General features: G+C 67.3%; 99 protein-coding genes, 1 other RNA gene and 2 pseudogenes. 64 read left to right on the top strand and 38 right to left on the bottom strand.

Annotated elements, in window-relative coordinates; translation table 11 throughout:
• Window positions 1-17: 17 nt before the first annotated feature.
• Both EV216_RS18670 and EV216_RS11075 read right to left on the bottom strand, forming a co-directional pair.
• The gene (locus EV216_RS18670; RefSeq protein ID WP_243642050.1) at window positions 18-1,109 is read right to left on the bottom strand and encodes a DNA-binding domain-containing protein; all 1,092 of its coding nucleotides are present in this window, start codon (window positions 1,107-1,109) and stop codon (window positions 18-20) included.
• Window positions 1,110-1,246: 137 nt separating this feature from the next.
• Window positions 1,247-1,462, bottom strand: coding sequence for a hypothetical protein (locus EV216_RS11075; protein ID WP_132695444.1), 216 nt, complete (start codon window positions 1,460-1,462; stop codon window positions 1,247-1,249).
• A gap of 78 nt (window positions 1,463-1,540) precedes the next feature.
• Here EV216_RS11075 and EV216_RS11070 point away from each other — a divergent pair, with 78 nt between their 5' ends.
• From EV216_RS11070 to EV216_RS11060, 3 genes are all read left to right on the top strand, one after another.
• Complete coding sequence (locus EV216_RS11070; protein ID WP_132695442.1) at window positions 1,541-1,981, top strand: hypothetical protein; 441 nt, start codon at window positions 1,541-1,543, stop codon at window positions 1,979-1,981.
• A 403-nt stretch (window positions 1,982-2,384) separates the two neighbouring features.
• Window positions 2,385-3,056: an alpha/beta hydrolase gene (locus EV216_RS11065; RefSeq protein WP_132695440.1), complete on the top strand. Its 672-nt coding sequence runs from the start codon at window positions 2,385-2,387 to the stop codon at window positions 3,054-3,056.
• Window positions 3,057-3,138: 82 nt separating this feature from the next.
• Window positions 3,139-4,077 (top strand): cation diffusion facilitator family transporter, encoded by a 939-nt coding sequence (locus tag EV216_RS11060; protein ID WP_132695438.1) that lies wholly within the window; start codon window positions 3,139-3,141, stop codon window positions 4,075-4,077.
• A 6-nt stretch (window positions 4,078-4,083) separates the two neighbouring features.
• Here the strand turns inward: EV216_RS11060 and EV216_RS11055 are convergent, their stop codons facing one another.
• On the bottom strand, window positions 4,084-5,004 hold the full coding sequence (locus tag EV216_RS11055) for a response regulator transcription factor (RefSeq protein WP_132695436.1): 921 nt from the start codon (window positions 5,002-5,004) through the stop codon (window positions 4,084-4,086).
• On the bottom strand, window positions 4,994-8,368 hold the full coding sequence (locus tag EV216_RS11050) for a hybrid sensor histidine kinase/response regulator (protein ID WP_132695434.1): 3,375 nt from the start codon (window positions 8,366-8,368) through the stop codon (window positions 4,994-4,996). The genes EV216_RS11055 and EV216_RS11050 overlap by 11 nt, the downstream gene beginning before the upstream one ends.
• A 210-nt stretch (window positions 8,369-8,578) precedes the next feature.
• Here EV216_RS11050 and urtA point away from each other — a divergent pair, with 210 nt between their 5' ends.
• The 7 genes from urtA to EV216_RS11015 all read left to right on the top strand — a co-directional run bounded on the left by urtA (window position 8,579) and on the right by EV216_RS11015 (window position 15,155).
• The gene (urtA, locus tag EV216_RS11045; protein WP_132695432.1) at window positions 8,579-9,847 is read left to right on the top strand and encodes an urea ABC transporter substrate-binding protein; all 1,269 of its coding nucleotides are present in this window, start codon (window positions 8,579-8,581) and stop codon (window positions 9,845-9,847) included.
• Between the two features lie 79 nt (window positions 9,848-9,926).
• A complete protein-coding gene (urtB, locus tag EV216_RS11040; protein ID WP_132695430.1) occupies window positions 9,927-10,853 on the top strand; it encodes an urea ABC transporter permease subunit UrtB in 927 nt (308 codons plus the stop codon).
• Window positions 10,854-10,863: 10 nt separating this feature from the next.
• A complete protein-coding gene (gene urtC / locus EV216_RS11035; RefSeq protein WP_132695428.1) occupies window positions 10,864-12,045 on the top strand; it encodes an urea ABC transporter permease subunit UrtC in 1,182 nt (393 codons plus the stop codon).
• Window positions 12,046-12,054: 9 nt separating this feature from the next.
• Window positions 12,055-12,804 carry an urea ABC transporter ATP-binding protein UrtD gene (gene urtD, locus EV216_RS11030; RefSeq protein ID WP_132695426.1) on the top strand — a complete coding sequence of 250 codons (750 nt, stop codon included), beginning with the start codon at window positions 12,055-12,057 and terminating at the stop codon, window positions 12,802-12,804.
• Between the two features lie 12 nt (window positions 12,805-12,816).
• On the top strand, window positions 12,817-13,506 hold the full coding sequence (urtE, locus tag EV216_RS11025) for an urea ABC transporter ATP-binding subunit UrtE (protein WP_132695424.1): 690 nt from the start codon (window positions 12,817-12,819) through the stop codon (window positions 13,504-13,506).
• 34 nt (window positions 13,507-13,540) lie between these two features.
• Window positions 13,541-14,770 carry a formamidase gene (fmdA, locus tag EV216_RS11020; RefSeq protein WP_132695422.1) on the top strand — a complete coding sequence of 410 codons (1,230 nt, stop codon included), beginning with the start codon at window positions 13,541-13,543 and terminating at the stop codon, window positions 14,768-14,770.
• Between the two features lie 55 nt (window positions 14,771-14,825).
• Window positions 14,826-15,155, top strand: a complete 330-nt coding sequence (locus EV216_RS11015; RefSeq protein WP_132695420.1) for an FmdB family zinc ribbon protein — start codon at window positions 14,826-14,828, stop codon at window positions 15,153-15,155.
• A gap of 4 nt (window positions 15,156-15,159) precedes the next feature.
• On the opposite strand, the gene EV216_RS11010 is transcribed toward EV216_RS11015, so the two are convergent.
• From EV216_RS11010 to EV216_RS11000, 3 genes are read right to left on the bottom strand one after another with little or no spacing between them, the layout of a single operon-like run.
• The gene (locus EV216_RS11010) at window positions 15,160-16,029 is read right to left on the bottom strand and encodes an NAD-dependent epimerase/dehydratase family protein (protein WP_132695418.1); all 870 of its coding nucleotides are present in this window, start codon (window positions 16,027-16,029) and stop codon (window positions 15,160-15,162) included.
• Window positions 16,026-16,862, bottom strand: coding sequence for a glycosyltransferase (locus EV216_RS11005; RefSeq protein WP_132695417.1), 837 nt, complete (start codon window positions 16,860-16,862; stop codon window positions 16,026-16,028). Before EV216_RS11005 ends, EV216_RS11010 begins: the two co-directional genes overlap by 4 nt.
• Window positions 16,859-18,076 carry an NAD-dependent epimerase/dehydratase family protein gene (locus EV216_RS11000; protein WP_132695415.1) on the bottom strand — a complete coding sequence of 406 codons (1,218 nt, stop codon included), beginning with the start codon at window positions 18,074-18,076 and terminating at the stop codon, window positions 16,859-16,861. Before EV216_RS11000 ends, EV216_RS11005 begins: the two co-directional genes overlap by 4 nt.
• A gap of 278 nt (window positions 18,077-18,354) precedes the next feature.
• Between EV216_RS11000 and EV216_RS10995 the strand changes: the two genes are divergently transcribed.
• Together EV216_RS10995 and EV216_RS10990 are read left to right on the top strand one after the other, a co-directional pair.
• Window positions 18,355-19,995 carry a tetrathionate reductase family octaheme c-type cytochrome gene (locus EV216_RS10995; RefSeq protein ID WP_132695414.1) on the top strand — a complete coding sequence of 547 codons (1,641 nt, stop codon included), beginning with the start codon at window positions 18,355-18,357 and terminating at the stop codon, window positions 19,993-19,995.
• On the top strand, window positions 19,988-20,707 hold the full coding sequence (locus tag EV216_RS10990) for a cytochrome b/b6 domain-containing protein (RefSeq protein ID WP_132695413.1): 720 nt from the start codon (window positions 19,988-19,990) through the stop codon (window positions 20,705-20,707). Before EV216_RS10995 ends, EV216_RS10990 begins: the two co-directional genes overlap by 8 nt.
• A gap of 72 nt (window positions 20,708-20,779) precedes the next feature.
• On the opposite strand, the gene mepK is transcribed toward EV216_RS10990, so the two are convergent.
• Both mepK and EV216_RS18290 read right to left on the bottom strand, forming a co-directional pair.
• A complete protein-coding gene (gene mepK, locus EV216_RS10985; RefSeq protein WP_132695455.1) occupies window positions 20,780-21,340 on the bottom strand; it encodes a peptidoglycan L,D-endopeptidase MepK in 561 nt (186 codons plus the stop codon).
• A gap of 107 nt (window positions 21,341-21,447) precedes the next feature.
• Entirely contained in the window at window positions 21,448-21,759 is a 312-nt protein-coding gene (locus EV216_RS18290; RefSeq protein WP_165899223.1) for a hypothetical protein, read from the bottom strand.
• On the opposite strand from EV216_RS18290, the gene EV216_RS10980 reads away from it, so the two are divergent.
• From EV216_RS10980 to EV216_RS10965, 4 genes are read left to right on the top strand one after another with little or no spacing between them, the layout of a single operon-like run.
• A complete protein-coding gene (locus EV216_RS10980) occupies window positions 21,676-23,283 on the top strand; it encodes a L,D-transpeptidase family protein (RefSeq protein WP_207893997.1) in 1,608 nt (535 codons plus the stop codon). The two genes, EV216_RS18290 and EV216_RS10980, sit on opposite strands and share 84 nt — an antisense overlap.
• A 59-nt stretch (window positions 23,284-23,342) precedes the next feature.
• Window positions 23,343-24,434 carry a UDP-3-O-(3-hydroxymyristoyl)glucosamine N-acyltransferase gene (gene lpxD / locus EV216_RS10975; RefSeq protein WP_132695412.1) on the top strand — a complete coding sequence of 364 codons (1,092 nt, stop codon included), beginning with the start codon at window positions 23,343-23,345 and terminating at the stop codon, window positions 24,432-24,434.
• Window positions 24,435-24,470: 36 nt separating this feature from the next.
• Window positions 24,471-24,737 (top strand): acyl carrier protein, encoded by a 267-nt coding sequence (locus tag EV216_RS10970; protein WP_132695410.1) that lies wholly within the window; start codon window positions 24,471-24,473, stop codon window positions 24,735-24,737.
• A complete protein-coding gene (locus EV216_RS10965; protein ID WP_132695408.1) occupies window positions 24,734-25,942 on the top strand; it encodes a beta-ketoacyl-[acyl-carrier-protein] synthase family protein in 1,209 nt (402 codons plus the stop codon). Before EV216_RS10970 ends, EV216_RS10965 begins: the two co-directional genes overlap by 4 nt.
• Before the next feature lie 51 nt (window positions 25,943-25,993).
• Here the strand turns inward: EV216_RS10965 and EV216_RS10960 are convergent, their stop codons facing one another.
• Complete coding sequence (locus EV216_RS10960; RefSeq protein WP_165899228.1) at window positions 25,994-26,623, bottom strand: invasion associated locus B family protein; 630 nt, start codon at window positions 26,621-26,623, stop codon at window positions 25,994-25,996.
• A gap of 401 nt (window positions 26,624-27,024) precedes the next feature.
• On the opposite strand from EV216_RS10960, the gene EV216_RS10955 reads away from it, so the two are divergent.
• On the top strand, window positions 27,025-28,566 hold the full coding sequence (locus EV216_RS10955) for a helicase HerA-like domain-containing protein (protein WP_132695405.1): 1,542 nt from the start codon (window positions 27,025-27,027) through the stop codon (window positions 28,564-28,566).
• 150 nt (window positions 28,567-28,716) lie between these two features.
• On the opposite strand, the gene EV216_RS10950 is transcribed toward EV216_RS10955, so the two are convergent.
• The 4 genes from EV216_RS10950 to EV216_RS18780 form a co-directional block, all read right to left on the bottom strand.
• Window positions 28,717-30,024, bottom strand: a complete 1,308-nt coding sequence (locus EV216_RS10950) for an HlyC/CorC family transporter (RefSeq protein ID WP_132695404.1) — start codon at window positions 30,022-30,024, stop codon at window positions 28,717-28,719.
• A 67-nt stretch (window positions 30,025-30,091) separates the two neighbouring features.
• Window positions 30,092-31,027 carry a site-specific tyrosine recombinase XerD gene (locus EV216_RS10945; RefSeq protein ID WP_132695403.1) on the bottom strand — a complete coding sequence of 312 codons (936 nt, stop codon included), beginning with the start codon at window positions 31,025-31,027 and terminating at the stop codon, window positions 30,092-30,094.
• Complete coding sequence (locus tag EV216_RS10940; protein ID WP_132695401.1) at window positions 31,024-32,550, bottom strand: hypothetical protein; 1,527 nt, start codon at window positions 32,548-32,550, stop codon at window positions 31,024-31,026. The genes EV216_RS10945 and EV216_RS10940 overlap by 4 nt, the downstream gene beginning before the upstream one ends.
• A 4-nt stretch (window positions 32,551-32,554) precedes the next feature.
• Window positions 32,555-32,689: a hypothetical protein gene (locus tag EV216_RS18780; protein WP_279388208.1), complete on the bottom strand. Its 135-nt coding sequence runs from the start codon at window positions 32,687-32,689 to the stop codon at window positions 32,555-32,557.
• A gap of 122 nt (window positions 32,690-32,811) precedes the next feature.
• Here EV216_RS18780 and EV216_RS10935 point away from each other — a divergent pair, with 122 nt between their 5' ends.
• Both EV216_RS10935 and aroB read left to right on the top strand, forming a co-directional pair.
• Window positions 32,812-33,357: a shikimate kinase gene (locus tag EV216_RS10935; RefSeq protein ID WP_132695399.1), complete on the top strand. Its 546-nt coding sequence runs from the start codon at window positions 32,812-32,814 to the stop codon at window positions 33,355-33,357.
• The gene (gene aroB, locus EV216_RS10930) at window positions 33,354-34,481 is read left to right on the top strand and encodes a 3-dehydroquinate synthase (RefSeq protein WP_132695397.1); all 1,128 of its coding nucleotides are present in this window, start codon (window positions 33,354-33,356) and stop codon (window positions 34,479-34,481) included. The genes EV216_RS10935 and aroB overlap by 4 nt, the downstream gene beginning before the upstream one ends.
• Before the next feature lie 101 nt (window positions 34,482-34,582).
• Here aroB and EV216_RS10925 read toward each other — a convergent pair whose 3' ends face one another.
• Genes EV216_RS10925 through ccmI form a run of 3 tightly spaced genes read right to left on the bottom strand, consistent with a single transcriptional unit; the run spans window position 34,583 to window position 36,518 of the window.
• A complete protein-coding gene (locus EV216_RS10925) occupies window positions 34,583-34,810 on the bottom strand; it encodes a DUF1289 domain-containing protein (RefSeq protein ID WP_132695395.1) in 228 nt (75 codons plus the stop codon).
• Window positions 34,807-35,286, bottom strand: coding sequence for a Holliday junction resolvase RuvX (gene ruvX, locus EV216_RS10920; protein ID WP_132695393.1), 480 nt, complete (start codon window positions 35,284-35,286; stop codon window positions 34,807-34,809). Before ruvX ends, EV216_RS10925 begins: the two co-directional genes overlap by 4 nt.
• The gene (ccmI, locus tag EV216_RS10915; RefSeq protein ID WP_132695392.1) at window positions 35,283-36,518 is read right to left on the bottom strand and encodes a c-type cytochrome biogenesis protein CcmI; all 1,236 of its coding nucleotides are present in this window, start codon (window positions 36,516-36,518) and stop codon (window positions 35,283-35,285) included. The genes ruvX and ccmI overlap by 4 nt, the downstream gene beginning before the upstream one ends.
• Window positions 36,519-36,721: 203 nt before the next feature.
• On the opposite strand from ccmI, the gene EV216_RS10910 reads away from it, so the two are divergent.
• The 10 genes from EV216_RS10910 (at window position 36,722) to prfB (ending at window position 48,725) form a co-directional block, all read left to right on the top strand.
• Window positions 36,722-37,969: a sarcosine oxidase subunit beta family protein gene (locus EV216_RS10910; RefSeq protein WP_132695390.1), complete on the top strand. Its 1,248-nt coding sequence runs from the start codon at window positions 36,722-36,724 to the stop codon at window positions 37,967-37,969.
• Between the two features lie 44 nt (window positions 37,970-38,013).
• On the top strand, window positions 38,014-38,523 hold the full coding sequence (locus EV216_RS10905; RefSeq protein ID WP_132695389.1) for a hypothetical protein: 510 nt from the start codon (window positions 38,014-38,016) through the stop codon (window positions 38,521-38,523).
• Between the two features lie 181 nt (window positions 38,524-38,704).
• A complete protein-coding gene (locus EV216_RS18285) occupies window positions 38,705-38,872 on the top strand; it encodes a hypothetical protein (protein WP_165899227.1) in 168 nt (55 codons plus the stop codon).
• Window positions 38,873-38,929: 57 nt separating this feature from the next.
• Entirely contained in the window at window positions 38,930-39,259 is a 330-nt protein-coding gene (locus EV216_RS10900) for a sarcosine oxidase subunit delta (RefSeq protein WP_132695387.1), read from the top strand.
• Entirely contained in the window at window positions 39,256-42,267 is a 3,012-nt protein-coding gene (locus tag EV216_RS10895; protein WP_132695385.1) for a sarcosine oxidase subunit alpha family protein, read from the top strand. Before EV216_RS10900 ends, EV216_RS10895 begins: the two co-directional genes overlap by 4 nt.
• Window positions 42,260-42,835 (top strand): sarcosine oxidase subunit gamma, encoded by a 576-nt coding sequence (locus EV216_RS10890; protein WP_132695384.1) that lies wholly within the window; start codon window positions 42,260-42,262, stop codon window positions 42,833-42,835. Before EV216_RS10895 ends, EV216_RS10890 begins: the two co-directional genes overlap by 8 nt.
• A 63-nt stretch (window positions 42,836-42,898) precedes the next feature.
• Window positions 42,899-43,507, top strand: a complete 609-nt coding sequence (locus EV216_RS10885; protein ID WP_132695382.1) for a superoxide dismutase — start codon at window positions 42,899-42,901, stop codon at window positions 43,505-43,507.
• A 117-nt stretch (window positions 43,508-43,624) separates the two neighbouring features.
• On the top strand, window positions 43,625-44,851 hold the full coding sequence (locus tag EV216_RS10880; RefSeq protein WP_132695381.1) for an N-acetylmuramoyl-L-alanine amidase: 1,227 nt from the start codon (window positions 43,625-43,627) through the stop codon (window positions 44,849-44,851).
• Window positions 44,852-44,979: 128 nt separating this feature from the next.
• On the top strand, window positions 44,980-47,511 hold the full coding sequence (locus EV216_RS10875) for a penicillin-binding protein 1A (protein ID WP_132695379.1): 2,532 nt from the start codon (window positions 44,980-44,982) through the stop codon (window positions 47,509-47,511).
• Window positions 47,512-47,597: 86 nt separating this feature from the next.
• Entirely contained in the window at window positions 47,598-48,725 is a 1,128-nt protein-coding gene (gene prfB, locus EV216_RS10870; RefSeq protein ID WP_132695378.1) for a peptide chain release factor 2, read from the top strand.
• A 12-nt stretch (window positions 48,726-48,737) separates the two neighbouring features.
• Here the strand turns inward: prfB and EV216_RS10865 are convergent, their stop codons facing one another.
• From EV216_RS10865 to EV216_RS10850, 4 genes are all read right to left on the bottom strand, one after another.
• Window positions 48,738-49,370, bottom strand: a complete 633-nt coding sequence (locus tag EV216_RS10865; RefSeq protein WP_132695377.1) for a trimeric intracellular cation channel family protein — start codon at window positions 49,368-49,370, stop codon at window positions 48,738-48,740.
• A gap of 235 nt (window positions 49,371-49,605) precedes the next feature.
• Window positions 49,606-50,151 (bottom strand): bactofilin family protein, encoded by a 546-nt coding sequence (locus EV216_RS10860; RefSeq protein ID WP_132695375.1) that lies wholly within the window; start codon window positions 50,149-50,151, stop codon window positions 49,606-49,608.
• On the bottom strand, window positions 50,141-51,484 hold the full coding sequence (locus EV216_RS10855) for a DUF5930 domain-containing protein (RefSeq protein ID WP_279388207.1): 1,344 nt from the start codon (window positions 51,482-51,484) through the stop codon (window positions 50,141-50,143). The genes EV216_RS10860 and EV216_RS10855 overlap by 11 nt, the downstream gene beginning before the upstream one ends.
• Before the next feature lie 239 nt (window positions 51,485-51,723).
• Window positions 51,724-52,185, bottom strand: a complete 462-nt coding sequence (locus EV216_RS10850) for a peroxiredoxin (RefSeq protein ID WP_132695373.1) — start codon at window positions 52,183-52,185, stop codon at window positions 51,724-51,726.
• 152 nt (window positions 52,186-52,337) lie between these two features.
• Between EV216_RS10850 and EV216_RS10845 the strand changes: the two genes are divergently transcribed.
• The 5 genes from EV216_RS10845 to lpdA all read left to right on the top strand — a co-directional run bounded on the left by EV216_RS10845 (window position 52,338) and on the right by lpdA (window position 60,140).
• Window positions 52,338-55,631 (top strand): AsmA-like C-terminal region-containing protein, encoded by a 3,294-nt coding sequence (locus tag EV216_RS10845; RefSeq protein WP_132695371.1) that lies wholly within the window; start codon window positions 52,338-52,340, stop codon window positions 55,629-55,631.
• The gene (gene queA, locus EV216_RS10840; RefSeq protein WP_132695370.1) at window positions 55,628-56,716 is read left to right on the top strand and encodes a tRNA preQ1(34) S-adenosylmethionine ribosyltransferase-isomerase QueA; all 1,089 of its coding nucleotides are present in this window, start codon (window positions 55,628-55,630) and stop codon (window positions 56,714-56,716) included. The genes EV216_RS10845 and queA overlap by 4 nt, the downstream gene beginning before the upstream one ends.
• A gap of 52 nt (window positions 56,717-56,768) precedes the next feature.
• Window positions 56,769-58,049, top strand: coding sequence for an MFS transporter (locus tag EV216_RS10835; protein ID WP_132695369.1), 1,281 nt, complete (start codon window positions 56,769-56,771; stop codon window positions 58,047-58,049).
• Window positions 58,050-58,127: 78 nt separating this feature from the next.
• Window positions 58,128-58,706 carry a DUF924 family protein gene (locus EV216_RS10830; RefSeq protein WP_132695367.1) on the top strand — a complete coding sequence of 193 codons (579 nt, stop codon included), beginning with the start codon at window positions 58,128-58,130 and terminating at the stop codon, window positions 58,704-58,706.
• Between the two features lie 39 nt (window positions 58,707-58,745).
• A complete protein-coding gene (gene lpdA, locus EV216_RS10825; protein WP_132695366.1) occupies window positions 58,746-60,140 on the top strand; it encodes a dihydrolipoyl dehydrogenase in 1,395 nt (464 codons plus the stop codon).
• A gap of 206 nt (window positions 60,141-60,346) precedes the next feature.
• On the opposite strand, the gene EV216_RS10820 is transcribed toward lpdA, so the two are convergent.
• Both EV216_RS10820 and miaA read right to left on the bottom strand, forming a co-directional pair.
• A complete protein-coding gene (locus EV216_RS10820) occupies window positions 60,347-61,135 on the bottom strand; it encodes an AraC family transcriptional regulator (protein WP_132695364.1) in 789 nt (262 codons plus the stop codon).
• 143 nt (window positions 61,136-61,278) lie between these two features.
• Complete coding sequence (gene miaA, locus EV216_RS10815; protein ID WP_132695363.1) at window positions 61,279-62,151, bottom strand: tRNA (adenosine(37)-N6)-dimethylallyltransferase MiaA; 873 nt, start codon at window positions 62,149-62,151, stop codon at window positions 61,279-61,281.
• 88 nt (window positions 62,152-62,239) lie between these two features.
• On the opposite strand from miaA, the gene pyrH reads away from it, so the two are divergent.
• The 13 genes from pyrH to lpxB all read left to right on the top strand — a co-directional run bounded on the left by pyrH (window position 62,240) and on the right by lpxB (window position 74,378).
• Window positions 62,240-62,977, top strand: a complete 738-nt coding sequence (gene pyrH, locus EV216_RS10810; RefSeq protein WP_132695362.1) for a UMP kinase — start codon at window positions 62,240-62,242, stop codon at window positions 62,975-62,977.
• Window positions 62,978-63,031: 54 nt separating this feature from the next.
• The gene (frr, locus tag EV216_RS10805) at window positions 63,032-63,598 is read left to right on the top strand and encodes a ribosome recycling factor (RefSeq protein WP_132695360.1); all 567 of its coding nucleotides are present in this window, start codon (window positions 63,032-63,034) and stop codon (window positions 63,596-63,598) included.
• Between the two features lie 27 nt (window positions 63,599-63,625).
• Complete coding sequence (gene uppS / locus EV216_RS10800) at window positions 63,626-64,351, top strand: polyprenyl diphosphate synthase (protein ID WP_279388206.1); 726 nt, start codon at window positions 63,626-63,628, stop codon at window positions 64,349-64,351.
• Window positions 64,351-65,142, top strand: coding sequence for a phosphatidate cytidylyltransferase (locus EV216_RS10795; RefSeq protein ID WP_132695359.1), 792 nt, complete (start codon window positions 64,351-64,353; stop codon window positions 65,140-65,142). Before uppS ends, EV216_RS10795 begins: the two co-directional genes overlap by 1 nt.
• Window positions 65,143-65,149: 7 nt before the next feature.
• Window positions 65,150-66,331: a 1-deoxy-D-xylulose-5-phosphate reductoisomerase gene (dxr, locus tag EV216_RS10790; protein WP_132695358.1), complete on the top strand. Its 1,182-nt coding sequence runs from the start codon at window positions 65,150-65,152 to the stop codon at window positions 66,329-66,331.
• Between the two features lie 28 nt (window positions 66,332-66,359).
• Window positions 66,360-67,706, top strand: a complete 1,347-nt coding sequence (rseP, locus tag EV216_RS10785; protein WP_132695356.1) for an RIP metalloprotease RseP — start codon at window positions 66,360-66,362, stop codon at window positions 67,704-67,706.
• Between the two features lie 99 nt (window positions 67,707-67,805).
• Window positions 67,806-67,943, top strand: a complete 138-nt coding sequence (locus EV216_RS18280) for a hypothetical protein (RefSeq protein ID WP_165899222.1) — start codon at window positions 67,806-67,808, stop codon at window positions 67,941-67,943.
• A gap of 161 nt (window positions 67,944-68,104) precedes the next feature.
• Window positions 68,105-70,426, top strand: coding sequence for an outer membrane protein assembly factor BamA (gene bamA / locus EV216_RS10780; protein ID WP_132695355.1), 2,322 nt, complete (start codon window positions 68,105-68,107; stop codon window positions 70,424-70,426).
• A 4-nt stretch (window positions 70,427-70,430) separates the two neighbouring features.
• A complete protein-coding gene (locus tag EV216_RS10775) occupies window positions 70,431-71,021 on the top strand; it encodes an OmpH/Skp family outer membrane protein (RefSeq protein ID WP_132695353.1) in 591 nt (196 codons plus the stop codon).
• Between the two features lie 85 nt (window positions 71,022-71,106).
• Window positions 71,107-71,580: a 3-hydroxyacyl-ACP dehydratase FabZ gene (fabZ, locus tag EV216_RS10770; RefSeq protein WP_132695352.1), complete on the top strand. Its 474-nt coding sequence runs from the start codon at window positions 71,107-71,109 to the stop codon at window positions 71,578-71,580.
• 4 nt (window positions 71,581-71,584) lie between these two features.
• Window positions 71,585-72,382 (top strand): acyl-ACP--UDP-N-acetylglucosamine O-acyltransferase, encoded by a 798-nt coding sequence (gene lpxA / locus EV216_RS10765; RefSeq protein WP_132695350.1) that lies wholly within the window; start codon window positions 71,585-71,587, stop codon window positions 72,380-72,382.
• Complete coding sequence (locus tag EV216_RS10760; protein WP_132695349.1) at window positions 72,379-73,215, top strand: LpxI family protein; 837 nt, start codon at window positions 72,379-72,381, stop codon at window positions 73,213-73,215. The genes lpxA and EV216_RS10760 overlap by 4 nt, the downstream gene beginning before the upstream one ends.
• Window positions 73,212-74,378 carry a lipid-A-disaccharide synthase gene (lpxB, locus tag EV216_RS10755; RefSeq protein ID WP_132695347.1) on the top strand — a complete coding sequence of 389 codons (1,167 nt, stop codon included), beginning with the start codon at window positions 73,212-73,214 and terminating at the stop codon, window positions 74,376-74,378. The genes EV216_RS10760 and lpxB overlap by 4 nt, the downstream gene beginning before the upstream one ends.
• Window positions 74,379-74,452: 74 nt before the next feature.
• Here lpxB and mnmA read toward each other — a convergent pair whose 3' ends face one another.
• Entirely contained in the window at window positions 74,453-75,601 is a 1,149-nt protein-coding gene (mnmA, locus tag EV216_RS10750; protein ID WP_132695346.1) for a tRNA 2-thiouridine(34) synthase MnmA, read from the bottom strand.
• A 125-nt stretch (window positions 75,602-75,726) separates the two neighbouring features.
• Here mnmA and sciP point away from each other — a divergent pair, with 125 nt between their 5' ends.
• From sciP to EV216_RS18775, 5 genes are all read left to right on the top strand, one after another.
• Entirely contained in the window at window positions 75,727-76,005 is a 279-nt protein-coding gene (sciP, locus tag EV216_RS10745; protein WP_132695344.1) for a CtrA inhibitor SciP, read from the top strand.
• A 120-nt stretch (window positions 76,006-76,125) separates the two neighbouring features.
• Window positions 76,126-76,845 (top strand): response regulator transcription factor CtrA, encoded by a 720-nt coding sequence (gene ctrA / locus EV216_RS10740; protein WP_132695342.1) that lies wholly within the window; start codon window positions 76,126-76,128, stop codon window positions 76,843-76,845.
• Between the two features lie 80 nt (window positions 76,846-76,925).
• Entirely contained in the window at window positions 76,926-79,052 is a 2,127-nt protein-coding gene (gene ligA / locus EV216_RS10735; RefSeq protein ID WP_132695340.1) for an NAD-dependent DNA ligase LigA, read from the top strand.
• A complete protein-coding gene (gene recG, locus EV216_RS10730) occupies window positions 79,049-81,139 on the top strand; it encodes an ATP-dependent DNA helicase RecG (protein WP_132695339.1) in 2,091 nt (696 codons plus the stop codon). Before ligA ends, recG begins: the two co-directional genes overlap by 4 nt.
• A 108-nt stretch (window positions 81,140-81,247) precedes the next feature.
• Complete coding sequence (locus EV216_RS18775) at window positions 81,248-81,370, top strand: hypothetical protein (RefSeq protein WP_279388205.1); 123 nt, start codon at window positions 81,248-81,250, stop codon at window positions 81,368-81,370.
• A gap of 126 nt (window positions 81,371-81,496) precedes the next feature.
• Here EV216_RS18775 and EV216_RS10725 read toward each other — a convergent pair whose 3' ends face one another.
• On the bottom strand, window positions 81,497-81,949 hold the full coding sequence (locus EV216_RS10725) for an iron-sulfur cluster assembly scaffold protein (protein WP_132695337.1): 453 nt from the start codon (window positions 81,947-81,949) through the stop codon (window positions 81,497-81,499).
• A 67-nt stretch (window positions 81,950-82,016) separates the two neighbouring features.
• Between EV216_RS10725 and hisI the strand changes: the two genes are divergently transcribed.
• Window positions 82,017-82,376, top strand: a complete 360-nt coding sequence (hisI, locus tag EV216_RS10720) for a phosphoribosyl-AMP cyclohydrolase (protein ID WP_132695335.1) — start codon at window positions 82,017-82,019, stop codon at window positions 82,374-82,376.
• Window positions 82,377-82,417: 41 nt separating this feature from the next.
• Here the strand turns inward: hisI and gluQRS are convergent, their stop codons facing one another.
• From gluQRS to EV216_RS10705, 3 genes are read right to left on the bottom strand one after another with little or no spacing between them, the layout of a single operon-like run.
• Window positions 82,418-83,263 (bottom strand): tRNA glutamyl-Q(34) synthetase GluQRS, encoded by an 846-nt coding sequence (gene gluQRS / locus EV216_RS10715; protein ID WP_132695333.1) that lies wholly within the window; start codon window positions 83,261-83,263, stop codon window positions 82,418-82,420.
• A complete protein-coding gene (gene trmFO, locus EV216_RS10710; RefSeq protein WP_132695331.1) occupies window positions 83,256-84,596 on the bottom strand; it encodes a methylenetetrahydrofolate--tRNA-(uracil(54)-C(5))-methyltransferase (FADH(2)-oxidizing) TrmFO in 1,341 nt (446 codons plus the stop codon). Before trmFO ends, gluQRS begins: the two co-directional genes overlap by 8 nt.
• A 41-nt stretch (window positions 84,597-84,637) precedes the next feature.
• Window positions 84,638-85,165, bottom strand: a complete 528-nt coding sequence (locus tag EV216_RS10705; protein WP_481404351.1) for a DoxX family membrane protein — start codon at window positions 85,163-85,165, stop codon at window positions 84,638-84,640.
• A gap of 260 nt (window positions 85,166-85,425) precedes the next feature.
• On the opposite strand from EV216_RS10705, the pseudogene EV216_RS10700 reads away from it, so the two are divergent.
• Both EV216_RS10700 and EV216_RS10695 read left to right on the top strand, forming a co-directional pair.
• Window positions 85,426-85,623: pseudogene (locus tag EV216_RS10700) on the top strand (hypothetical protein); the annotation flags it as partial.
• 81 nt (window positions 85,624-85,704) lie between these two features.
• A pseudogene (locus EV216_RS10695) lies at window positions 85,705-86,764 on the top strand (IS110 family RNA-guided transposase).
• A 318-nt stretch (window positions 86,765-87,082) separates the two neighbouring features.
• On the opposite strand, the gene EV216_RS10690 reads toward EV216_RS10695, so the two are convergent.
• From EV216_RS10690 to EV216_RS10650, 10 genes are all read right to left on the bottom strand, one after another.
• The gene (locus EV216_RS10690) at window positions 87,083-87,298 is read right to left on the bottom strand and encodes a ribbon-helix-helix domain-containing protein (RefSeq protein WP_132695328.1); all 216 of its coding nucleotides are present in this window, start codon (window positions 87,296-87,298) and stop codon (window positions 87,083-87,085) included.
• A complete protein-coding gene (locus EV216_RS10685; RefSeq protein ID WP_132695326.1) occupies window positions 87,295-87,477 on the bottom strand; it encodes a DUF4169 family protein in 183 nt (60 codons plus the stop codon). The genes EV216_RS10690 and EV216_RS10685 overlap by 4 nt, the downstream gene beginning before the upstream one ends.
• Window positions 87,477-88,871 (bottom strand): class II fumarate hydratase, encoded by a 1,395-nt coding sequence (gene fumC, locus EV216_RS10680; protein ID WP_132695325.1) that lies wholly within the window; start codon window positions 88,869-88,871, stop codon window positions 87,477-87,479. Before fumC ends, EV216_RS10685 begins: the two co-directional genes overlap by 1 nt.
• A gap of 75 nt (window positions 88,872-88,946) precedes the next feature.
• Complete coding sequence (locus EV216_RS10675) at window positions 88,947-89,417, bottom strand: SspB family protein (RefSeq protein WP_132695323.1); 471 nt, start codon at window positions 89,415-89,417, stop codon at window positions 88,947-88,949.
• A 118-nt stretch (window positions 89,418-89,535) separates the two neighbouring features.
• Window positions 89,536-89,961, bottom strand: coding sequence for a nuclear transport factor 2 family protein (locus EV216_RS10670; protein WP_132695321.1), 426 nt, complete (start codon window positions 89,959-89,961; stop codon window positions 89,536-89,538).
• A gap of 94 nt (window positions 89,962-90,055) precedes the next feature.
• Window positions 90,056-90,406, bottom strand: a transfer-messenger RNA (tmRNA) gene (gene ssrA / locus EV216_RS10665).
• Window positions 90,407-90,409: 3 nt separating this feature from the next.
• Window positions 90,410-90,580: a hypothetical protein gene (locus tag EV216_RS18275; RefSeq protein ID WP_165899225.1), complete on the bottom strand. Its 171-nt coding sequence runs from the start codon at window positions 90,578-90,580 to the stop codon at window positions 90,410-90,412.
• A complete protein-coding gene (locus EV216_RS10660; protein WP_132695319.1) occupies window positions 90,577-91,701 on the bottom strand; it encodes a YeeE/YedE family protein in 1,125 nt (374 codons plus the stop codon). Before EV216_RS10660 ends, EV216_RS18275 begins: the two co-directional genes overlap by 4 nt.
• 7 nt (window positions 91,702-91,708) lie before the next feature.
• Window positions 91,709-92,668, bottom strand: coding sequence for a sulfurtransferase (locus EV216_RS10655; protein WP_132695318.1), 960 nt, complete (start codon window positions 92,666-92,668; stop codon window positions 91,709-91,711).
• 272 nt (window positions 92,669-92,940) lie between these two features.
• The gene (locus EV216_RS10650) at window positions 92,941-93,981 is read right to left on the bottom strand and encodes an extracellular solute-binding protein (protein WP_132695316.1); all 1,041 of its coding nucleotides are present in this window, start codon (window positions 93,979-93,981) and stop codon (window positions 92,941-92,943) included.
• A gap of 132 nt (window positions 93,982-94,113) precedes the next feature.
• Here EV216_RS10650 and EV216_RS10645 point away from each other — a divergent pair, with 132 nt between their 5' ends.
• The 9 genes from EV216_RS10645 (at window position 94,114) to EV216_RS10605 (ending at window position 104,837) form a co-directional block, all read left to right on the top strand.
• Window positions 94,114-94,635 carry a DinB family protein gene (locus EV216_RS10645; protein WP_243642048.1) on the top strand — a complete coding sequence of 174 codons (522 nt, stop codon included), beginning with the start codon at window positions 94,114-94,116 and terminating at the stop codon, window positions 94,633-94,635.
• An 18-nt stretch (window positions 94,636-94,653) separates the two neighbouring features.
• The gene (locus EV216_RS10640) at window positions 94,654-95,646 is read left to right on the top strand and encodes an MDR family oxidoreductase (RefSeq protein ID WP_132695315.1); all 993 of its coding nucleotides are present in this window, start codon (window positions 94,654-94,656) and stop codon (window positions 95,644-95,646) included.
• Between the two features lie 107 nt (window positions 95,647-95,753).
• Window positions 95,754-96,983: an aminotransferase class V-fold PLP-dependent enzyme gene (locus EV216_RS10635; RefSeq protein WP_132695448.1), complete on the top strand. Its 1,230-nt coding sequence runs from the start codon at window positions 95,754-95,756 to the stop codon at window positions 96,981-96,983.
• Window positions 96,984-96,996: 13 nt separating this feature from the next.
• Window positions 96,997-98,418 carry a cryptochrome/photolyase family protein gene (locus EV216_RS10630; protein ID WP_132695313.1) on the top strand — a complete coding sequence of 474 codons (1,422 nt, stop codon included), beginning with the start codon at window positions 96,997-96,999 and terminating at the stop codon, window positions 98,416-98,418.
• Window positions 98,419-98,483: 65 nt separating this feature from the next.
• Window positions 98,484-99,695 carry an SAM-dependent methyltransferase gene (locus EV216_RS10625; protein WP_132695312.1) on the top strand — a complete coding sequence of 404 codons (1,212 nt, stop codon included), beginning with the start codon at window positions 98,484-98,486 and terminating at the stop codon, window positions 99,693-99,695.
• 3 nt (window positions 99,696-99,698) lie between these two features.
• Window positions 99,699-100,142, top strand: coding sequence for a TrgA family protein (locus EV216_RS10620; RefSeq protein WP_132695310.1), 444 nt, complete (start codon window positions 99,699-99,701; stop codon window positions 100,140-100,142).
• On the top strand, window positions 100,108-101,280 hold the full coding sequence (locus tag EV216_RS10615; RefSeq protein WP_132695309.1) for an NUDIX domain-containing protein: 1,173 nt from the start codon (window positions 100,108-100,110) through the stop codon (window positions 101,278-101,280). The genes EV216_RS10620 and EV216_RS10615 overlap by 35 nt, the downstream gene beginning before the upstream one ends.
• Window positions 101,281-101,331: 51 nt before the next feature.
• On the top strand, window positions 101,332-102,363 hold the full coding sequence (locus EV216_RS10610) for a cysteine synthase A (RefSeq protein ID WP_132695307.1): 1,032 nt from the start codon (window positions 101,332-101,334) through the stop codon (window positions 102,361-102,363).
• Window positions 102,360-104,837: a DUF3772 domain-containing protein gene (locus EV216_RS10605; RefSeq protein ID WP_243642047.1), complete on the top strand. Its 2,478-nt coding sequence runs from the start codon at window positions 102,360-102,362 to the stop codon at window positions 104,835-104,837. Before EV216_RS10610 ends, EV216_RS10605 begins: the two co-directional genes overlap by 4 nt.
• The last annotated feature ends 349 nt before the right edge of the window (window positions 104,838-105,186 follow it).

Genomic DNA, 105,186 nt, shown 5'->3' with positions numbered 1-105,186 from the left:
CTGCGACAGGGCGCGGCTCATGCGTCCCCCCATCGGGCGGGCGAGGGCCGGTAGGGGGCGCGCTTCAGCCAGGAGCGCACGGCCGTGTCGCTGGCGTGCAGCGTGCGGGCAATGTCGGCGACCGGGCACCCCTCATGCGCGAGGCAGGCAGCCAGCCAGGGCTTGGCCAGCGGCACGCGGCGGGGAAGTTCGGCCGCGCCCAGCGCGCGGGCGAGGTCCACCCCGACGAGTTGCACCACGCGCGCGCGCTCGGTCGGGTGCGCGGCCATGTAGAGGTCGGCCCCGCCAAAGGTCAGCAGGAAGTGCACCGCCAGCGCCGAGCCGAGGATATCGACATAGGGGGCGATAAGGGCGGGCGCCCTTGGATAGGTCCAGCCGTTCTTCTGGACGCGGCCCCAGCGGTCCACCGCAACCGGGCTGTAGATCAGCCCGGACAGGTAGAGCTGTCGCGCCGTCGCCTTGCGCGTCACCCGCGCGGCCAGCCCGTCGCGGAACACCTGGTCATGGGAGCGGCCCTGCGCCGCCCCGGCTCGCGGTTGTGCCGCGCGATCTCGCGGCGGATTGCCGCCTCGGCATCCGCCACCGGCATCGGCACCACGGTCGGGGAAGGCGAGCTTCCCGGCGCGTGCCCGGCATATGCCCCCTTGAACTCGGGTCGGCCACGCCCAGCCCCTGCGCCGGGCAACGTCGCGTGTGTCTTTCCACGCCTGCCGGAGCGGCCGCTCGCCGTTGGCTTTCTTCGATGCGGTCGGGAAGAACCGCCACGCCTCGGCCGAGACCTCGGCCGAGGCCGCCTTGCCCTTGTAGCCCGGCACCAGCGCCGGGGCAGAGTTGATCGGGTCCACCCCTTTGACGGCCGTCAGACGCCGCTTCATCGGGGAACCGCTCGGACATGAGGCCCGCCGCCCTTTCGGGGCGATGCCATTCCGGATCAGCGAGACCAGGAGCCGCGCCATCGCCGCCTTCCGCTCGGCCCGCCCGCGCAGCGAGGGCGACGCCTCCATGAACGCCGCATGCGCCGCCTCGTCATAGGTGCCGGGCTCAAGGTGCAGATCGCCGCAGGTCTTGCGCAGCCGGGCCAGCCGCTCGGGCTCGGGGAGGTCGGACAACCGAACCGCGTGCGGCTTGCGCCCATCGCCTTCAACGACGTGAATGGCAATTCCCCGTTTCCGGAACCAACGGTCGGCCGGGATTCGATGCGCCGGAATGCGGCCAGGCCCAAGGGCGGCAGGCACCGGAATTGCGGTCATTCCCGCACTCCCGCCGCGGCAAGGACGCGCTCCACGACCTGTTTGGCTTTCGGGCCGGTCCACTGGCCCGGCAGGGCCTTGTCGACATTCTGCCGCGCCAATCCTTGGCTCGCACTCCATGCGGTCAGGCTGGACCCCTTGGCGATGAAGCCCGCCCTGATCCGCCCATGGCGCATCTTCAGGTGAGCGGGCATGCTCTTTACATCGGCCATGACAGGCGGCGCCTTTACTCTGCATGCAAAGAATGCACGCTGCATACAAGGAGGCCAGGAGGCTTCACGCAAAGCGCGGTGGATGCCACGATTGCGGGACTTCGCGCGGCGGCGAATGCGAAGAACGAAGCCGAGCTGGCCAGGATGCCCGGTATCGACCAGAGCACGATATCGTCGTGGCGCTCGCGTGGGCGGGTGCCGCAGTGCTTCGTCAAGATGCTTGAGGCGGGCGATAAGGGGCCGGGATCGGCAACGCCTCAAGTCTGGGGGGAGTTGCAGGACAGGGCCGCATCGGTCGCGCTCGTGCGCTTCACCCTTCTTCGGCAGGAGCTGGCCCGCAGCCACGATGTTGACCGCGCGCTCGCGGTGTTCCTCGATATGCGGCCGTTCCGGCCGGTCCTTCATCGAGCCGTCCACGAGCTTCGCTTGAAGATGGAGGCACTTCCTGTGGACCTGGCCGCCGCCCAGGCGCTGATCATGCAGGAGGACCTGCGCGCCCCCGACGCCACGGCGCGTTGAGGATCAGCTGGCCCAGGACTTCGCTGACAACCCGTGGCTTGGTGACTGGCAATAGATCGTGCGTCATGCGCGTTTTTGCGCATGATCCCTGCAAGACCCCATTGCTTTCATTGGGTTTTTCTACTGCAAGATTGCGCGTTTCGCCCCGTCCCCGGCCCCGATCCCGCCCAGCGGCATCAAACCTTGCGACCCAGCCCCATCACAACCCACTGAAAAGGCGTGCCATCTTTTCGCCCCGGCATCAAACCACCTGAACCGCGTCACGGGGGGCGGCCCCCCCTGCGCCGGGTCGCCTTGCGCAGCAAGGCGAAACCCGTCACCGCAAAGGTCCCGCGCGGCTCGGCCGTTGCGGCCGCGCCGCTTTGGGTCTAGACCCGGACCGCCAGACAGCGGAGGGTTTGACGTGACACGGGTACTCGAGGCGGGCCGCGCCGGCGCTGCGAAGGACGAGGCGGATCGGCTGGTGATCTTCCTGCATGGCTATGGCGCCAACGGGGCCGATCTTCTGGGCCTTGCCGAGCCGCTTGCGCCGCACATGCCGCGCACCGCCTTCCTCGCCCCCGATGCGCCGGAAAGCTGCGCGGGCGTGCCCTTCGGCCATCAATGGTTCCCGATCCCCTGGATCGACGGCTCGACCGAGGAACAGAGCCGCGAGGGCATGCTGCGCGCGGCGGACGACCTGAACGCCTGGCTCGATTCGGTAGCGCGGGACGAGGGGATCGGGCCGCGCCAGACGGTTCTGTTCGGCTTTTCGCAGGGCACGATGATGGCGCTGCATGTGGGCGCGCGCCGTGCGCCGCCCTGTGCCGGGATCGTGGGTTTCTCGGGTCGGCTGCTGGCGCCGGAATTGCTGGAGGACGAGATGGTGGCCCGCCCGCCGGTGCTGCTGGTGCATGGCGATGCCGATGACGTGGTCCCGATCGAGGCGCTTCCCGAGGCGGGCAATGCGCTGAGCGCGGCCGGGTTCGACGTATTTGCCCATGTGATGAAGGGCACCGGCCACGGCATCGCCCCCGACGGGCTGAGCGTGGCGCTGGCCTTCATGCGCGACCGGCTGATGATCGACCCGGGCTGAGCGCGGGCAGATCCGCCTTGAACCCGGTCGCGCTTTGGGCGGAAATCGCGGCTACGTTGCGTCGCGACCCGGAGCCTGACCGATGCCCCACGATCACCATGGACACGCTCATCTCGACCCGACCAGCGGCGACCGGCGGGTGGCGCTGGCGATCTGGGCGAACGGTCTTCTGACGCTGGCGCAGATCGTGGGCGGGATCGTCTCGGGCAGCCTCGCGCTGATCGCGGATGCGGTGCACAATTTCTCGGACATGGCGGCGCTGGTGATCGCCTTTGCCGCGCGCAAGCTCGCGCGACGTCCGGCCGATGCGGCGATGACCTTCGGCTATGGCCGGATCGAGATCGTCGCCGCGCTTATCAACTATACCACGCTGATCCTGGTGGGCCTGTTCCTGATCTACGAGGGCGTGATGCGCCTTTTCGACCCGCCCGAGATCGGCGGCTGGATCGTAGTGATCGTGGCCGGGGTGGCGCTGGCGGTCGATGCGCTGACCGCGGCGCTGACCTTCTCGATGCAGCGCCACAGCGTCAATATCCGCGCGCTCTTCCTGCACAACCTGACCGATGCGCTGGCCTCGATCGCGGTGATCCTGGGCGGTGTGCTGATCCTGCTTTACGACTGGCGCATCGTCGATCCGCTTGTGACCATCGGCATCGCGCTCTACATCCTGTGGCTGGCGCTGCGCGAGATCGGCGGGCCGATCCGCATGCTGATGCTGGGCAGCCCCGATCATATAGACAATGCCGAAGTGTTCGCCGCGATGCGCGGCATCGCGGGGGTGGCCGGGCTGCACCATGTCCATCTGTGGCAGATGCAGGAGCATGAGGTGGGGCTCGATTGCCATGTGGTGCTGACCGCATCGGGCTGGGCCGCGCAAGAGGAGGTCCGGGCCGAGATCAAGCGGCTGCTCGCGGCGCGGTTCGGGATCGGCCATTCCACGCTGGAATTCGAGCATGCGGACCGCGCCAATGGCGCCGCCGCCACCTATGGCTGCGCCGATTGCAGCGCAGGCGGGGGCTGAGCGCGCTCAGGCGTTCAGCAGCCGGTCGGCGATCACCGCGGCCGAGGTTCGGTTGTCCACGCCCATCTTGTGGAACACCTGTTCCAGGTGCTTGTTCACCGTGCGCGCGCTGAGATCCAGGATCTCGGCGATGTCGCGATTGGTCTTGCCGCGGGTCAGCCAGAACAGCACCTCGGCCTCTCGGTCGGTCAGGCCGAAGGCCTGCGCCAGTTGCGCCTCGTTCTCGCCCTCGCCATGGCGGCGGATGCGCACCATCACCTCGCCGGGATTCTGGCCCAGATAGCGCAGCGCGAGCCCCGCGCCCGCAAAGGGCGGCGCGCTGGAGATCGGCTGTTCGGCCAGCCCCGCCAGCCAGCGCGCCAGCGCGGGCAGGGCACGGCCCTCGGCCACCAGCGCGCGGCCCTCGGGGCTTTCCAGCAGCGCCAGCGCCCCGGGCGAGCCCCAGGCCAGCCGCCCGTCCGGCGCAAAGGCCAGCACGCTCTGGCCCGCCTGTTCCAGCGCGGATCGGGCCGAGGCGACGGCGCGGGCGTTCAGCACATGGGTGATGATCCGCGCGATCAGCTCGTCCACCACCACGGGCTTGGTGATGTAATCCACCCCGCCCGCGCGCAGCCCGTTCAGGATATGTTCGGACTCCGTCAGCCCGGTCATGAAGATCACCGGCGCAGGTTCGGGCCGCGGCCCGGATTTCAGGATGCGGCAGGTCTCGAACCCGTCCATGCCGGGCATCATCGCATCCATCAGGATCACGTCGGGCCGCACCCGGCGCGCCAGCTCGATCCCCTCGGGCCCCGAGCGCGCGACCAGCACCGTCATGCCGTTATCCTCCAGCGCCGCCGAGATCAGCCCCAGCGTCTCGGGCGCGTCGTCGATCACCAGCGCGATCGAGCGGGCGGGCAGGACCGGGGGATAGGTCTCAGGCAGCATCGCGGGTCATCTCCTTGAGCAGGCGCACGATCCCGGCCATGTCGAACTCGGCCAGCCGGTCGCGCAGCCGCGCCAGCGTCGCGGCATCGAGCAGGCCCGCCGCTTCCAGCGCGTCAAGCTCGCGGCGCACGCCCGCGGCATGGCCGATCCCGGCCAGCCCCTGCAACCGCGTCAGCGTCTCGGGCGCGATGTCGGGCAGCGCGGCGGCCTCGGGCGCGGTCTCGGCCGCGTGGCGGTCCTCGAAGACCAGGTCGATCTTCATCAGGTCCGCCAGCCGCACCAGCACGTCGCGCAGCGAATAGGGCTTGACCACGAAGGCATCGTAAAGCCCCTCGCGGTCGACCGGCATCCGCGCCTCCAGCGCGTGGCCGGTCACCATCACGATGGGCGTGGCGCGGTGGTCGGGCCGCGCGCGCAGGCGCTGCGCCAGTTGCCAGCCATCCATCCCCGGCATGTCGATGTCCAGCAGGAACAGGTCCGGCGCGCAATCGTCCAGGATGCCCAGCGCGGTTTCTGCATCGGGCACGGTCTGCACCAGGAACCCCATCGGCCGCAGCACGGTATCGAGTAGCCGCAGATGGTCCAGATCGTCATCGACCGCCATGATCGTCCGGCGCGGCCCCAGATAGCCGCGCGCCTTCAGTCGCTCGGGCGCGGGCGAGGCGGCGCGGGGCTGGTCGGCCTCGGGCAGGACCGAGGGCAGCATCAGCCGGACGCGAAAGGTCGTGCCCTCGCCCGGGGCGCTGTCCACGGTGATCTCGCCGCCCAGGATCTCGACCAGCAGCCGCGTGATCGTCAGCCCCAGCCCCGAGCCCGAGCTGCCGCCCTTGGGCGAGAGCCGCTCGAACGGCTTCCAGATCCGCTCGAACTGGTCGGGCGCGATGCCGATGCCGGTATCGCTGACCTCGATCACCGCAACCTCGTTGCGATAGCGCACGCTCAGTGCGACCGAGCCGCGCTCGGTATAGGCGATGGCGTTGGACAGCAGGTTGATCAGGATCTGGCGCAGCCGCTTCTCGTCGAAATCGACCCATTCGGGCAGGTTGTCGGCAGTGCGGATGCCGAAATCCAGCCCCTTCTCGCGGGCCGGCCCCTCGAAGATCGCCGCGATCTGGCGCAACAGCATCGGCAGGTTGATCCGGTCGCGATGAATCTCCAGCCGCCCGGCCTCGATCTTCGAGATGTCCAGCAGGTTCTCGATCAGCCCCGCCAGGTGCTCGGACCCGCGCCGGATCGTGCGCACCGCGTCGCGCCGTGCCGCGGGGATGTCGGCAGAGTTCTCCAGCACCTGGGCAAAGCCGTAGATCGCGTTCAGCGGCGTGCGCAATTCATGGCTGATCCCGGCCATGTAGCGCGTCTTGGCCAGGTTCGCGGCCTCGGCCTTGTCCTTTTCCTTCTGCAATTGCGCGTCCGTGCGCTCATGCGCGCGGATCTCGCGCAAAAGCCGCTGGGTCTGCAGGTCGGCCTCGTCGCGGGCCTTGTTCTGGCTTTCGATGGCCAGGATCAGCGTCCAGGCGATCACCCCGATCACCACAAGCGCGGTGCAGAAGATCACCGTCAGCACCGCGTCCAGGTCGGGGCTGCCCGCATGGGCCCGGACCAGAAGCAGAAGCCCCCCGATGATCGCCGCCGGAATCGCGGTGCCGATCACGAAGACCGACAGCCGCGACATCAGCGCCCGTGCCACCGGATCGGGCAGGGCGGCATGCAGCATCCGCACCACCATCGCGTCGAACCGGCCATGCGGCTTGCAGCCGTCCCGGCAGGAACTGTCCAGCGTGCAGCACAGCGAACAGATCGGCCCGGCATAGAACGGGCAATGGGTCATGTCCTCGGCATCGAAGCGGTATTCGCAGATCGAGCACGCACAGGTCGCCCCGGCCTCGTGCCGACGACCCGTCGTCTCGGGCAGGGGGCGGGCGATGTAGAACCGCCCCCCCGTGGCCCAGGCGATCACCGGCGCCATGGCAAAGGCGGTGAACAGCGCGATGAAGGCCGACAGCGCCTCGGCCGTCTCGCCCATCAGCCCGCCATGGGCGACAAAGGCGATCACCACCGCGCCGCCCATCGCCCCCATGCCGACCGGGTTGATGTCGTAAAGATGCGCGCGGCGGAACTCGATCCCCCGCGGGCTCAGGCCCAGCGGCTTGTTGACCACCAGATCCGCGGTCAGCGCCCCGATCCAGGCCAGCGCGACATGGGAATAGAGGCCAAGGATATGCTCCAGCGCCCCGAACACGCCCAGTTCCATCAGCATCAGCGCGATGGCGACGTTGAACACCAGCCAAACCACGCGGCCCGGATGGGAATGGGTCAGCCGCGAGAAGAAGTTCGACCAGGCGATCGACCCCGCATAGGCATTGGTCACGTTGATCTTGAGCTGGCTCAGGATCACGAAGGCCCCGGTCAGCGCCAGCGCCAGCGCGGGCGAGGCCAGCACCTGTTCGAAGGCGGTCAGATACATCCGCGTCGGATCGGTCGCGTCCTTCGCGGGCACGCCCGCGGCGACCACCAGCGTCACCAGGAACGAGCCCGCCAGCATCTTGGCCACCCCGAGGATCGACCAGCCCGGCCCCGCGGCCAGCAGCGCCGCCCACCATTTGCGCCGCTCGGCCCGGGTCTTCGGCTCGGGCAGGAAGCGCAGGAAATCCACCTGCTCGCCGATCTGCGCGATCAGCGACAGCGCCACGCCCGAGGCCGCGCCGATCATCAGGATGGTGGCGCCGTCCTTGCCATGGACGCCGTCGAACCCGGTCCAGACGCCCAGATCCGTCCCCGCCCAGGCCAGAAAGGCAAAGGGCATCAGGTGCAGAACGATCCAGAACGGCTGGGTCCAGGTCTGGAAGACCGAGATCTTGGAAAACCCGTTCACCACCAGCGGGATCACGATCAGCGCCGACAGGATGTAGCCGACCGAAACGGGTATCCCGAAACACAGATCCAGCGCCAGCGCCAGGATCGCGGCCTCGAGCGCGAAGAAGATGAAGGTGAAGCTGGCATAGATCAGCGAGGTCACCGTCGAGCCGATATAGCCGAACCCCGCGCCGCGGGTCAGCAGGTCGATATCGACCCCGTAGCGCGCGGCGTAATAGCTGATCGGCAGGCCGGTCAGGAACAGCACCGCGCCCACCAGCATGATCGCGATGATCGCCGCGTCAAAGCCGTAGGTCAGCGTGATCGCGCCGCCGATCGCCTCCAGCGCCAGGAACGAGATCGAGCCGAGCGCCGTGTTCGCGACGCGCGCGTGGCTCCAGCGCCGCGCGCGGCGCGCGGTGAAGCGCAGCGCGAAATCCTCCATCGTCTCGTTGGCGACCCAGCGGTTATAGCTGCGCCGCCCGCCGGTCGCGCTGAACGGAACCTGCATGTTCCCTGTCATTCCATCGTTCCCCGACCGCCCGGGCATCGCCCGGCGGCCACCCACCGCAAGGGATGATAGGTGGAAAAACGCGCAGTCCCATACGTCATTCGACGTATACTGCGCCGCGGCATTCTCTGCGAGCCTTCAGGTCACGGGCGGGGATCACACCCGCCGCTCTCCCACACACGGACCAGTCTGACCTGACAAGGAGGCGAGATGACCGATTTTTCCAAACCCAAGACGCCGGGCATGAGCCGGCGCGCCGTTCTGGCCGGCGGTGCCGCGCTGACCGCGTCGCTGTTCGCACCCAGGGGGCTGCGCGCCCAGGACTTCCCGACCGCGGCGGTCAACACCACCGGTCTGGCCGTCACCGACAGCACGGTGACCATCGGCATCCTGCATTCGGTGACCGGCACCATGGCGATCTCGGAAACCGGCTCGGTCCAGGCCGAGAAGCTGGCCATCGAGCAGATCAACGCGATGGGCGGCGTGCTCGGCCGCAAGATCCAGTTCATCCAGGAAGACGGCGCCTCGGACTGGCCGACCTTTGCCGAAAAGGCGCGCAAGCTTCTGGTCAACGACAAGGTGGCGTCCGTCATGGGCTGCTGGACCTCGGCCAGCCGCAAGGCGGTGCTGCCGGTCTTCGAGCAGCATAACGGCATGCTCTACTACCCGACCTTCTACGAGGGTCTCGAACAGTCGCCGAACGTGATCTACACGGGCCAGGAAGCGACGCAGCAGATCATCGCGGGGCTGGACTGGGTCAACCAGACCAAGGGCGCGAAAAGCTTCTACCTGCTGGGCTCGGACTATATCTGGCCGCGCACCTCGAACAAGATCGCCCGCAAGCATATCGAGAACTTCATGGAGGGCTGCGAGGTCGTGGGCGAGGAATACTACCCGCTCGGCCACACGCAGTTCAACTCGGTCATCAACAAGATCAAGCTGCGCAAGCCCGACGTGATCTATGCCATCGTCGTCGGCGGCTCGAACGTGGCCTTCTACAAGCAGCTCAAGGCCGCGGGCATCGACCCGACCAAGGAATCGCCCATCGTCCTGACGATTTCCGTCACCGAGGACGAGATCCGCGGCATCGGCGGCGAGAATGTCGAAGGCTCCTATGCCTGCATGAAATACTTCCAGTCGCTCGACAACCCCAACAACATCGAATTCGTCAAGGCGTTCAAGGATATGTGGGGCGCCGACATGGTGATCGGCGACGTGACGCAGGCGGCCTATCTGGGTCCGTGGCTGTGGAAGGCGGCGGTCGAGGCGGCGGGCAGCTTCGATATCGACAAGGTGCGCGAGGCCAGCCCCGGCATCGAGCTTCCGACCGCGCCCGAAGGCTATGTCAAGATCCACGAGAACCATCACCTGTGGTCCAAGACGCGCGTCGGGCGCGCCCGCATGGACGGCCAGTATGACGTGGTCTTCGAGACCGCCGACCTGGTCGAGCCCAACCCGTTCCCGGAAGGCTACCAGTAAGCGGCAGCCGCGCGGCCCGGCCAGGTTCCCTCCGGCCGGGCCGCGTTTCCCTTACCTTCCCCTGTCTGGAGGACTTCCGATGTTTGCCGGATATTCCGCGGGCGAGCTTACCGCGATCTTCGCGATGCAGGGCTTCGCCGGTCTGATACTCTTCTCGGTCTTCGTGCTGATGGCGCTGGGTCTGGCGATCATCTTCGGCCAGATGGGCGTGATCAACATGGCGCATGGGGAATTCATGATCCTCGGCGCCTATGTCACCTACCTGGTGTCGAACACCTTTGCCACGCATCTGCCCGATCTGTTCTCGATCTATTTCTTCGTCGCGATGGCGCTGGCCTTCCTCGCCTCGGGCGCGCTGGGGATGCTGGTGGAATGGGGGCTGATACGCCATCTCTACCGACGCCCGCTCGATACGCTGCTGGCGACCTGGGGGCTGAGCCTGATCCTTCAGCAGATATACCGCTCGGTCTTCGGCGCGCGCGAGGTGGGCGTCACGGTCCCGAACTGGATGATGGGCTCGCTGCCGCTGACCGACATGATCGAGGTGCCGATCAACGGGCTTTTCGTCATGGCGCTGGCGGTCGGGATCTCGGTGGCGATCTATGCGCTTATGTTCCGCTCGCGCTGGGGCCGGCAGGTGCGCGCGATCAACCAGAACCGGGTGATGGCGGGCGCGGTCGGCATCAACACCGAACGCACCGACCGGCTGACCTTCGGCATCGGCTGCGGCATCGCGGGCGTGGCGGGCTCGGCCTTCACGATGATCGGCTCGACCGGGCCGACCTCGGGACAGCTTTACATCGTCGATACCTTCCTCGTGGTCGTCTTCGGCGGCGCGGGCAGCATTCTGGGCACGATCGCCTCGGCCTTCACGATCAGCCAGGCGCAATCCGTCCTCGAATTCTTCCTCTCGGGCTCGATGGCCAAGGTCATCACGCTTCTGGTGGTCGTCGGCATCCTGATGCTGCGCCCGCAGGGCCTGTTCGCCCTGAAACTCCGCAAGTGAGGGAAGACCAATGCAAATCGACCGCAAGACCCGCTTCCTGACCCGCGAAGAGGCGATCTATTTCGGCCTCCTTGCCGCGGTGATCTTCCTCATCCTGCCGCTGGCGCTGGACAGCTTCCGGCTCAACCTCTTCGGCAAGTACCTGACATATGCCTTCGTCGCCATCGGCCTCGTCCTCTGCTGGGGGGCGGGGGGCATCCTCAGCCTCGGGCAGGGGGTGTTCTTCGGGCTGGGCGGCTATGCCATGGCGATGTTCCTGAAACTCGAGGCCTCGACCCCCGAGGCGACCGCGATCCAGTCCACGCCCGGCATCCCCGACTTCATGGACTGGAACCAGATCACCGCGCTGCCCTGGTGGTGGGAGCCGTTCAACTCGCTCGCCTTCAGCCTGATCGCGGTGGTGATCGTGCCGGTGGCCTTCGCCTTCATCATCGGGGTCGCGATGTTCCGCCGCCGGGTGGGGGGCGTCTATTTCGCGATCATCACCCAGGCCATCGCCGCGATCCTGACCATCCTCATCATCGGCCAGCAGGGCTTTACCGGCGGGGTCAACGGCATCACCGACCTGCGCACGCTCAAGGGCTGGGACATCCGCACCGACGAGGCCAAGGAAATCCTCTACTTCGTCAACGCGGTCCTGCTGTTCGCCTGCCTCTTTGCCGCGCAATATGTCCGCCGCTCGAAACTGGGCCGCCTCCTGATCGCCATGCGCGACCAGGAGGACCGGGTCCGCTTCTCGGGCTATGACGTGGCCAGCTTCAAGATCTTCGTCTTCTGCCTGGGCGCGGCCTTTGCCGGGATCGGCGGCGCGATGTTCACCCTTCAGGTCGGCTTCATGTCGCCCACGCTGGTCGGCATCGTGCCCTCGATCGAGATGGTGATCTTCGCCGCCGTGGGGGGGCGCCTGTCGATCCTGGGCGCGGTCTATGGTACGCTTCTGGTCAACTGGGCCAAGACCACGCTTTCGGAAAGTTTCCCCGAGCTCTGGCTCCTGGGTCTCGGCGCGCTGTTCATCGCGGTCGTGATGTTCTTTCCGAACGGCCTTGCCGGGCTCTGGTCCGAACAGGTCATGCCGCGCCTGCGCAAGCTGTTCGCCGGTCGCGGGGCAGGGGCCAGGCCCCCCGCCGCGCCCGTCCCCGCCAATTCCGCATCGGCCCCGGACAGCCCGGCGGCCAAGGCCGCAGCCGAGTGAGGTGATCCCATGTCAATTCATCAGACCAGTTTCGTCCTGTCGGTCGAGGATCTGACGGTCTCCTTCGACGGGTTCAAGGCGGTGGACGGGCTGACCTTCTATGTCGAACCAAATGAATGCCGGGTGATGATCGGGCCGAACGGTGCGGGCAAGACCACGGTTCTGGATCTGATCTGCGGCCGGACCAGGGCCACCGGCGGGTCGGTCAGGTTCAAGGACCAGGAACTTCTGACCATGCGCGAGGACCAGATCGTTCTGGCGGGCGTGGGCCGCAAGTTCCAGACGCCCTCGGTCTACGAGGATCTCAGCGTCTTCGAGAATCTGGAACTCAGCTTTCCGCGCGGGCATGGCGTCTTCGGCTCGCTGTTCTTTCGCCGCGATGCCGAGGTCAAGGACCGCATCCAGGAAATCGCCGAGACGATCTTCCTGGCCGACCTGCTGGACGAAAAGGCCGCCTTTCTGAGCCATGGCCAGAAGCAATGGCTGGAGATCGGGATGCTGCTGATCCAGGACCCCGAACTTCTGATGCTGGACGAACCTGTTGCCGGCATGTCGGTGGCCGAGCGCAAGAAGACCGCAGAGCTTCTGAACCGCATCATCGACCACCGCTCGGTCATCGTGATCGAGCATGACATGGGCTTTGTCGAGGACATCGCGACCCGCGTCACCGTCCTGCACCAGGGCAAGACCCTGTCCGAGGGCAAGATGGACAAGGTCAAGAACGATCCCAAGGTCATCGAAGTCTATCTGGGCCATTGAGGAGGGCGAAAGATGCTGAACGTCACCGACCTGCATGCCGCCTATGGCCAGTCGGAAATCCTGCACGGGCTGCACCTGAACGTCGCGCCGGGCGAGATCGTCGCGATCATGGGTCGCAACGGCATGGGCAAGACCACGCTGATGAAGACGCTGATGGGCATCGTGCCGGCCACCGGCGGCAGCGTGCGCGTGGGCGAGACCGAGGTCACGGGGCTGAAATCGCACCAGCGCGTGGCCAGCGGCATCGGCTATGTGCCGCAGGGGCGGATGATCTTTTCCGCCATGACGGTGCAGGAAAACGTCGAGACCGGCCTGACCGTCACCGGAAAGAAGGAGGTGCCGGGCGACATCTACGAGCTGTTTCCGGTGCTTCTGGAGATGAAGTCCCGCCGCGGCGGCAACCTGTCGGGCGGCCAGCAGCAGCAGCTTGCGATTGCCCGCGCGCTGGCCTCCGACCCCAAGGTGCTTCTGCTCGATGAGCCGACCGAGGGCATCCAGCCCAACATCATCCGCGACATGGCCCGCACCCTGCGCCGCATCCGCGACCAGCGCGGCCTGTCCATCGTCGTCTCGGAACAGGTGCTCAGCTTCGCCCTCGACGTGGCCGACCGCGTGATGGTGATCGAGAACGGCCGCTTCGTCCATGACAGCCCGCGCGACGGGATCGACGAGGCCAAGGTCTCGAAATTCCTGTCCGTCTGAACCTTCAACCCTGGCAGCAAGAGAGGACAACGCCATGGCAGACACCCTCATCTCGGTGAATCTCGGCGAAAGCCCGCACACGAACGAGTGCGTGCACAACCGCTGGCATCCCGACATCCCCATCGCCGTCTGGGTCGAACCCGGCGACGATTTCAAGATCGAAACCTATGACTGGACCGGCGGCCAGATCGCCAACAACGATGACGCGGCCGATGTGCGCGACGTGGAACTGGAACAGGTGCATTACCTGTCCGGCCCCATCGGCGTCAAAGGGGCCCAGCCCGGCGACCTGCTGGTGGTCGAGATCCTCGATATCGGCGCCAAGGACGAGATGCTCTGGGGCTTCAACGGCTTCTTCTCCAAGAAGAATGGCGGCGGCTTCCTGACCGAGCATTTCCCCGAGGCGCAGAAGTCGATCTGGGATTTCCACGGCATGTTCACCTCGTCGCGCCATGTGCCGGGGGTGAAATATGCAGGTCTCATCCATCCCGGCCTGATCGGCTGCCTGCCCGACCGCAAGATGCTGGACATGTGGAACGCCCGCGAAAAGGCGCTGGTCGATACCGACCCGGCCCGCGTGCCCCCCTTGGCCGCGCTGCCCAACACCCAGTCGGCCCATATGGGCAAGCTGAAGGGCGAGGCCCGCGACAAGGCCGCCGCCGAGGGCGCCCGCACCGTGCCGCCCCGCGAGCATGGCGGGAATTGCGACATCAAGGATCTCAGCCGCGGCTGCAAGATCTACTTCCCCGTCTATGTCGACGGCGCGGGCCTTTCGATGGGCGATTTGCATTTCAGCCAGGGCGATGGCGAGATCACCTTCTGCGGCGCCATCGAGATGGCGGGCTGGCTGCACCTGAAGGTCGATCTCATCAAGGACGGCGTGGCGAAATACGGGATCAGGAACCCGATCTTCAAACCTTCGCCCATCACGCCGAAATATGACGACTACCTGATCTTCGAGGGGATCTCGGTCGACGAACAGGGCAAGCAGCATTACCTGGACGTCCATATAGCCTATCGCCAGGCCTGCCTCAACGCCATCGAATACCTCAAGAAATTCGGCTATACCGGCGCGCAGGCCTACGCGATCCTCGGCACCGCGCCGGTGCAGGGGCATATCTCGGGCGTGGTGGACATTCCCAATGCCTGCGCGACCCTCTGGCTGCCGACCGACATCTTCGATTTCGACATCAAGCCGGGCAGCGCGGGGCCGACCAAGTTCCTCGACGGTTCGGTGGACGTGCCGCTGGCGCCCGATCTGTGACATGGCCCGGGGCCGCGGCGCGCGTCGCGGCCCCCGTTCCCCGCGGGAGAGAGAGATGCCCTATTACGATTACTGCTGCGCCGATTGCGGCCCCTTCACCGGCTTTGCCGCCATGGCCGATTACGACAAGCCCACCGCCTGTCCCGAATGCGGCGGGACCGCGGCGCGCGCGATCTTCACGCCGCCCAAGCTGGCCATCGTCGGCGCCGCCACCCGCAAGGCGCATGAGACCAACGAGCGCGCAAGGCACGAACCCAAACGTTCGGGCCACGGGCCGGGCTGCGGCTGCTGTTCGGGCGGGGCCAAGAAGAACAGCGGCACGCTGCACCGCCCGGACGGATCGAAAAGCTTCCCGGCCAAGCGGCCCTGGATGATCTCGCACTGAGCGTTTACTGCAAGGCGGGCAGCGTGGCGCGCAACTGCGCCATCCCCCCCGGCCGCCAGCCCAGCATCCGCGCCCGGTCCCAGCGTAGCACGGCAAGCTGCGCCTCGCTTTCCGGCGGCAGCGGATGGCCGATCCCCTCGGCCTCGGCCAGCAGCGCCAGCAGGTCGCGCCGATCCAGCAGGATGTCCGACAGGTTCACCGCCCGCCCCGCCACCATCGCCGCCGGGGCCGTCCGGATCAGCCGCGCCGCGGCGGCCAGATCCGCGCCGTGCAGTTCGGTGCCCCGGCGCGGCGCGATGGGGCGGCCCGCGCGGAAATCGTCGAACAGATCCGCCCATTTGTGCCGCTGCCCCGGCCCCGGCGGCCCATAGACCCCCGTCGCGCGCAGCGAAACCGGCACGAAGCCGGGACCGGCCATCGTGAACAGCGCGTCCTCGGCCCGCGCCTTGACCACGCCGTAAAGCGTGTCGGGCTTGGCGCCCAGATCGTCGGTCAGGTCCGCCCCCGCAGGCCAGCCGCCATGCACCGCCCGGCTCGACAGGAACAGCAGATGCCGCACGCCCGAGGCCCGCGCCGCCTCGAACAGCGCGACCGACCCCGCCAGATTGGCCGCGACGAACCCCTCGGGGTCGTCCCCCTCGCCGCCGCGATAGCGCCCCGGCACATGGGCAAAGGCGCAATGGATCACCGCCTCGATCCCCGCAAGATCGGGCCGGTCGCCCAGTTCATAGGCCAGATGCGCGACCGGGCCGGAAAAGAAGCCGGGCGCGGGCGGGCGGCGGGTCAGCACGGTGACCGCCTCGCCCGCCGCCAGCGCCTCTTCCACGAAGAAACGCCCGACCAACCCCGTCGCGCCGGTGACGGCCAGGCTCATGCGGCAGGGCCGGGCAGGGTGGCGGGATCGGGAATGTCCTCGCCCCGCTCATGGGCGCGCCACAGCTCGATCAGCGGGCGCAGGCGGTCGGCCTTGGCATGGTCCTGCCAAGGCTTTTCGTACTGGAAATGCAGCACCCTGATATCCGCCCAGGACCACAGGTCGGGCAGGTTGAACCAGACATATTGCAGCATGTTGTCGAAGACCGGCAGCCCGTGCCAGTCGGGAAAGAACTCCTGAAGAAAGCTCTGGTCCGTGCGCCGCCAGAACGCGCCGGGCGCATCCAGACGGGCCAGCATCCGGTAAAAGGTCTCGGGGTTCGGCCGCGCGGTGAAGACGCCCGAATTCATCCGGTGGAAATCGCCCAGGCTTTCATAGACATTCGGGGCCGCGCAGAACTCGGGGTAATGGAACAGCCGGTCGATATTGCGCAGCACCAGCGTGTCGGCATCCAGGAACACCACCCGTTCATAGTCAAGCTGCCAGAGCCGCAGCTTGCAGAAATTGTCCAGGGGCGTGTGGAAGGCAGGCTTTTCCCCCTTGGTGAAGGGGGCAAGGCCGTGGATGCGGTCCCTGGCATGGGCGGCGTTGAACGCGTCCGAGGTCGGCAAAAGGTCGATCTCGACCAGCCGCGCCCCCAGATCGGCCAGCGGCGCCAGCGCCGCCGCGCCGACCCCGCCGGTATGCAGAACGCATATCTCGGCAGGCGTCGCCGTCACCTGAAGGGATCGCACCAACGCCTTGGCCCCCAACGCGAAATCCGCGTTGGTGACCAGCGTGACATAGGCAAATGGCCCGCACGCCGGGGCCGCGGGCCGCAGCCCCTCGGTCACGACACCGACTTCAGCTTCTTGCCCTCGACATCATGCACGACGCGGGAGGCAATGTCCCTGGTCCAGGCCGAGACGCAGGGCACGCGCGAGCGATCGACCCGATGGGCGAACTTGCGGGCGATCTCGACCACCTCTTCCAGCAGACCTTCCTGCAAGGTGATCGGCTTCAGCCCCAGATCGAGGAAATGGTCGTTCTTCACCACCAGCTCGTTCTCGGCGGCCTCTTTCCGCGGGTTCGGCAGGTAGGCGATCCGGGCGCCGGTCATCCGGGCCACCAGCTCGGCCAGGTCGCGCACCCGGTGGGTTTCCGTCATCTGGTTGAAGATCTTGACCCGCTCGCCCGCCTCGGGCGCATCGCCCAGCGCCAGTTCGACACAGCGCACCGTGTCCTGGATATGGATGAAGGCCCGCGTCTGCCCGCCCGTGCCATGCACCGTCAGCGGATAGTCGATGGCGGCCTGGGCCAGGAACCGGTTCAGCACCGTGCCGTAATCGCCGTCATAGTCGAAACGGTTGACCAGCTGCGGGTGGCGCCTTGTCTGGTCGGTGTTGGTGCCCCAGACGATGCCCTGGTGCAGGTCGGTGATGCGGACGCCGTCGTTCTGGGCGTAGAACTGGAACAGGATCTGATCCAGCGACTTGGTCATGTGATAGACCGAGCCGGGCCGCGTGGGATACAGGATCTCCATCCCCTTCGCGCCCTCGGGCGTGTCGATGGCGACATCCAGATAGCCCTCGGGGATCGGTGCGCCGATCGTCGAATAACCATAGACCCCCATCGTGCCCAGATGCACCAGATGCGCGTCGATGCCGGTTTCCACCATCGCGACCAGCAGGTTGTGGGTCGCGTTGATGTTGTTGTCGACGGTATAGATCTTGTGCCGGTCCGAGATCATCGAATAGGGCGCGGCGCGCTGTTCGGCGAAATGGATCACCGCATCGGGGCGTTCCTCGGCCAGCCAGTCGCGCAGGCGGTAATATTCGCGGGCCAGGTCGATCAGGTGAAACCGGATCGTCTGCCCCGAGACCTCTTTCCACACCCGGCAGCGTTCCTGGATCGAATCCATCGGCGTCAGCGACTGCACGCCGAGTTCGGCGTCGATCCAGCGGCGGCTGAGATTGTCGAGGATATGGACCTCATGGCCCAGCTCGGACAGGTGCAGAGAGGTCGGCCAACCGCAGAAACCGTCGCCGCCAAGAACCGCTATCTTCATCGACTCCTCCTTTCGGAACCGAGGGGGGGCGGGCGCGGATGACGCTCCCGCACAGGTGGTTTCACGCGGGCCTTTTCCAACTTTCATTTGAAGCTTTTGTGTCACGGCCCCCGCCTGTGCGGATCTGGCCACAAATGCGGCGCGTTTTCCAGCCCCGCCGCCCCTGCGACCGCGTGTCCCTTGTTGTAACGATTATAAGATGTTTCAGAGAATCATATTTGGTTCTATGTATACCTTGGGATACACGAGTCGCGCCCGGCGCGGCGGGAGGAGCGGACATGGGTGGATACAGCCTTCGCGCGGTCGCGCTTGCGTTGGGTCTGGGGCTGGTCTGGGCTTTCGGGGCGGCCGCACAGGGCCAGGCCCCGCAACTGTCGCAAAGCACCACGGACCATTCCAAGCTCAAGGAATTGCAGAAGGATTTCGCCTCCGGCCCCGAGGTGACGGCGGCCTGCCTGTCCTGCCACACCGAGGCCGCGACGCAGGTCAAGCACTCGATCCACTGGAAATGGGAATTCGAGAATCCCTCGACCGGCCAGATCCTCGGCAAGAGCCATGTGGTGAACTCGTTCTGCGGCACCGTCGCCTCGAACGAGGCGCGCTGCACCTCCTGCCACACCGGCTATGGCTGGACCGACATGAGCGCCCCTCCGCCGAGCGAGGCGTCGGCGGTCGATTGCCTGGTCTGCCACGACACCTCGGGCCAATACACCAAGCTCGACTCGGCCGCCGGCCACCCGCCGCTCGAGGCGAAGGGCAAGACCATCACCGGTGCGGACGCCTGGGCGGTGGACCTGAAGAAGGCCGCGCAAAGCGTGGGCGCGCCCGGGCGCGAGAATTGCGGCTCCTGCCATTTCTACGGCGGCGGCGGGGACAACGTGAAACATGGCGATCTCAGTTCCGCCCTGTTCCATCCCGGCCTTGATGTCGATGTCCACATGTCGGCCGAGGGCGAGAATTTCACCTGTTCGACCTGCCACCATTCCGACCGGCACATCTTCGCGGGCTCGCGCTATGACGTGCACGCGATGGACACCGAGGGTACCGGCAAGCCCGGCCAGATCCGCCAGGACGTCGCCACCTGCGAGAGCTGCCACGGCACCGCGCCGCACAAGGCGCTGTCGGTCACTGGCATGAAGCTGAACGACCATGTCGACCGCATCGCCTGCCAGACCTGCCACATCCCCAGCTTCGCCCGGGGCGGGGTGGCGACCAAGACCGGCTGGGACTGGTCGACCGCGGGCCGGATGGATGCGGACGGCAAGCCCGCGCATGAGGAGAACTATGTCCAGGGCGACGGCAAGGCGCTGCACACCTATCTCGCCACCAAGGGCGATTTCGAATGGGGCGAGAATGTCGTGCCGCATTACGCCTGGTTCAACGGCCAGGTCGAATACACCCTCACCGACAAGGTGATCGACCCGACCCAGGTGGTCGAGATCAACCGCATCGAGGGCAGCCCGGACGACGGCCGGTCGAGGATCTGGCCCTTCAAGCGGATGGAGGGGCGACAGGCTTATGACGCGGGCCTGAACCATCTGGCCTATGCCAATGTCTGGGGCCCCACGACCGACACCGCCTACTGGACGAATTTCGACTGGGCCAAGGCGATCGAGGCGGGGATGGCGGCCGCGGGCAAGGAGTATTCGGGGCAATACGGGTTCGTCGATACCCATATGTACTGGCCCATCACCCATATGGTCGCGCCCGCAAGCGATGCGGTCGACTGCCGCGAATGCCACGCCCCGCAGGGTCGCATGGCGGGGATCGCGGGCGTCTACCTGCCCGGCTCGAACCCGACCAGCCCGGGCGCCCTGATCGGCATCGCCTTCTTCCTCGCGATGGCCTCGGGCGTGCTGCTTCACACGGTGCTGCGGATCATCACCCGCGGCGGAAAGGGAGGGAAGACCCATGACTGACGACGCCGTGAAACCTCCCGCGCCGTTCGAACGCGGGCTCACGCCATGCCCCGACTGCGCCGAACGCGAGGTGCTGATCTATCCCCGCTTCGAGCGGCTCTGGCACTGGTCGCAGGCGGGGTCCATCGTGATCCTGATGTTCACCGGGCTGGGCATGAACGGCGTGCACGGGCTGATCAGCTTCGAACTGGCGGTGCGGCTGCACACGATCGTCGCGCTGGCGCTGCTGCTCTTGTGGGTCTTTGCCACCTTCTGGCTGGTCACGACGGGCAGCTGGAAGGTGTTCCTGCCGCGCGTGCTGGGCCTTTTCGCGGTGGCGCGCTACTATGCCTATGGCGTCTTCAAGGGCGAACACCATCCCTACCAGAAAAGCCTCGCGCAGCGGCTGAACCCGCTTCAGGCGCTGGCCTATTCCGCACTGAAGACCGTGGTCTTCCCGCTGGTCTGGGGCACGGGGCTGGTCTACCTGACCTACAATTTCTGGGAAACCCTGCCCAACGCGCCCTTCCTGCTGGAGGTCGTGGCCAATATCCACCTGGCGGTCGCCTATATCGTGTCGGGCTTCGTGATCCTGCACATCTATCTTCTGACCATCGGCCATTCCTTCCGCGACGGCGTGCGCCCGATGATCACCGGCACCGAGAAGGTCGCCCTGACCCCCGAGCAGGAAGCCTATCTCGAACGGCACGAAACCTGGCGGCTGGTCGACTGAAAGGCCCGCGCCCCTAAACGCGAAAAGGCGCCCCGCGGGGCGCCTTGTTCGTTCCGTCTCGGCGGTCTGGCCTCAGCGGCCCCAGGTGCGCACCGGGCCGCAATCCATATGCACGAAATTCGAGCCGGAATAGCTTCCGACGCCGCCCGCACTGCACGCGCTTGCCGCCCGCGCCATCTGGCCCACCGACCGGCTCTTCAGCCGCAGGTCCGCGGCCTGACCCTTCATGTGCAGCGAGTTCTTGGCCACCCCGCCCGAACGCGAGCGCAGCATCGCGTTGGTCTGCGGGCTGCGATAGCCCGACAGCAGCATGTAGGGCTCGTCCACATCCAGCAGCCTGTGCGCCGCCGTCATGATGTCGAGATTGCGCAGATCCATCGAGATCGTCTGGCCGTTCCGCCAGTCGCGCATGAAGTGGTTCAGTTCCTTGACCGCTTCGTTGATGTACTGGCCTTCGATCCAGTAGATCGTGTCGATGCTTTCGCCGGTGCGCCCTGAATACATGCGGATCCGCCGGATGTCGCCCGCGCCGCGAAGGACGCCGAAGGCATTTGCGAAAGTCGGTGCCGCCACAACGGTGGTGGCTGCGAACGCGGCCAGAAGGCCACGGCGCGAGATGCCGTTCCGGGTCATGTTCATGCTTTCTCCGCCCGCCCCAGTTTCGTTCCAATGCCGCGATTTCACGGCGTTTTTTTCCTCGGACCAGTCGTTCCGACCCAAAGCGTCTATCGCATATTTGCCTATTTGCGCCAAGCATCGATTCGACGCAGACAGCCGCGCTGTGGCAAACCGGCAAGAACTTGCTCATAATTGGGGTTTAGTTTGGTTTCTTGCCGACCGCTGGAATCCTGCAACAGGGGGCGCGTTCCCGATGCAAGGCTGTGGATTTCCATGTGGACAGACTGGATGGATTGGCCGAAGGTAACTGCCATATGCGCGACCGGAAAGCCTGACAGGGGAATGGTTTGATGCGTCTTGTTGATCTGCGACGCGGTATGCTGGCCGCCGCCGCGGCGGCCCTTTTGGGCCTGGCCGGTCCGCAGCCGTCCCATGCGGCCATGGACCAGGCCGCCTTCCGCCAGGCCGTGGCCGAGGCGGCGTCGGACGACGCGGCCGTCGCCGCCTTCTACCGCGACCGCGACTATGCCGCCTTCTGGACAACGGCCGAGGCCGCGGAGCGGCGCGCCGCGCTTCTGACCGCCCTGGCGCAGGCGCCCGATCACGGTCTGCCCGCCACGCGGCACGATCCCCATGCGCTGATCGCCGCCTTCCGCGAGGCGCGCACGCTGCGCGATATCGGCCGGGCCGAGGTGATGGCGACGCGCATGTTCCTCTCCTATGCCCGCGACATCGGCTCGGGCGTGATCGACCCGCGCCGCGTGGTCACCGATATCAAGCGCCAGATCGACCGGCCCGACCCGACCGACCTGCTGGCCGGTCTGGCCGCGGCCGACAATCCCGGCGCATTCCTGCGTGGGCTCGCCCCGCGCAGCCCCGAATATGCCCGCCTCCTGCGCGAGAAGACGCGCCTCGAACGGCGCATCGCCGAGGGCGGGTGGGGTCCGCGCGTGCCATCCGGCACGCTGCGCCCGGGCCAGACCGGCGAGTCTGTCGTCGCGCTGCGCAACCGCATGATCGCCATGGGCTATCTCGCCCGGTCCGCCGCCGCCAGCTATGACGCGGCGCTGCAAAAGGCGGTGCAGGCGTTCCAGTTCGATCACGGGCTGGAACCCGACGGCGTCGCCGGTGCGGGCACCGTGGACGAGATCAACATCGCCCCCGAGGACAGGCTGAAATCCATCCTTGTCGCGATGGAACGCGAGCGCTGGCTGGGCAATGACCGCGGCGATCGGCATGTGCTGGTCAACATCACCGATTTCCACGCCCGCATCATCGACGCGGGCGAGGTGGTGTTCCAGACCCGCTCGGTCGTGGGCAAGAACGTAAACGACCAGCGCACGCCCGAGTTTTCGGACGTGATGGATCACATGGTCATCAACCCGTCCTGGCATGTCCCGCGCTCGATCACCGTCAAGGAATACCTGCCCAAGATGCAGGCCAACCCGAACGCGCATGGCTATCTGCAACTGGTGGATTCGCGTGGCCGGGTGGTCAGCCGCGGCGCGGTCGATTTCTCGAACTACACCGCACGCACCTTCCCCTTCGCCCTCAAGCAGCCGCCCTCGCAGGCCAATGCGCTGGGGCTGGTGAAGTTCATGTTCCCCAACCCCTACAACATCTACCTGCACGACACGCCGTCGAAATCGCTGTTCGCGCGCGAGGTGCGCACGTTCAGCCATGGCTGCATCCGTCTGGGCGATCCGTTCGACTTCGCCTATGCGCTGCTTGCCGCCCAGACCGACGACCCCAAGGGCTTCTTCGCCGCGCGGCTGGCCTCGGGCCGCGAGACGCGGGTTGATCTGGAACAACCGCTGCCGATCCACATCATCTACCGCACCGCCATCGCCGATCCCGCGGGGGGCATGCAGTATCGCCGCGATGTCTATGGCCGTGACGCGGCGATTTTCGATGCGTTGCAGGCCGCCGGGGTGGCGCTCGCCCCGGTTCGGGGGTAAATCGCGACCCGACAGGACCGGAGGGTGCAGGCTGCGCCGGTCACGGGCAGGGGGTCGGCATGGCGTTCACACTCGACCAGATCGCGACCGCGCTCGGCGCGCGTCTCGAAGGCGACGGATCGCTGACGATCACGCGCGCCGCGGAACCGGCCGAGGCCGGGCCCGACGCGCTGGCCCTCGCGATGAAGCCCGACTATGCCGAGGGGCTGGCCCGCGGCGGCGCACAGGCCGCGATCCTGTGGGACGGTGCCGACTGGCGCGCGCTGGGGCTGCGCGCGGCGCTGTTCGTGCCGCGCCCGCGCTATGCGCTCTCGGGCCTGACCCGCCTGATGGATCCCGGACCCGAGATCGCGCCGGGCATCCATCCCTCCGCCGTGATCGACCCCGACGCCCGGATCGGCGACGGCGCCGCGATCGGCCCGCTCGTCGTCATCGGCCCCCGCGCCGAGATCGGCCCCCGCGCGCGCATCGCCGCCCATGCCGCAATCGCCGAAGAGGCCCGCATCGGCGCGGATGCGCTGATCCTGGCGGGCGTCAGGATCGGCGCGCGCGTCACGCTGGGCGACCGGGTGATCGTGCAACCCGGCGCGGTGATCGGCGCCGACGGGTTCTCCTTCGTCACGCCCGAGAAATCCGCCGTCGAGAACGTGCGCGCCACGCTGGGCGATGCGGGCGCGGCGGGCGCGCAGAGTTGGACGCGCATCCATTCGCTGGGCAGCGTGACCATCGGCGACGATGTCGAGATCGGCGCCAACAGCTGCATCGACCGCGGCACGATCCGCGACACCGTGATCGGCGCGGGCACCAAGCTCGACAACCTCGTCCATGTCGGCCACAACGTCCGGATCGGCCGCGACTGCCTGCTCTGCGGGCAGGTCGGCATTGCGGGCTCGGTGCGGATCGGCGACCGGGTGGTGTTCGCCGGCCAGGTGGGCGTCAATGACAACATCTTTATCGGCGACGACGTGATCGCGGGCGGCGCGACCAAGATCTTCACCAACGCGCCCGCGGGCCGAGTTCTGCTGGGTTATCCCGCGATGCGCATGGACGCCCATGTCGAGGCATACAAGGGCCTGCGCCGCTTGCCGCGGCTTTTCGCGCAGGTGGCTGCATTGCAGAAAGCGGTTTCAAAGCTGTCGCGAAGCGACTAGATCCTCGCACGATCAAATAAGCCAGAGAGGCAAGGGATGTCGGACAGCGTCAAGGACAAGGTGATCGCGATCATCGCCGAGCAGGCCGTGCTCGAACCTTCGGACGTAAAACTGGACTCGACGCTCGAGGATCTGGGCATCGACAGCCTCGGGCTGGTGGAATCGATCTTCGCCATCGAAGAGGCGTTCGACATCCAGGTGCCGTTCAACGCCAACGACCCCTCGGAAAGCGAGTTCGACATCTCGTCGATCGCTGCCATTGTCCGGGCCGTCGAGGGGCTGGTGGCCGACCAGAAAGCATGAAACGCGTCGTCATCACCGGCCAGGGCACGATCAACGCGCTCGGCCACAACGTCCCCGCCACGCTGGCCGCCTTCCGCGAAGGGCGCTGCGGCATCGGCGAGATCGACATCCGCGATGTCGAGCGGCTGTCGATCCGCATCGGCGGGCAGGTCACGGGCTACGAGCCCGAGGACCATTTCAACCGCCAGCAGATCGCGCTGTATGACCGCTTCACCCAGTTCACCCTGATGGCCGCGCGCGAGGCCATCATGCAATCCGGGCTGGAGTTCTGCGACGAGCTTTCGCACGAGGCGGGCGTCGTGCTGGGCACGTCGGGCGGGGGGATGACCACGCTCGACGAGAATTACCGCTCGGTCTTCGAAGAGGGCAAGAACCGCGTCCATCCCTTCGTCGTGCCGAAACTGATGAACAACGCCGCCGCCAGCCATGTCTCGATGACCTACAATCTGCGCGGGCCGTCCTTCACCGTCGCCACCGCCTGCGCCTCCTCGAACCACGCGATGGGGCAGGCGTTCCACCTGATCCGCTCGGGCATCAGCCGGGTGATCGTCACGGGCGGGTCTGAATCGATGCTGTGCTTCGGCGGGATCAAGGCCTGGGAAGGGCTGCGCGTGATGTCAAAGGACGCCTGCCGCCCGTTCAGCGCCAACCGCAACGGTATGGTCCAGGGCGAGGGGGCGGCGGTCTTCGTGTTCGAGGAATACGACCACGCCCGCGCCCGCGGCGCCGAGATACTGGCCGAGGTGGTGGGCTTCGCCATGACGGCGGATGCCTCCGACATCGTGATGCCGTCGCGCCAGGGCGCGGCCCGCGCGATCGCGGGTGCGCTGCGCGATGCCAAGCTTGCGCCGACCGATGTGGGCTATATCAACGCCCATGGCACCGGCACGACCGCCAATGACAAGACCGAATGCGCCGCCGTGGCGGATGTGTTCGGCGCGCATGCCGACCGGCTGATGATCTCCTCCACCAAGTCGATGCATGGCCATCTGATCGGCGGCACCGGCGCGGTCGAGTTGCTGGCCTGCATCATGGCGCTGAAGGACGGGGTGATTGCGCCGACCATCGGCTACGAGGAACCCGATCCCGAATGCATGCTCGACGTGGTGCCGAACGAGGCGCGCGAGGCGCAGGTCGATGTGGTGCTGTCCAACGCCTTCGCCTTTGGCGGGCTGAACGCGGTGCTGGCGCTGCGCCGGGCCTGACGGTGTGCGCCGCGGCCGGGGCCTGTTCCCCGGACCGCGGCAGGCCTCAATTCACTGCCCGGCGAGGGTCGCGGCCGTCAGGTCATAGGCGGCGGTGAAGCCCGCCAGCGACATCGCGATTTCCGCGGTCTGGTCCGGCGCCACCAGCGGAACGATGGTCACCTTGGCGGCACGCCCGGCCTTGAAGGCGGCGACCTCCTCGGCGGTCAGTGCAAAGCGCGCATAGCAGGCCTGCGGCGTGCAGAAGGTGAAGCGGTAGCGCTTGGGCGCCGCGGTGTCGATGCCCAGCCGCAGATCCTCGCTCAGCAGCGTCTCGATCGGGGTGGCGATCTCGACCGCCGCGGCACGCGGCGCGGCGGCGGGCGGCAGCGGCGCGATCGAGACCTGGCTCACCGGGTTGTCATTCGCGTCGCGCAGCAATTGCTGCATGTTGCAGGATTCGCGCTCCTCGTCCAGCCGGACGCACACCACCTGCCAGTCCTGGAAGACCTCCTTGACATAGGCGCGGGGCGCATCCCCCTCATCGGCCTCGCCCATCGGCAGGCTGTCGATCTCGGCGGCGGTCGCGGCCGGGGCGCCGCCCGCCTCGGGGGCGGTGTCGCTGCCCGTCTCCTGCGCCGACGCCGGTCCGGCCAGCGCCACAAGGGCCACAAGGCCAAGGGGTCTCAGAAGTTCACGCATGGTTTGCCTGCCTTTGCTGCGTTGCTTGCCGCCCTCTAGCATGCCGATGCGAGCCTGTCAGCGGCCAATCGCGGGACGGTGGCGGAGCCTTGCGCGGCACAAGAAAAAAGGGCCGCAAGGCAGCCCTTTCCTCATGTTTTCACGCTCCCTGTCGGACGGGCCGACCTTTTTTGTGTGGCGCAGGCTACGGGCTTTGTTAACAGGCGTCAACAGGCAAAGACGCGGCTTTGCGCAGCGTCAAAAGCCCGCATGAAAAAAGGCCGCATCGCGAGGATGCGGCCCAGTCCATCAGGGAGGAAGACCCGCCCGGACCCGAGGGTCGGCCTGCGGGATGGATTCAGACTCGCACGAACGGGTTAAGTTTGTATTGTCGAAGCAACAGGTTCGGCGGGGGGAGTGGCGTGTCGCAGCGTCTGTTCATCGGGGGGGGCGGGCCGGATCACGTCGCGGCGCAATATCTTCGGCTCGACCATGCCAACCGGCACGGGCTGATCGCAGGCGCCACCGGCACCGGCAAGACCGTGACATTGCAGGTCATGGCCGAGGGTTTCTCGGCGGCGGGCGTCCCGGTCTTTCTGGCGGACGTCAAGGGCGACCTTGCCGGGCTCGCGGCACCGGGGCGGACCGATGCCCGCGCGCATGACGCCTTCCAGACCCGCGCGGCCAGCATCGGTCTGGCCGATTATGCCTATACGGCTTTCCCGATCACCTTCTGGGATCTCTTCGGCGACCAGGGCCACCCGATCCGCACCACTATCGCCGAGATGGGGCCGCTCCTGCTCTCGCGCCTGCTGGAGCTGAACGAGGTGCAGGAAGGCGTTCTGAGCATCGCCTTCCGTGTCGCCGATGACGAGGGGCTGCCACTGCTCGACCTGGCCGATCTGCGCTCCATGCTGGCCTGGGTCGGCCAGAACACCGCCGCGCTTTCGGTAACTTGGGGGAATGTCGCGCCCGCCTCGATCGGGGCGATCCAGCGTCGGCTGCTGGTGCTCGAAGATCAGGGCGGCGCGCGCCTCTTCGGCGAGCCCGCGCTCGATCTCGCCGACCTGATGCGCGTCGATCCCGATGGCCGCGGCCGGATCAACATCCTCGCCGCCGACCGCCTGATGGCCGCGCCAAGGCTCTACGCGACCTTCCTTCTCTGGCTGCTCTCCGAGCTTTTCGAGGAACTGCCCGAAATCGGCGACCCGGACAAGCCACGCCTCGTCTTCTTCTTCGACGAGGCACATCTGCTTTTCGACGATGCCCCCAGGGCGCTGGTGGACAAGGTGGAACGGGTCGCGCGGCTGATCCGCTCCAAGGGGGTGGGGGTCTATTTCGTCACCCAGAATCCGGACGACCTGCCCCGGAACGTGCTCGGCCAGCTCGGCAACCGGGTCCAGCACGCGCTGCGCGCCTTCACAGCGCGCGACCGCACCGCGCTGAAACATGCGGCCGAAACCTATCGCGACAACCCCGATTTCGACACGGCGCAGGTGATCCGCGAGCTCGGCGTGGGCGAGGCGGTCACCTCGCTGCTCGAGGACAAGGGCGTGCCCGGCATGGCCCAGCGCACCCTGATCCGGCCGCCATCCTCGCAACTGGGTCCGATCACGCCCGCACGGCGCGCGGCGCTCATTGCGGCCTCGCCCGTTGCGGGCAAGTATGATCTCCTGATCGACCGCGACTCCGCGCACGAGATGCTGACCCGCCGCGCCGCCCAGGCCGCACGCGACGCCGAAGAGGCCGCCCGCCGCGACGAGGCGGCAGAGGCGGCCGAACGCGAATACCGCGCCGCGCGTCGCTATTCGCCCCCCGCCCGCAGCGCCCCCCGTACCCGCCGCCGTCCGCCCCCCGACAGCCTCGGCGCCGCCTTGGGCGACGCGCTCATCAAGGAACTCTCCGGCACCACCGGCAAGCGCCTCGTCCGCGGCATCCTCGGCGGATTGTTCAGGGGCCGCTGATCCGCCCGGCCTGCCAATCCGTTGCTTCTTCTTGGCCGAAATACCCCCGCCGGAGGCGCGCCCGGCTCTGCCGGGCGCCACGCCCAACCCCGGACAAGCGGGGCGCAAGCCCCGCGTCGGCCGGGGGCGGGAGCCGCCCCCGGCTATCCCTCACAACGGCCGGATCTTCAGCCGCGTGATCCGGTTGGCCTGGCGCTGCAACACCTCGAAACGGAAGCCGTGGAAGGAAAACACCTGCCCCTGGGTCGGGATCGACTGCGCCTCGTGGATCACCAGCCCCGCGATCGTGTTCGCCTCCTCGTCCGGCAGCGCCCAGTCCATCGCCCGGTTCAGGTCGCGGATCGTCATCGCCCCGTCGACCAGCACCGTGCCATCCTCGGTCTCGCGCAGCGGGTGCTCGGCATCCAGGTCGAACTCGTCGGTGATCTCGCCCACGATCTCCTCCAGGATGTCCTCCAGCGTGATCAGCCCCCGCAGCGCACCATATTCGTCCACCACCAGCGCGAAATGGCTGTGGCGGCGCAGGAATTCCCGCATCTGGTCGTCCAGCGTCGTGGTCTCGGGCACGAAATAGGGCTTGCGCGCCACATCGAGTGCCCGGAATTCCTTCAGCTTCTCGGCGCTGGCATCGGGCCCGCGCAACAGCCGGTCCATCGCGCGCAACAGGTCCTTGGCATGGATCACGCCGACGATGTTCTCGGGATCGCCACGGAACAGCGGCAGCCGCGTATGCGTGCTGTCCAGCGCGCGCGACAGGATTTCCTCGGGCGGCAGGTCGGCGTCGATCATCTCGATCTTCGAGCGGTGCAGCATGATCTCCTCGACCGTCCGCTCGCCCAGATCCAGCGCGCCCAGGATGCGGTCGCGATCCTCCTTCTCGACCAGCCCCTCGGAATGGCCCAGTTGCAGCGCCCCCGCGATCTCCTCGCGCACGGCCAGGATATGGCTGTCGGGATCGGTGCGCACCCCGAAGGCCGCCAGCAGCAGCCGGACCAGCGCGCGCACCGCCGAGACGACGGGCGAGAAGACCAGGATCACCAGTCGGATCACCGGCGAGACCCGCGCGGCGGCCGTCTCGGCATTGGTGATCGCATAGGTCTTGGGCAGCACCTCGGCGAAAATCAGCACCAGCAGCGTCATCACCAGTGTCGCCAGCGCCACGCCGGATTCGCCGAACAGCCGCGTGAACAGCGCGGTGGCCAGCGAGGCGGCCAGGATGTTGACCATGTTGTTGCCCAGCAGCACCGAGCCGATCAGCCGCTCGTTGTCCTCGGTGATCTCCAGCGCCCGCTCCGCGCCCCGGTCGCCCCGATCCGCCCGCGCCCGCAGCTTGCCGCGCGAGGCCGCGGTCAGCGCGGTTTCGGACCCCGAGAAGAAGGCCGACAGCAACAGCAGCAGAACGATGGCGGCAATCGTCGCGAAGAAGGCTGCGTCAAGCAGCGGGGCAGGGCTTTCCATCGCTCTCTCTGTCGGACTGATCGTCTAGGATCATCGTCCCAAGTTATGGGCCGCGACGGCCCCCGGTTCAAGTCGCGTCCGTCCCGCGGGCCAGCGGGTGATGCTCCAGCACCAGCGCGCGCAGCCGCTCGTCCAGCACATGGGTATAGATCTCGGTGGTCGAGACATCCGCATGGCCCAGCAGCGCCTGGATCGAGCGCAGATCCGCGCCGCCAGCCAGCAGATGCGTCGCGAAGGCATGGCGCAACGTGTGCGGCGTCACCTTGCCCGGGTCGATGCCGCCCGCCACCGCGATCTCCTTGATCAGCGAATGGAACCGGTGCCGCGTCAGATGTCCCAGCCGCCCGCGCGAGGGAAACAGGAACCGGCTGGCCACTCTCCCCTGGGCGCGCGCCGCCGCCTCGGTCGCGTCGCGGTCGCCCAGCCAGTCGGCGAGCGCCGCGCGCGCAGGCCGCGACAGCGGCACCATCCGCTCCCTGCCGCCCTTGCCCCGGATCAGCAGCATCCGCGGATCCCCCCGTGCGCTGGACACCGGCAGCGAGACCAGTTCGCTCACCCGCATCCCCGTCGCGTAAAGCAGTTGCACGAGGCAGGCATTTCGCCGCGCATCGCGCGGCGAGGCTTCGGCCGCCGCCAGCAGACGGTCCACCTCGTCATGGCTCAGCGTCTTCGGCAGCCGCCGCGCCTTGCCCGGCCCCTTGATCTGCAAGGCCGGGTTGTCGCCGCGCCAGCCCTCGTCATAGGCAAATCGGAAGAGTTGCTTTATCGCCGACAGCCGCCGCGCGCGTGTGGCCAGTGCCAGCCCCTGGGCCTCGCAGGCGACCAGATAGGCGGTGATGTCGCGCTCGCTCACGCCCTCGAAGGCCAGCCCCCGCCGGTCCAGCCATCCGGCGAAATCGCGCAGGTCGCGGGCATAGGCCAGTTGCGTGTTGGTCGCGGCGTCCTTCTCGGCGGCCTGCGCCTCCAGGAAGGTCGCGATCCAGCGCAGCGCGTCCCCGCTCATCCCCGCCGCTCCAGCAGCATTAGTTGCAGCGCGCTCTGACGGGCGACCGATTCCAGCCCCAGCCGCCGCATCAGCGCAAGCGCCCGCGTGACCTCGCCCAGATTGCCGCGTGCCCCGTCGGTGATCAGGTCGATCGCGCTCAGGATCGCCTCACCCAGACGCGCCTCGGCCAGCAGCCGCGCCTCGGCCGGGCCGGGGGCGCTCGCGGTGAACCCCTCGATCAGCGCCGCGCCCAGCGCATCGGGCGGCTCCAGCCCCTCGGTCGCGCCCGTGGCGATCCCGATCAGCAGCCGTTCCTCGTCGGAGACCGGCTCGCGCGCGAGCGCGACGGCCTCGTATTCCTCGGTCATCAAACCGATCCGGAAGGCCAGCGCGCCCGCCTCGCCGGGCAGCCCCAGCCGGGCCAGCCGCGCGCCGTAAAGCTGGGCAAAGGGCATTTCCAGTTCGGCGGCCAGCATCGCCTCCCAGGCGGGCGCCAGCGCTGCGGCCACGGGACCGGGCTGGCCTGCGATCATCGCCACGTCGAACTCCTGCAACGCGGCCACGCGGCCCCACATCCCGCCCGAGGCGGCGGGCTTGCGCTCGGTCCAGATGCCCAGCAACTGGTTGGGTGCCAGCGCCCCGGTGCGTGCCAGCCGCTCGGCCGCCTCGATCCGCGCCTTCCATCCTGCATTCGTGCGCAGGTCGGACCGTGCAAAGGCCAGCGGCAGCGTCACCGTGCCCAGCGGTTCGCCCACCGCCTCGCGCATGCGGAAGATCAGCGGGCTGGGGCGCGAGGGGGCGGGTAGGGGCTCGCCGATCTCGGCCAGTTCGGGGTCGAGAAAGCGCGCCAGCAGCGCGTCCTCCTCGTCGGTGACATAACCGAGCGCGCGCGCCGTCTCCAGCGTCAGCGCGGCGGCATTCCAGTCGCCGCGCCGGGCAAGGCAGAACACCCGCGTCGGAAAGGTCGGCGCGACATCGGGCGTCAGGCGCATCGCCGCGCAGGCGCGATCCTCCTGTCCCGTCAGAAGCGAGATGTCGAACCAGCGGCGGAACAGTTCCGGATCGGTCGGCCCCGCGCGTTCCACCAGCGCCTGCGCCTGGTCCAGCGCCCCCAGGTCCAGCAGCTTGTCCAGCCGCGCCAGCAGCACCAGCCCATCCTCGCCCGGCCGCATCGCCGCGGGCGGGTCAAGCTCTGCCAGCAGCAGCGTCAGCAGCAGCGCCTGAACCGCGGGCAGCGTGTCCACCCGCTCGGCCCGGATCGCACGGGCGATCTCCTCGGGCCGCCCCGGCCCCCACAGATCGCGCGGCAGCCCTGTGACTTGCGCGGGCAACAGGCCCACCGCATCGACACTGATCCCGGCCAGCGGTTGCACCTCGATCGTCTCGGTGCCGGGTCCGGGGCTCAGCGCGGGCGGCACCGTGCGCACCGCCGGATCGGTCACCGAGTCCGACAGCCAGTCGATCGCCGACAGCGGCGGTTCGGCGCGCACCGGCCCGCTCGCGGCGGCCCAGGCCACCGCCAGAACGGCCAGCGGGCGCATCGTCCTAGTCCACATCGAGCGTCAGGCTTTCGCTCACCACCGTCTGGTCGGGTGTCAGATCGCCCAGATAGGCAAAGCCGACCAACCCGACGAATCCGACGACGACCAGAAAAACCAACACCTTGAGAAGCCGCAACATCCTGCCCTGCCTTCCGTTTTGGTCCGCGCGTAACCCGCTTTGGCTCGATTATAACTGGCATTTCCGGGGAGTTCACGCCATTGAAGGGCCGCAGGGCACAACTTGGCGGGAGGTCGCCTGAAGTGGGCGCAAGGCTGAAGAAAACCATCGCCCTTGTCGGGCTGATGGGCGCGGGCAAGACCGCGGTCGGCACGGCGCTGGCCAGAAAGCTGGACGTGCCCTTCCGCGATTCGGATGCCGAGATCGTCGCGGCCGCCAACATGAGCATCGCCGAGATCTTCGCCCGCGACGGCGAGGCGTTCTTCCGCGCCCGCGAGTCGCAGGTGATCGCCCGCCTGCTGGACGGCCCGCCCGGGGTGCTGTCGACCGGCGGCGGCGCCTTCCTGTCCGAGGTGAACCGCGCCGCGATCTCGGCGCGCGGCGTTTCGGTCTGGCTCGATGCCGATCTGGACCTGTTGTGGAACCGGGTGCGGCACAAGGCGACGCGGCCGCTGTTGCAGACCGCCGATCCCCGCGGCACGCTGGCGCGGCTCTATGACGAGCGCAAGCCCTTCTACGCACTGGCGGATCTGGTGGTGAAGGCCGACCCGCGCTATTCGATCGAGGACATGGCCGACAAGGTGCTGGACGCGCTCCGCACCCGGCCCGACGTGCTGGAGGGGATGTGAGCGAGACCGTTGAAACCGTGCATGTGGCCCTGCCGGGGCGCGCCTACGACATCCGCATCGGCCCCGGCCTGATCGCGCGCGCGGGCGCGGAGATCGGCCCGCTGCTGACCCGTCCCCGCGTCGCGATCCTGACTGACGAGACCGTCGCCGCCCTGCATCTGGATACCTTTCGCGCGGGGCTGGCCGCCGCGGGCATCGAGGCCCCGGCGCTGGCCCTGCCGCCCGGCGAGGCGACCAAGGGCTGGGCGCAGTTCTCGCGCGGGGTGGAATGGCTGATCGAGCAGAAGGTCGAGCGCGGCGGCATGGTGGTGGCGCTGGGCGGCGGCGTGATCGGCGATCTGGCGGGCTTTGCGGCGGCCGTCCTGCGCCGGGGCGTGCGCTTCGTGCAGGTGCCGACCACGCTGCTGGCGCAGGTCGACAGTTCCGTGGGCGGCAAGACCGGGATCAATTCCCCCCTCGGCAAGAACCTGATCGGCGCCTTCCACCAGCCGAGCCTTGTGCTGGCCGATACCGGCGTGCTGGACACGCTGCCGCGCCGCGATTTCCTGGCCGGCTATGGCGAGGTGGTGAAATACGGCCTTCTGGGCGACGCGGCCTTCTTCGACTGGCTGGAGGAGAATGGCCCCGCGCTGGCCGCGGGCGACCTGGCCGCGCGCATCCATGCGGTGCGGCGGTCCTGCGAGATGAAGGCGGGCATCGTCGAGCGCGACGAGACCGAACAGGGCGAACGCGCGTTGCTTAACCTCGGCCATACCTTCTGCCATGCGCTGGAGGCCGCGACCGGCTATTCCGACCGCCTGCTGCATGGCGAGGGCGTGGCGATCGGCTGCGCGCTGGCCTTCGAACTGTCGGCCCGGATGGGGCTGTGTGCGCAGGAAGAGCCCTCCCGCGTGCGTGCGCATCTGGCGGCTATGGGGATGAAGACGGACCTGGCCGACATTCCCGGCGACCTGCCCCATGCCGACGCGCTGATCGGGTTGATGGCGCAGGACAAGAAGGTTCAGGACGGGCGGCTGCGTTTCGTCCTGGCCCGCGGGATCGGGCAGGCCTTCGTTACTTCGGATGTCGATGCGGGGCTGTTGCGCGCGATGCTGGACGACGCGCTGGCCGTGCGCCGGGCCTGACGGGGTCTGGCGGGCGGTGAGGGCGCAAGGGGGGCGCTGCCCCCCGTCCTTGCGGACTCCCCCCGGGGTATTTGGGCCAAGAAGAAGCAGGGGGCGCCTTTTCAGGAGGGGCCGGACAGGGCGGGCGGCAGGCCGAGGCGGCCGCGCCGCGCGGGCAGGTCGGCCATGATCCGGCGTCGGTCCTCGGGGCGCATCCGCGTCCAGGCGGCGATCTCGTCGATCGAGCGCATGCAGCCGGTGCACAGGCGGCTGTCGCGGTCGACCACGCAGACCCTTGTGCAGGGGCTTTCGATGGCGCCATCGACGCGGGCGGGGCGGTCTTCGCTCATGGCGCGTCCTTCAGATGGCGCAGGCGGTCGAGGAACCCTTGCAGGATATAGCCCGCCGCGACATGGTCAATCACTTCGGCGCGGCGCTTGCGCGAGGTGTCGGCCTCGAGCAGCGCGCGTTCGGCCGCCACGGTCGAGAGCCGCTCGTCCCAGAAGCCGATGGGCAGGTCCGTCAGCCGCGACAGGTTGCGCGCGAAGGCCCGCGTCGACTGGCAGCGCGGCCCCTCGCTGCCATCCATGTTGCGCGGCAGGCCGAGCAGAAGCCCTCCGGCAGAGCGCCCCGCCGCGATCTCGAGCAGGCGGGCGGCATCCTGGGTGAACTTGCTGCGCCGGATCGTTTCCAGCGGGCTTGCGACCGAGCGCAGCCCGTCCGAAACCGCCACGCCGATGGTCTTTTCCCCGAAATCCAGCCCCACCAGCGCGCCGCGTTCGGGCAGGGCGGCGGCGAAGCTCTCGGCGCTGTCGAAGACGCTCACTCGGCCACGCCCGCCGCGATGGCGGCCGCGCGCACGGTGTCCAGCGCCTGCGGATGCGGGGCGAAGACCTGCTGCGCCTCGGCCCAGATCCCGGCGGCCTGCTCGGTATCGCCCAGCATGCCCAGCGCGCGGATCAGTTGTGCCCATTCCTCGGGGCTGCCGCCCTGGTTGGCCAGCCGGTCGGACAGGCCCGCCACCATGCCGACGATCATGTCCCGGCGCTGTTCCGCCGTCAGCCCGGCAGAAGCCTCGATATCCTCGGCCGAGGGGCCGCGCAGGGGACCGGCCTGCGGCAGCGGCGGCGGGGTGTAGTCGTCATCGCCCGCGAACCACGCCAGGTCGCGGATCTGGGAATGCACCGGCGCAAGCCAGGGATCGTCCGGCTGCGAGACCGACAGAAGCTCGCGCCAGACCCGGAAGGCGATGTCGGGCCGTCCGGTCTGGATATGCATCAGCCCCCAGTAATAGAGCGCGGTGCCGTTCCGCGGATCGCGGTTCAGCGCGTTTTCCAGCACCGCCTCGGCTTCGGGCGAGACATAGCCGCCCGCGGCCAGCACCATCATGTCGGCCATGGTGGCATGGTCCTCGGCGCTGGCGCGGCCCTCCTTCAGTTCGATGGCGCGGGATTGCGCGGCATAGGCGGCGCGGAAATTGCCCAGCGCGGCCTCGTTGCGGGCCAGCAGCAGAAACCCGCGCAGATCGTCGCCGCGTTCGGCGACCACCTCCCGCAGCCGCTCGACCAGGTCCAGGTGCTGCGGCTCGGGCGCGGGCACCGGGATCGGCGGCGCGGCCTCCTCGGCCTCGGCCTGGCCCATCCGGTTCGCCCGGAACTCGGCCGCCTGGGCGATGCGCGCGGCCATCGGCTGGTCGGGATAGCCCGGTGCCCCGATCACGCGGTAAACGCCCCAGGTGCCGCCCAGCAACATCGCGACAAGTCCTGCCCCGATGACGAGACTCGCCGTCTTCGGCGCCTCCGAGGCGCTCGTCCGGGCCTTGAGCTTGCGGTCGGCCTCCAGCACCCGGCGCGAGACCTCGATGCGGATGCGCTCGGCCTCGTCGGCGGTGATGACGCCGCGGGCCAGGTCGCGCTCGACCTCGCGCAACTGCTCGCGATAGACCTGCAGGTCATAGGCCGCCGCCGGGATGCCCGCAGCCCGGCTGCGGACCAGCGTCATGGCGAGCAGCACCGCGATCGCCGCGGCAAGCCCCAGCGCGACAAGCGTGAATGCCATATGGGTCCACCCCTTTTGCAGCCTCACCCGCCGATCTATTACGGAAAGGACGGAATCGAAAGGGCAAAGCGGCCTGACCGTCCCGCCACTGGCCGATGTCGCGTTCCTTCGACGGCATGCCGCTGGCGGGCAGGGGGCGGCGGGCCGGTCGGTGCATGAAGGGCCGTGCGAAAGCCCGGCAAACAAGGGGAGAGCCCGTGGCCATGAAACGCTATTCCGCCTTCGCCATCGCCCGCGAGGCCGCACGCTACCACGCGGGATGGCAGCGGGCCTGGGCCTCTCCGGCGCCGAAGCCTCACTATGATGTGATCGTGGTGGGGGCCGGCGGGCACGGGCTGGCGACCGCCTATTACCTCGGCAAACGCTTCGGCATCACCAATGTCGCGGTGATCGAGAAGGGCTGGCTGGGCGGCGGCAATACCGGGCGCAACACCACGATCATCCGCTCGAACTACCTTCAGGATCCCTCGGCCGCGATCTACGAGAAATCCCGCGCGCTCTACGAGACGCTCAGCCAGGATCTGAACTACAACATCATGTTCAGCCCCCGCGGCGTGCTGATGCTGGCCCAGACCGAACACGAGATCCGGGGCTGGAAACGCACCGCGCAGGCCAATGCCCTGCAGGGTATCCCGACCGAGTATATCGGCCCCGCCGAGGTCAGGAGGATCGTCCCGATCATCAATATCGACGGGCCGCGCTATCCGGTACTCGGCGCGCTCTGGCAGCCCCGCGGCGGCACCGCGCGCCATGACGCGGTCGCCTGGGGCTATGCGCGCGCCTGTTCCGCGATGGGCATGGACATCCTCCAGAAATGCGAAGTCACCGCGATCCGCCAGCAGGGCAGTCGGGTGACGGGCGTCGAGACCACGAAGGGCGCCATCGGCTGCGGCAAGCTGGCGATCGTCGTGGCGGGCCATTCGGGCGTTCTGGCCCGGATGGCCGGGTTCCGGCTGCCGATCGAGTCCGTGGCCCTCCAGGCACTGGTCAGCGAACCGATCAAGCCGGTGATCGACGTGGTCGTCATGGCGAACACCGTGCATGGCTATATCAGCCAGTCCGACAAGGGCGAGCTTGTCATCGGCGGCGGCGCGGACGGGTTCAACAACTACACCCAGCGCGGCAGCTTCCACCATATCGAGGAAACCGTCCGCGCGCTGTGCGAGACCTTCCCGATCATCACGCGGCTGAAGATGCTGCGCCAATGGGGCGGCATCGTCGACATGACCGGCGACCGCTCGCCGATCCTGTCGAAGACCCCGCTGGAGGGATGCTTCATCAATTGCGGCTGGGGCACGGGCGGGTTCAAGGCGATCCCGGGCTCGGGCTGGGCGATGGCCGAACTGGTGGCCAGGGGCGAGCCCGGCCCGCTGGCCGCCCCCTTCGGCCTAGACCGGTTCCGCGAGGGGCGCTTCATCGACGAAAGCGTGGCGGCGGGGGTGGCGCATTGACCCGGTGGATTGACCAATTGGGAGTCGCCGGGCTTTCGGTTTGGTTGATCCTGTCCGGTTTCGCAGCCAATGCGGGTGATGGCGCGTTGTTCCGAAGGTGGGGTGCGCTGGGTGTTGCCGTCGTCGTGGCCTATTTTGCGGCGGCCAGGCTTTTCCAAAGCCAACCGGCGCCGCCCGGCTATCACGAGAGCAGCGAAATCAATACCAGGAACTTCATCCTGACTGGTCGGCTGGCGCATATGGCCCTCTGGCAATGCTCCCTGATCGCCGCTTGCATAAAGATCGACAACGACAGGCAAGGGGTGCCAACACCGACCCCGATTGAGGCGTTGGCCAGGCCCTTGCTTTCAGGCGCACCCTCTCCCGAGCAGTTTTCCGCGGATACCGACCTGGAGAACAGGTTGGCGGCCAACCTTGCCGACAAGCTCGCGGCCGATGCCGTGGTGGCTCGGGTTGACTGCAGAATTGAGATCACTCAGGCGGTGGCCATAGTTGTCGCCACACTCCAATGGGGTTTCGGCGATCTTCTTTTCGCCGGGAGCGGTGGTGCATGATCTTCGAGAGTCTTCGTTGTGCGCGGTTCGCTGCCCTGGAACAGAAGCGTGTCACCCTCGTATCGCCCGCCCCGCGGCTGGGCCGCTCTGTCGCAGGTCGCCGCCTTGTGCATTTGGTCGCCTTGACGCGCGCGCAGCCGCTCCGCATAACGGGCGCCAAACCCCATTCGGAGACCCGTCCATGTCCGACGAAAACTACGACGTCCTCGTTCCCGAATCCGCCGCCAAGTGGTTTGGCCTCGTCGCCGGTCTTCTGGTGCCGCTCTTCTTCGGCATGGTTGGCGCCCAGATCTACGGCAATATCAACGCCAGTAGCGCCGTGCAGGTTTACCCGGCGTTCGAGGAATAAGGGGGCAGCCACCCGCGCCCCCGCCCGTCTGATGCAATTCCAGACCGAGGGGGCGCGATGCTTCTGTTGACCTGTCCCAACTGCGGCGTGGCCGCGGATGAAACCGAACTCGCCCCGGGCGGCGAGGCGCATCTGACGCGCCGCGGCCCGGGCAGCGACGATGCCAGCTTCGAATCCTACCTGTTCCATCGCAGGAACCCCCGCGGCGTCCATTTCGAGCGCTGGCGCCATGCCCATGGCTGCGGCAAGTGGTTTCACGCCGCCCGCGATACCGTGACTCTGGAAGTCTACGGCACCTATCCCGCGCAATGTGCCGCCCCGCCGCGCGAGATCCTCGACCGGATCGCCGCGAAACATCCCGGTTTTGATTGGGAGGGCGGCGCATGAGCTTTCGTCTGGACAAGGGCGGTCGCCTGATCGACCGCACCGCGCCCTGCCGCTTCACCTTCGACGGCGCCGACCATGCCGGGTTCGTCGGCGACACGCTGGCCGCGGCGCTTCTGGCCAATGACCGGATGCTGGTCGGGCGGTCCTTCAAGTATCACCGCCCGCGCGGCGTGGTCGCTTCGGGGGCCGAGGAACCGAACGCGCTGGTGGGGTTGGGGCAGGGCGGCCGGTTCGAGCCGAACCAGCGCGCCACCACGACCGAACTGTTCGACGGTCTCGTGGCCGAAAGCCAGAACCGCTTTCCCTCGCTCGACTTCGACATCGGCGCGATCAATGCGCGGCTCGCGCGATTCCTGCCCGCGGGCTTCTATTACAAGACCTTCCTCTGGCCGCGCGCCTTCTGGAAGCATGTCTATGAACCCGTGATCCGGCAATCCGCCGGGCTGGGCCGCGCGCCGACCGAGGCCGACCCCGACAGCTACGAGCATTTCCACGCCCATGTGGATGTCCTTGTGGTGGGCGGCGGCATTGCCGGGCTCGAGGCCGCGCTGGTCGCGGGACGGTCGGGCGCGCGCGTGCTGCTGGTCGAGCAGACCGCCCATTGGGGCGGGCGCGCGCCGGTCGATGATGTCGAGATCGAGGGGCAGCCTGCCGAAACATGGGTAAGGGTCGCCGTTCAAGAGCTTGAAAGGATGGAGAATGTGACGCTCCGCCTCCGCATGCAGGGGGCGGGCGTCTACGATCATGGCCATGTGCTGGCGCATGAGCGGCTGACCGACCACGCCCCCGATGCGCCCGGCCCCCGCCACCGGCTGTGGAAGATCCGCGCCCGCCAGATCGTCACCGCGACGGGTGCGATCGAACGCCCGCTGGCCTTCCCCGGCAATGACGTGCCCGGCGTGATGCTGGCCTCGGCGGTGCGCGACTATGTGGTGAACTGGGCTGTGGCGCCGGGCCAGCGCACCGTGATCGTCACCAACAATGACGACGCCTATCGCACGGCGCTGACGCTGGTCGAGGCCGGGCTCACGGTGCCCGCAATCGTCGATGCGCGCAAAAGCGCCGAGGGGCCGCTGCCCGAGGCAGCCCGCGCGGCGGGCATCCGGGTGCTGACCGGCAAGGCGGTGGTCAGTGTCAAGGGATCCAAGCGCGTGAAAGGCGTCGGCATCGGCCCCGTGGGCGGCGTCGCCCTGCCGCTGGAGATGATCGCCTGCGACGCGGTCGCGATGTCGGGCGGCTGGTCGCCGGTGGTGCATCTGTGGTCCCATTGCGGCGGTAAGCTGGTCTGGGACGAAGCCCGCGCGATGTTCCGACCCGATCTGTCCCGCGCACCTACCAGTGCCGACGGGCGGCCCTTCGTCGTTCCGGCCGGCGCGGCCTCGGGGGCGCTGTCGGCTCGGGAGGGTCTGCCCGATGGCAGTCGTGCCGGTGCGGCGGCGGCCGAGGCGGCGGGATTCAAGGCCGAGGCCCGCGAATTCGTCATATCGAAATCATATGAGAATCATATGGATTTCATATGGATCATGCCGCGCCGGGCCGAGCCCGCCGCGCGGATGAAAATGTTCCTCGATTTCCAGAATGACGTGAAGGTGTCCGACGTCCAGCTCGCTGCCCGCGAGGGCTATGAAAGCGTCGAGCACGCCAAGCGATACACTACGCTGGGGATGGCGACGGATCAGGGAAAGCTGAGCAATATAAATGGTCTGGCGATTCTTTCTGATGCGTTGGGCGAAGACATTCCACAGGTCGGCACCACCACTTTCCGCCCGCCCTACACCCCCCTGACCCTAGGCGCCATCGCTGGTCCTGGCCGCGGCGCCACCTTCCAGCCGGTGCGCCAGACGCCGCTGCATGACTGGCACCGGGAAAACGGCGCCCATTTCGAACCCGTTGGCCAATGGCGCCGACCCTATAGCTATGTAAAAAAAGGAGAATCCGTATCCTCTGCAATCCGGCGCGAGGTTGCGAACACCCGCAACAATGTCGGCATGCTCGACGCCTCGACCCTCGGCAAACTTCTGGTCAAGGGGCCAGATGCTGGAAAATTCCTTGATCTTGTATATACTTGCATGATCTCGACCCTGCCGGTCGGACGCTGCCGTTACGGGCTGATCTGTTCCGAGAACGGCTTCCTGATGGATGACGGCGTGGTCGCCCGTCTGACCGAAGACAGCTTCCTCTGCCACACCACCAGCGGCGGGGCCGACCACATCCACCAGCATCTGGAGGAGTGGCTTCAGACCGAGTGGTGGGATTTGAAGGTGCATGTCGTTAACCTCACCGAACAGTTCACCCAGATTGCGGTTGTTGGCCCCAAGGCACGGAAACTGCTTGAGAAACTGGAGGGTGACATCGACCTGTCAGCTACGGCGCTGCCCTTCATGGGCTGGGCCGAGGGCCGTCTGGCCGACATCCCGGCACGGGTCTATCGCATCTCGTTCTCGGGCGAACTGTCCTTCGAACTGGCCGTTCCGGCGGGCCGGGGTCGCGAATTCTGGGAGGCCTGCCTTGCCGCCGGGGCCGATCTGGGCGTGATGCCCTATGGCACCGAGGCGCTGCATGTGATGCGGGCCGAGAAAGGCTTCATCATGATCGGCGACGAAACCGACGGCACGGTGATCCCGCAGGATCTGGGCCTTGGCTGGGCGGTATCGAAGAAAAAGGACGATTTCATCGGCAAGCGCGCCCAGCAACGCAGCCATCTGAGCGACCCTGATCGCTGGAAGCTGGTGGGGCTGGAAACTCTGGACGGTTCGGTTCTTCCCGATGGGGCCTATGTCGTGGACGAGGGCCGCAACGCCAACGGTCAGCGCAGGACGCAGGGCCGCGTTACCTCGACCTATTTTTCGCCCACGCTTGGCCGGGGTATTGCCATGGGGCTTGTCCGGCGCGGCCCCGAGCGGATGGGCGAGGTGATCGATCTCGCCCGCAGCGATGGTACCACCGTCAAGGCCCGCATCGTCAGCCCTGTCTTCTACGACCCGGAAGGGGATAAGCAGAATGCCTGAGCCCGTCACAGCCCTTGCAGATGTTCGGTTCGAGGGTATCGCGATCATCGCTGCGGCGCCAACGGCGGATATGGTCACGCTGCGCGCCGATCTTGCCGCGCGCAAGGTGCAGGCCGCGGTCAAGCAGGCGGTGGGCGTAGCCGTCCCCGCACCGCTTTGCGCCAACATGCGGGACGGGTGTGGCGCGGGCTGGATGTCGCCCGACGAATTGCTGCTGTTCGTACCGCGGGGCGAGGGGGCGGCGAAAGTTGCGGCACTCGACACCGCGCTTGCCGGGTTGCATGCAGCCGCCGCCGACGTTTCGGACGCCCGCGCCGCCTTTCGCATATCCGGTCCCGCCGCGCGCGAGGTACTGGCCAAGCTGACGCCCGCCGACATGGCCCCCGGTGTGTTCCCGCCGGGCGGGTTCCGGCGCACCCGTCTGGCCCAGGTGCCGGTTGCGATTCGGGCCGATGCGGACGGTTTCACGCTTCTCTGCTTCCGTTCGGTCGCGGGCTATGTGTTCGATCTGCTGTCCGGGGCGGCCGCGCCGGGGTCGGCGGTGGGCTATTTCGCCCCCGGGGCTTGACCTCCCCCCCGAAGCGACGCCATCTAGGTCAAAGTGACGCAGCAAGGACCAACAGGGGGATCCATGGCCTTCGAACTTCCCGACCTTCCCTATGCCCATGACGCGCTCGCCGATCTGGGCATGTCGCGGGAGACGATGGAGTACCATCACGACCTGCACCACAAAGCCTATGTGGACAACGGCAACAAGCTGATCGCGGGCACCGAATGGGAGGGGAAATCCCTCGAGGATATCGTCCGGGGCACCTATCAGAAGGGCGCCGTCGCGCAGAACGGCATCTTCAACAACGCCTCGCAGCATTGGAATCATTGCCAGTTCTGGGAAATGATGGGGCCGGGCAAAGCCGCCATCCCCTCGGAGCTTGAGGCGAGGATCAATGATGCCTTCGGCTCGGTCGGCAAGTTCAAGGAGGAATTCTCGGCCGCGGGTGCGGGGCAGTTCGGATCGGGCTGGTGCTGGCTGGTGGTCGATACCGATGGCACGCTCAAGGTGACCAAGACCGAGAACGGGGTGAACCCGCTTTGCTTCAACCAGACCGCGCTTCTGGGCTGCGATGTATGGGAACATTCCTACTATATCGACTTCCGCAACAAGCGTCCGGCCTATCTGACGAACTTCCTCGACCATCTGGTGAACTGGGAAAACGTGGCCGCGCGGCTCTCGACCGCCTGATCCCTGTTGTCCGCCGGGCTTGCGGCCGTCCTGCGGGGCGGCCGTTTGCATTCCGGCTTGCGGTTCCGCCTGCCGCGCGGCTGCGCTATGATCGCGGCAAAACAAGAGCAGGCAGTCATGCGACATCCCCTTTCCCTCCTGCGCCTTGCGGCGCTTGTGCTGGGCCTTGCCGCGTCGGCCCCGGTGCTGGCGCAGGAACGGACGGCGCTGGCCCGGCCAGACGCGGCGAATTCGCGGGTGGCCGATGCCGGGGCAGGGGTTGCGTTGGTGCTCGACCTGTCCCAGCCGGTGCCCTACCGGGTCTACATGCTCGACAACCCGCCCCGGCTGGTTGCCGATTTCCGCGAGGTGGATTGGCGCGGTACAGACCCTGCGAAACTCGTCGCCACAGGCCGGGTCGTTGCGGCGCGGGCGGGGGCGCTGCAACCGGGCTGGTCGCGGCTGGTGCTGGAGCTTGGCGGACCCTTTGCCATCGAGACGGCCCAGATGGCGCGCGACCGGGCCAGCGGCCGGGCGCGGCTGTCGGTCCGCCTGACCCCCACCGATCCCGCCAGTTTCGCCGCCCGCCCGCCCGCCTCGGCGCTATGGGGCCTGCCGCCGCCCGAGGAACTGGCCCCGCCGCAGCGCCGCCAGGACGGCACGCGGCCCTTGCGCGTCGTGCTTGACCCCGGCCATGGCGGCATCGACCCGGGCGCCGAGCGGGGCGGCTTGCGCGAATCGGATCTGATGCTGACCTTCGCCCGCGAACTGTCCGAGGCGCTGATACGGGCGGGGCACGAACCGGTGCTGACCCGCGATGGCGATCATTTCGTGCCGCTGGAAACCCGCATCGACATCGCGCGCGCGGCCCGGGGCGATCTGTTCATCTCGCTGCATGCCGATGCGCTGGCCGATGGACAGGCCAGCGGCGGCACGGTCTACACGCTGTCGGAAACCGCGTCCGACAAGGCATCCGCGCTGCTGGCAGAGCGGCATGACCGTGACGCGCTGCTGGCGGGGGTGGACCTGACCGACAAGGATGACGAGATCGCGACCGTCCTGATGGACATCGCCCGCACCGAGACCGCACCCCGCGCCGACCGGCTGGCGGATGCCATCGTGGCGGGGTTGCAGACCCATGTCGGAAGCCTGCACAAGCGGCCGCGGCTGTCGGCGGGCTTCTCCGTGCTCAAATCGCCCGATATCCCCTCGGTGCTGGTCGAACTGGGCTTCCTGTCCTCGGAACGTGACCGACGCAACCTCGTTTCGCCCGAATGGCGCGCGCGGGCGATTGCCGGAATCGTCGGCGCGATCGGGGAATGGGCGGCCGAGGACGCGGCACAGGCGGTATTGCTGCGGCGCTGAAACCGGTCCCTCCCGAGGACGTGACCGGCAGGGCGGCGCATCGCGGCCCGGCCCGGGGCCGTTCGTTTTGACCCCGGACGCGGGGCGGCGTATAGAGGTCCATGCGATCAGGAAAGGGCAGGGGCGGTTTGATCCGTTTCATTCTCTCATCGCTCGGGGTGGTGTTCACGTTGATCACCCTCGGGCTTGTCGGCGCCACGCTTCTGTTGGGCGGGGTGTTCTGGACCTATGCCCGCGACCTGCCGAACCACGACGATCTGGCCACCTACCAGCCCAAGACCATCAGCCGGATCTATTCCGGCGAAGGCCGTCTGATCGACGAGTTTGCCGATGAACGGCGCCTGTTCGCGCCCGCCGAGGAAATCCCCGACCTGGTCAAGAACGCCTTCATCTCGGCCGAGGACAAGAATTTCTACAGCCACAAGGGGTTCGATGCCCGTGGCATCGTCGCCGCCGGGATCGAGGCGGTTCAGACACGGGGCGAGACGCTGCGCGGCGCCTCGACCATCACCCAGCAGGTGATGAAGAACTTCCTGCTGGGCGGCGAACGGACGGGCGAGCGCAAGATCAAGGAACTGATCCTTGCCGTGCGGATCGAGGAGACGCTGTCCAAGGACCGGATCCTCGAACTCTATCTCAACGAGATCTTCCTCGGCCAGAACTCCTATGGCGTGGCGGCAGCGGCGCAGACCTATTTCAACAAGACCCTGGCCGAACTAGCCCCCGAAGAGGCCGCGTATCTGGCCGCGCTGCCCAAGGCCCCCTCGACCTATCATCCGGTGCGCGCCTATGACCGTGCCATCGAGCGGCGCGATTATGTCCTGCGCCAGATGCTCGAGAACGGCCATCTGGATGCCGCGGCCCATGAGGCCGCCACGGCTCAACCGCTCAGGACCGTGCAGAACGGCGATTACCCGCCCTTCGCCGCCAGCCTGCCTGAACGCGACTATTTCACCGACGAGATCCGACGCCAGCTTTCGGGCAATTTCGGCGAGGCCGAGTTCTTCGGCGGCGGTCTGTCGATCCGCGCCACGCTCGACCCCGAACTGCAACTGGAAGCCGCCCATGCCCTGCGGCGCGCGCTGGAGGAGTTCGACCGGGGGCAAGGGCGCTGGCGCGGCAGCGGCCAGAAGATCGAACCAGCCGCCCTGGCCGACGAGTCCGCCTGGCGTGCCGCGCTGGCCCAGACCGAGATCGCGCGCGACATCGACCTGGTCGGCCCTTGGTTGCCCGCGGTCGTGCTGGCGGTCGAGGATCAGCGGCTGGTCATCGGCATCGAGGGCGTCGGGGGCACGGCCGAGGTGCCGCGCGCAGATACATCCTGGTTCCGCGGCGACCTGCGCCAGAATTTCACCCCCGGCGACGTCGTCCATGTCCGTCGGATGGTATCGGATTCCGATGGCAGCTTCATCCGCTGGACGCTGCGCCAGGTGCCCGAGGTGCAGGGCGGCTTCGTCGCGATGGATGTGAACACCGGCCGCGTTCTGGCGATGCAGGGCGGTTTTTCCTATCAGGACTCGGTCTTCAACCGCGCCACCCAGGCGACGCGCCAGCCCGGTTCGGCCTTCAAGCCCTTCGTCTTTGCCGCGGCGCTGGACAGCGGGTTCACGCCCGCGACCATCGTGATCGACGCGCCGATCGAGGTGGACACGGGCGCAGGCATCTGGCGACCCAAGAACGCCTCGAACCGCTTCTACGGGCCGACTCCCCTGCGCACCGGCATCGAACGCTCGCGCAACCTGATGACCGTGCGTCTGGCCAAGGAAGTCGGCATGGACACGGTCGCGACCTATGCCGAACGCTTCGGCGTCTATGACCGGCTGGAACCCTTCCTCGCAAATTCGCTGGGCAGCCAGGAGACCACGCTTTACCGGATGGTGGCGGCCTATGCGATGTTCGCCAATGGCGGCGAGCGGGTCGAACCCACGCTGGTCGACCGGGTGCAGGACCGCTGGGGCAAGACGATCTACCGCCACGACACCCGCACCTGCACCGATTGCGACGACCTGACCCTTGCTCCGGGCAAGGCGCCCAGCATCGTGACCAACCGCGAGCGGGTGATGAACGCGATCACCGCCTATCAGCTGACCTCGATGATGCAGGGCGTAGTGGAACGCGGGACGGCGGCGGGGCGGGTCAATCTCGGCGTGCCCACCGCGGGCAAGACCGGCACGACCAACGATGCGCGCGACGTCTGGTTCGTGGGCTTCACCTCGAACATCGTGGCGGGCTGCTACATGGGCTATGACCGCCCGCGCAGCCTTGGCGCGCGGGCGGCAGGCGGCACGCTTTGCGCGCCGGTCTTCAACGAGTTCATGAAAAAGGCGACGGCGAAATATGGCGGCGGGCCGTTCAAGGTGCCGCCGGGCGGCCGCTTCATCAAGATCGACCGCTATTCCGGCGGCCGCCTGCCCGACGATGCCACAGGCGAGCATGTCGTGGCCGAGTATTTCCGCACCGGCGAGGAGCCGATCTTCGGCATCGGCGCGATGGTAGATGGCGGCTTCGCGATGGGATCGGACCTGCCGCTTTTCGGCCGCGGCGAGGGCGACGTTGACCCCGCAGCCCCCCCGCGCGAGGTCACGACCTCGACGGGCCGCAAGGCGGTGGTCGGGCCCAAGGCGAATTTCGGCACGATTTCCTCGGGCGGGCTTTACTGAGGGCGGCCCGCTTGCCCGGGCGTGCGGGCCGGGATATGACCCCCATCTGAAACTGTCGGACAAGAGCTTGAAGGGGCACGGATGCCATGCGTGCAGAGGCGCAGAATACCGTCGCGGAGATCCGCAAGTCGCTGAAGCTGCTGGCCCAGCGGCTGGACTGGGACACGGCCGAGCACCGGCTGGAAGAATTCGATGCGATGTCCGAAGATCCGGGCCTGTGGAACGATCCCGAGCGCGCGCAGAAACTGATGCGCGAGCGTCAGGCGCTGGCCGACGCGATCGAGACCTACAGGGGCATCTCGCGCGAACTGGACGACAATATCGAACTGATCGAACTGGGCGAGGCCGAGGATGACAAGGAGGTGGTTGCCGAAGCCGAGGCGGCGCTGAAGGCGCTACGCGAGCGCGCCGCCCAGAAAGAGCTCGAGGCGCTGCTTGACGGAGAGGCCGATGCCAACGACACCTTCCTCGAAATCAACGCGGGTGCGGGCGGCACCGAAAGCTGCGACTGGGCTTCGATGCTCGCACGGATGTATGTGCGCTGGGCCGAGGCACATGGCTACAAGGTCGAGCTGCAATCCGAGAATGGCGGCGAAGAGGCGGGGATCAAGTCCGCGACCTACAAGATCTCGGGCCACAACGCCTATGGCTGGCTGAAATCGGAATCCGGCGTACATCGGCTGGTGCGCATCTCGCCCTATGACAGCGCCGCGCGGCGGCATACCTCGTTCTCGTCGGTCTGGGTCTATCCGGTGGTCGACGACAATATCGAGATCGAGGTGAACCCGGCAGATATCCGGGTCGATACCTACCGGTCGTCGGGGGCGGGCGGTCAGCACGTCAACACCACCGACTCGGCGGTGCGGATGACCCACATTCCCACCGGCATCGTGGTCACCTCGTCGGAAAAATCCCAGCACCAGAACCGCGACATTGCCATGAAGGCGCTGAAATCGCGGCTCTACCAGATGGAACTGGAGCGTCGGACCGCCGACATCCAGGCCCAGCACGACGCCAAGGGCGATGCCGGCTGGGGCAACCAGATCCGCTCCTATGTCCTGCAGCCCTACCAGATGGTCAAGGACCTGCGCACCGGGGTCGAAACCTCGGACACGGCGGGCGTTCTGGACGGCGATCTGGACCAGTTCATGGCAGCGACGCTGGCCCTGAAGGTGGCGGGGAAGAGCCGCGCCGAGGCTCAGGCCGAGGGCTGAGCCCGCGCGGTATCAGCGCAGATCCTCGGGCGGGCGTCCGGGGCGCGAGCGGTAGGCGGGCAGGGTCCAGCCGAAGGCAAGCGCGCCGCCGCGAACGCCCAGCGCCAGAACGAACGCCCCGCCCGCCGCAACCGGCAGCCCCATGCCCAGCCCACGCAGCGCGACATAGGCCAGCGCGCCGGTCATGGCGGCCGCAACATAGATCTCCTGTCGCATCAGCACCGAGGGTTCGCGGGCCAGAACATCCCGCAGGATGCCGCCGAATGTTCCGGTCAGCATTCCCATGGCAATGGCAACCGTCGCCGATCCGGTGACAAGAAGCCCCTTGTAGGCACCGAAGACGCCATAGGCCGCCAGCGCCACCGCGTCGAGCCATAGCAGCAGCCGATAGCGCGATTCCAGCAGATGCGCGGTGAAATAGACCAGAACGGCCGTCGCGGCGCAGACGACAAGGTAGAGATGCTGCGCCACCCAGAAGACCGGCACGCCCAGAACCAGATCGCGCAAGGTGCCCCCGCCGATGCCGGTGACCGCGCCCAGAAACAGGAAGCCGATGATATCAAGCTGCTTGCGCGAGGCCGCCAGCGCGCCCGTGGCGGCGAAAAGGGAAACGCCGACATAGTCCAGGATATCGACCGGGCTCATGGGTTGCAGTCCATGTCTTCTGATGGCAAGGGCACGGGATGGTCGTTGCAGTTCTGACCGGCGAAGGCAACTCTCGTCATTTGCGCCTGTCGTGACTCCCGAAATTGGCCGAAGGCAGGACCCGTCGCAGAGCGCCACCGCCGAAAGCTTCCATCCGGGGAGGCGGTCGCCAAAGAAAAGGGACCCGGTCGGCGTTGCGACTCAGGCCCCTCCGCCTCCTCCCTGGAGATTGTTGTCAGGTCTTGGGCGCCGCGCCCTCGGCCATCGTGCCAGTGGTTCTGCTGCTTTCACCCAGCACATGGGCGGGCTTTGCCGTGCCGCTGCGCTGGCCGGAGTTCAGCGGGTCGTCCTGGCGCTGCACAGAACCCTCGAAATGGGCACCGCTCTCGATCGCGATGGTCTTGTGGATGATGTCGCCCTCGACGCGCGCGGTCGAGGTCAGCCGCACCTTGAGCCCGCGCACCCGGCCGATCACCCGGCCATTGATCACCACGTCGTCGGCCACCACCTCGCCCCGGACAGTGGCGGATTCGCCAACGGTCAGCAGATGCGCCTGGATATCGCCGTCGATCGTGCCTTCGACCTGAATGTCACCCGAGGTCTTGAGATTGCCCGTCACCACCAGATCCGAGGAGAGCATCGAGGCCGGGGGCTTGGCCTTGGGTGCAGCCGGAATCGGGCTGTCGGAACCGGGACGAGGATACGCCGCCTCGGGCAGCTTTCCCTTTTCCGGCTCGCCAGCCTTGGGGCCGGGCTCATTGATCCTGCTTTTAGAAAACATCTCTTGCTGCCTTGATGTAGGTCATGGGGTTCACGGGTTTTCCGTCGACGCGCACCTCATAGTGCAGATGCGTCCCGGTCGACTGTCCGGTACTTCCCATATCACCTATCCGATCCCCGCGCGAGACCCTTTGACCCTCGCTCACCCGTATCTTGGACATGTGGGCATAGCGGGTTTCCAGCCCGAATTCGTGCCGGATCGTCACCAAGCGGCCATAACCCGACTGCCATCCTGCCTTGACGACGACGCCATCGGCGGTGGCATGGATCGGCGTGCCGTGCGAGGACGCGAAATCCACGCCCTCATGCATGCTGCGCGTGCCGGTGATCGGGTGCCGACGCTCGCCGAACGGGCTGGTGAAGCGGTAGGCGGATTTCACCGGCTGGGCAAAGGGCAGTTTTTCGGCAGCGATGCGGTAAAGGTTCAACTCGTCCATCCGCTCCAGCAGGGCATGGGCGCGAAGCTCGTCGGCGCTGGGGCTGTAGTCGCCCTTGGTCGAGGCAGAGATTTGCACCAGCGGTCCGCCCATGCCGACATAGCCCTGACGCACGCGGTCGATCAGGCGATCGGGCGAGAGGCCGGCGGATTTGAACATCTTTTCCAGCGGAACGACCGAGACGGTCAGCGCCTCTTCGAGCGACGTGAAGATCTGGTCGTTGCGTTCTGCAACAAGGTCATGCTCGTAGGCCAACGCCTCGGCCAATTCGAGGGCGGCGTTGGCGTTGGCGTTGGCGGTATCGCGCTCGTCGGCGGTCTCTTCCAGCGCTCCGGTCAGGAAGGCCAGGATCTCCTGCGCATCCACTGCGCGTGGGCCTTCTGCGATCTCTCCGCCCGGCTGGTCGGCAAGTGTGGCGGCCAGTTCCCGTGTGCGGGCGCGGGCGGCGTCGCGCTCTGCCATGGTCTTGCGCAGGCCCTTCTGCAGCACATCCATGCCAGTTTCCAGTTCGCGGTTGCGTTCCTCCGAAGAAAGCAGTTCGGACTGCATCCGCGACACTTCGCTCATCGCCATCTCGAAGCGTGCGCGCGCGGCGGCGGCCTCCTCGGCGGCCTGGTCGCGTTCGAGCGCGAGGGCGTTGATCCGCCCGTCATACAGGGCCTGCTCGCGCTTGGCTTGGTCGCGCAGGTTTCCGGCGCCGACCTGGTCCATCAGCACGATCGCTGTGGACAGCATCGCCCAGGCCATCACGGTGGCCCCGCCCGCCAGCCCCAGAAGCTGGGTCTTCGGCGATAGACGCAGGAAACGCGTGCTGTGGTCGGTGCGTAGAAACAGCCTTTGTTCGGGAAGATAGCGCCCAAGCGCCATATCGATGCGGTGGAGGAAACGCCCCGTCAATGCCTTCGCCTCAGCTGCCCATCTTGGTTAGTCGGGCGCAGGTGAAGCGTCGCCGACGCCCTTGTGCCTAGCCAGTGCCGACCGGCGCTGCAATTTTTTTCTACACTTTCTCAAGTAGTCGGCTCATTCCGGCAATAATCCGCCGATTTCGGCGCCCGTTCCGCGGAAGGCTGCCGGTCGCGCGTTGGCGCTGGTGGACGGCCGACCGCGGGTTCCGCCGGGTCGGCCGTGTCGAGCGATCAGAGCGCGCGCACCGCCTCCAGAACTTCCTCGGCGTGGCCTGGCACCTTAACCTTGTGCCAGGCCCGCGCGACCTTGCCCGCTCTGTCGATCAGGAAGGTGGACCGCTCGATGCCGAAGTATTTCTTGCCATACATCGACTTCTCGACCCAGACGCCGTAGCGCTCGCAGACATCGCTGCCCTCGTCGGACAGAAGCGGTACGCTGAGTTCGTGCTTGCAGCGGAACTTGCCGTGTTTCTCGACGCTGTCCTTGGAGATGCCGAAGACCCTTGCCCCCGTTGCCTCGAACTCGGCCAGCAGGCCCGAGAAGGCGATGGCTTCCTTCGTGCAGCCTGACGTGTCATCCTTGGGATAGAAGTAGAGAACCACGGGGGCAGGGCGCAGCGCCGAAAGCGTGACATCCGCGCCCCCGTCCTGGGGCAGGGTGAAATCGGGCGCGGTCTGGCCGATGTCGATCATGGGTCTGTCGGTCCTTCGGGTTCGCGGCCACTCGGTCGAGGGCCTTCGGGTTGGCGCCTTGGGTACAGCGCGACGCGTCAGACAATAGGCGCTGCGCGCGGGCAGGCAAGCGGGAGATCCTTCGCCGCGCAGACGCGAGGCGGGCTGTCGGGATGAGCGGTAAAGGGCCGGATACCAGCACCGAAGCGCGCGTGATCGAGCCGCACCAGCGGTTCGGCATATGGTTGCTGTTGAGTCTCGGGATGCTGATGGGTCTGGGCGGGCTGGCCGGACTGGCGCTGACCGGGCGCATGGTCGATCTGCCCGGCTGGGCCACGGCACGGATCGAGGCGCGGCTGAACAGTCAGTTCGCGCCCGCTGAGATGCGGATCGGCGGGGTGGGGGTGATGTTCTCGCGCAAAGCGGTCCCATCGGTCCGGTTCCGCGATGTCCTGGTGCTCGATGGGGCAGGGCGCGACGTGGCCGCGCTGCCGGTGATCGGGGCAACGATCTCAGCGGTGGGGCTGGCCTCGGGCCGACTCGACGTGACGCATGTGGCGCTTGACGGGGCGGAACTGACGCTGCGGCGTGCGCCCAATGGTCGGCTCGACCTGGCGCTGGGGCGCACGGGCGCACCGGTCAGCGCCGCGGCGAGCCTGGGAGAACTGCTCGACGAGATCGACCGCGGACTCTCGGCGCCGGGGCTTGTTGCAATCGAGGCGGTCAGTGTCGAAGGGCTGGGCCTGACCTTCGAGGATGCCCGTGCAGGCCGGACATGGATTGTCGAGAACGGGCTGATGACGCTGGACCAGGATGCGGACGAGGTCGCGATCCGGGCCTTCTTCTCGCTCCGGGGGCAGGCCGAGTTACCCGCCGAACTGGCCTTCGATTTCGTCTCTCGCAAGGGAAGCCCCGCCGCGAGTTTCGCTGCGACCTTCTCGGACGTGCCCTCGGCTGATATCGCCACGCAATCGCCCGCCCTGGCCGCGCTGGCGGTGATTGACGCGCCGATTTCCGGTGCGATCCGCACCGAGGTGTTTGCCGATGGCAGTCTCGGTCCGTTGACCGCGGCGCTGGAAATCGGGGCGGGCGCGCTACGACCCGCGGGGGGCGCGCCGCCCATCGGCTTTGCCTCGGGTCGGTCGGCCTTTACCTACGACCCCGAGGCGGGACGTCTGAATTTCGACCGGATAACGGTCGATACCGCGATCCTGCGGCTGAGTGCCGAGGGCCATGCCTATCTGCGCGACATGGAGGGTGGCTGGCCCGAGACGCTGGTCGCCCAGCTTGCCTTTCGCGAGGTCGCGCTTAACCCTGATGGGGTGTTCGAGACGCCCGCGATACTTTCCGGTGGCGCGCTGGACCTCCAGCTTCGGCTTTTCCCGTTCACCGCGACGCTGGGTCAGGTCGTGCTGCTGGACGAGGGGCGCAGCTATCGTGGCCGGGGCCGCGTGCGCGCGCTGCCCGAGGGCTGGGATGTCGCGGTGGATGCCACCATCCCCGAGATCGACCGGCAGCGGCTCCTGTCGCTCTGGCCGCTTACACTGGCGCCGAACACGAGGGGCTGGATCGAGGCCAATGTTCTGGCTGGCATTGTCCATGACGGTCGCGCCGCGCTGCGCCGCCCGCCCGCGGGGCCTTTGCGTGTGTCGCTGACCCATGCCATCCGCGATGCAGAGGTGCAGGTTCTGGACGGGTTTCCCCCGATCCGGCAGGGTATTGGCCATGTCGTGATCGACAGCGACCGATTTGCCTTGTCGGTCGAGCGTGGCAGCGTAGCGGTGCCGGAGGGCGTAGTAGACGTTGCGGGTTCGACCTTGAAGGTGGACGACCTTTCCGCCGATGTGCCGCGCGCCGAGATCGTGCTACGCACCCGCTCGGCCATTGCCGCCGCGCTGTCGCTGATCGACCAGCCACCGCTGGGCATCACCACCGTGGCCGGGATCGCGCCCGATCTTGCGACGGGCGAGGCCCTGATCGAAACCCGGCTCGATCTGCCGCTGATCCCGGATCTGGCGGTCGAGGATGTCGGCTGGCAGGTGACGGGCGATCTGCGCGGGGTCGGCTCGGACGCTCTGGTGCCCGGGCGGCGGTTCGAGGCGGGCAGCCTGCGGCTGGAGGCAAGCCCCGAGACGGTCGCGATCTCGGGCATGGCGGCGCTGGACGGGGTGCCGCTGCGCGCGGCCTGGACGATGCCGGGCGGACCGGGGAATGGCGGGGCATCGCGTGTCGAGGGCACGCTGGAGTTGTCGCAGGCGACGAATGCGGCCTTCGGGATCGGCCTGCCCGGGGGCAGTCTGGCCGGGTCCGGGCGGGCCGGTTTCACGCTTGATCTCGACCCCGGCGCGGCGCCGCGGTTCACGCTGGACTCCGACCTTGTGGGGTTGCGTCTTGCCGTGCCGGAACTGGGCTGGTCCAAGCCTGCGGGCAGCGCGGGACGGCTGGAACTGGCCGGGCGGCTGGGCGACGCGCCCGCAATCGATAGGCTGCTGCTTGAGGCGCCGGGGCTGTCGGCCACCGGGTCCGTCGCGCTGACCGGCGAGGGCGTGCTTGACGTGGCGCGGCTGTCGCGGGTGCGGCTGGGCGGCTGGTTCGATGCGCCGGTCGTTCTCAGCGGCCGGGGCGCGGGCCGCCCGCCTGCTGTCGCGATCACCGGCGGCAGGGTCGATCTGCGCGCGCTGCCCTCGGGCGGTGGCCCGGCTGGGCGGCAGGGCGGCGGTGCGGTCGAGGTGGCGCTGGACCGGCTGATCGTCAGTGACGGCATCGCGCTGACCGGGCTGCGCGGGCGGCTGTCGGGGCAGGGCGGGCTGAACGGCCAGTTGACCGGGACGGTCGAGGGCGGCGGGCCGGTCGTCGCCACGCTGGTGCCCGCCGAAGGCGGCACCGCGGTCCGGGTGCGGTCGGACGATGCGGGCGCGGCGTTGCGCGGCGTGGGCATCTACCGGCGGGCACATGGCGGCACGCTCGATCTGGTGTTGCAACCCGAGGGGCAGGAGGGGCATTACGTCGGCCAGCTTCGGATCGACGATCTGCGCGTGCGCGGTACGCCGGTTCTGGCGGAACTGTTGTCGGCGATCTCGGTCGTGGGGCTGGTCGATCTGCTGAATCGCGAGGGGTTGATGTTCTCGAATGTCGAGGCGCGGTTCCGGCTGATGCCGGGCGCGGTCGAACTGCGCCGGGCCAGCGCGGTCGGCCCCTCGCTTGGCATCTCGATGGCCGGGGTCTATGGCACGCGCGAGGGGCGCATCGACATGCAGGGCGTGATCTCGCCGGTCTACATGCTGAATTCCATCGGCTCGGTGCTGACCCGGCGCGGGGAGGGGCTGTTCGGCTTCAACTATCGCCTGTCGGGGGCGGCCGAAAATCCCACGGTGCGCGTCAACCCGCTGTCGATCCTGACACCGGGGATGTTCCGCGAGATATTCCGCAGCCCGCCGCCGCGCGCCCGGCAGGAGGCGGGGCAATGAAGCTTTCGGATTTCGATTTCGACCTGCCCGAGGCGCTGATCGCGACCCGACCGGCGCGGCCGAGAACCGCGGCGCGGCTGCTGGTGGCCGAGGGCGACAGGCTGCGCGATCTGCATGTGCGCGACCTTCCCGACCTGTTGCAGCCCGGTGACCGGCTGGTGCTGAACGATACCCGCGTGATCCCCGCCCGGCTGAGCGGGCTGCGTCGGCGCGAGACGGCGCAGGGGCCGGTCGAGGCCCGCATCGAGGTGACGCTGATGGAGCCCGCGCCGGGCGGTTGCTGGCGGGCGATGGCGCGGCCGTTGAAGAAGCTGAAGCCGGGCGACAGGGTGATCTTTTCGGACCGCCTGAGCGCGCGGGTGGTCGCGAAGGGCGACGAGGACGCGGTGCTGGACTTCGACCAGACCGGCGCGGCGTTCGATACCGCGCTGGCCGAGGCGGGCGCCATGCCCCTGCCGCCCTATATCGCCGCCAAGCGCCCCGCCGATGCGCAGGATGCCGAGGATTACCAGACCGTCTGGGCCGCCCGGCCCGGCGCGGTCGCGGCCCCCACCGCATCGCTGCATTTCGACGAACCGCTGCTGGCGGCGCTGGCCGCACGGGGCGTCGGTTTCAGCCATGTGACGCTGCATGTGGGCGCGGGCACTTTCCTGCCGGTCAAGACCGATGATGTGTCGGCGCACCGGATGCATGCCGAATGGGGCGAGGTGACGGCCCGTGCCGCGGCCGAGATCAACGCTACCCGCGCGGCGGGTGGGCGGATCATCCCGGTCGGCACCACCGCGCTGCGGCTGATCGAAAGCGCGGCGGACGAGGCGGGCGTGCTGCATCCCTGGACGGGCGAGACCGACATCTTCATCCGGCCGGGCTATCGCTTTCGCATCGCGGATGCGCTGATGACGAATTTCCACCTGCCGCGCTCGACGCTTATGATGCTGGTCTCGGCGTTGATGGGAACGGAACGGATCCGACGGATATACATCCATGCGGTGAATTCGGGTTACCGCTTCTTCTCATATGGCGATGCCTCGCTCTTGATCCCGGGGCCGCAAGCGGTCAGGCAGGGGTCGCAGACGGGCATCTGAGTCGCGTCGAACTCCCCTAGTCACGGGCCAGTCACGCGAAAGGATGGCGCGCATGTTTCAGGTCTTGGCCAGTTCCTGGGCGCTGCTTCTGGGCATGTTGCTGCTTATGGTCGGCAACGGCATCCAGGGCACGCTTCTGGGCATCCGCGGTGGCATCGAGGGGTTTTCCACCTTCGAGATGTCCATCGTCATGTCGGCCTATTTCGTAGGCTTCCTGGGCGGCTCGCGGCTGGCGCCGGGGCTGATCCGGCGGGTCGGCCATATCCGGGTCTTCGCAGCGCTCGCCTCGCTGATCTCGGCCATCCTGATCCTTTACCCGGCACTGGCCGATCCCATCGCCTGGACCATCGGCCGGGTGCTGATCGGGTTCTGCTTCTCGGCGGTCTATGTCACCGCGGAAAGCTGGCTGAACAACGCCGCCACGAACGAGACCCGCGGCAAGGCACTGTCGCTTTACATGATCACCCAGATGGCGGGCATCGTCAGCGCGCAGGGGCTGATCCTGACCGCCGATCCGGCGGGGTTCATCCTGTTTATCATCCCATCGGTGCTGGTGTCGATCTCGTTCGCACCGATCCTGCTTTCTGTTAGTCCCACCCCCGCCTTCGAGACCGCCAAGCCGATGTCTCTGCGCAGGCTGGTGCAGATCTCGCCCACCGGGGCGGTCGGCATCTTCCTGATGGGGGGCGTCTATTCGGCGCTGTTCGGGATGGCCTCGGTCTATGGCACCAGCGCGGGGCTGAGCGTGGCCGAGATCTCGGGATTCATCGCCACGATCTATATCGGGGGGCTTCTGCTGCAATACCCGATCGGCTGGCTGTCGGACCGGATGGACCGGCGCACGCTGATCCTGGGTTCGGCGGCGATCGGCGGTGTTGCGGCGGGTGTCGCGATGGCGCTGGGGGGCAGTTTCACCGCGCTCCTGGTGGCGGCCTTCGTGATCGGGGGGATGTCGAACCCGCTTTATGCGCTGCTGATCGCCTATACCAACGACTATCTGGAACGCGACGACATGGCCGCGGCCTCGGGGGGGTTGCTGTTCATCAACGGGGTAGGCGCGATCATCGGGCCGTTGCTGACCGGCTGGATGATGGGGCTTATCGGGCCGCAGGGCTTTTTCCTGTTCATCACGGTGCTGATGCTGTCGCTGGCGGTCTTCACCGGCTTCCGGATGACCCAGCGCGCGCCCGTTCCGGTGGATGAGACGGGGTCTTATGCGCCGGTTCTGCCAACTGCATCGCCGGTCGCCGTCGAGGTCGCGGGCGAGGTTGCCATGGAGGCCCAGCAGGACGAGTCCCAGACGCGCGGCGATGAGCCCGCGGGACGGTCCTGACGGCTTGCGTGCAGGGGCTTAATCTGAAACGATCCCTTGACCGCAAGGGCAGGCACGAAGGGCAGCAGGAGTAGTGGAATGGCGCGCCGCGAGGAGATCATCGAGTTCTGGCTGAACGAGGTCGGCCCCGATGGCTGGTACAAGGCCGATCCGGAGGTCGATGCGGCGATCACCGAACGGTTCAAGCCCGACTGGGAGGCCGCCCATGCGGGCGCGCTGCATGACTGGCCGACCAACCCCTCCGGGGCGCTGGCCTTCCTGATCCTGACCGACCAGTTCCCGCGCAACATGTTCCGCGGCGACTGGCGCGCCTTCGCCACGGACGCACTGGCCCGGGCGGCGTCGAAACAGGCGATCGACCTGAATTTCGACACCCGCTGCCCCGAGCCGGAGCGGCAATTCTTCTACATGCCGCTGATGCATTCGGAATGCCTGATGGATCAGGACCGCTGCGTGCGGCTGATGCTGACCCGGATGCCCGAGACCGGGGCCGAGAACCTGTTGCATGCCAAGGCGCATCGCGAGTTGATCCGCAAGTTCGGCCGCTTCCCCTTCCGCAACGAGGCGCTGCATCGCGGTTCCTCCCCCGAGGAAATCGCCTTCCTTGACGGCGGCGGCTATGCGGCCTGCGTGGAGCAGTTTCGCGCCGTCGGCTGAAGGCGGGCAGGGCGGGACGGTCGGGCAGGGGGGGACAGGATGACCGCGCGGACTTTCGACATGATCGTGATCGGCGCGGGGCCGGGGGGCTATGTCGCCGCGATCCGCGGCGCGCAGCTTGGCCTGAGCGTCTGCGTGGTGGAACGCGAACATCTGGGCGGTATCTGCCTGAACTGGGGCTGCATCCCGACCAAGGCGATGCTGCGCTCGGCCGAGGTCTTTCACCTGATGCACCGGGCCAAGGAATTCGGGCTGACGGCCGATGGCATCGGCTATGATCTTGATGCGGTGGTGAAGCGCTCGCGCGGGGTGGCGAAGCAGTTGGCCTCGGGCGTCGGGCACCTGTTGAAGAAGAACAAGGTCACGGTTGTCATGGGCGCAGCGACGCTGCCCGCTCCGGGCCGGGTGTCCGTCACGACCGACACCGGCAGCGAGGAGATTACCGCGCCCACCATCGTGCTGGCCACCGGCGCGCGGGCGCGCGAACTGCCGGGGCTGGAGGCAGATGGCAAACGGGTCTGGAGCTATCGCCACGCTCTGGTGCCCCCGCATATGCCGAAAAAGCTGCTGGTCATCGGCTCGGGTGCAATCGGCATCGAATTCGCCAGCTTCTTCAACACGCTGGGCGCCGAGACGACCGTGGTCGAGGTGATGGAGCGCATCCTGCCGGTCGAGGATGCCGAGATCTCGGGTTTTGCGAAGAAGCAGTTCGAGAAACAGGGGATGCGCATCCTCGAAGGCGCCAGTGTCACGCGGCTGGACCGGGGCGCCGACAAGGTGACCGCTCATGTCGAGCAGGGCGGCAGGACCGAGGCTGTCGAGGTCGATACCGTGATCTCGGCGGTCGGCATCGTCGGCAATGTCGAGGGACTGGGGCTAGAGGCGCTGGGGGTCAGGATCGACCGCACCCATGTCGTCACCGACGAATTCTGCCGCACCGGCATCGAGGGGCTTTATGCCATCGGCGATGTCGCCGGGCCGCCCTGGCTGGCGCACAAGGCCAGCCATGAGGGCGTGATGGTGGCCGAAATGATCGCGGGCGGGCATCCGCACCCGATCCGCCCGGGCTCCATCGCGGGCTGCACCTATTGCCATCCGCAGGTCGCAAGCGTCGGGCTGACCGAGGCGCGTGCAAGGGAAAAGGGTTACGAGGTCCGCGTGGGCCGCTTCCCCTTCATCGGCAATGGCAAGGCGATCGCGCTGGGCGAGCCCGAGGGGCTGGTCAAGACCGTGTTCGATGCGAAGACCGGCGAGCTTCTGGGCGCGCATATGGTGGGCGCCGAGGTGACCGAACTGATCCAAGGCTATATCGTGGCGCGCGGTCTGGAAAGCACCGAGGCCGAGTTGGTGCAGACGGTCTTTCCGCATCCGACGCTGTCCGAAATGATGCACGAATCCGTGCTGGATGCCTGGGGCCGCGCGATCCATTTCTGACCCGCCCCGCTGCGGAGAAAACGCACCGACCTCCATTGCTGCGGCGCGCGCGGCTTCAGTCACCGCCCGCTGAAGTCATGTTCGAAGCCCGGATGGATGACCGACGGTGATCTGCCTGTGACCACGGCGCGGCGGGCGTCTAGCCGGGGTTGTTACGGTGTTCCAACCGAGATGCGCCGATATCGGCAGGGAAGCGCGCGTGGGCGTCAATCGGCGTTGCGGAATGCCTTGGGTGTTGTTCCGGTTCGGGACTGGAAGGCGCGGGTGAAATAGGTCGGCGAGGCATAGCCCAGCGCGGCCGCGATCTCCTTGATCGGCGCGCGGGTGTCGGCCAGAAGGCGGCGCGCCTCGCCGATCTTGCGCTCGGCCAGCAGGTCCGAGGCGCTGCGCCCGCAGGTCTGGTTGCAGGTCCGTGTCAGATGCGTCGACGTCACGCCCAGATCGGCGGCATAGCCCGCGACCGATTTGGCGGTGCGGAAGTCCTTTTCGACCAGCGCGGCAAAGCCCGCAACCAGCCGTCTTGCAGAGACGGGCACGGATGTCACATCCTCGGCCAGTGCGATCTGACGCTCCAGCCAGACCGAGATCAGCCCCGCATAATGCCGGATCGCCCGCCGCGCGCCCGCACGCTTTTGTGTCAACTCGCGGTCTAGGCCGTCCAGTAGCCCCGTGATCTCGACCTGCACCTGGCCGTCGCGGATGCGCAGGTGGTGGGGTGTGTCGGGCAGCTCCAGATCGGCCATCCCCGGGAACATTACCGCCGAGCCATAGACCTGGCCCGTCATCTCGAATCCGTGCATCGTGCGCGGCGGGATGAAGATCGCGTTATGCGGGCCGTAGCCGCGGGTAACGCCGGCCACCGTGATCCTGCCCTGACCCTTGGTGATCCATAGAAGCTGCGGCGCGGAATAGCTGCGCATCGCCTCTGCCCGCCAGCGGCTGCCCTGTGTCAGGCGCGAGAACGGTACGATCCGGATGTCGGGAAACAGGCTCATGACGACAACTCCGGAGGGGAGGGCGCGGCAAAAGGGGCGCCTGGTCAGAAGGGGCAGGTTCGAATCGGGCAACGATTGACCGATTCGTCTCGCAGGGTAAAGCGAAAGAGGTTGGATTCGTCTCCGTTTCCGCCGGGCCTCTGTCAGGTGGCGGCGACCCGTCGCCATGCGTTCAGCTTGGAGCGGAACCAGGTGCGCTGGCGTTTTGCATATTGCCGGGAGGCGATCTTGGCGGCCGCAACGGCATCTTCCAGCGCCAACTCGCCGCGCAGATGGGCGACGAGTTCCGGCGCGCCGATGGCCCTTGCCGACAGCAGCCGCGCATCCCAGCGCGGCAGGTTCGTGCGCACCTCGTCCAGCGCGCCGCCCGCGATCATCGCGTCGAAGCGGGTGTCGATCCGGGCGTTCAGCCAGTCCTTGCGGGCTTCGATGACCAGCGGCTGGGCGGCGGCCAGTGGCAGAAGCGGCGGTGGCGTGGCATCCTGCCACTCCGCCAGCCCCCGGCCCGTGGCGCGCAGCACCTCCCAGGCGCGTTGGATGCGGACGGGGTTCTGTCGGTCGATCCGCTCGGTCGTCGCGGTGTCCAGTTCGGCCAGCAGCCCTGCGGTATCGCCTTCGGCGATCCGCGCATCGGCCTCGGCCCTTATCGCGGGCGGTGTTGCCGGGATCTCGGCCAGCCCCTCGGTCAGCGCGGTGAAGTAAAGCCCGGTGCCGCCCACGATGATCGGCCGCGCATCGCCTGCAAGGATCGGCGCCAGCTCGCGCAGCCAGTGGCCCACGGAATAATCCGCATTCCAGCCGACATGGCCATAAAGCGCATGCGGCGCGCGGTTTTCCTCGTCGGGCGAGGGGCGTGCTGTCAGCAAGCGCCAGCCCTCGAACACCTGCAACGCATCGGCGTTCACGATGACGCCGCCCTGCGCCTCGGCAATCGCCAGCGCCAGCGCCGACTTGCCGCTGGCGGTCGGTCCGGCGATCAGCACCGGGCGGGCAGGGTCGAGTTCGGTCAGTTCCATGCGGGCAGCGGCCTCGTTCGGCGTTGAACCTGTCGGCCTTTTCCGACATTTTGCGCCCGACACAAGAGCACGGGCAGAGGCAGACCCTATGAACGACACCGGCGCCACGCAAGCGAAGCCCAAATACAAACGGGTGATGCTGAAAATCTCGGGCGAGGCGCTGATGGGCGACCAGGGCTTCGGGCTGCATCCGCCCACCGTGGAACGCATCGCGCGCGAGGTGAAATCGGTGCGCGATCTGGGCGTCGAGATCTGCATGGTGATCGGCGGCGGCAACATCTTTCGCGGGCTTCAGGGCAGCGCGCAGGGGATGGAGCGCACGACCGCCGACTACATGGGGATGCTGGCCACCGTGATGAACGCGCTTGCGATGCAGTCTGCGCTGGAAGGGATGGGCGTCTTCTGCCGGGTGATCAGCGCGATCCGGATGGACGAGGTTTGCGAGCCCTATATCCGCCGCCGCGCCGTGCGCCATCTGGAGAAGGGGCGGGTCTGCATCTTTGCCGCCGGAACCGGCAACCCTTACTTCACCACCGACACGGCCGCGACGCTGCGCGCGAACGAGATGGCCTGCGAGGCGATCTTCAAGGGCACCAAGGTCGATGGCGTCTATGACAAGGATCCGATGAAGGCCGCCGACGCCGTGCGCTATGAAGACATCACCTATGACGACGTCCTGGTGAGAAACCTCAAGGTGATGGACGCCTCGGCGATCGCGCTGGCACGCGACAACGACCTGCCGATCATCGTCTTCAGCCTAGACGAACCCGGCGGTTTCCGCGGCATCCTTGCCGGGGAAGGCACCTATACAATCGTCCACGGTTAGCGTTATAGCAACCTGTACGCATGACAAGGACCTCAAGCAGAAGAGTTCAGACCGATGGCCGACGACGAGCTGGAAATCGACCTTGACGACCTTCAGCGCCGGATGGACGGCGCGATGGCTGCACTCAGGCATGAATTCGCCTCTCTGCGCACGGGGCGTGCATCAGCCTCGATGGTCGAGCCGATTCAGGTCGATGCCTATGGCGCGCTGACGCCGATCAACCAGGTGGCGACGGTCAACGTGCCCGAGCCGCGGATGGTGACCATCAATGTCTGGGACAAGGCGCTGGTGAACAAGGTCGAGAAGGCCATCATGGAATCGGGACTGGGGATCAATCCGCAGAAGAACGGCACGATCATCATGCTGCCGATTCCCGAACTGAACGAGGAACGCCGCCGCGAACTGACCCGTGTGGCAGCCCAATATGCCGAACATGCCCGCGTTGCGGTACGCAATGTGCGCCGCGACGGCATGGAACAGATCAAGAAGGCCAAGAACGCGGGGATGAGCGAGGACGATCAGAAGATCTGGCATGAAGAAATCCAGGATCTGACGGACAGGCACATCGCCCAGATCGACAAGGCGCTGGAAAGCAAGCAGCAGGAAATCATGCAGGTCTGAGACCTGCCGGGTCGGAGAGGGGGCGGCGTGGCCGTGAAGGACAACCAGCATACCCGCCCGGCCCATGTGGCGGTGATCATGGACGGCAACGGCCGCTGGGCGCAAATGCGCGGTCGGCCGCGCCTTTTCGGTCATCAGGCGGGCGCGCGGCGTGTGCGCGAGATCCTCGAGGCATGTCCGGAACTTGGCATCCGCTACCTTACGATCTTCGCCTTCTCTACCGAGAACTGGAAACGCACTCAGGCCGAGGTGACCGGGCTGATGACGCTGTTCCGCCGCTACATCCAGAAGGAGGCGCAGTCGCTTCTGGATAATGGCGTGCGGGTGCGCTTCATCGGGGACCGCGACCGGCTGGAGCCCAAGCTCGTGCGCATGATGCGCGGGCTCGAACAGCTGACCGAGGGCAACGATCTCGTGCATCTGACCGTCGCGATCAATTATGGCGGTCGTGACGAGGTGGCGCGGGCCACGCGGCGGCTTGCGCGCGAGGTGGCGGCGGGGCGTCTGGACCCCGAGGCTGTGGATGCCGAGACGCTGCCGCGATTTCTCGACACCTGCCTTCTGCCCGATCCCGACCTGGTGATCCGCACCAGCGGAGAGGCGCGGATTTCGAATTTCCTGCTCTGGCAATCGGCCTATGCGGAATACGAGTTCACGCCGGTCCTGTGGCCCGATTTCACGGCCGCCCATTTCGCCGAGATCGTGGGGAATTACAGCACCCGTGAACGCCGGTTCGGGGCGGTCAGCGCCTGATGGCGGCACGGGGCTCGTGGGAGGATCTGTCGGCTCGACTGATTTCGGGCGCGGCGATGGCCGTGGTCGGCGTTGTGCTGATCGCGCTGGGAGGCATCTGGTTCGCCATGCTCGCGGCGGCGGTCTCGGGCCTGATGGTGTGGGAACTTGGCCGCATGATCGCCCCGCAGGACCGGCGCGGGCCGGTGGCGCTGGGGCTGTTGTCGGGCGGCGCCGTGTTGGCCGCCTGGGCCTTGCCGGGGATCTATGCGCTTCCGCTTCTGGCCGCACCTGCGCTGGTCGGTGCCGGGCAGATGCCGCGCGACCGGGTGATCTATGGCGTCTATGCGCTGGCGATCCTGGTGGCGGGCTATGGGCTGGCCAGTTTCCGGGTCGATTACGGCATGGTCTGGCTGATATGGCTGGTGCTGGTGGTGATCGCGACCGATGTGGCGGGCTATTTCGCGGGCCGGTTCATCGGCGGGCCGAAATTCTGGCCGCGCGTCAGCCCGAAAAAGACCTGGTCGGGCACCGTGGCGGGCTGGGTCTCGGCCGCGCTGATCGGGGCGATCTTCCTGACCTTCACCAATGCGGGACGCGATCTGCCCTGGATATCGGTTGCGCTGTCCTTTGCCAGCCAGATGGGCGACGTGGCCGAAAGCGCGCTCAAACGCCGCATGGGGGTCAAGGACAGTTCTTCGCTCTTGCCCGGCCATGGCGGTCTGTTGGACAGGTTCGACGGCCTTCTGGGCGCGGCGCTGTTGATGCTGCTGGTGGCCCAGATCGTTTATGTTCCCGAAGTGAGGTTCTGAAAAAGGCATGGCACGGCGGATCACGATTTTCGGCGCCACCGGCTCGATCGGCGAGAACACGGTCGACCTGCTGACCCGGCAGGGTGGGGCGACGGAATATGACGTGGTTGCGCTGACCGGCGGGCGCAACGTTGCGCGGCTGGCCGAACAGGCGCGCGCGCTTCGGGCCGATATCGCAGTGACCGCGCATGAGGATTGCTATGACGATCTGAAGGCCGCGCTGGCAGGCTCGGGGGTCGAGGTTGCGGCCGGGCCGCAGGCGCTGGCCGAGGCTGCGGACCGTCCCGCCGACTGGATCATGTCGGCCATCGTGGGCGCCGCGGGTCTGGTGCCGGGGATGCGGGCGCTGCGCCATGGCACGACGCTGGCGCTGGCCAACAAGGAAAGCCTGGTGACCGCCGGGCCGCTTCTGCTGGCGACGGCGGCGCAGCAAGGCGCGCGCATCCTGCCGGTGGACAGCGAACATTCGGCGATCTTCCAGGCCCTTGTCGGCGAGGAGATCGAGGCGGTCGAGCGCATCGTCATCACCGCGTCTGGCGGGGCGTTCCGCGACTGGCCGATCGAGGCGCTGAAGAATGCCACCCCCGAACAGGCGTCGTCGCATCCCAACTGGGCGATGGGGCAACGGATCACGGTCGACAGCGCATCCATGTTCAACAAGGCGCTGGAACTTATTGAAACAAAAGAATATTTTGGGATAGATCCCGACAGGATCGAGGCCGTCGTCCATCCCGAGTCGCTGATCCATGCGCTGGTCGGATTCCGTGACGGCGCGATCATGGCCCATGTCGGCCCACCCGACATGCGCCACGCCATCGGCTATGCGCTGAACTGGCCCGACCGGCGCGACCTGCCGGTGGCGCGGCTCGATCTGGTGCAGATCGGCCAGCTCAATTTCCGCCCCGCCTGCGAAGCCCGCTGGCCCGCGCTGCGGCTTGCGCGCGAGGTGATGCGGGCGGGCGGGCTGACCGGGGCCGCCTTCAACGCCGCCAAGGAGGCGGCGCTGGATGCCTTCCTTGCCCGGCAGATCGGATTCACCCAGATGGCCGAGGTGGTCGAGGCGGTGCTGGACCAGTTGTCCGGCGACAGCGTTCTGACAAATTCGCCCGAAAGCCTTGAGAAAGTGCTGGAAACGGACCATCTGGCACGGCAGGCGGCGGCGGAGATCGTCCGCGGTCTGGAACAGTAGAGCAGTCACAAGCCAGGACCCTGAGCATTTGGATCTCCTTTCGCTGATTCCCTCCGCGGGGAACCTCGTCTTCACGGTCGGCGCCTTCGTTCTGGCGTTGTCGATCATCGTCACCGTGCACGAATACGGCCACTACATCGTCGGCCGCTGGTCGGGCATCAAGGCAGAGGTGTTCTCGATCGGGTTCGGGCCGGTGCTGGTTTCGCGCACCGACCGCCATGGGACGCAATGGCAGATCGCGGCCCTTCCGCTGGGCGGCTATGTGCGGTTCATGGGGGATGCCAGCGCCTCGTCTGCGCGGCCCTCGCCCGAGGTTGCGGGCATGGATCAGGACACTCGGCGCCACACGATGCATGGCGCGCCGCTCTGGGCGCGGACGGCGACGGTGGCGGCGGGGCCCTTGTTCAACTTCGCGCTCGCGATCCTGGTCTTCGCGGCCCTGTCGCTGGTGCGCGGAGTCGCACTCGAGCCGCCCACCGTAGGGTCGCTGGCCGACCTGCCGCAAGGCATGGCCGAGCGGTCCGCGCTGGCGCCCGGCGACACGATCCTGGCGCTGAACGGCATGCCGACGCCCGATTACACCCGTTTCTACGAGGTTGTGGCGACGCTTCCGACCGATGCCGCGCCCGTCTATACCGTGCGCCGCAACGGGGTCGAACGAGACGTGATCGGCCCGTATCCCTTTCCGCCGATCGTGGGCACGGTCCAGCCCCGGACCGCGGCCGCCGAGGCGGGGCTGAGACCCGGCGATGTTGTGCTGGCCATTCAGGGTGAACCGATCAACGCCTTCCGCGAGTTGCAGGCGCGTGTGGCCGAGACCGGCGGGCAGCCGGTCACGGTCAGAATCTGGCGTGCGGGCGAGACGATGGAGTTCGACCTGACGCCCAAATCGATGGATCTGCCGATGTCAGACGGCAGTTTCCAGACGCGCTGGCTGATCGGGATGACCGGCGCGCTGGCCTTCGAAAGCGCCACCCGCATGCCCGGGCCGGTCGAGGCGCTGGGCGAAGGCGTGGACCAGTTGGGTTTCATCCTTCAGTCGAGCCTGTCGGCGCTTTATCACATGGTGACGGGTGCGATCAGTTCGTGCAACCTGTCGGGGCCGATCGGCATCGCCGAAAGCTCGGGCGCGGCGGCCAGCCAGGGGCTTGAGACCTTCATCTGGTTCATCGCGGTGCTGTCGGCGGCGGTGGGACTTCTGAACCTGTTCCCGATCCCGGTCCTCGATGGCGGGCATCTGGTGTTCTACCTCTACGAGGGGATCACCGGTCGGCCGCCGAGCGACCGGGCGATGCGCTTCCTGACGGCGGTCGGCCTGGCGATGCTGCTGGGACTCATGGCCTTTGCCCTGACAAACGATTTGGTCTGCCCCTGACGCTTTCGCGCCCCTGAATTGGACCCGCCCTCTTGCCGCCACAATGCGCGGTCAGGATGCATGCAGGTTCGCAACTCGGGGCAGACAGACGGATTCGGCATGAGCCAGGCCATCGAAACCCTTCGCGACGGCTTGCGCGGGCTGTCGCTGTTGATGCAGTTGAACGGGGACAGGCTGCTTTTTCCCTTTGCAATCGCACTTGCGCTCATGCTGGGCGGCTGGCTCACGGGGCTCTGAGCGCCGCGCAGCAGGGGCGTTCTGCAACCCATCCCTCTGCCGTTGCCCGGCTGAGGGATGAGGGCAACGCGCGCCGTTTTCCAGGTCCTGACCTTTTGACATCCTCCGGCGTTCCCGGTAGCTAAAGTCACAGAAAAAACACGTCAGGGCGGGACGGCGACATGTCAATTTCTGCACGCGGGAACCTCGGCCGACGCGGTCGGGCTCATCTACTGGCGGCGACGGTGCTGCTGGGCAGCGCGGGGGCCGTGGCGCTTGTGCCGCAGGCGGTGCAGGCGCAGACCTACCGCTTCTCGTCGGTCGAGGTGAACGGCAACCAGCGCATCGATGCCGCGACGATCCTGTCCTATGCCGGGATCGCCCGGGGCGAGCCGGTGTCGGCGGCGCGGCTGAACGATGCCTATCAGGCGATTTCAGGCAGCGGGCTGTTCGAGACGGTCGAGCTTTCGCCCCGCGGCAACACGCTGGTGATCAACGTCACCGAATATCCCACGATCAACCGCATCGCGTTCGAGGGCAATGCCCGGATCAAGGACGATGACCTCGCCTCGATCGTCCGTTCGCAATCGCGCCGGGTCTATTCGCCAAGCATGGCCGAGACCGATGCCGCCGCCATCGTCACCGCCTATGAACAGCAGGGTCGACTGGCCGCCAGCGTCACGCCCAAGATCATCCGCCGGTCCGAGAATCGCGTCGACCTGGTCTTCGAGATCGTCGAGGGCGCCGTGGTCGAGATCGAGCGCATCTCCTTCGTTGGCAACCGCGCCTATTCGGAAAGCCGCCTTCGCCGGGCACTGGGGACCAAGCAGGCAGGCATCCTGCGCCGGATCATTCGGTCAGACACCTTCATCGCCGACCGGATCGAGTTCGATAAGCAGGTTCTGAGCGACTTCTACACCTCGCGCGGTTTTGTCGATTTCCAGGTGCTGTCGGTTGCGCCGGAACTGACGCGCAATCGCGACGGCTATCTTCTGACCTTCACCATCCGCGAGGGCCAACAGTTCCGCTTCGGCCGGGTGACGACGGTGTCCGATCTTGCCGAGGTCGATGCGGACGAGTTCCAGCGCGCGGCAAACATCAAGCCGGGACAGGTCTACAGCCCGCTTGCCGTCGAGAATACCATCGCAAGGATGGAACGTCTGGCGACCCGCAAGGGGCTGAATTTCATCCGGGTCGAACCTCGTGTCGTGCGCAATGATCGCGATCTGACCCTGGACATCGAGTTTGCCGTCACGCGCGGACCGCGGATGTTCGTCGAACGCATCGACATCGAGGGCAACGCCACCACGCTCGACCGGGTGGTGCGCCACCAGTTCCGCACCGTCGAGGGCGATCCGTTCAATCCGCGAGAAATACGCGAGGCCGCCGACCGCATCCGCGCGCTGGGTTTCTTCTCGCGCAGCGAGGTCACCGCGCGCGAGGGCAGTGCGCCCGACCAGATGGTTGTGAATGTCGATGTCGAGGAACAACCGACCGGGTCGCTCGCGTTCGGTCTCAGCTATTCCGAGGTCAACGGTGCGGGCGCGGCTATCTCTTTCACCGAATCGAATTTCCTTGGCCGCGGGCAGCTACTCAGCTTCCGCGTCGACACCGGAACCGACAATTCCACCTCGCGGTTCGTCTTCGCCGAGCCTGCCTTCCTGGGCCGGGATGTGCGGTTCGGCTTTTCGGCGATCTATGCCGAGACCGAAGGGCGGTTCAATGCCGAGTATGATACCCGTCTGATCGAGATATCTCCCTCATTGCAATTCCCGATATCCGAGAGCAGTCGGCTGCAAATTCGCTATACCGTGGGCGAAGGCAATATCCGTAACTATACGGGCGGTCCGGGGATCATCCAGGACGATGCGGATCGCGGTGCGCTGACCTATTCCAAGATCGGCTATACCTACAGCTACGATTCTCGCCGGACCGGGCTCGACCCGAATTCCGGCATCCGGCTGGAATTCAGCCAGGATTATGCCGGCCTTGGCGGTGATCTGGAGTATATCGAGACCACCGCCCTGGTTGGGGCGCAGACCATGGTCTGGAACGAGGAAATCACGCTGCGGGCCGAGCTTGAGGGCGGCGTTTTGTCGATGTTGGGCAACGAGGACAGTCGGCTTCTTGACCGCTATTTCCTGAACGGCAAGATTCGCGGATTCGAAGGCAACGGGATCGGTCCGCGGCAACCTGAAAACCGCGGCGGCGCGGCGCTGGGCGGCAACATGTATGCGGTGGCCCGGTTCGAGGCGGAATTCCCGCTAGGCCTACCCGAGGAATACGGGATCACCGGGGGTCTGTTCGCCGATGTCGGCTCGGTTTGGAATCTCGATAATCCGGGCGCGGTGGATGACGATTTCAGCCTGCGTTCATCGGTCGGCGTCTCGATCTTCTGGGACACGCCGATAGGGCCATTGCGCTTCAACTTCTCCGAGGCCGTCAAGAAGAAGAGCTACGACCGCACCCAGAACTTCGACCTGACGATCTCGACACGGTTCTGATCGGATGGGCCGGGTGCGCGCGGCTGTGCTGGCCCTCCTGCTGGCGTGGGGCGCGCCCGCGCTTGCGCCCGCACAGGATGCGCCAATCCTGCGCAGTCCCGTCCTGACCCTCGATCAGGAGCGGCTTTTCAGCGACAGTCGGGCCGGACGGGCGCTGAGTGATGCTCTTGAGGCCGACAGCGCTGCACTTGCCTCCGAGAACCGGCAGATCGAGGCCGAACTTATCGCGGAAGAGCGCGATCTTACCGAACGTCGCCGTACCCTCCCACCCGAGGAATTCCGCACGCTTGCCGAGGCCTTTGACGAAAAGGTGGTGATGACCCGTCGCGCCCAGGACGCCAAGGCGCGTGCTCTTGCCCAGCGCCGCGAGGCGGGTCAGCAGGCGTTCTACCGCCAGGTGCTGCCGCTGGTTGCCGAGATCGTGCGCGAGAGGGGCGGGGTCGTGGTGCTGGAACGGGATGCGGTGATCCTGTCGGCTGAACAGGTTGACATCACCGACGAGGCCATAGCCGCAATAGACGACCGCCTTGCGCCCGAGGCGTTGGAACCGTCTGGAGCAGGCCCCGAAACCGGCGGCGAGGTGTCGGCAGAGTAGCCCGTCTTGCCCCGAGCGAGGGGAGTTGTTAGGGCTGCCGGATGCCGGGCCGCGCGCCTGGGCCGAGTGCAAGGAGTATGTTCAGATGACCAGTGCCCCCGCGACCGAGGTCGTGACCGAGGCCGATATCCAGCTGATCCAGCGGGTCATCCCGCATCGCTACCCGTTCCTGCTGATCGACCGGGTGACGGGGATCGTGCCCTATGAAAGTGCGGTGGGCATCAAGAACGTGACCTTCAACGAGCCGCATTTCCAAGGCCATTTTCCCGGCACCCCGGTCATGCCGGGTGTGACCATCATCGAGGCCATGGCCCAGACCGCGGCGGTCATGGCCGGTCTGTCCCTGGGCAAGGTCGACAGCCAGCTTCTGGTCTATTTCATGGCCATCGACAGCGCCAAGTTCCGCCGCAAGGTGGGGCCCGGCGATGTGCTGGAACTGCACATCACCGTCAAGCGCGGGGGAAAGAAGGTCTGGAAATTCGCGGGCGTCGCGATGGTGGGCGACGAGGTCGCCGCCGAGGCCGAATTCACCGCGATGATGGACCTGCCGCAGGAGTAGGAATATGGCCATCGACCCGACCGCCCGCATTCACTCGTCCGCCATTGTCGAAGACGGCGCCCAGATCGGCCCGGGCTGCGTCATCGGCCCGTTCTCGGTGATCGGGCCCAAGGTGCGTCTGGGGGCAGGGGTCGAGGTCAAGAGCCACGCCATTGTCACCGGCCTGACCGAGATCGGCGAGGGCACGGTGATCTTCCCCTTCGCCAATATCGGCGACATCCCGCAGGACCTGAAATACCGCGGCGAGGACACCCGCCTGATCGTCGGCGCGCGCAACCGCATCCGCGAGGGCGTCACGATGAACACCGGCACCGAGGGCGGCGGCGGCATTACCCGGGTCGGTGACGATTGCCTGTTCATGATGGGCGCCCATGTCGCCCATGACGCGCAGGTGGGCGACCGGGTCATCATGGTCAACAACTCGGCGCTGGCGGGGCATTGCGTCATTGGCGACGACGTGATCATCGGCGGGCTGTCTGGTATCCATCAATTCGTGCGGGTCGGCCGCGGCGCGATCATCGGCGCGGTGACGATGGTGACGAATGATGTCATTCCCTATGGTCTGGTGCAGGGGCCGCGCGGCGTGCTGGACGGGCTGAACCTTGTCGGGCTTAAACGCCGCGGTGTGGCGCGCGAGGATATCTCGGCGCTGCGCGCGGCCTTTCAGGCGCTGGCGCAGGGCGAGGGCGCGTTCATGGATCGCGCTCGCCGCATCCATGCGGAAACCGACAGCCCCCATGTCCGCGAGATGGTCGAGTTCGTGCTCGCCGATACCGACCGCTCCTTCCTGACCCCGCGCTGATGGCGGGCGCGACCGCCCTGATCGCCGGACGCGGCGCGCTGCCCGCGCATCTGGCCCGCGCGCTGGCCGCCTCGGGCGCGCCCTTCGTGATCGCCGAGGTCGAGGGCTTTGCGATGGACAATCCCGACGGGCTTCCGGTCATGCGCTTCGCGCTCGAACGGCTGGCGCTTCTGTTCGACCACCTGCACGAAAACGGCGTGACCCGCGTGGTGATGGTCGGCGCCGTGACCCGGCCGCGGCTTGACCCCGAACGCATCGACCCGCGCACCGCGCAATTGCTGCCGCGGATCGTCCCGGCACTGGCCCAGGGCGATGACGCGACCCTGCGCGCGGTGATCGCCCTGTTCGAGGAGGAGGGCTTTGCCGTGGTCGGCGCCGAGGCCGTGGCGCCCGACCTGCTGCCGCCGCCCGGCGTGCTGACGCAGGCTCGGCCCGGCCCCGCCGACGAACGCGACGCCGCCCGCGCCGTACAGATCGTCGCGGCGCTGGGGGCGGCGGATGTGGGGCAGGGGGCGGTCGTGGCACAGGGGCTCTGCCTTGCGGTCGAAGCGCTGCCCGGCACGGATGCGATGCTGGCCTGGGTGGCCGAGGTCGCAGGCGCCTGCCGCCCCGATCCCAAGGGCGCAAGGGGTGTGGTCTGCAAGGCGCCGAAACCGGGCCAGGATCGCCGCGTCGACCTGCCCGCCATCGGCCCCGCCACGGTCGAGGCCGCCGCTCGCGCGGGCCTTGCCGGGATCGTCGTCGAGGCCGGGGGCGTGCTGCTGCTCGACCCCGCCGAAACCATCGCCCGCGCCGATCGGGCGGGGCTGTTTCTCTGGGTCCGAACCCCGTGAGCCGCCCGCCCCGGTTCTTCCTGATCGCGGGCGAGCCTTCGGGCGATGCGCTGGGCGCGGCGTTGATGGCGGGGCTCAAGTCCTTGGCGCCGGGGGTCGCGTTTCACGGTATCGGCGGCCCGCTGATGCAGGCCGAGGGGCTGACCAGCCTCTTTCCCATGGACGAGCTGTCGGTCATGGGCATCGCCGAGGTGCTGCCGCGCTATTTCGCGCTGAAACGCCGGATCGCCCAATCCGCCGACGCGGTGCTGAACCTCAAACCCGATGCACTGATCACCATCGACAGCCCCGATTTTTCCCTGCGCGTCGCCGCCCGGGTGAAGGCCGCCAGCCGCATCCGCACGGTGCATTACGTCGCCCCCACCGTCTGGGCCTGGCGGCCGAAACGCGCGGCACGGATGGCGCGGATGATCGACCAGGTGCTGGCGCTCTTCCCGTTCGAGCCGCCCTACATGCAGGCCGAAGGCATGCGTTGCGATTTCGTCGGCCACCCGGTCGTCGCCCAGCCGCACGCCACGCCAGCCGAGGCCGCTGCCTTCCGCGCCGCCCATGGCATCGCGCCCGATGCGCCGCTGATCCTTGCCCTGCCCGGATCGCGCCGGGGCGAGGTTGCGCGCCTTGCCTCGGTCTTCGGCGCGGCACTCGCCCCCGTTCTGGCCCGCCACCCGGCGTTGCGCGTCGTCGTCCCCGCGGCCAGCCCGGTCGCCGATGCGGTCCTGCACCTGACCCGCGACTGGCCCGGCGCGCCGCTGATCCTCGACCCCCGCACCACCCCGCCCGCCGACAAGCGCGCCGGTTTCGCCGCCGCCGATCTGGCGCTGGCCGCCTCGGGCACGGTCTCGCTGGAACTGGCCGCCGCCGCCACGCCCATGGTCATCGCCTATGACATGAACTGGCTTTCGCGCGCGATCATCGGCCGGATGCTGCGGCTCGACACGGTCACGCTGGTCAATATCGTCTCGGAAACCCGCACCGTGCCCGAATTCCTCGGCGCCGCCTGCAAGCCCGCGCCGATTGCCGCCGCGCTTGTGCGGCTTCTGGACGATCCCGAGGCCCGCGCCGCGCAACTGTCGGCCGCGCGCCTGACCATGACCCGGCTGGGGCAGGGCGGCGAGGCCCCCGGCCTGCGCGCTGCCCGCGCCGTCCTTGACGGGCTTGGCTGAATGCCGGTCTTCTTCTTGGCAAAAATACCCATTATCCCGCCGCCAGACATCCCGCGCGGCGCTTGCGCAGGGGCTCAGCCGCCCGCCCGGATCCAGCCGCCACCCAGAACCCGGGTGCCCTCGGTCTCGTAGAATACACAGGCCTGGCCGGGGCTCACGCCTTCCTCGGGGGCCAGCAACTCGACCACCGCCTCGCGCTCCGAAACCGGCCGCAGGATTGCTTCGCGCGGCGGCCGGGTCGAGCGGACGCGCACCAGAACCGGCCATTCGGCCTGTGTCCCGATCGGCGCATCGCCCAGCCAGTTCACCTCGCCAAGATGTACCAGCCGCGTGGCCAGCATCTCTTTCGGCCCGACGATCACCTGCCGCGCATCGACATCCAGCCGCACCACGAAAAGCGGCTCGGTCAGCCCGCCGATCCCCAGCCCCCGGCGCTGGCCGATGGTGTAGTGGATCACGCCCTCATGCACCCCCAGCACGCGGCCATCGGCATGCACGATCTCGCCTGGCTCGGCCGCGCCCGGGCGCAGCTTCTCGATGACCGAGGCATAATTGCCCTCGGGGACGAAACAGATGTCCTGGCTGTCGGGCTTGTCGGCCACGGGCAGCCCGTATTTCGCCGCCAGCGCCCGGGTCGCGGCTTTGTCGGGCAGGCCCCCCAGCGGGAAGCGCAGGAACTCGAGCTGCTCGCGGGTCGTCGAGAACAGGAAATAGGACTGGTCGCGGGCAGGATCGGCTGCACGGTGCAGTTCCGGCCCCTGCGCGCCCGCCATCCGCCGGATGTAATGCCCGGTCGCCATGCAGTCGGCGTCAAGCTCCCTGGCCGTCTCCAGAAGGTCGCGGAACTTGACCCTCTCGTTGCAGCGGATGCAGGGCACGGGCGTCGCGCCGGCCAGATAGGCGTCGGCAAATTCCTCGATCACGGCCTCACGAAAGGCGTTTTCATAGTCCAGAACGTAATGGGGGAAACCCACCTGCTCGGCCACCCGGCGGGCGTCATGGATGTCCCGCCCGGCGCAGCACGCGCCCTTTTTCGCCAGCGCGGCGCCATGGTCGTAAAGCTGAAGCGTGATGCCCACCACGTCATAGCCCTCCTCGGCCAGTTGCGCGGCGACAACCGAACTGTCGACGCCGCCCGACATGGCGACGAGCACGCGGGTTTCCGCCTCGGGCTTGGCAAAGCCCAGCGAGTTCAGCGGGCGAGTCGCGCTGTCAAGCGGCATGGGAGCACTCCTGGGGAACATTCGTGAGAATATAGGAAAATGCGAGATACTCTCAACCCTCCGTTTCATCCCCTCTTAAGCATGCGGGGCCAGTTTCGGTTCATCCTCAAGAGGGACGAGTGCCGATGTTTCTGAAACGCATCGATGGGCCGCGAACCGTCACGCTGCCCGATGGGACGACCATGACGCGGGCCGACCTGCCGCCGGTGGACACGCGCCGGTGGGTTGCCAGCCGCAAGGCCGCCGTGGTCAAGGCTGTTGCAGCCGGGCTTATCTCCGAGGCCGAGGCGCTGGACCGCTACGGGCTGTCCGAAGAGGAACTCGACGGCTGGCGAACCGCGGTGCGCGAGCATGGGTTGCGGGGGCTGAAGGTCACGGCGCTGAAGGAGTTCAGACAACCCTGACGCGAAATTAACTGGACAACCTTAAATTGTAAATGTTACCATCAACCTTAAGGTAAGATGAAGTTAACCATTTTTCGTCAGGGTTTGCAAACGTAAGACGACTTAGCGGAGAGCCCAGCCATGCGCGTGCTTCTGGTGGAAGACGACCCGACTACGGCCAAAAGCATCGAGCTGATGCTGACCCATGCCAACCTGAACGTCTACACGACCGATCTGGGCGAAGAAGGTATCGACCTTGCGAAACTCTACGATTATGACCTGATCCTGCTCGATCTGAACCTGCCGGACATGAACGGGCATGAAGTGTTGCGCCAGCTTCGTCTTGCGCGGATCGATACGCCGATCCTGATCCTGTCGGGCGCGTCCGATACCGAGAACAAGATCAAGGGATTCGGCTTCGGCGCTGACGATTACATGACAAAGCCGTTCCACCGCGAGGAACTGGTCGCGCGCATCCACGCGATCATCCGCCGGTCCAAGGGGCACGCCCAGTCGGTCATCCGCACCGGACGCATCGAGGTTAACCTCGATGCCAAAACGGTCGATGTCGAGGGAAAGCCCGTGCATCTGACCGGCAAGGAATATCAGATGCTGGAACTTCTGTCGCTGAGGAAGGGCACGACGCTGACCAAGGAGATGTTCCTGAACCATCTTTACGGCGGCATGGACGAGCCCGAACTCAAGATCATCGACGTCTTCATCTGCAAGCTGCGCAAGAAGCTTGCCCAGGCCACCGGCGGCGAGACCTATATCGAGACGGTCTGGGGCCGGGGCTATGTGCTGCGCGATCCCGAACCCGTGCGCGGCGAGTTGCCAAGGTCGATCGCCTTGGGCGCATGACAGCCGGGCGGCCCAGGCGGCCGCTGGAAATCCCGCCGCGGCGCCCCTATCACTGAGCGGGGGCAGCCGCGGGAGGGCGCATGACGGCCGAGACACCTGTCGAACATCTGACCGAAGACGCGGCGCGCGCGGAACTGGCCCGTCTTGCGCATCAGATCGCGCAGGCCGATGCGGCCTATCACCTGCATGACGCGCCCGACATCTCGGATGCCGCCTATGATGCGCTGAAGCGGCGCAACGCCGAGATCGAGGCGCGCTTTCCCGCCCTCATCCGACCGGACAGCCCCTCGGCGCGGGTGGGCGCAACGCCCGCCGAAGGCTTTGCCAAGGTCCGGCACGAACGGCGGATGCTGTCGCTGGAAAACGCCTTCGAGCCCGCCGAGATCGCCGAGTTCGACGCCCGCATCCGCCGCTATCTGGGCCTTGGCGACGACGCGCCGCTGATCTACACCGCCGAGCCCAAGATCGACGGGCTGTCGCTGAGCCTGCGCTACGAGGGCGGGCGGCTGGTGCAGGCCGCGACCCGCGGCGATGGCGAGACCGGCGAGAACGTGACCGCCAATGCCCGCACCCTGTCCGACATCCCCGCGCGGATCGAGGGTGCGCCCGACATCCTTGAGGTGCGCGGCGAGGTCTATATGGCGCATGCCGATTTCGAGGCGCTGAATACCCGTCAGGCCGAGGCCGGGCAAAAGACCTTTGCCAATCCGCGCAACGCCGCAGCCGGATCGCTGCGCCAGCTTGACCCGGCGATCACGGCATCCCGGCCGCTCGGGTTCTTTGCCTATGGCTGGGGTGCGCTCAGCGCGCCGCTGGCCGATACCCAGAAGGGCGCGATTGACCGGCTGGCGGAATTCGGATTTCCGGTCAATCCCTTGACGGCGCTTTGCGATGGGCCCGACGCGCTGATGGCCCATTATTCCGCCATCGAACAGCGCCGCGCGACGCTGGGCTATGACATCGACGGCGTGGTGTACAAGGTCGACGATCTGGCGCTTCAGGACCGGCTTGGCTTCCGCTCGACCACGCCGCGCTGGGCCATCGCGCACAAGTTCCCCGCCGAACTTGCCTGGACACGGCTGGAACGGATCGAGATTCAGGTCGGCCGCACCGGCGCGCTGTCACCGGTTGCGCGGCTGATGCCGGTTACCGTGGGCGGCGTCGTCGTCTCGAACGCGACGCTGCATAACGAGGATTACATCGCCGGGCGCGATTCCCGGGGCATGGCGATCCGCGACGGCAAGGATTTCCGCGAAGGCGACTGGGTGCAGGTCTATCGCGCGGGCGACGTGATCCCCAAGCTGGCGGATGTGGACCTGTCCAGGCGACCCCCGGACGCCGCGCCCTATGCCTTTCCGACCATCTGCCCCGAATGTGGCTCTGACGCGATTCGCGAGGAGGGCGATTCGGTGCGCCGCTGCACCGGCGGGCTGATCTGCCCGGCGCAGGCGGTGGAACGGCTGAAGCATTTCGTCTCGCGCAACGCCTTCGACATCGAGGGGCTGGGGGCGAAACAGGTCGAGATGTTCTACCGCGATGAAGTGCTGCCGATCCGCGAACCCGCCGACATCTTCACGCTTGAGGCGCGCGACCGCGCGAACATCCCCAAGCTGAGAAACCGCGAGGGCTGGGGCGAGAAATCCGCCGCGAACCTGTTCGCCGCCATTCAGGCGCGGCGCGTGATCCCGCTGAACCGGCTGATCTTTGCGCTGGGCATCCGCCATGTCGGCGAGGTGAACGCCGACCTTCTGGCGCGCAACTACCTGACCTGGCAGGCGTTCGAGGCCGCGATGACCAACGCCACCGTGGGCGGCGGGGCCGAGTGGGAACAGCTTCTGTCCATCGACGGGGTCGGGCAGGTGCTGGCGTCCTCGCTTGTCACGGCCTTTCACCAACCGGCCGAGCGCGCCTCGATCAACCGGCTTGTGGCGCATCTGAGCGTGGAACCCGCCCAGCCGCGCGGGCAGGTCGACAGCCCCGTGGCAGGCAAGACCGTGGTCTTTACCGGCACGCTGGAACGGATGACGCGGGCCGAGGCCAAGGCCCGGGCCGAGGCGCTGGGGGCCAAGGTGGCGGGCTCGGTGTCGAAGAAGACCGATCTTGTCGTGGCGGGGCCGGGCGCGGGGTCCAAGGCGAAACAGGCCGCCGAACTGGGCATCGAGACCATCGACGAGGAGGCGTGGCTCGACCTCATCGGGACCGCATGAGCGGCCGACCCGACATCCTGTTCCCGCTGTTCGGGGAGCTGACCGGGCTTGAGGGTGTCGGCCCCAAGACCGCCAAGCTGCTGGCGCAGATCGACATCGAGAAGCCGCGCGATCTGATCTTCACGCTGCCCCATTCGGGGGTGGATCGGCGGCGGCGGGCCTCCCTTCGCCAGGTGCCGCCCGGCGAGGTGGCGACGGTCGAGATCGAGGTGCTGCGCCACGAACCGCCGCGCGCCCGGGGCCGGCCCTGGCGGGTGCAGGTGCAGGATACCGAGACCGCCTTCACGCTGGTCTTCTTCCACGCCCGCGGCGAGGCGCTGCGCCGGATCCTGCCCGAGGGCGCGCGGCGGGTGATCTCGGGCAAGGTCGAGCATTTCGACGGCATGATCCAGATCGCCCATCCCGACCACATGCTGCCCCCCGACGAGGCCGAGGCGATTCCCGATTTCGAGCCGGTCTATCCGCTGACCGCGGGCGTCAGCCTCCGGCACATGACCCGGGCCGTGCACGCCGCGCTCGACCGCCTGCCCGATCTGCCGGAATGGATCGACCCCGCGCTGCGCGCCCGCGAGGGCTGGCCCGTCTGGGCCGCGGCGCTGAGGACCGCGCATGCGCCGCTCGGGGCGCGGGAACTCGCGCCCACCTCGCCCGCGCGGCAACGGCTGGCCTATGACGAGCTGTTCGCCCACCAGCTGACGCTGGCGCTGGCGCGGGCTTCGGTGCGGCGGGGCAAGGGGCGGACAAGCATCGGTGACGGGCGGCTTCGGGCGCGCGTGCTGGCCGCGCTGCCCTACCGCCCCACCGCCGCCCAGACCCGCGCCATCGACGAGATCGCCGCCGACATGGGCCAGCCCATGCGGATGACCCGGCTGTTGCAGGGCGATGTCGGCGCGGGCAAGACGCTGGTCGCGCTGATGGCGCTGCTGGTCGCGGTCGAGGCGGGCGGGCAGGGCGTGATGATGGCGCCCACCGAGATCCTCGCCCGTCAGCACCTGGCCAACCTGCGCCCGCTGGCCGAGACGGCCGGCGTGGTGTTGGAGATCCTGACCGGCCGCGACAAGGGGGCCGAACGGCGGGCCAAGCTTGCCGCGCTGGCTGCGGGCGACATCCAGATCCTCGTCGGTACGCATGCGCTGTTCCAGAAGGATGTGGATTTCCGCGACTTGCGCCTGGCCATCGTCGACGAACAGCACCGCTTCGGCGTGACCCAGCGGATGGAACTGGCCGCCAAGGGGCAGGGGGCGGACGTGCTGGTGATGACCGCGACGCCGATCCCGCGCAGCCTGGCGCTGGCCAGCTACGGCGACATGGACGTGTCGGTGCTGGACGAGAAACCGCCGGGCCGCACGCCGGTCAAGACCGCGCTGATCTCGGCGGGGCGGATCGACGAGGTGGTGGACCACCTGCGCCGCGCCATCGCCGAGGGGCGGCAGACCTATTGGGTCTGCCCGCTGGTCGAGGGTTCGGAACTGGTGGACCTGACCGCGGCCGAGGACCGCTTTCAGAGCCTGCGCGCGGCACTGGGCGAGGGGGTCGTGGGGCTGGTGCATGGCCAGATGCCCGGCCCCGAAAAGGACGCCGCGATGGCCCGGTTTCAGGCGGGCGAAACGGCGGTACTGGTCGCGACCACGGTGATCGAGGTGGGGGTGAACGTGCCCAACGCCTCGATCATGGTGATCGAGCGGGCCGAGGGTTTCGGGCTGGCGCAATTGCACCAGTTGCGCGGTCGGGTCGGGCGGGGGGCGGCGGCCTCGACCTGTCTGTTGATGTATCAGCCGCCCCTGACCGAAAGCGGGCGGCGGCGGCTGGAAATCCTGCGCGAGACCGAGGACGGCTTTCGCATCGCCGAGGAGGATCTGGCGATGCGCGGCGCGGGTGATCTGATCGGCACCGCGCAATCGGGCCTGCCGCGCTTTCGCATTGCCGATCTGGAACGGCAATCGGCGCTGATGGCGCTGGCGCAAAGCGATGCGCGCAAGCTGCTGGCCGACGACCCGGCGCTGGAAACCGAGCGCGGCAAGGCCGCCCGCGTGCTGCTCTGGCTGATGGAACAGGACAAGGCGATCCGGCTGATTCAGGTGGGCTGAGGGCGTTTCGTTCCGGTCTGTTCTGGAAAGTTCTTAAAAAGTTCTTTACGCACAACCGAAAGTATGAGAACAAATGGGCAACAAGTTATCCGACAGGAGGTTGCCCCGATGCTGACCGAACTGCTCGCCACCCTTGAGCGCAGCCGCGCCACCCTCTGGCAGGATGCGATTGGCGCCGCCGCGCTGATGGTGGCCTTGTTCGCGGGGCTGCACCTGCCCGCGCTTTACTGACGGTTCACTGCCCGCTGTCTGTGCCTGCGCCTTTCCCCAAGGGGCCGGGAGCCTGCCTCTCTCTGCACGGACGCATACCTTGCCGCCGCCTCCCGCACCGGAGCGCGGCGGTTTTTTTGTGACGGATCAGGCGCAGGCCGCGGCTTCGGCGGCGTCAAACGCTTCCAGCGTCGCCTCCAGCGCCAGCAGGATCGAGGCGTGGCGATTGCGATATTCGCGCGCGGGGGCCAGCACCTCCAGCCCCTCGAAGGGCGGTTCGGGCGGCGGGCCGTTTTCCTTGAGCATCGCCTTGAGCTGGTCGCGCGCACGCTGCACCTCGTCCCGGCTGCGCCCGAGGATGGCGGCCCCGACGACCGCCGCCGCGGCCTGACCCAATGCGCAGGCCTTGACGTCTTGGCCAAAGCGCGTGATCCGCCCGTTCGCGATGTCCAGATCCACGCTGACCGTCGAGCCACAAAGCGGGGAGCGCTTGCGCGCGCTGGCCATCGGCGCCTCCAGCCGACCCAGATGCGGGATGTCGGCCGCCAGCGCCAGGATGCGCTGGGAGTAGAGCTTGACGAGATCGGTCTCGGCGGTCATGGCGTTCCCTTCTGCCCGCATCGCGCATAGATAACCCCGGCGCGCGCGTTTTCAAAGGAGTTCGGCCATGGCCTTCGATCCTGCAAGCCTGAAATTCGATGCGGCGGGCCTGATCCCGGCGATTGCCCAGGATACGGGCGGGGCGGTGCTGATGATGGCCTGGATGAACGCCGACGCGGTTGCCCGCACGCTGGACAGCGGGCGCGTCACCTATTGGTCGCGCTCGCGGCAGGCCTTCTGGGTCAAGGGCGAGAGCAGCGGCCATGTCCAGCGGCTGATCGAGATGCGCGTGGATTGCGACCGCGACTGCCTGTTGCTGCTGGTCGAGCAGGAGGGTCCGGCCTGTCACACCAACCGGCGAAGCTGTTTCTACACCGCGATCCGCGACGGCGAGGAAGTGGAGATCATGGCGCCCGTGGCAGGCTGAGGCGCCATGGGTATTTGTGCCAAGAAGAAGCAGCGGGCGCGTCAGAGCTCGACAAGGCGGCGGATGTCCTCGGGCGTTGCGCCGTCGGCGCGGTAGCGCGCCAGCGCGCGCGCGTCGTCGCGCTTGGCCAGCCGCTTGCCCGCCTCGTCCAGGATCAGGCGGTGATGGTGGTAGCTTGGCGAGGGCAGGCCCAGAAGGCACTGGAGCAGAACGTGAATCGGCGTGGCCTCGAACAGGTCTTCGCCGCGCACGACCTCGCTGACCTGCTGGAAGGCGTCATCCACCACCACGGCGAGGTGATAGGAGGTGCCGATATCGCGCCGGGCCAGAACCACGTCGCCAACCGTTTCGATCAGCGCATCGCGCACCAGCGCGTGGCGCCCGGCATGGGACGGCCCGGTTTCGGTGAAGGCCGGGAGAGCGTCCAGCCGGGCAAGGGCTGCCTGCATGTTCAGCCGGATCGCGTCATCGGGACCGGCCTGATCCATCGGGCGGGTGCGGCAGGTGCCGGGATAGACCGGCCCGTCGGGGCCCAGGACCGGCGCGTGCGGGGCCGAAAGGGCCGCACGGATATCGCCGCGGCGGCAGCGGCAGGGATAGGTCAACCCCATCGCGGCCAGCCGGTCGAGCGCGGCGGCATGGGCGGGCAGGCGGGCGGACTGGCGCAGGACCGGGCGCGGCCAGTCGATGCCGAGCCAGGCGAGATCGTCGAAGATCAGCGCCTCCCATTCCGGGCGGCAGCGGGTGCTGTCGATATCCTCGATCCTGAGCAGCATGGTGCCGCCCGCGGCGCGGGCGCGGTCAAAGGCGGTCAGCGCGGAAAAAGCGTGGCCAAGATGCAGGGGCCCGGTGGGCGAGGGCGCGAAGCGGGTGCGCGCCTCAGCCATGGGCAAGCCAGGCTGTCCAGTCGGCCTTGGCGCGGTCGGTATAGGCCTTGTAGCGGTCGCGCCGGCCGCGGCGCCCGGCCCTGAGCCCCTCGACCGGCGGGAACAGGCCGAAATTGACGTTCATCGGCTGAAAGGTCCGGGCATCCGCGCCGCCGGTGATATGGGCGACCAGCGCGCCGGTGGCGGTGGTCGCGGGCACGGGCGGCAGGCTGCGGCCCATGAGTTCCGCCGCGGCTAGGCGACCCGCCAAAAGGCCCATCGCGGCCGATTCCACATAGCCCTCGACCCCGGTGATCTGCCCGGCAAAGCGGATATGGGGGCGCGATTTCAGCCGCAATTCGGCGTCAAGCAGCATGGGCGCGTTGAGGAAGGTGTTGCGGTGGATCCCGCCAAGGCGCGCGAACATGGCGTTTTCAAGCCCGGGAATCATCCTGAAAACATATGTTTGCGCGCCGTATTTCATCTTGGTCTGGAAGCCGACGATATTGTAGAGCGTGCCCAGCGCATTGTCGCGGCGCAGTTGCACCACCGCATGGGGCTTGATCTCCGGGGCATGCGGGTTGGTCAGCCCCACCGGCTTCATCGGCCCGTGGCGCAGCGTTTCGCGCCCGCGCTCGGCCATCACCTCGATCGGCAGGCAGCCGTCGAAATAGCCTGCGGTCTCGCCCTCGTGGAACTCGGTCTTTTCGGCGGCGAGCAGCGCGTCGATGAAGGCCTCGTACTGGTCGCGATCCATTGGGCAGTTCAGGTAGGCGGTGCGCTCTTCCTCGGTCTCGCCCTTGTCATAGCGCGACTGGAACCATGCCCGGGTCAGGTCCACGCTGTCGGCATGCACGATGGGCGCGATGGCGTCGAAAAAGGCCAGCGCCTCGGCGCCGGTTTCGGCGCGGATCGCCTGTCCCAGCGCGTCCGAGGTCAGCGGACCCGTCGCGACGATCCAGTGGCCATCAACGGGTAGTGACGTGATTTCAGTGCGTTCAACGGCGATCTTCGGATGGTCCAGAAGCTGCGCGGTCACCGCCTCGGCAAAGCGGTCGCGGTCCACGGCCAGTGCGCCGCCCGCGGGCAGGCGGTTGTCGTCGGCCATCGCCATGATCAGCCCGCCCGCCGCGCGCATTTCCCAATGCAGAAGGCCCACGGCGTTCTGTTCGTCATCGTCCGAGCGGAACGAGTTGGAACACACCATCTCGGCCAGCCGGTCGGTGCGGTGGGCAAAGGTGCCGGTCTGCGGGCGCATCTCGTGGATCACCACGTCAAGCCCGGCCTGCGCGGCCTGCCAGGCGGCCTCGGCTCCGGCCATGCCGCCGCCAATGATGTGAAGGTAGTCTGTCATGGCCCCGCTCTAGCGGCGCGCGTCGTCCGAGGAAAGGGGGCTTATGCCGAACGGCGCATCAGCGCGGGCGGGTAGGAGATTCTTTGGTCGCTTGCCTGGATTTCTGCCAAGGCGGCGCGGGTGGCTGCCAGTTCCAGGCGCGAGCGGGACGATTCGTCATCATTGTCATCGGCTGCTTTGCGGAGTCCTTCGCTGCGGCAAGACTGAAGTTTCGCGGTGAGCGCGATCATCGCCAGTGCGCCGACCATCACGACCTCGACCCAGAGCGTGTGGCGTACGATGGGTTTGGCGAACAGTCCCGAGTGAGATACGAGCGCCGCGCAGAGTGTGTAAAGCGCAAGGATCACCGCCGCAGGACGGATGATCCGGCCAATGAAAAGTGCAACGCCGGTCAGCCAGACGATGGTCATGGTGGCCCATGAGACGACGGTCGCGGTTCCGGCACGAGGCACTAGATCGACGTCGTCGGTCACGACGATGAAACCGGTGGCATGAGCAATGAAGTAGGTGGCCACCAGCATCCGTGCGGTGGTAAGCGCGCGGCACGAGGCCGTCTTCACGAGGGGCATTTTGCCAGACATGGCGGCATCTCTCCCTTCGGCTGTAATCTTGGGTTCGCGGTTTTTCGATCAGGCCCCAGAATTTCGGCAACTTCTTGACGAAATCCTGACGCTGACTGGCCGGGCATGTGGAAACCGAGGAGGAGCGCCGTGAATCGACGCCCGTGGTAAACCACGCCTGAACAGAGACCACTCAAGGCATGCTTATCCGGTCTCCTTGATGGCGAGTATCGCGCTCAAAAGACCGGAACGAAACCGGTGCAGGTCCCGAACGGACCGCGCGCAAGGTCTACCGCACCCGCGATGCCGCCCGCGCCGATGTGTTCGCCGACATCGAGCGCTTCTACAATCCGAAGCGACGCCATTCCAAGCCGGGCTGCCTAAGCCCCATGGCGTTCGAGGACCGAGCTATGCGAACTCAACCTGATGTCCACGAAAGCGGCAGTAGGCCGGGGGGTCAATTTTGATGGGGTGGATGCCCCCGCCCGACGGCATTGCGATGTGCCCGGATGGTGATTCTGAAGTCGCCATAGAAAGGGGAGGCATCCATGAATGAGGTTGGCATCGTCGGCGTTGCCCTGGCAAAGCAGGTCTTTCGGGTTCACGGCGCTGCGGCGGACGGGCGGGTGCTGTTCCGCAAGAAATTGTCACGCCCGCAGTTCCCGAGGTTCCAGGCGGCCCTGCCTCGGTGCGTCGTGGCGATGGAGGCCTGCGGCACCGCGCATTACTGGGGCCGGGAGTTGGCCGGGCACGGGCATGACGTCCGGCTCATCCCGCCGGTCCATTTGAAGCCGTTCGTGAAGCGGCAGAAGAACGATGCGGCCGATGCGGAAGCCGTCGCCGAGGCGGCCCTGCGCCCGACGATGCGCAGCGTGGCTGTGAAGACAGCCGGACAACAGGCGCGGGCGATGCTTTTCCGCACCCGCGATCTGCCCGTCGGACAGCGCACCCAGTTGATCAATGCACTCCGCGGCCATCTTGCCGGGCATGGCATCGTCCTGGCCAGGGGCATCGGCAATATCGACCGTCTCGCCACGCGCCTCGAAGAAGAAGGCCTTCCCGATCTGGTCCGGGACCTGGGGCGGCTCTACCTCCACCGGATCGCCGGACTCAGCGACGAAATCGACAAGCTGGACGGGCGCATCGCGGCCGCCGCGAAGGAAAGCGATGTCGCGCGCAGACTTCAGACGATGCCGGGGATCGGTCCGGTCTGTGCCATGGCGATCGCCACCTTCGCGTCCGACATTCGGGAATTCCGCCGGGCGCGCGATTTCTCGGCCTGGCTCGGGCTCGTTCCCCGGCAACATTCCAGCGGCGGCAAGCAGAAGCTCGGCCGCACATCCAGGATGGGCCAACGCGTCGCCAATGGTCGCTCGGACCAGTGGCGCAACCATTGGCAACTCCGGCGCCTGCTGATCGTGGGGGCGATGTCCGTGGTGCATTGGAGGGGCCGCGATGGGGGCGCCCGGGTCGTGGCTCTCCCGCATGCTGGTCCGGAAACCGCGCATGCTGGTCGCGATCGCCCTGGCCAACAAGATGGCCCGGATGGTCCGAGCCATGCTCTCGCGCAACGAGGACTACCGGGATCCGGTCGGCGCGGTCTGCTGACCGCGGCCGCCGGAGTGTCGGCGATGTGAGGAGGACGACGACCAGCATGGGCAAATGATCGACAAGATCCGGAACGGGAAAACCAGTGGCGTCCAACGCGCCCGGGCTCGCAATTTTGATCTGGACCCCGGTCCGCGCATCACCATACCGGCCCGCGGCATGTCACGGCCGCACCTGAGAGGCCTGAAACATGACCGCGCCCGATCACATGCTCAGAAGGTCAGAAAATCCTTGCAGCGCAGGGCGCATCCAAACATGGACGCCGTTCCACAGGGAGTGGACGCCGGTTGCCGGGCTTCGGCGCCCGTGATCGGGGAGCTACCCGCGATAATGGTTCAGCACATAGACCCGGATTGCCGAGGCAAGACCGGTTTCCATATCCCGATCCGCGTCGATCTCGGCGGCCAGCGCGTTGATCGGCACGCCCTTCTCGGTCGCGATCTCGCGAAAGGCCGCCCAGAACGCATCTTCCAGTGAGACACTGGTGCGGTGCCCCTTGAGTGTGAGCGAGCGTTTGACCGGCCTGCCGTTCATTCGTCCTCGCGGCGATGGGCGTCGAGCGTGGCACGGGCGCGGGTGGCTTCGGCGGCCTCGCGCGCCTTCTGGGCCTTGGTGCGGCCGAATTTCGCGGCGTTCTCGTCGCCCTTTGCGCGTTTCTCGGCACGCTCGCGCGCCTTGCGGGCCGCGCGCAGGTTGACGACGCCGCCCGCCATCAGTCGGACGGCCCGATCATCAGCTCGGGCCGCACCACCCGGTCGAAGGTCTCGCCATCGACGAAGCCCAGCGCGATCGCCTCCTCGCGCAGCGTGGTGCCGTTCCTGTGCGCGGTCTTGGCGACCTTGGTGGCGTTGTCATAGCCGATCTCGGGGGCAAGCGCGGTGACCAGCATCAGGCTTTCGCGCATCAGCTTTTCGATCCGCGCCTCGTTGGCCTGGATGCCGTTGAGCATCCGCTCGGTGAAGCTGTCCGCCGCGTCGCCCAGAAGCTGCATGGATTGCAACAGGTTATAGGCCATCATCGGGTTGTAGACGTTCAACTCGAAATGGCCCTGGCTGCCCGCGAACTTGATCGCCGCGTCATTGCCTATGACATGGGCGGCGACCTGGGTCAGCGCCTCGGCCTGGGTGGGGTTGACCTTGCCGGGCATGATCGAGGACCCGGGCTCGTTCTCGGGCAAGATCAACTCGCCCAGCCCCGAGCGCGGGCCCGAGCCCAGGAACCGGATATCGTTGGCGATCTTGTAGCACGAGCCCGCAACCGTCGCGATGGCGCCCGACAGGAACACCATCGCGTCATGGGCGGCCAGCGCCTCGAACTTGTTGGGCGCGGTGACGAAGGGCAGGCCGGTGATGCGCGCCATGTTGGCCGCCACCATCTCGCCCCAGCCCTTTTTCGTGTTCAGCCCCGTGCCGACCGCCGTGCCGCCCTGGGCCAGTTCGTGGATGCCGGGCAGCGCCATCTCGATCCGCGCGATGCCCTGGCGGATCTGCTGCGCATAGCCCGAGAATTCCTGGCCCAGCGTCAGCGGCGTGGCGTCCTGGGTATGGGTGCGGCCGATCTTGATGATGTCGCGGAACTCGTCCGACTTGCGCTCCAGCCCGTCCAGCAGCTTGCGCAACCCCGGCAGCAGAACGTCGCGCGCGGTCATCGCGGCGGCGATATGCATGGCGGTTGGGAAGGTGTCGTTCGAGCTCTGGCCCATGTTGACATGGTCGTTCGGATGCACCGGATCCTTCGAGCCGATCACGCCGCCCAGCAATTCGATCGCGCGGTTCGAGATCACCTCGTTGGCGTTCATGTTCGACTGGGTGCCCGAGCCGGTCTGCCAGACCACCAGCGGGAAATGATCGTCGAACCGGCCCTCGATCACCTCGGACGCGGCCTGCACGATGGCCTTGCCGCGGGTCTCGTCCAGCGTGCCGAGGGTCATGTTCGCCTCGGCGCAGGCCTGCTTGACCACGCCCAGCGCGCGCACGATGGCGATGGGCTGCCGCTCCCAGCCGATGGGGAAATTCAGCAGGCTGCGCTGGGTCTGGGCACCCCAATACCTGTCGGCTTGCACCTCCAGCGGGCCGAAGCTGTCGGTCTCGGTGCGGGTCTGGCTCATCGCTGTCCTCCGGTCTGTCGTTGCCGACAGGCTATAGGCCGGGGAGGGACGCGGGGCAATGGGCCGGGCGGGGAGCTATTTGCGGAACTTGTCCAAGCTGACCACCTCGGCCTCGGTATGCCCCGAACTGTCGGCCAAGACGTTCGGACCAGGGCCGTCCTCGTCATAACCCTCGTCTTCCTCGTCTTCGATCTGCTGGGTCTCGAAGCGCAGGCCGAATTCGACCGAGGGATCGACGAAGGTGCGGATCGCGTCGAAGGGGATATAGAGCGGTTCGGGCCGGTCGCCGAAATTCAGGGTGACCGAAAACCCGTCATGGGTCACCTCGAGATTCTCGAACCAGTGCTGGATCACCACCGTCATCTCCTCGGGGTAACGGTCGCGCAGCCAGTCGGCGAGGCCGACATCCGGTTGGGTCGTGTCGAAGGTGATGAAGAAATGATGATCGCCCGGCAGTCCGGTGGTGGCTATGCGGTCGAGCACCTTGCGGATCAGCTCGCGCATGGCAGCATGCATGAGGTTCCCGTAATCGATCCGGTCGGACATCGTCACCTAACCCTCGGGTTGAACGGCCCCAGCATAGGGGATTCGCAAGACAGGGGAAGGGGCTACCGGAAAAATCGGTCCCCGATCCCGAAGGCATGCCGCTACCGGACGTTATCGCCTAGCTGATCTTCTGTCCGCTCATCCCGATCACGACCGAATCGGATGGCAGAAGGCCCAGTTGCTCGAAGAACGCGATGAAGTCGAAGCTGTTATAGGCCTCGGCGATCCTGTCGCCCTCGTAGCGGGCCATCAACTGGCCCATCGCGCGCACCGGTTTGCCGTCACCCGGTCGCACCGCCGAGCATTCGATCAGCGCGGCGAGCCAGTCGCCCGATTCCACCGTCTTTACGATGCGCAGTTGCGGCGCCTCGACCAGATTGACCAGCGCCATCGCGAAGACGCCGATATCCTCGGGGCCGACCTGCATGTCGTCGATCAGGCCCGCGGCCTTGGTGTTGTCGTTGAAAAGTGAACCTACAGCCTCGAAATCTCCCTCGAGATAGACGCGGCGATACCAGTCCTCCAGTCGTTCGGTCCTGTTCATGCGCGTTTCCCTTTCACACGTCGATCTTGTCCCAGAAAACGGTTAGCGCGGCGTGAATGCGGGCGCGTATGGGGTCAAATGGACTTTGGGGAATAGTGCAGGCTTCTGTTGCCAGGTGCCTGCGAACCCCGCCTTACGTTGCTAGACGCAAGGGCTTAGATTTGGTCTTGCGGACCGCTTACGCGGCCAGCGCCACCGGAGCACGGTTGTCATTGGCAACTATCATGCTTGCACCGATAACGGTGGTAGCTCACCGAGCGAAAGCATAACCCCTTTAGACGTCCGTCGATCCTGTTTCGGCCCCATGATCCCGCCAATGTGGGATTTTGGTGGAGCCGCCGGGTACCGCCCCCGGGTCCGATCCGCTTATTACGGGCGCGTTTATCGCCATAGTCCCTTACGAGACACTTCGAATGTAGGCGGACGGCCCGAGTCGTGCAAGGGGGGGTCAGCTTCCGGGCAGCGAGGCGCAATGCGCCCCACCCGAGGCCTGTCCCGAGCCGAGCGCCAGAAGGGGCGGCGCGGTAAAGGGGTCGAGCGGGCGCGAGGTCGCCAGATCAAGGGTCAAGACGCCCGCAACCGCGACCAGCAGGGCGACAACGATGGGTCTGCGGGTCATCGCCGCGCCTCCAGCCCAAGATAGGGCCTCAGCTTGATGCCGTACCATGACCCGGTGAAGGCCGCCGCGAACCAGGCCCAGCCGTGCAGCGAGCCGGTCGAGACACCACTGAAGAGTGCGCCGATATTGCAGCCGAAGGCCAGCCGGGAGGAATAGCCCAGCAGGAACCCGGCGATGATGACCGCGATCCAGGCCTGGATCGGGTGGCCCGTGACCTTGGCGCTCAGCCCGTCGCGCCACCAGGCGGCAAGGGCTGCGCCCGCGATCAGGCCGATATCGGTCAGCGAGGTTATGTCGGTCAGAAGGCTCTGCTCGATCCGCTCGACATTGGATGGCGCCGACCAGAAGGCCGAGCCCGACAGATCCGCGCCCAGCGCGGTTACCCCCTTGGCGACCCACAGCCCCAGTCCGTAGACCACGCCCCAGGGCTGGCCCGCGACCACCAGATGCAGGATCGCCAGCCCCGCCACGATCAGCGCCGCGGCCCAGAGACGGCCGGGCAGCATCCGCTTGCCGGGTTCGGCCACGGCAAGCGCGATCCCCGCCACCGCCGCCAGCGCCACCAGCGTCAGCGCCAGTCCCGCATTGCCCGACAGCGCCGCCACGGGCAGGCTGCCAAGCCCGGTCCACCAGGTCAGGTGATAGGCGCCCGCGAAGCTGCCGATGCAGAAGAAGGGCAGGGCAACCGCGCTGACCAGATTGCCCGAGCCCGCATTGACCAGCGTGCCCGAGCCGCAGCCCAGCACGATCTGCATGCACATCCCGAATACGAAGGCGCCGCCGATCATCGCATAGCCGACGGGGGCATGCGCGCCCACCAGCTCGGTCGGGTTGGACGCAAGCAGCGGGAAGGCGATCACCGCCACCAGCCCGATGCAGATCATCTGCGCGACCATGCCGGTCGCGTCGCGGAACAGGATCAGCCGCCGCCACGGCCCGGTAAAGCCGAAGCGAAGCCCCTCCATCGCGAGGCCCAGCCCCAAACCGATCAGCAGAAGCGCGCCGTAGCGCGGCCCGGCCAGTGCCGCGACGGCCAGCGCCGCGGCAAGTGCCGCCAGGACCGCCAGCGCGCGGCCCCTCAGGCGCGGCGCGCTGCGCGCCTCAAGGGTGGTATCGCTCATGCTTTCCTCAATACTTGCCCGTCACACGGTTCCACAGGTTGCGGATCGGCCCTGGAACATTGTCCATCGCGTTTCCGGAATTGGCCCATCCGACCATCGAGTCGGGATAGAGCCGCACATCCTCGATACCCGCCAGTTCGCTCAGCGCGAACCAGTTGGTCGCGGCCCAATGGCCGGTATTGCAGAACGAGACCAAGCGGTCGCCCTGTTCGAAGCCGTTGGCGGCGGCAAGCCGCTCGACAATCGAAGGTTCGATTCGCGCGGGCGCGTCGCCGAACCAGCCCGAATGGGTGAAATAGCGCGACTGCGGCAGGGTTCCGGGCCGGGCGGCGGCGTCATGCTTGGCATTGCCTTCCCAGAACTCGACCGGCCGGGCGTCGATCAGTTCGCCCGGCTGTCCACCTGCCACGATCGCCTCGATATCGGCGGTGGTGGCCAGCCATTCGTCGGAAAAGCTGACGGTGATGTCGCTGGGCGTGGGCGTGACCGGGCCGGTCTCCACGGGCAGGCTGGCCGCCTGCCAGGCGTTCATGCCGCCGTTCAGGATGGCAAGGGGCGCGACGCCGCTGGATTTCAGCGTCCAGTAGACCCGCGCGGCCGAGCCGAAATCGGTCTGGTCGCTGCCCTGGTGGACGATCACGGTGGGCCGGTCGGCCGTCACGCCCAGCGAGCGCAGCACCTCGGTCAGCCGGTCCTCGGGCACCAGCGCGCCGGGATTCTCGGACGGGCCTCTGAACAGGTTGTAGGGGGCATGCACCGCGCCGGGGATGTGTCCCGCCTCGAACAGGGTCTGTTCGCTGCCCTCGACCTTGCCGGGGCGGATGTCGAGGATCAGCGGGTCAACGCTCTCGCGGGCCGCGTCCAGGGTATCGGCCTCGATCAGAGGGCCGAATTCGGGGATCTGCGCCGCGGCGGGCAGGGCCGCAAGGACGAGGGCGAAGGCCAGGGGGGGAAGATGTTTCGTCATGTCGGTCACCTCTTTCTGATGGGCCGAACCTGTGGCGGCATAACGCGCGGCGCAATACCGCATGGCGCGACTCAGACTAGCGTGAATGCAGCAAAAAATCGCGTGTTCTTTGTGACTTTGTCGCTTGAGGCGTTTTTTCGCCCGCCTGGGCGTTTGCTGGAAACGGATTGCTCTGCCGGGTGGGAAAAAAGGACGCGGGCGTGACATTGCGGCCGCAGCCGGTCGGCCCGGGCAGGCGCCGCCCCCGGGGCCGGGGGCGGCGGCAGGCGGGATCAGAACCCGGCCTTGATCTTCTCGAACTCGGCGGACTGGCGTTCGCGCAACTGGCCCGGCATCGGAAGCTGGGTCAGCACGGGCGCGTCGATCGGACCCAGCCCCACCTCGGTCAGCGCCTCTTCGCCGATCGCGGCCATCGCGGCGGCATTGGCATGGCCGAAGCCTGCGGCCAGCAGCGCCTCGGTCGAGGACGGGTCGAGCAGCGCATTGATGAAGTCATAGGCCTTGTCCACCGAGCCCTGGCCGTCCTTGAGCTTGGCGTAGCCGCACATCCACAGCGACGAGCCCTCGACCGCCTCGCGCTGGAAGCCGACGGGAAAACCCTGTTCGGCCATGGTCGGCACCGTCTCGTTCCAGGCCCAGGCGATCAGCACCTCGCCCGTGGCCAGAAGCTGCGCCAGTTCTGCGGGGTCCACCCAGTAGGTGCGCAGGTTCGGATGCACCTCGCGCAGCCAGGCGGAGGCAGCGGCGAACTGTTCGTCCGTCGCCTCGGTCCAGTCGGTGGTGCCGGTCGCCAGATAGGCCAGGGCATAGGCGTCGTCGACATTGTCAGGCAGCGTCACCCGGCCGGCATAGTCGGGGTTCAGGAAGACCTGAAGCGAGGCGACGGCCTCGGCGGGCACCTGGTCGGTGTTGTAGGCGATGCCGGTCGAGCCGAAATCGCTGGGCACGAAGAATACCTCGGTCGCATCGACCAGCGCCTTGCCCTTCAGATCGGCATTGATGTCGGCCCAGGCGGCGATCCGGCTGGTATCCCAGGGTTCCAGGATCCCCGACTCGGCCCATTTCGTCACCGACCCCGCGCAGAGGTGGCTGACATCGGCCTTGAAGCCGGAACGCAGCTTCTGGAAGGCCTCTTCCTCGTCGCCGAAGAAGGTGAAGCTGGGCGGCTGGCCATGTTGTTCGGCGTATTTGGTGTGGAAGGCCGGATCCTCGAATCCGGAATAGTCGAAGACCAGCAATTCGGGATCGGCTGCCAGGGCGGCAGAGCCGATCAGCGTGGCGGCGGAACAGGCGAGTAAGGTGCGCATCGTCATTCGTCATCCCTTTGGTTGCGGGGTGAGTGTGGCGGCACGCTAGCGATGCGCCGGTGCCCGCTCAAGGGGAATAGGGGGGACTCGCAACCGGCTCACGGCTCTGTCAAAAGGGGTGAGGTCAAGGAGGACAGCATGGGCGCGACGTTGGTGACGGCCGACTGGTGCCGGATGATGGCACGTTACAATCGTTGGCAGAATCGCGCGGTGTTCGAGGCGGCGGGCGCCTTGCCGCTGGAGGCGCGAGAGGCCGGGCGCGACGCGTTCTGGCGCTCGATCCGGGGGACTTTGTCGCACCTTCTCTGGGCCGATCATGCCTGGATGGCGCGGCTTGACGGCTGGGATGCGCCCGATCTGCCGCTGAACGACAGCGGTGATTTCGTCCCCGACTGGACCGAACTGCGCTCGAAGCGGCAGATTACCGACGCCCGGATCAGCCGGTGGACGCAGGTGTTGACCGACGGGGCGCTGGCGGACGACCTGACCTGGTATTCGGCGGCGGCGGAACGCATGGTCACGCTGCCGCGCGCGCTGTGCGTGGCGCATATGTTCAACCACCAGACCCATCACCGCGGCCAGATCCACGCGATGCTGACCGCTGCCGGGTCCGATCCGGGGCCCACCGACCTGTTTCTGTTGCCCGATCTTGCGGGCTGAGATCAAGGGAGAGAGCGAATGTTCAAGGCGCTGGTCGTCGAGAAGGACGAGGATGGCAAGACCCGGGCGGGCGTGCAGGAACTGGACGAAAGCCGCCTGCCGCAGGGCGAGGTGACGGTTGCGGTCGAGTATTCCACGTTGAACTACAAGGACGGACTGTGCATCGGGCCGGGCGGCGGGCTGGTGCGGAGCTATCCGCATGTGCCCGGGATCGACTTTGCCGGCGTGGTCGAAGACAGTGCCGACCCCCGCTATGCCCCCGGCGACCGCGTGGTGCTGACCGGCTGGCGGGTGGGCGAAAGCCATTGGGGCGGCTATGCCCAGAAGGCGCGCGTGGCGGCCGACTGGCTCGTGCCGCTGCCCGAGGGGCTGACGACGCGCGCGGCGATGGCGGTGGGCACGGCGGGCTTTACCGCGATGCTGGCCGTCATGGCGCTGGAGGATCACGGGCTGAAACCGGGCGACGGGCCGGTGCTGGTGACGGGGGCCGCGGGTGGCGTCGGCTCGGTTGCGACCGCGATCCTGGCGAAACTGGGACACGAGGTCGTTGCCGTCACCGGTCGGCCCGAGACGGAAAGCTATCTGCGCGATCTGGGGGCCGCGCGCATCCTGCCGCGCGAGGAACTGGCCGAGGTCACGAAGAAACCGCTGGAAAGCGAGACCTGGGCGGGCTGCGTCGACTCGGTGGCGGGCGCGATGCTGGGGCGCATCCTGAAGCAGATGAAATACCGCACGTCCGTTGCCGCGGTGGGGCTGGCTGGGGGTGCGGTGATCGAGGGCGCGCTGATCACGCCCTTCATCCTGCGCGGGGTCAACCTTCTGGGCATCGACAGCGTGCTGAGGCCGCAACAGGACCGTCTGCGCGCCTGGAACCGGATCTCTGCGGATCTGCCGCTGGACAAGCTCGAGGGGATGATCCGGCCCGCGGTGCTGGCCGATCTGCCGGGGCTTGGCGCCGATATCCTCAAGGGACGCGTGCAGGGGCGGATTGTGGTGGATGTGAACGCCTGACCCTGATCGCGCCTAGCGCGAAGTCATGGTGTTTCAAGGCTTTGCAAGCTGCCCGCCCGCCGTCTAGACAGGCAGGACAACAGATGCACGACAGCGCCGGAGCCAAGATGGTCGCGCTCGATCCCGAGTTTGTCCGCAACCAGTTCCCGGCCTTCCGGCAAAAGGATCTGCGCGACAAGGTGTTCTGCGAGAATGCGGGCGGATCCTATGTCTGCCGCTATGTGATCTGGCGCATCCACCGCTATTTCAACGAACGCCGCGTGCAGCCCAATGGCGCCTATCCGGCCTCGCAGCAGGCGGGCGCCGAGATGGACGAGGCGCGGCTGCGGCTGGCCGCCCATCTGGGCGTGGCCCGCGACGAGGTGCATTTCGGTCCCTCGACCTCGGCCAATACCTATGTGCTGGCCCAGGCGTTCCGGCAATGGCTGCCCGCAGGCGCGGCGATCGTGGTCACCGATCAGGATCACGAGGCGAATTCCGGGGTCTGGCGGCAGATGGCCGATGATGCCGGGATCGAGATCCGCGAATGGAAGGTCGATGCCGACACCGGCCATCTGGACCCCGGCGCGCTGGCCGCGCTGCTGGATCAGCGGGTGCGGCTGGTCTGTTTTCCGCATGCCTCGAACATACTGGGCGAGGTGAACGACGTGGCCGCGATCTGCCGGATGCTGCGCAGCGCAGGCGCGTTGAGCTGCGTTGACGGGGTGGGTTATGCCCCCCACGGGCTGCCCGATATCCGCAGGCTCGGGGCCGATATCTACCTGTTCTCGACCTACAAGACCTATGGCCCGCACCAGGGCGTGATGGTGATGCGGGGCGAGCTGGCGCATCGGCTGCCGAACCAGGGCCACTGGTTCAACGCGGATGATACCGTCAAGCGGTTCAATCCCGCCGGGCCCGATCACGCCCAGATCGCGGCCTGCGCGGGGATCTCGGACTATGTCGACGCGATCTATGACCACCATTTCCGCGGCGGGCGGGATGCGCGGGGGCGGGCGGACAAGGTCGCGGAACTGTTCCGCCAGCAGGAAACCGCGATCCTGACGCCGCTGATGGAGTATCTTGCCGGTCGGCCCAGCCTGCGGGTTCTGGGGCCGAAGCGGGCGGACAGGCGGCTGCCCACCGTGTCGGTCGCGCTGTCCGAGCCCGCCGCGCAGGTGGCCGAGCGGCTGGCGCGGCACGGCATCCTTGCGGGCGGGGGTGATTTCTATGCGCGACGGCTGTTGCAGGCGATGGGGGTGGACCCGGTCCGCGGCGTGCTGCGCCTCAGCCTGTTGCATTACACGCTGCCCGAAGAGGTTGACCGGCTGATTACCGCGCTAGATAGCGAGCTTTGAAACCGGAACCCGAATGTCCGATGCTTCCCCGATCCTGTGGTGGGTCCGCCGCGACCTGCGCCTGGCCGACAATCCTGCGCTGGCGTCAGCCTGCGGTTCGGGTCGGCCGGTGGTTCCGGTGTTCATCCATGACGGTTCCGTGGCGGCGCTGGGTGCGGCGGCGAAATGGCGGCTGGGGCAGGGGGTCGAGCATTTCGCGCGGATGCTGGGGGCGCGCAATTCGCGGCTGATCCTGCGCCGGGGCGCGGCGCTGGAGGTGCTGCGCGCGCTGGTGGCCGAGACCGGCGCAGGCGCGGTGATCTGGTCGCGCGCCTATGACCCCGACAGCGTTGCCCGCGACAAGGCGGTGAAGGCCGCGCTGAGCACCGACGGGATCGAGGCGCGGTCGGTTCCGGGTTTCCTGCTTTTCGAACCCTGGACGGTCGAGACCGGGCAGGGGGCGTTCTACCGGGTCTATACGCCGTTCTGGAAGGCGGTGCGCGACCGCCCCGTGGCCGAACCGCAGCCCGCGCCGGGCATCATCCCGCGCCCCGAACGCTGGCCCGCGACCGAGGAAATCGAAAGCTGGCGCATGGGGGCGGCGATGCGGCGGGGTGCTGCGGTCGTCGCGCGCCATGCCTGCGTCGGAGAGGAGGCGGCACAGGACCGCCTTGCCGCCTTTGTCGAGGCGCGGATCGCGGACTACAAGGCGCGGCGCGACTTTCCCGCAGCCAATGCCACCTCGCATCTGTCCGAGAACCTGACCTGTGGCGAGATCTCGCCCCGTGCCCTCTGGCATGCGGGGCTTTCGGCGATGGACGCGGGCAAGGCAGGTGCCGAGCATTTCCTCAAGGAAATCGTCTGGCGCGAATTCGCCTGGCATCTGATGTGGCACAGTCCGCATATCGCGACGGCCAACTGGCGCGAGGGCTGGGACAGCTTTCCCTGGTCCACCGACGAGACCGCCGCCGAGGTGCTCGCCTGGAAACAGGGCCGCACCGGCATTCCCCTTGTCGATGCCGGCATGCGCGAGATGTATGTCACGGGCAGGATGCACAACCGCACGAGGATGATCGTCGCCTCCTACCTGACCAAGCACCTGATGACCCATTGGCAGGTCGGGCTGAAATGGTTTGCCGACCACCTGACCGACTGGGACCCGGCGGCGAATGCGATGGGCTGGCAATGGGTTGCGGGTTCGGGTCCCGATGCAGCGCCCTATTTCCGCATCTTCAACCCGGTCAGCCAGGCCGAGAAGTTCGACCCCGATCACGCCTATCTCGACGCCTGGATCGCCGAGGGCCGCGTCCGGCCGTCCGACACGGCGCTGTCCTATTTCGAGGCGGTGCCGCCCTCCTGGGGGCTGTCGCCTGCCGACCGCTATCCCGCCTCGGTCGTCTCTGCCGAGGAGGGGCGCAGGCGCGCGCTGGCCGCCTATGAGGCGCGCAGCGGCTGAAGGGGCATTGCGCGGTCGGGCGCGCATCTGCAAGAAACAAGAAAAAGGGGAACGAGGGAGCCGGGATGAGTGTCCTGACAACGACAAGAGGGCAGGCCAACCTGCCACGCTATTTTGCGCAGGTCTTCGATGTGGCCTGTTCCATGGCCCATGGGCGGCTGGATTTCGTGCTGCCCGACGGGCGCCGGTTCCGCGCCGAGGGCCGCGCACCGGGGCCGGTTGCCGAACTGGACATCCACGATCCGGACGTGTTCGCCCGGCTGATCCGCGAGGGCGATCTGGGTTTCTGCGAGGCCTATCTGGACGAGGGCTGGTCCACGCCGGACCTGATGGCCTTCATGGATCTGGTCCATGCCGACAATGACGAACTGTTCGACGGATTCCCCGGCATGGGGCTGGTGCGCGCCTATGAGCGGTTCCGCTTCTGGCTGCAGCGCAATACCAAGCGGCAGGCCAAGCGGAACATCGCGGCCCATTACGACCTCGGCAACGATTTCTACGGACTCTGGCTTGACGAGAGCATGACCTATTCCTCGGCGCTGTTCCGCACCGGTCAGGAAAGCCTGGAACATGCGCAGGAGCTGAAATACGCCTCGATGGTCGACGAGATGGGGGTGAAGCCCGGCGATCATGTGCTGGAGATCGGCTGCGGCTGGGGTGGCTTTGCCGAATACGCCGCCGCCAAGCGCGGGCTCAGGGTCACCGGGCTGACCATCAGCCGCGAGCAGCATGATTACGCGGTCGAGCGCATCCGCCGAGCCGGATTGTCGGACCGGGTCGAGATCCGGCTGCAGGATTACCGCGACGAGACCGGCACCTATGACGGCATCGCCTCGATCGAGATGTTCGAGGCGGTGGGGGAAAAATACTGGCCGGTCTATTTCGCCAAGCTGCGCGACTGCATGAGGCCGGGGGCGCATGCGACCTTGCAGATCATCACCGTGCAGGAACGTCGTTTCGAGATTTATCGCAAGGGTGTCGATTTTATCCAGAAATACATCTTCCCGGGCGGCATGCTGCCCAGCCACACCATCCTCGGCGATCTTGCCCGCGCGGCCGAGCTTGAGGTGACCCGCTCGGTCGAATTCGGCGAAAGCTATTCGCTGACGCTGCGCCGCTGGCACGAGAGCTTCAACGCACGCTGGGACGAGGTGGCGGATATGGGCTTCGATGCGCGCTTCCGGCGCATGTGGAACATGTACCTCACATCTTGCGCGGCGACCTTCCACAGCGGAAACTGCGACGTGACCCAGTTCACCGTCACGAGACCCGCCTGATCCATGCCCACCGCCGCCAAACTCGTCGCTGCCCTGCTGTTCGCGGCGGTGGCGTGGTTCACCTCGGACGCCCTGGTGCCGCTCTTTCCCGAGGGCACGCCACTGGGCAAGTTCGCCTATGTGAATACCGGCATCGGCGCGCTGGCGGGATGGTTCGTCATGGGGCGCCTCGCGGGCGAGGGCTACGGGGTGGCGGTGGCCTCGGGGGTGCGGACCTCGGTGGTTCTGGCCTTCTATGCGCTGCTGTTCCACTCGGTCTACGAGATGCTGCGCATGGCCACGCGGCTGCGCTTTGACGGGATCATGGATGCGCTGACCGGCACGGTCGCGCTGATGGGCAAGAACGGGTTGATGCTGGTCACCGCCCCGGTAGCAATGGGGATCCTGGTGGGCGGGGGTATCGTGGCCGCCTTTGTCGTCGAGTTCATCTCGCATCGCTGGAACTGAGGGGGTCGTCCTGGACCGGCTGTTTTTCTACGGCACGCTCTGCCACGTGCCGCTTCTGGCCCGCGTTCTGGACCGGCCAGAGGCAGATCTGGTGCTGACGCCAGCCCGGCTTGCCGATCACGCCGTCCGCTGGGTCGCGGGCGAAAGCTTTCCCATGATCCGCCCCCAGCCGGGGGCGCTGGCCGAGGGGGGCTGTCTTGAGGGTGTCGATGCCGGGGCACGGGCGCGGCTTGACTATTACGAGGGCGGCTATGGCTATGCGCTGGCCGATGTGACGGTCGAGACCGCCGCAGGCCCCCGTGCGGCGCAGGTCTATCTGCCCCGCTGCCCGGCCCCGCAGGCCGGAGCGACCTGGAACCTGGCCGAGTGGCAGGCGCGCTGGGGCGAGATCGTGACGCTGGCCGCCGAGGAGGTGATGCTGGGCTATCCCGGCCGCGATCCTGCCGTGCATGCAAGGCGCTACCGGATGATCCTCGCGCGGGCGGCGGCCCGTATCCGCGCCAGAGAACCCTCGCCTGCGACCCTGCGCAGACCCATGCGCCCCGACGACATCGAGGAATTCGCCCGCAGCCAGCCCTACGCCAATTTCTTCGCGGTCGAGGAATATGATTTCCGCCATCGCCGCTTTGACGGGGCATGGAGCCCGGCGGTGAACCGCGCCGCCTTCTTCACCGCCGATGCCGCCACCGTGCTGCCCTATGACCCGGCGCGCGACGCGGTGCTTCTGATCGAACAGTTCCGCGTCGGTCCCTATGGCAGGGGCGACAGCGAATGCTGGTCGCTCGAGGCGATCGCGGGGCTGATCGACCCCGGCGAGACGCCCGAGACCACCGTTCGGCGAGAGGCGGTCGAGGAAGCGGGGATCACCCTTGGGCCGCTGCATCGGGTCTATGGCTATTATCCGTCGCCCGGCGCGAAGACCGAGTTCATCTATTCCTTCGTCGCCGAGGCCGACCTGCCCGAGGGCACCGGCGGGCTGGGCGGGCTGGCCGCCGAGGACGAGGATATCCGCGCCCATGTCGTGCCCCTTGCCCGCGCGCTGGAACTGGTCGAGACCGGCGAGATCGGCAATGCGCCGCTGATCCTGTCACTGCTGTGGCTTGCACGGAACCGTGAGAGGTTGCGGGCTTCGGGTTGAGTTCCAGCGCCTGCCCCCGTAGCACTAGAGGAAACGGGAGGCGAAGGCGGCATGGATATCGGCAGGGATCTTGCGGGGCTGATCGGCAACACGCCGCTTCTGCGGCTGAACGGCCCGTCCGAGGCGACGGGCTGCGAGATCCTCGGAAAGGCCGAGTTCATGAATCCCGGCCAGTCGGTCAAGGACCGCGCCGCGCTGTGGATCATCCGCGATGCGGTGGCGCGCGGCGCGCTGCGGCCCGGCGGCACCATCGTCGAGGGCACGGCGGGCAATACCGGCATCGGGCTGGCGCTGGTGGGCGCTTCGATGGGCTTTCGCACCGTGATCGTGATCCCCGAGACGCAAAGCCAGGAAAAGAAGGACATGCTGCGGCTGGCGGGCGCCGACCTGGTCGAGGTGCCCGCTGCGCCCTATTCGAACCCCAACAATTTCGTGCGCTACTCGGCCAGGCTGGCCGCGCGTCTGGCCGAGACCGAAGCGAACGGCGCGGTCTGGGCGAACCAGTTCGACAATGTGGCCAACCGTCAGGCCCATCTCGACAGCACCGGCCCCGAGATCTGGGACCAGACCGGGGGCAGGGTGGACGGCTTCATCTGCGCTGTGGGCTCGGGCGGCACGCTGGCGGGGGTGGCGATGGCGTTGCAGCCTCGCGGCGTCAGGATCGGGCTGGCCGATCCCGAGGGTGCCGCGCTTTACAGCCATTACACGACGGGTGTTCTGAAATCCGAAGGTTCCTCGATCACCGAGGGGATCGGGCAGGGGCGGATCACCGCCAATCTGGAGGGACTGACGCCTGATTTCTGCTGCCGCATTCCGGACAGCGAGGCGCTGCCCGTCGTCTTTGACCTGCTGGAGAAGGAGGGGCTTTGCCTTGGCGGCTCGTCCGGGATCAACGTGGCGGGCGCGATGCGCATGGCGCGCGAGATGGGGCCGGGGCATACCATCGTGACGGTGCTATGCGACTATGGCACGCGCTATCAGTCGCGCCTGTTCAACCCCGCCTTCCTGCGCGAAAAGGGCCTGCCGGTGCCGTATTGGCTGGACGGACCCGCCCGCGCGCTGCCCGGGATGTTCCAGGCATGACGCGCCTTGTGCGGGTTTTCGCGCTGGTCTTGCTGGCCGCGCTTGTCGGCCCTGCGATGGCGCCGCCGGGCCTTGCCCAGCAATCCGCGCCCGCGGCCGAGGAAGCCGCGCTGGACTATTCCGCCTGGGAACAGCTTGCCTCCCGCGCCGAGCAGGCGCTGGGCTCGGGCCGCGACAGCGATGCCGCGCTCGCCGAACTGCGTGCGCAGCTTGTCGACTGGCGCACCCGGCTTCTGACCGCGCAGGGCACCAATGCGGCGCGGATCAAGACGCTGCGCGACCAGATCGCCGCGCTTGGCCCCGCACCGCCCGAGGGCGAGACCGAGCCCGCCGAGATCGCCGCACGCCGGGCCGAACTGAACCGCCAGCTTGCCGACATGCAGGCCCCAGCACTTCGGGCGGTCGAGGCGCATAGCCGTGCCGACGGGTTGATCCGCGAAATCGACGCCGTGATCCGCGAGCGCCAGACCAGCAAGCTTCTGGAACTCGGGCCGATGCCCTTCAACCCGACGAACTGGGCAATGGGCGCCGAGGCGCTGCGCCAGACCGGCATGGCGATGTTCGTCGAACTGGCCGAAGCCTGGACCACCCCGGCGGGACGCGACACGTTCCGCGAGGATCTGCCCGTCACGATCCTGTTCCTGGCCATGGCGGGCGTGCTGCTGGCCCGCGGGCGGCGCTGGATGGAACAGTTGTCGGACCGGCTGATCCATACCAGCCGCAGCCGGGGGCGGACGGTCTTTTCCTCGTTGCTGTCGCTGGGCCAGATCGTGCTGCCGACGCTGGGGCTGGTGCTGCTGGTGGCCGCGCTGCGGTCGACCGGGCTGGCCGGGGACAGGGTCTCGGAGGTTCTGGCGGCGATTCCGGTTCTGGGGCTGACCTTCTTTACAGCGCGCTGGCTGGGTGGCCGCGTCTTTGCCGATCACTCGGTCTCGCGCCGCCTGTTCGACCTGCCGCCCGAGCGCATGACCGAGGCGCGTTTCCACGCCAAGGGCATGGGGCTTGTGATCGTGCTGGCCGGGCTGCTGGGCCTTTTGGGCGAGATTGGCGATTTCCCCCGCGAAGCCAAGACGGTGCTTGGCCTGCCGCTGGTGGTGGCAGGGGGGCTTCTGCTGATCCGCGTTGGCCAGATCCTGCGCGCACAGGCCCGGATCGTGCCCGAGGGCGACCAGACGCGCCCCTATCGCAACCGGGTGATCGGGCTGATCGGCCGCGCGGCGATCGGCTTCGGTCTGCTCGGCCCGGTGCTGGGGGCGATCGGCTACAAGGAAGCGGCCGATTTCCTGACCTATCCGCCGATCCTGACGCTGGCGCTTCTGGGCCTTCTGATGGTGCTGCAACGGTTCGTGGACGATCTTTATGCGCTGCTGATCGGGCAGGACGATTCCGAAAGCGCCTCGGACGCGCTGATCCCGGTGCTGATCGGGCTGGTGCTGGCGGTGCTGGCGCTGCCGGTGCTGGCGCTGATCTGGGGCGCCCGGGTGGCCGACCTGACAGAGATCTGGGCGCGCTTCACCACCGGCTTCGCGCTGGGCGACACCCGCATCTCGCCAGCCGATTTCCTGACCTTCGCCATCGTCTTCGCCATCGGCTACGGGCTGACGCGGCTGGTGCAGGGCACGCTGCGCACGACGGTCCTGCCCAAGACCAGGATCGACCCGGGCGGGCAGACCGCCATCGTTTCGGGGCTGGGCTATGTCGGGATCTTCCTGGCCGCACTGGTCGCGATCACCACCGCGGGGATCGACCTGTCCTCGCTGGCCATCGTCGCCGGGGCGCTGTCGGTGGGCATCGGCTTCGGGCTGCGCACCGTGGTCGAGAATTTCGTCTCGGGCATCATCTTGCTGATAGAGCGTCCGATCAGCCAAGGCGACTGGATCGAGGTCGGTGGCGTGATGGGCACCGTACAGGACATTTCGGTGCGCTCGACCCGGATCCAGACCTTCGACTGGACCGACGTGATCGTGCCCAATGCCGATCTGATTTCGGGGCGGGTGACGAACTGGACCCGACAGAACCTGACCGGACGGGTGATCCTCAAGGTCGGCGTCGCCTATGGCTCGGACACCCGCAAGGTCGAGAGGGTGCTGCGCGAGATCGGCGAGGCGCATCCCCTGGCGATGATCAACCCGCCGCCATCGGTGGTGTTCCAGGGCTTCGGCTCGGACGCGCTGGAATTCGAGCTGCGCGTGGTGCTGCGCGACATCAATTACGGCCTGTCGGTCCGGACCGAACTGAACCACGAGATCGCCCGGCGGTTCGTTGAGGAGGGAATAGAGATTCCCTTCGCCCAGCGCGATATCTGGCTGAGAAATCCCGAGTCGCTGCTCGCCCGGGCAAGCCCGGCCGGAGCACCAGCGCCTGCCGAGCCGTCGCCGTCCCGTCAGAAGGACGAACCCCAGCCGGAGCCGCGCGGCGATCTCGATTCCGATGCAGAGGCCGCAGACGGCCCGGACGGGGCTGGTTCGCGATGAGGGTATAGCGGTCCGGAGCTGTGTGCCTTTCGGGATTCGGTTTTCATCTCGTGGCGGAGCGGGGCGTGAGACGAGGCCCACATATGCCGCGTAGCGCGTGGCAAGCAGGTCCGCCGATTGAACCGCGCCGGGTTTGCCGGAGGCTCCAACTCCTGAGTAGGATGGAGCATGATGAGCAAGACGACGAACAAGGTTTTCCCCCGAAATGCGCGAGCGTGCGGTGCGGCTGATCCTCGACAGTTCGGCGGGCCGCGCCATGGGTTCGAGCGGACCGCCGAACGGTCAGCATGGATCGCGCTTGCAGGCAGTCATGTCGATTTCCGCGAAGATCGGCTGTGCGCCCCAGACC

Origin of the sequence: Rhodovulum steppense (assembly GCF_004339675.1) — a bacterium.
GTDB lineage: Bacteria > Pseudomonadota > Alphaproteobacteria > Rhodobacterales > Rhodobacteraceae > Rhodovulum > Rhodovulum steppense.
Note: the sequence above shows the minus strand (reverse complement) of the source record. Positions and strands in the feature narration are given on the sequence as shown.

Excerpts from the sequence above, each read along its gene's own strand:
- EV216_RS11075 (WP_132695444.1), bottom strand. The coding sequence starts at position 1,462 with ATGGCCGATGTAAAGAGCATGCCCGCTCACCTGAAGATGCGCCATGGG.
- EV216_RS11060 (WP_132695438.1), top strand. The coding sequence starts at position 3,139 with ATGCCCCACGATCACCATGGACACGCTCATCTCGACCCGACCAGCGGC.
- EV216_RS11055 (WP_132695436.1), bottom strand. The coding sequence starts at position 5,004 with ATGCTGCCTGAGACCTATCCCCCGGTCCTGCCCGCCCGCTCGATCGCG.
- EV216_RS11050 (WP_132695434.1), bottom strand. The coding sequence starts at position 8,368 with ATGCAGGTTCCGTTCAGCGCGACCGGCGGGCGGCGCAGCTATAACCGC.
- urtA (WP_132695432.1), top strand. The coding sequence starts at position 8,579 with ATGACCGATTTTTCCAAACCCAAGACGCCGGGCATGAGCCGGCGCGCC.
- urtB (WP_132695430.1), top strand. The coding sequence starts at position 9,927 with ATGTTTGCCGGATATTCCGCGGGCGAGCTTACCGCGATCTTCGCGATG.
- urtC (WP_132695428.1), top strand. The coding sequence starts at position 10,864 with ATGCAAATCGACCGCAAGACCCGCTTCCTGACCCGCGAAGAGGCGATC.
- urtD (WP_132695426.1), top strand. The coding sequence starts at position 12,055 with ATGTCAATTCATCAGACCAGTTTCGTCCTGTCGGTCGAGGATCTGACG.
- urtE (WP_132695424.1), top strand. The coding sequence starts at position 12,817 with ATGCTGAACGTCACCGACCTGCATGCCGCCTATGGCCAGTCGGAAATC.
- fmdA (WP_132695422.1), top strand. The coding sequence starts at position 13,541 with ATGGCAGACACCCTCATCTCGGTGAATCTCGGCGAAAGCCCGCACACG.
- EV216_RS11015 (WP_132695420.1), top strand. The coding sequence starts at position 14,826 with ATGCCCTATTACGATTACTGCTGCGCCGATTGCGGCCCCTTCACCGGC.
- EV216_RS11010 (WP_132695418.1), bottom strand. The coding sequence starts at position 16,029 with ATGAGCCTGGCCGTCACCGGCGCGACGGGGTTGGTCGGGCGTTTCTTC.
- EV216_RS11000 (WP_132695415.1), bottom strand. The coding sequence starts at position 18,076 with ATGAAGATAGCGGTTCTTGGCGGCGACGGTTTCTGCGGTTGGCCGACC.
- EV216_RS10995 (WP_132695414.1), top strand. The coding sequence starts at position 18,355 with ATGGGTGGATACAGCCTTCGCGCGGTCGCGCTTGCGTTGGGTCTGGGG.
- EV216_RS10990 (WP_132695413.1), top strand. The coding sequence starts at position 19,988 with ATGACTGACGACGCCGTGAAACCTCCCGCGCCGTTCGAACGCGGGCTC.
- mepK (WP_132695455.1), bottom strand. The coding sequence starts at position 21,340 with ATGACCCGGAACGGCATCTCGCGCCGTGGCCTTCTGGCCGCGTTCGCA.
- EV216_RS10980 (WP_207893997.1), top strand. The coding sequence starts at position 21,676 with ATGCGTCTTGTTGATCTGCGACGCGGTATGCTGGCCGCCGCCGCGGCG.
- EV216_RS18290 (WP_165899223.1), bottom strand. The coding sequence starts at position 21,759 with ATGGGACGGCTGCGGACCGGCCAGGCCCAAAAGGGCCGCCGCGGCGGC.
- lpxD (WP_132695412.1), top strand. The coding sequence starts at position 23,343 with ATGGCGTTCACACTCGACCAGATCGCGACCGCGCTCGGCGCGCGTCTC.
- EV216_RS10970 (WP_132695410.1), top strand. The coding sequence starts at position 24,471 with ATGTCGGACAGCGTCAAGGACAAGGTGATCGCGATCATCGCCGAGCAG.
- EV216_RS10965 (WP_132695408.1), top strand. The coding sequence starts at position 24,734 with ATGAAACGCGTCGTCATCACCGGCCAGGGCACGATCAACGCGCTCGGC.
- EV216_RS10960 (WP_165899228.1), bottom strand. The coding sequence starts at position 26,623 with ATGCGTGAACTTCTGAGACCCCTTGGCCTTGTGGCCCTTGTGGCGCTG.
- EV216_RS10950 (WP_132695404.1), bottom strand. The coding sequence starts at position 30,024 with ATGGAAAGCCCTGCCCCGCTGCTTGACGCAGCCTTCTTCGCGACGATT.
- EV216_RS10945 (WP_132695403.1), bottom strand. The coding sequence starts at position 31,027 with ATGAGCGGGGACGCGCTGCGCTGGATCGCGACCTTCCTGGAGGCGCAG.
- EV216_RS10940 (WP_132695401.1), bottom strand. The coding sequence starts at position 32,550 with ATGCGCCCGCTGGCCGTTCTGGCGGTGGCCTGGGCCGCCGCGAGCGGG.
- EV216_RS18780 (WP_279388208.1), bottom strand. The coding sequence starts at position 32,689 with ATGTTGCGGCTTCTCAAGGTGTTGGTTTTTCTGGTCGTCGTCGGATTC.
- EV216_RS10925 (WP_132695395.1), bottom strand. The coding sequence starts at position 34,810 with ATGAGCGAAGACCGCCCCGCCCGCGTCGATGGCGCCATCGAAAGCCCC.
- ccmI (WP_132695392.1), bottom strand. The coding sequence starts at position 36,518 with ATGGCATTCACGCTTGTCGCGCTGGGGCTTGCCGCGGCGATCGCGGTG.
- EV216_RS10910 (WP_132695390.1), top strand. The coding sequence starts at position 36,722 with ATGAAACGCTATTCCGCCTTCGCCATCGCCCGCGAGGCCGCACGCTAC.
- EV216_RS18285 (WP_165899227.1), top strand. The coding sequence starts at position 38,705 with ATGTCCGACGAAAACTACGACGTCCTCGTTCCCGAATCCGCCGCCAAG.
- EV216_RS10900 (WP_132695387.1), top strand. The coding sequence starts at position 38,930 with ATGCTTCTGTTGACCTGTCCCAACTGCGGCGTGGCCGCGGATGAAACC.
- EV216_RS10895 (WP_132695385.1), top strand. The coding sequence starts at position 39,256 with ATGAGCTTTCGTCTGGACAAGGGCGGTCGCCTGATCGACCGCACCGCG.
- EV216_RS10890 (WP_132695384.1), top strand. The coding sequence starts at position 42,260 with ATGCCTGAGCCCGTCACAGCCCTTGCAGATGTTCGGTTCGAGGGTATC.
- EV216_RS10885 (WP_132695382.1), top strand. The coding sequence starts at position 42,899 with ATGGCCTTCGAACTTCCCGACCTTCCCTATGCCCATGACGCGCTCGCC.
- EV216_RS10880 (WP_132695381.1), top strand. The coding sequence starts at position 43,625 with ATGCGACATCCCCTTTCCCTCCTGCGCCTTGCGGCGCTTGTGCTGGGC.
- prfB (WP_132695378.1), top strand. The coding sequence starts at position 47,598 with ATGCGTGCAGAGGCGCAGAATACCGTCGCGGAGATCCGCAAGTCGCTG.
- EV216_RS10865 (WP_132695377.1), bottom strand. The coding sequence starts at position 49,370 with ATGAGCCCGGTCGATATCCTGGACTATGTCGGCGTTTCCCTTTTCGCC.
- EV216_RS10860 (WP_132695375.1), bottom strand. The coding sequence starts at position 50,151 with ATGTTTTCTAAAAGCAGGATCAATGAGCCCGGCCCCAAGGCTGGCGAG.
- EV216_RS10850 (WP_132695373.1), bottom strand. The coding sequence starts at position 52,185 with ATGATCGACATCGGCCAGACCGCGCCCGATTTCACCCTGCCCCAGGAC.
- EV216_RS10845 (WP_132695371.1), top strand. The coding sequence starts at position 52,338 with ATGAGCGGTAAAGGGCCGGATACCAGCACCGAAGCGCGCGTGATCGAG.
- queA (WP_132695370.1), top strand. The coding sequence starts at position 55,628 with ATGAAGCTTTCGGATTTCGATTTCGACCTGCCCGAGGCGCTGATCGCG.
- EV216_RS10835 (WP_132695369.1), top strand. The coding sequence starts at position 56,769 with ATGTTTCAGGTCTTGGCCAGTTCCTGGGCGCTGCTTCTGGGCATGTTG.
- EV216_RS10830 (WP_132695367.1), top strand. The coding sequence starts at position 58,128 with ATGGCGCGCCGCGAGGAGATCATCGAGTTCTGGCTGAACGAGGTCGGC.
- lpdA (WP_132695366.1), top strand. The coding sequence starts at position 58,746 with ATGACCGCGCGGACTTTCGACATGATCGTGATCGGCGCGGGGCCGGGG.
- EV216_RS10820 (WP_132695364.1), bottom strand. The coding sequence starts at position 61,135 with ATGAGCCTGTTTCCCGACATCCGGATCGTACCGTTCTCGCGCCTGACA.
- miaA (WP_132695363.1), bottom strand. The coding sequence starts at position 62,151 with ATGGAACTGACCGAACTCGACCCTGCCCGCCCGGTGCTGATCGCCGGA.
- pyrH (WP_132695362.1), top strand. The coding sequence starts at position 62,240 with ATGAACGACACCGGCGCCACGCAAGCGAAGCCCAAATACAAACGGGTG.
- frr (WP_132695360.1), top strand. The coding sequence starts at position 63,032 with ATGGCCGACGACGAGCTGGAAATCGACCTTGACGACCTTCAGCGCCGG.
- EV216_RS10795 (WP_132695359.1), top strand. The coding sequence starts at position 64,351 with ATGGCGGCACGGGGCTCGTGGGAGGATCTGTCGGCTCGACTGATTTCG.
- dxr (WP_132695358.1), top strand. The coding sequence starts at position 65,150 with ATGGCACGGCGGATCACGATTTTCGGCGCCACCGGCTCGATCGGCGAG.
- EV216_RS18280 (WP_165899222.1), top strand. The coding sequence starts at position 67,806 with ATGAGCCAGGCCATCGAAACCCTTCGCGACGGCTTGCGCGGGCTGTCG.
- bamA (WP_132695355.1), top strand. The coding sequence starts at position 68,105 with ATGTCAATTTCTGCACGCGGGAACCTCGGCCGACGCGGTCGGGCTCAT.
- EV216_RS10775 (WP_132695353.1), top strand. The coding sequence starts at position 70,431 with ATGGGCCGGGTGCGCGCGGCTGTGCTGGCCCTCCTGCTGGCGTGGGGC.
- fabZ (WP_132695352.1), top strand. The coding sequence starts at position 71,107 with ATGACCAGTGCCCCCGCGACCGAGGTCGTGACCGAGGCCGATATCCAG.
- lpxA (WP_132695350.1), top strand. The coding sequence starts at position 71,585 with ATGGCCATCGACCCGACCGCCCGCATTCACTCGTCCGCCATTGTCGAA.
- mnmA (WP_132695346.1), bottom strand. The coding sequence starts at position 75,601 with ATGCCGCTTGACAGCGCGACTCGCCCGCTGAACTCGCTGGGCTTTGCC.
- sciP (WP_132695344.1), top strand. The coding sequence starts at position 75,727 with ATGTTTCTGAAACGCATCGATGGGCCGCGAACCGTCACGCTGCCCGAT.
- ctrA (WP_132695342.1), top strand. The coding sequence starts at position 76,126 with ATGCGCGTGCTTCTGGTGGAAGACGACCCGACTACGGCCAAAAGCATC.
- ligA (WP_132695340.1), top strand. The coding sequence starts at position 76,926 with ATGACGGCCGAGACACCTGTCGAACATCTGACCGAAGACGCGGCGCGC.
- recG (WP_132695339.1), top strand. The coding sequence starts at position 79,049 with ATGAGCGGCCGACCCGACATCCTGTTCCCGCTGTTCGGGGAGCTGACC.
- EV216_RS18775 (WP_279388205.1), top strand. The coding sequence starts at position 81,248 with ATGCTGACCGAACTGCTCGCCACCCTTGAGCGCAGCCGCGCCACCCTC.
- EV216_RS10725 (WP_132695337.1), bottom strand. The coding sequence starts at position 81,949 with ATGACCGCCGAGACCGATCTCGTCAAGCTCTACTCCCAGCGCATCCTG.
- hisI (WP_132695335.1), top strand. The coding sequence starts at position 82,017 with ATGGCCTTCGATCCTGCAAGCCTGAAATTCGATGCGGCGGGCCTGATC.
- gluQRS (WP_132695333.1), bottom strand. The coding sequence starts at position 83,263 with ATGGCTGAGGCGCGCACCCGCTTCGCGCCCTCGCCCACCGGGCCCCTG.
- trmFO (WP_132695331.1), bottom strand. The coding sequence starts at position 84,596 with ATGACAGACTACCTTCACATCATTGGCGGCGGCATGGCCGGAGCCGAG.
- EV216_RS10705 (WP_481404351.1), bottom strand. The coding sequence starts at position 85,165 with ATGCCCCTCGTGAAGACGGCCTCGTGCCGCGCGCTTACCACCGCACGG.
- EV216_RS10690 (WP_132695328.1), bottom strand. The coding sequence starts at position 87,298 with ATGAACGGCAGGCCGGTCAAACGCTCGCTCACACTCAAGGGGCACCGC.
- EV216_RS10685 (WP_132695326.1), bottom strand. The coding sequence starts at position 87,477 with ATGGCGGGCGGCGTCGTCAACCTGCGCGCGGCCCGCAAGGCGCGCGAG.
- fumC (WP_132695325.1), bottom strand. The coding sequence starts at position 88,871 with ATGAGCCAGACCCGCACCGAGACCGACAGCTTCGGCCCGCTGGAGGTG.
- EV216_RS10675 (WP_132695323.1), bottom strand. The coding sequence starts at position 89,417 with ATGTCCGACCGGATCGATTACGGGAACCTCATGCATGCTGCCATGCGC.
- EV216_RS10670 (WP_132695321.1), bottom strand. The coding sequence starts at position 89,961 with ATGAACAGGACCGAACGACTGGAGGACTGGTATCGCCGCGTCTATCTC.
- EV216_RS18275 (WP_165899225.1), bottom strand. The coding sequence starts at position 90,580 with ATGACCCGCAGACCCATCGTTGTCGCCCTGCTGGTCGCGGTTGCGGGC.
- EV216_RS10660 (WP_132695319.1), bottom strand. The coding sequence starts at position 91,701 with ATGAGCGATACCACCCTTGAGGCGCGCAGCGCGCCGCGCCTGAGGGGC.
- EV216_RS10655 (WP_132695318.1), bottom strand. The coding sequence starts at position 92,668 with ATGACGAAACATCTTCCCCCCCTGGCCTTCGCCCTCGTCCTTGCGGCC.
- EV216_RS10650 (WP_132695316.1), bottom strand. The coding sequence starts at position 93,981 with ATGACGATGCGCACCTTACTCGCCTGTTCCGCCGCCACGCTGATCGGC.
- EV216_RS10645 (WP_243642048.1), top strand. The coding sequence starts at position 94,114 with ATGGGCGCGACGTTGGTGACGGCCGACTGGTGCCGGATGATGGCACGT.
- EV216_RS10640 (WP_132695315.1), top strand. The coding sequence starts at position 94,654 with ATGTTCAAGGCGCTGGTCGTCGAGAAGGACGAGGATGGCAAGACCCGG.
- EV216_RS10635 (WP_132695448.1), top strand. The coding sequence starts at position 95,754 with ATGGTCGCGCTCGATCCCGAGTTTGTCCGCAACCAGTTCCCGGCCTTC.
- EV216_RS10630 (WP_132695313.1), top strand. The coding sequence starts at position 96,997 with ATGTCCGATGCTTCCCCGATCCTGTGGTGGGTCCGCCGCGACCTGCGC.
- EV216_RS10625 (WP_132695312.1), top strand. The coding sequence starts at position 98,484 with ATGAGTGTCCTGACAACGACAAGAGGGCAGGCCAACCTGCCACGCTAT.
- EV216_RS10620 (WP_132695310.1), top strand. The coding sequence starts at position 99,699 with ATGCCCACCGCCGCCAAACTCGTCGCTGCCCTGCTGTTCGCGGCGGTG.
- EV216_RS10610 (WP_132695307.1), top strand. The coding sequence starts at position 101,332 with ATGGATATCGGCAGGGATCTTGCGGGGCTGATCGGCAACACGCCGCTT.
- EV216_RS10605 (WP_243642047.1), top strand. The coding sequence starts at position 102,360 with ATGACGCGCCTTGTGCGGGTTTTCGCGCTGGTCTTGCTGGCCGCGCTT.